This window comes from Bernardetia aquimarina (assembly GCF_042180575.1).
In the GTDB taxonomy this organism is placed as follows: domain Bacteria; phylum Bacteroidota; class Bacteroidia; order Cytophagales; family Bernardetiaceae; genus Bernardetia.
This window is the reverse complement of record NZ_CP170094.1, coordinates 3143015-3258357: the sequence shown is the minus strand read 5'-3', so window position 1 is coordinate 3258357 and position 115343 is coordinate 3143015. Positions and strand designations below refer to the sequence as shown.

The window sequence follows — 115343 nt, the reverse complement described above, 5'->3', positions numbered from 1 at the left end:
TTTTTTATGTAAAAAATGTCCCTTCCTAAGTAGTGTTACACAAGCAAACTGAAAATAGTTTTATTGTTTCTCTACAATATCAAAAGACATTTCAGTAGTTTTTCCATTTTCTATCAAAACTATTTTGTAAGTAGAAGTTGGTAAATAATACTTTTCATTATCTGATTTAGAAATAATAAAAGGTTTTTCTTTTGTTGATAATAATTTTTCTAATTTTTTAGCAACTTCCTCATTTATTGTCAAGTCATAGTTCCAATAGTTCAAGCCTTTAGTAACGTCTATTTTTTCAGAATGAAGAACAGTATTGTTCTTATCCAAAATACGAAGTTCTACATTTGATTTTTGAGGAGTAAAGAAAATGAATTTTTGGTCTTCTTCCTTTGGCTCAGAATTTCCAAACCATTTGCTCCAATAACTTTTACCCCAGTTTTTATTGAAGGTAATTTTGTTTTTATCTAGGAAGAATGATTTTTCTTTATCCATTTTAGCTAGACTTTGCAAAGGCACAATATCCACTACAAAAAGTGAACGTCCATGAGTTCCGACAACCAAATGATTTGCCACAGGTTGAACTGATAAATCATGAACTGCCACTCTAGGAAAATCTTTACCCAAAGGCATAAAAGAAGTTCCTGCATCCAAAGAAGCGTATAGATTATGGTCTGTTCCTACAAAAAGTAAATTTTCATTTTTGTAATCTTCTCTAATTACATTTACAGATTCTAAAGGAAGGTTTTTACCTATTCTTTCCCACATTTTGCCAAAATCATTCGAAACAAAAATAATTGATTCAAAATTATCAAAACGATAACCATTCAGAGTAACATAAACTCGTTCCATTTTGTGTTTTGAAGCCTGAACACGACTTACCCAAAAGTTTTTGTACTTCGGAAATTCTTTGAGATAATTTTGTGAAATATTCTCCCAACTAAAACCTGCATCTTTACTAATGTGAACCATCCCATCATCAGAACCGACATACAAAAGACCAAAACGCAAAGCAGATTCATCAATCGAAGTAAGTGTATTATAAGCCACATCACCTGTTTTTGCCTCTTCTTTATTTGCACCTCTAGTTAAGTCTTCTGAAATAGTTTCCCATGTTTTTCCTTGGTCAAACGAACGGAGAACATGGTTTGAACCCATATACAAAATATTTTGCTGGTGTTTTGAAAGATGTAAAGGTGTTTGCCAGTTGAAACGAAACGGTTTTTGTCCTAATTTGTGCGAAGGCGTAATGTAACTAGATTCCCTTGTTGTTTTATCAATCTTATAGCAGTTTCCAAATTGATAACACGTAAAAACGGTGTTGTTATCTCTAAAATCAATTTCTACTTGCATTCCATCGCCACCCAAAAGTCGTTTGTATGGATAAGCACCTTCTTGCTGCCACACATCTGAATATTCGTATTGATGTGAAGCTGTCCAAACGCCATTATCTTGCAAGCCACCATAGACATTATACGGCTCTGCTCTATCCGTCGCAACACTATAAAACTGTCCCACAGGAATAGAATTTGACTTTGACCAAGTTTTTCCATCATTATAAGAAATATTTATTCCTCCATCATTTCCGTTTATTAAATGTCCTTCTTGTTTTGGATTAATCCATAAAGCGTGATGGTCTGCGTGAACGTTATCACCATTTATGCTTCTCCAGTTTTTTCCACCATCATCACTTGTAAGAATTGGAACACCTACGATATAAAGTTTTTGAGGATTATTTTGAGAAACTCTCACTTGTCCGAAATAATATCCATACGAATAAACTACTTCGTCGATGCTTCCTTCGTGTGTTTTTTGCCATGTTTTGCCTTTGTCTTTTGAAAGGTAGAGTTCTAAACCTTTTACTGGTGTATCGAATAAACGAGAATTGGCATCTCCCAAAAACTCTACTAATGCTTTTGGTTCTAGTTTTCCACCTTTAATTTGAGATTTTACAAAAACAGCATCATATTTTTCTGGAAAACGATTTTCTTTCAAATAGGCTGTTATTTCTTCATTAGAAACTTTCAAAAAGTCTTCATTTTTCATTGCCAAAATCGCATCTTTTGTAAGTGTTGATTTTTTATCGTCTTTTTTAGTTTTGTCTTTCGGTTTATGGTCTTGATTATCCAAACACGCATAAATCCAATTAGGGTTTGCCTTCGAAATCGTCAGCCCAATTCTTCCAACTCCTTCTGAAACAGGAAAACCATTTTCTTTTATAGTTACTCTTGACCAGTTTTCGCCACCATCATCCGAACGATAAATTCCACTTCCCATTCCAGATTCTTCAAAATTCCAAGCTGCTCTATGTCTTTGCCAAGTTGCAGCATAGAGAATATTTGGATTTGTTGGGTCAATAATTAAATCAACTGCACCTGTATTTTCATCAACAAAAAGTGTTTTTTTCCATGTTTTGCCTCCGTCTGTTGTTTTATAGATTCCTCGTTCTTTATTTTTGGAGTATAAATGACCGAGTGCAGCGACCCAAAGCGTATTTTTATCTGTTGGATGTAAAATTATTCTGCCGATATGTTGAGATTCATTTAATTCTGTATCGCTTTTGTGTTCCCAAGTCTTGCCCATATTGTAGGAAGCATATATTCCATCGCCTGAATACGACGAACGAGAAGAATTATTTTCGCCTGTTCCTATCCAAATCGTAGAATCTTCCCACGAAACGGCAATATCTCCAATAGACATGACTTTTTGGTCTTGAAATAAAGGCGTAAAAGAAGTTCCGTTTGTGTTGGTGTGCCAAAGTCCACCCGAAGCAAAGGCTGCCAAAAACTCCGTTGGATTTTTTGGATTGACTGCAATATCGACAACTCTTCCACTCATAATTGTTGGTCCTATGGATTTGATAGGAACATTTTTGAGCCAAGAATCTTCTGAATTGATTTTATTTTGAGAACTGATACGATTTTGAGCTGTCGTAAATTCTAACTCAATATCTTGTGAAAAGGCTAGATTTGAAAATAGAATAAAGAGTAAAAGTGTAAGGAAATATTTTTTCATGTTCGTTTGATTAAGGTTTTTTGAATCTGTATTTGATTAGTCAAATACAATTTGCAAACAAATTTGTTGCTTCGAAAAACTCAAACTCAATTCAAATCATTTTTCTTTTTTTTTAACAGAAAAAACAAAAAAAAAGCCTAGCATCTCTTATGAAATAACTAGGCTTTTAAAAATTATTTTGTTTTAGAAATTATTAGTTTACTGTTTTTGTACCAATATAAATATTTGTAATGTTTTGTACATATTCTGCACTGGTTACTTTGATGGTTATGATATTGTCATTACGATAAATATCTACATCATTGTTATTAGTAGAATAACGTACTGTTCCATCACTTTCAGTTTCTTTGTCTGTAATTTTCACGACAAGATTTTTTGTAAGAGCTTCACTATCTCCTTTATTAGATAGCGTGATTACATTGATTGCTCCTTCTACATTTACATCTCCTGCAAGACTTTCATACGTACCTGGGAGATCATCAGCATAATTTACTACATCATCTTCATCACAAGAAGTAAAAGAGATAGCCATAAAAGCAAGCACAAAGAACATTAAAATTTTGTTCGTTTTCATAAAGATTGAAGTTTAGTTTAAAAAATAAAGGTTAAAAAATAAGTAAATCAAGCAGAAAAAAATAGCTTGATTTACATCTATATAAACCAAGCTATTCTAAAAATGTTTTAAGAAATATAATTTTGCTTATCAAGAAAGCCATTTAACCACTTCTGAAAAAGTCTGAAAATATTGATAGGGAATCATTTCTGTAAATTTTTTGGTAAGACTTTCTGTTTGGTTTTTCATACTAAAACGTCCAAAAACATCTTTAGGGACAATGACAGCCATTTTTGCATCTTTTTGTGCAACTTCTAAAAGTTTTGGATAAAACTCTTCTAATACCCATTCATTTACTTTTGGATGAACAGCTTGCCTTTCAGTTTGGTCAATAATCCAATGTGTGGCATTTTTATCTTGATAAAACTCTAAGGCTTTTCGCATTGCCTTTTTAAAGTCATCTAACATAACAAAACCTTTCCAATAAATATAGATAGCCGAATGGATAGTATCGTGGGAAATCTCCACATTGGACTGTTTGTATAATGATTCTTTTGACATAATAGTAGTAAAATTAATAGCTGGTAAGTTGTTTTAAAATAGTCATTAAAAGGCAGTAGAAAGAGCTAAAAGAAGTAGAATAATAAAAAGTAATATTACGAAAGAAAGAACTCCTCCTACTAGAGCCAATACTAAGGTATATGTTTTATCAAACTTTTCATCATCATCATTCAATGCTACACTGACACCAATAATTCCACTAATTATTGAAATAGGTAATAACAAAAAAGCTAAAGGAAGTAGATAGCTAAAAATAGCATACATTGCGCCTATTGCAATCGCTGCTACAAAAATTCCTAGAGCTAGTACAGCTCCAAAAATGGCTAGATAAGCAGCCCAATGTATCTTTTTAGTTGAATCTTTGATTCCTTTTTTTCTATTTTCTTTTCTTATTTTTTTATTGGCTTTGTGTTGCTCTTTGAGGTTTTTCCAAATCGCTTTTCTGAATTCTCGACGCTGCCGTCTTTTTATTTTTCGTTGTTCTTTTGTTGAGTTTTTTTGTTTTGTTGGCTCTATATTTTTTGGTTTTATATCCTTACCAGAATGATTCGTCGAATTACTTTTTTTAGTTGTACTAAGGTTATTAGAAGATTCTTCAGAAGAAAAGTCAAATGAAAAACCTAAAGAGTAAGCGTTTGAGCTGCTAGAAAGACTTATCAATAGTGATAAGAGCGATATTAGAATAAGTGTACGCATAACTTAAAAGAGATGTTTAAAAAATAGAATCTAAAAAAATAATAAACTAAAAATAATTCTTTTTTTGATACTTTCTCAGTTTTTTTGAAAGAATTTATAGTTGATGTTGCAAAAAAAATATCTTTATTGAAGTAAAGATATTTTTAGAACAGATTTACAATTATTTCTTACAAACTATTATTCAAACGCTGTTTTTGAAATTCTTTTATTCCTTTATCCAAAAACGCCTTAAACTTCTTAGTACTTACTCTACCTACTGGAGCAACTAAAGGCTGGTGTGTATAAGGATTGATTAAGAAATAATTTGGTTGAGCATTCTGCCCAAAACGACGAATCTGAAAATCTGCATTTCGCTTTCCAACAGTTTCTATTTCTTTATTATTTCTAGCCGAAATATATTTTTCTTCCTCTGTCAGTTCTTGGCGTTCATCTACATAAAGCGCAACTATGGTAAGTTCATTTTTTAACAAAGGTAAAATTTCGGATTGATTCCAAACTGATGCTTCCATTTCTCTACAATTTACACAACCATGTCCTGTAAAATCAATAAAAAGTGGCTGATTTGCTTTTTTAGCTGCTTCTATCGCTTCAAAATATTCAAAATGTCCTTCTAAGCCGTGAGGCAAATGCAAAATATCTGAATACTTTGCTTTACCATTTATGTCTGCTTTTTCTTCTCCTCTGATAAGTGCAACCAAATCAAATTCGTTTGTGCTTTGTGGAGGTAAATATCCCGAAAGTGGACTTAGTGGCGCACCAAACAAACCGGGCATTAGGTATAAAAAGAATGCAAAAGAAGCAATCGCCATCAAAAGTCTTCCCACTCCTAATTTTTCGACAACACTATCATGTGGCAAGCGAATTTTTCCTAATAAATAAAGTCCCAAAAAGAAGGATGCTGACATCCAAATTACGATATAAATCGGACGGTCAAGGATTCCCCAGTGATACACTTGGTCGGCTACACTCAAAAATTTGAACGCTAAAGCTAATTCTACAAAACCTAAAACTACTTTTACTGTATTGAGCCAACCTCCAGACTTTGGAAGGCTAGAAAGAAGTGATGGAAAAATAGCAAAAAGTGTAAAGGGCAAAGCAAAAGCAAGTGAAAAAGCAAACATTCCCAAAACAGGTTTAATCACTTCACCATTAGCAGACATAACCAAAATACTTCCTGCAATCGGTCCAGTACACGAAAATGAAACCACGACGAGTGTAAGAGCCATAAAAAATATTCCAATATATCCTCCTTTATCGGCTTGTTTATCAATATTATTTACCATTTTGGAAGGCAAAACAATATCAAAAGCTCCAAAAAATGAAATTGCAAAAACTAGAAAAACTGTAAAAAACAGAACATTTGGAAACCAATGTGTAGCCAAAATACTTGCTGCATCATCTCCCATAAAACGTGAAACAATAAAACCAATCAGTGTATAAAGTCCAACAATAGAAAAGCCATAAAACATAGCACGAGCAATTCCCTCAAAACGGTTTTTACTTCGTGTCGTAAAAAAAGAAACTGTCATCGGAATCATAGGAAAGACACAAGGAGTAAGCAAAGCAACCAAACCACTCAAAAAAGCAGCTATCATAAATCCCCACAAACTCTCACTTTCGCCTCCTAAATCTGTCGTAACTTCTGGTAATTCTTTAAATGGGTCGCCTGCTGGAATGTAGTTTTTAGTATTATCTAGTGTTACAACTTCAGTTTTTGTAACTTCTGTACTTGATGGAGTTGTAAAGAGAGAAGTATCATTTCCTACTATTTCAATTACATTTGAGTCTTCTGTATTTTGATTATTTTCCTCATTTTTATCAATATTGGCAGTAGTTGGCGTTTGATTATTTTTTTTTTCTATTTTCTCATTCTTTCCATCTTTATCATCTATTTTTTCTGTCTTTGTATTGTCTGTTGGTTGTCCTGCTTGTACTTTTATATTGAATGTAAATTCAGGTTCTTGCATAATACATTTTCCTGATACTTCTGAACACTCTTGATATGTCAAAGTCGTTTTGATGGTAGCAGTAGGCTTTAAAATCTTTACAACTTGATAGAATTTACCTTTTTTGACAAAATAAGTATAATCTCCCCCCCAAAGGTCGTCATATTTTTTCTTTGGATTAACAGCTTTAAAATCTCCAACTGCTTCAAAAGCATCACTTTTTTCAAAAGCTAATTCAGCTACAATAGGACCTAATAATTTATCAAAATCAGATGAATAGACATACCAATCTTTATCAATATCTACTTCAAAATAGAGTTTTATTGTTTCGCCTACTTTTATGTTTGATAAATCGACAGGTTCTGTATAAGTTTTCCACTTCGAATGCTGTTCGATTTGAGCAGAAGTACTGGAACAAGAAGAAAAAAGTAAGATAAAAACTGCAAAAAATACAGTTGGAAAGGAATAAGGAGTATATTTTTTCATAAAAGTCTACTAGTTCAGATAAGAAGAAAACAAATGAATACATTATCATACGTTTGTTTGAAACCCTAATTTACGAACATAACGAACAATAGTAGCTTTAAAGTTATGAATTTAATTTAATTTAGTTGTTTTAAGTTTCTTTTATTGAATCTTAACGTGTGAGCAATCAGCTTATGATTTAATTTCTATATCTATTTCTTCTTTTATCATTTGCTTTTTTTGGGAAAATAAGGTTAAGTTTCTCAGGAACAATTTTGACATTTTCCATAAAATAAGGAGGAAAAAATAGTGGTTGTAGTGTCGAATCACTCATATTTCTAGTTTTATAATCTGCCAAAATATACAAACTATCAGGAATAGTCATCATTTCATTTGTTCTTCTAACATCATATTCCACAACAGCTAACTGACGAGCAAGATAAACAGAAGAATCTTTTGGAAAATCAATTGGTTTTATAAGAACTGTGACCGTTTTTTTAAAATATAAATCAACATCAAATTTTATTTGTACACCTTCAGGAAAAAAACTCACTTTTCTAGGAGGTTGATAATTAATATCAATCATTTCATCATAATTTTCATCTAATTTATTCTCATTCAAAATAATTTCAAAACTATCAGGCTCTGCACGTACAAAAGAAGTTGCTCCACTAATTGTTAGAGAGTCTGGGTCAAGAAAAATACGAGAAGCAATACGATGATTTTTGGCTAAAAAAATCTTTGAGCTATCTACAAAAAGTACAACTTGCTTACTCATTGTACTATCATAGTGAAGATGAATAGAATCTTCTGCAATAAAATCTACTCGTACATCACTAAGCTGTTGCACAATATCAGGCATCAATGATTTGGCAGTAAAATATTTTACTTGTGTAGGGTCTTCTATATCTATTTGAAGAGGTGTAATCCCAAACCCTAGTGTTTTCTGTAAAAGTCGCCAACCACTTCCACTTACTTGTACAGAAATATACTTTGGAGGCTCTTCCAATGCTACTACATCTTTACGAGAGTAATCAATTACTAAAGGAAAATTAATTGTAGTGTGATAATTATCTTTGTTGAGTGCCTGAAAACTCCATATAAAACATGAAATAATTATGCACAAAAAAAGACGAGACCAATTCCAAGTACGAACAAGTGGAATAGATTGATAAATAGCTTTTAAGATGTCTTTTAGAGTACGACGAATGCCCAAAGTTTAATTAAATTAAGAAGAAGCGATGAACGAAAAGGATATTTTAAATTTCTATGTATTTATAATACTATTAGAAACGAAATAATTGTTTGAGGTACATGATATACGAAAACTAGCAAATCAAAGGCATAAAACAAAATTTGTTTTTACAAAAAATACAAAACAAACCCTAAGTAGCTAAAAATAGGAAATGAAATCGTGTCTAAATCTATAATTTATTTTCATAAATCAAAACCAATTTATGCCTCAAAACTTTATAAATACTGCATAAATAATATTCAGTTTTCAATATGAGTGTCATTTAAGCAGCGTTTATTAGGTCTTTTGGTGCAAATTGTTCCTCATTTAGAGAATTAAAATTAATTTTAGGGTTATTTATCAACCAATTAATTATTGATTTTACGTGAAATTTATCAGACTAAACGCACTATTAAATGAACATTTTGGTAAAAAGTTGTTCAGCATAGCTTGTATTCCAATTAATTTTATTCATCATTTTTTTAGTGCTAAGTTTAGTTTCATACATTTTAGCAGCATTTAGTATTATTTTTCTGACTAGTGCTAAATTATGAACTGAATTGTCTTTTCGGTTTCTTTTTTCGTCTTCTTTTAAAATAACGTCTAGTTGCCAATGTAATTTATTTTCTATTGCCCAATGCCCTCTAGCTAATTTATAGGCTTGTTTTGCACTCAAATTTTTAATACTTGAGATATAATAGCGTATATGTTCTCCTCGTAATGAGCTATTTGTAGTTAATTTTATTAAAGTTACTAAACCTAACCAATTAGCTAGATTTTCTATCCATTTACAGTTTGAACTTACCTCTACTTTATATTCTACTACTTGATTAGCACTTGCTGACCAATCTTGTGTCTCAAATATATCATCAGCCTTTTCTACTTTAAAAGTAAGCTCTGTTTGCTCTAAAAGATGTTTTTGGTTTCCTTTTAGGGCTAAAAAATAATCTCCTTCTTTCTCTATAATCTGTTGAGCAATCGCTTGTTGTGTTCCCATAGCATCTAAAGAAACAACATATCCTTTCAAATAAAGCATTCCTAAAAGAGCTGGAATAGCCGTAATTTCATTACTTTTTTCTTCTACTTGAACCTGTCCTAAACTCAAACCTAGTTCACTAGCAACAGCACTAACTAAATAAATCCCCGTTTTACTACCCCGAAGAGCTTTTCCATCCACACTAATTTGCTGATAAGGTAAACCTAAATCTTTAATGCAAGCTGAAATCCAATCCATAAAACAACTATTAAAAAAAGCACTATCTAAGTGTAAAAAAACTCTACGTATAGTATCATGGGAAGGAATTCCGTTAGGCAAACGTAGAAAATTTTGTAAAAATTCCTTTTTCTCAATACCAAAATCGGCTATTTCTTCATAACCATCTGCACCATGAAAAATAGCACATACACTTAAAAGCAAAATATCCTGCAAATTGTGCAAGTAATTTTTATTTTGCCTACGAAAATCAGGAACTTCTGATAAATAAGAGCTTAAACTGACCATAAAAGAGAAAAAATTAAAAGTGAGAACGAAAATTAACTCTTTTTTATTAATTTTATAGTGCGTTTAGTCTGGGGTAAAATCAACTTATTATCAATTTTCAAAATATATCTATGAAAAAATAAGCCATTTTTTCTACAAAAATTATTTATAAGGAATCCAAAATTTGTTGTAAATTCTCCTTTGGGTCTATGTTTATCCATTCACAAAATTCTTTCAAAAAATCTTTTTGTGTTCCTCCATTTTCTCTAAAATATTTTATCGAAAAAGAATCATAAATACTTCCTGCTGATTTCGAAATTTTATTATTTTCTTTATCCAAAATCAAATCATGATGCAAAAAAGTAGTTTCTGAAAATGGTTTTTTATTTAAAATTTTTGCTAAAAATAATTGTGCTGCCGTTGAATTTATCAAATCTGAACCTCTTACAACAAAATTAATATTCATTCTGAAATCATCAATTAGTGAAACAAGCTGATAAGACGGTAATTTATCTTTCTTCTGAACAACAAAAAAAGGCATTTCAGTTGATAAATTGATTTCAAAATGAGTTCTATTACAATCATTGATTTGAGTAGCTTTCTTATCAAAACAATTTGTATTTATTCGAAGAGCTGACTTTTTTTGACTTTCTGTATTTATTTTATTATTATTTTTTGAACAAAAACCATCATATACATTTCTATTCTCAATGTTTCTGTTTTGAATTTCTGAACGAGAACAAAAACACTCAAAAACAGCATTTTTATTCTTCAAAGTTTCAATTTCTTTTTGATAAATTTCTAAAAAATTATGTTGTGAATAATGAGTTTCAAAATCTTTGGGATTCTTTGCGCCTTTGTCCCAGTCTATTTCCAAAAAATGAAGCGTTTCGAAAATATCGTGTAGATATTCTGGTCGTTTTCTATTTTTATCAATATCATCGATACGCAAAGTGAGTGTTCCTCCTGTTTTTCTGACCAAAATCCACGTCAAAAGGAAAGAAAAAGCATTACCTTTGTGTAAAAGACCAGAAGGTGTGGGTGCAATTCTTGAATGAATCGGATTTTGGGTAGAATTTAAGACTGATTTGATTTTTGAATAATTCATAACTTATATAAATTGCTGGTTCAAGCGTCGACGCTTGAACCAGTTGTAAAAGAGCAAATTTATGACAAAAATATTAGCTATTGAGTCAAGTTGTGATGAAACTTCGGCTTCTGTAATTATAGGTGGACAAGTAAAAAGTAATTTGATTGCTACACAAGCAATTCATCGTGCTTATGGTGGTGTTGTGCCAGAACTGGCATCACGAGCGCATCAACAAAATATAGTTCCTGTTGTGATGGAAGCATTAAAAGAAGCTCAAATTACAACAAAACATCTAGATGCCATTGCTTTTACTCGTGGTCCTGGGCTTTTGGGTGCGCTTATCGTTGGGACGGCTTTTGCAAAGTCGTTGGCGTTGAGTTTAGAGATTCCTCTCATTGAAGTCAATCACATGCAGGCGCATGTTTTGGCTCATTTTATTGATGAACCGAAGCCAAAATTTCCTTTTTTATGTTTGACTGTTTCGGGTGGACATACACAGATTGTTTTGGTAAAAGATTATTTGGAAATGGAAGTTATTGGAACAACACAAGATGATGCCGTAGGAGAAGCCTTTGATAAAACAGCCAAAATGTTAGGTTTGCCATATCCAGGTGGAGTAGAAATTGATAAATTAGCACAAAAAGGGACAGTTCAAGATTACGGTTTGCCAAAAGTAGATTTGCCAAATCTTGATTTTTCATTTTCTGGACTCAAAACAGCAATTCTTTATTTTATAAGAAAACAAGAACAGAAAAATTCGAATTTTATTAAGGAAAACATAAATGATATTTGTGCGACCATTCAACACACACTTATCCAAACGCTTTTGAGAAAAACAATTCAAGCTGCCGAACAACAAAATATCAATCAAATTGCGATTGCTGGAGGAGTGTCTGCTAATTCAGAACTCCGAAAAAGGATGACAGAGTTAGGAAAAGAAAAAAGCTGGGATATTTTTATTCCAAAAATGGAATATTGTACTGATAATGCTGCTATGATTGCGATGGCTGCTCATTATAAGTTTTTAAAACAAGAATTTAGTAATCAAACGGTCGCACCACTTTCAAGAATGAGTTTTTAATATTAAATTAGGGTAAATTTAATTTATGCAAAATTTTATTATGGTTTTGCTGGTGTTAATTTGTGTTTTATTTTGAATTTATTAAAAACTTACCCTTTAAAATAATGACTGACTCTGTAATACACGAATATCGTTCTAATCCTATCCCACATATTTATATTAAGTGGGAGTTTATGGTAGAAGAAAATTTATTCCGTGAAGGAATGGAAAAACTTATTGAAATGATGAAAGAACACAAAACAGGAAAAATTCTTTCTAATGTAACCCAGTTAGGACCACTATCAGATGAAGATCAAGCATGGTGTGTGGATGACTGGCTTCCTCGTGCTTTGGCTGTTGGTTATACTTCCGTTGCTAATATTATTGCAGAAGATATATTTGGAACAATGGCAGTAGACGGTATATTGAAGAATGCTGCTGAAAAATCACCTATTGATATGCATTATTTTGAAGGTGAAGTAAAAGCTACTGCATGGTTGGCAAATTTATAATGAAGTTGTTTAAGACCCAAAGAGCAGTGAAACTAATAGAAAAATTATCTTCTGTTTCCCAAAGAACAAGGATATAGTGTTTTTTGAATTAAATGATTTATCTTTAACTAACGAAATAATCTAAAACGATAAAAGAATGAATGACCAATTTGAACTCTATTATTCTCACACACCAGTTTCTCATATTTACATAAAATGGGGATTAAAGATTGATGAGAATGAATTTCGTCAAGGCATGAATGATTTAATTGACCTTATGCGAGAAAATGAAACAGGAAAAGTTTTATCTAATAATGTAAACATGAGAGAGTTGAGTGATGCTGATCAGAAATGGAGTGTAGAAGATTGGCTTCCTCGTGCATTAGCTGTTGGATATTCAACTATTGCAATTATAGTTTCCAAAAATTTGTTTGGAAAAATCGCAGTAGAAGATGTTTTAAGTAATGCTTCTGAAGTATCGCCTATCAGAATTCAGTATTTTGAAGACGAAGAAAGAGCGAAACTATGGTTAAAAAGCCTATAATCATAAAAAAACAATCAAAATTATTACTACTCAAAATAATATAAAACCGACTCTTACCTTTCAACAAGAATCCATTATCGAATCAGAAGGCGATTTGAAAGTTGAAGCTGTGGCTGGTTCTGGAAAAACGACAGCTCTTTTGGAATATGCTAAGAAAAGGGAAGGCGAAGGTTTTATGTTGTATTTGGCTTTTAATAGAGCCATAAAGGAAGAAATTCTACGAAAGTTACGATTAAATAATCAAAATGATATTCCGACACTTTGGGTAGAAACAGCACATTCATTGGCGTATAGAAGTCTTTTTAAGAAAAAACAATCGCCTTTGATTTTGGATTTGTCGCTTTCCTCTATCAAAAAATACTTTCATTTATCAGATACAGATTCTACCAATAGTTATTTATTGGCTCGCCATATCAAAGATTTTTTTGATACTTTTTGTCAGAGTACACACAAAACAATTTCAGCATTTGATTATACCGAAAAGCTCACACCACGAAAAGGACTTTCTTTTGCTCAAAAAAATTATGACCAATTAGAACGACAAGTAAAATGGCTTTTTGATAAAATGAGTGATACAAAAATTCCGATTACACACGATTTTTATCTCAAAAAATATCAATTATCAAATCCTAAATTATCTTTTGATTGGATTTTGTTTGATGAGGGACAAGATGCTTCGCCTGTAATGCTAGATATTTTTATGAATCAAGAAGCGACAAAATTGATTGTAGGCGACGAACATCAACAGATTTATGGCTGGCGAAGTGCGATTAATTCGCTCTCAAACACCGATTTTCCTAGTCTAAACTTACAAAAAAGTTTTCGCTGTCCTGCTGCTGTAACTCAGTATGCAAAAGAAGTAGTAGCATGGAAAAAACATGTCTTTCCAGATTTTGAAATCAATAATTTTGAAATGATTCCTCGTTCTGTTTTATTCAATCAAGAAGAACAAAAGAAAACCCATGCAGTAATTGCAAGAACGCATTTAGGATTAATTCAAACGGCAATAGAATGGCTTTTTGAATCTAAAAAAGTAAGTTCGGTAGCCTTTGAGGGAAATTTTGAACAGTATTTAAAATTAGATGATGGTTCTTCGATTTCTCAATTAGTAAACTTGAATAATAAAGCGAATAGAAAAAAAGAGTTTTGGTACGATTGGAAACAAATCGAAGAAACGGCAGCAGCTTCTCAAGACCGTTCGCTCAAAAGATTAGTAGAGCTTGTTAAAAAATATGGAAATCAGCTTCCAAGCCTTTTAGAACGTCTTCAAAACCGAATTACAGAACCTCATAAAGCAGATATTACTTTTACGACGGCACACAAAGGAAAGGGTTTGGAATGGGATACGGTTTATCTTCAAAATGATTTTGTGAGTGAAAAACAAATTTTGAAAGCTGTTCAGACTAAAACAGGAAAACCAATTTCGGAAGCTAGAAAACAAGCCATTAACGAAGAAATAAATATACTTTATGTAGCTCTTACACGAGCGAGAGAGGAAGTAAGGAGGATTTGAGTTAGTTGGAAATAGTCCTAAATAGTCTTGAAAACAAAAAATCCCTTTTTTCAAAAAATGAAAAGGGATTGACTTGTTTCTTACAAAAGCATTTAAGAAGTCTAAATACGACAGTTAAAAAATAAGGATTTGCTAAAAATAATCTTTATTACTAATTAATAATGATTGACAATTCACTTACTGCTCGTTATTGACTTTCTGAATAAATGATTTCTAAAAAATAAAGTTACTGTTAAAAATTTTGTATTGTTACAATCAGCTCCTTTGAAAATCATTTGTTTTGCTTATTTACCTTATATATTTCAATAGGCTTGCCAATACCAAGAAATAAGTGTAAATAAAATAGAATAATTGAAAATAGCGATTTAAAGCTCATATAAGCCTATTTTTGTTTTTTTGATAGAATTTTGATACTTCTTTATTTTTTCAAAATGGAAAGGTAGAATTTCGCTTTTGAAAAAAAATAACCTTAATCTGTAAAGACTAAGGTTATTCTATTTGAATTATTTTTGAAGAAAGATTCTAATCACTCAAAATCTCATCTTCATCTTGTCGCATTACTTGAACTACTCCATCTAGTTCTTTGAGTTCGATAATGAGTTTTTGTACTTGTTCGGTATTTAAGACACGTAAACGGACTTTTCCTTCAAAAACAGTTTCGTTATTGATGTCAAAACTAATTCCACAAATATTGACTTTGTTTTGATTGGAAATAATACGAGTAACATCATTTACAAGTCCCATTCTATCAGCACCAATAATAGTAAGTAGCACCTCAAAAGTGAGTGTTTTTTGGCTTGCCCAATTCACAGAAATAATTCTATCTCCATATGATGCCATAATTGCAACAGCATTCGGACAATCAGTTCTGTGAATACGAATTCCTCTTCCACTTGTAGTCAGTCCAAAAATATCATCTCCTGGTATTGGATGGCAACACTTGGACAAATGAAATTCTATGGTAGAATCCCCTCCAATCAAAAGAATATCATCTTTCTTTTTCTTTTTGTGTCCTTTGTCTTTACTTTCTTTTTTAGATTTTACTTGTGAGGCTTTGTATTCTTCGTCTTCTTCTCTAAATTTCTTAATCTGTGTATGTTCAATCTTTCCTTTGCCGACAGCATAATAAAAATCAGAAGCATATTTATAACTAAAATAATCTAAGAGTTGATTGACTGTTTCATCATTAAATTCAAGTTTGAGTTGTTTGAGTTTTCTCTTAATGATTTCTTTTCCATCTTCAATGATAATCTTTTGGTCTTTTTTGAGAGCCTGACGAATACATTGTTTTGATTTGGAAGTACGAACATAAGAGAGCCAATCTTCATTTACTTTTGTTTTGGAAGAAACAAGGATTTCTATTTGGTCGCCATTTTGAAGCTCATAATTGAGAGGAACAAGTTTGTGATTTACTTTTCCCCCCATACAACGTTCACCTATTTCGGAATGTACATCAAAAGCAAAATCCAGAATAGTAGAATGTTGAGGCAAAACTTTCAAATCTCCTTTTGGTGTAAAGACATAAATCTCATCACTAAAAAAGTTATTCTGAAATTCATCAATAAATTCTAAAGCTGAAAGGTCTTTGTTTTCGATACTTTCACGTACTCTAGAAATCCAACCTTCAATACTAGATTCACTTTTATCATTTCCTCCTTTGTATTTCCAATGTGCTGCATAGCCTTTTTCAGCTATTTCATCCATTCTATGAGTTCGGATTTGTACTTCTACCCATTGTCCTTTCTTGCTCATAACAGTTGTATGAAGCGATTCGTAACCTGTGGTTTTGGGTGCGCTAATCCAATCTCTCAAACGTTGTGGACTAGGTTGATAAAAATCAGTTACGACAGAATAGGTACGCCAACAAGCCGATTTTTCATCTTCTCCAATTCCTGTATTCAAGATAATTCGAATAGCAAACAAATCATAAACTTCATCAAAGGGAATTTGCTGTTTGACCATTTTCTTTTGAATAGAAGAAATAGATTTCATTCTACTTTTAATTTCAAAATCAAGTCCTTGTCGTGCCAACTCTTCTTCAATAGGCTTTTTAAATTCATTGATAAAACGAGTACGAGAAGCCTTCGTTCTTTTGATATGCTCAACAATTTCGTTGTATGCTTTTCTGTTTGAATACTTTAATGACAAATCATCTAGCTCCGAACGAATATTATATAACCCCAAACGGTGAGCAAGAGGTGCATAAATATACTGTGTTTCTGCTTTTATTTTAAGTTGTTTGGCATTAGGCATACTTTCAAGAGTACGCATATTGTGCAAACGGTCAGCAATTTTGATAAGAACAACACGAATATCTTCTGAAATTGTCAAAAGAACTTTTCTAAACGTTTCGGCTTGTTGCGATTTTTCTTGTCCAAACATATCACTAGGAACTTTTGTAAGTCCATCAATGATTTTTGAAACCCGACTTCCAAATTCTTTTTCTAATCTTGAAAGAGGAATATCCGAATCTTCAACTACATCGTGCAACAAAGCACAAATAATTGAGGTTGTGCCAAGTCCCATTTCTTCTACTACAATCCGTGCCACCTCAATAGGATGAAAAATATAAGGCTCACCTGATTTTCTGCGTACATTTCCATGTGCTTCAGTAGCTATTTGAAATGCTTTTTTGATTTTTTTTGCATCATCGCCTTGCATATAAGGGCGAGCTAGTCGCATCAAATGACGATAACGCTGCAAAATGTCGTTTTTTTCTTGTTCTAGTTGTTTTTCTGTAAGTTCTAGTTGCTTAATTTTGGCTTCTTCTGTTTTAGTGGGAACTTCTACTCCCTTTTCTGGTATAGACATATCTTTTCAATTTCAATAAAATTCAATCTTATAAGGATAATTAATTATTTAGTTTGTGTGTAGTTGTTTTATTTACTTTCCTAATTTTTTGCGTATCTATTTATTCTATTTCGCTATTTTTTCATTTAATCAATAACTAGATAAGCTCCTAAACTAATTTACTCATTTTATTTCATATATTCTAACTCTTTGGAAAAAAATAATTTAAAAATCAACAAATTAGGTAATTATACAGTTACCATCTATTAATACAGAATAAATACTTTTTTTATAATTTTTTTAATTTGAAATTGTATTATAATTGTATTTTTGTAAAAAAAGCTAGTCTAAAAGGTAAAATTTTTGCACTTTTGTAGTATATATAGCCTCTAGCTTTTTAAACATTATCTTATCAAAAAAATCAAAAAACGATGCGTATTTTCGTTCAAAATAATTATTTAGAATTTGTCAATGAATATCCTGAAGTAACAGGAGGACGTATTTTACAAACTGAAAAAATAAAAGACAGTTATAAATTATATCTTTCTCTAAAGACAAGAACCGATTTTACTAGAGCTTATATAAAAACAGATGATATAGAAAAGTCATTTGAAGAGTTTGCTACCAAATTCAAAATCAGAGAAGCTGCTGGAGGCTTGGTAATGCGTGATACTTTACAACTTTGGATTTTTAGAAATGGAAAATGGGATTTGCCAAAAGGGCATTTAGAAGAAAATGAAACCAATGCAGAAGCTGCCGTTAGAGAAGTAGAAGAGGAGTGTGGTGTAAAAGCCGAAATTGTAAAAGAATTACCGACTACTTATCATATTTATACCTACGAAGGAAAAGAAATTATCAAAAAAACCTACTGGTTTGAGATGAGTACAGAAGACGAAAGTACTCCACAACCACAAATAGAAGAAGGAATAGAAAAAGTAACATGGCTCAAAGAAATTGAAATTCCTTATATTCTGAATAATACATGGGCTTCTATTGAATATTTATTATCACAGATTATTGAATTTTAGATTTTATGAAAGGGGTTTTTACTCTTTTTTGTGCTAAAAAATCCCTACTTTGCTCAAATAAACAAAATAGGGATTCTTATATAAAAAATAATAAATATTTATTACTTTCCTTTGCTTGCAGCTTTTTCAGCCTTTGCTTTTTCTTCTGCTTCTTTTTCCTTTTTAGTAACACGCTTACGACGAGTAGTACGTTTTTTCTCTACTACTTCAACAGCTTCCACATCAGCGAAAACACGTCCACAGTGTTCACAAACAACTAATTTCTTTTTTTCTTTAATATCAACTTGACGTTGTGGAGGAACAATATTGAAACATCCACCACAGGCATTACGCTTTACATTCACAACAGCAAGACCATTACGAGCATTTTCACGAATACGCTCATACGATAAGTAGAGAGTTTCAGCAATATTTTTCATGCGTTTTTCACGCTCTTTCATCAATTTTGCTTCTTCTTCTTCACTTTCTTTTACGATACCTTCAAGTTCGTTTTTCTTGTTTTCTAAATCTTTTTTACGTTCTTCTAAAGTAGCAGCAGTATCTTCAATTTGCTTTTGCTTGCGTTCTATTTTGTACTGTGTATCTCTAACAGCTTTTTCTGCAAGACGAATATCCAGTTGTTGGTTTTCTATTTCACGAGCAATGGCTTGAAACTCACGGTCATTGCGAACATCCATTTGTTGCTCTTCGTATTTAACGATTAATTTTTTGTGGTCTTTAATCGAATTATCTTGAGTTGCTTCAAGGTCATCTAATGATTTTTTTTCAGTTTCAAATTTTGCAATTCGTGTCTGATACCCTTCTATTTCGTCCTCCAAATCTTGGACTTCTTCGGGCAAATCGCCTTTTATCTTACGTAATTCATCTAATTTAGAATCAACTTCTTGAAGTTTTACAAGGGCATCTATTCGTTTGGCTACTGGAGTAGGTTGTTCCATAAAATCGGTTTGGGACTCAGGTGGTTTGTAGAATGAGTTTTGGAATGTCTTTATTTAATTAAATTATTTTTTTGAGAATACTTCTAATTAATTTGAAAGACAATGATTTGCAAAGGTACAATTTTTTGTTTAATAAATAAAAAATAAAATCAGAAATCAAATACAACTGAGAAATTAGTGTAACTAAAAGACAAGAGAGTGAAACTACTTTTATCACAGTTCATTTCTGACTTCTTACCTCATACTTCTTACTTTGTATTCGGTATTTCTCCTTCTTTTGCAATGGCATTTAAGACCAATTTATCCATAAAAGAAGGAAATAATTTATTCAAAAAGACAGTCAATTTGCCTTGTAAAGTCAAAATCAAAATATTTTGTCTCTTTTTGGTAGCCTTTAAAATATGATTTGCACATTCTTCTGAAGTCATCATTTTTCCTTCATCTTTTGGCGAATTTCCTTGTGTACTTCCGTCCTGTAAAAGTGCTGTATTTCGAATATTTGAAGATGTATATCCAGGGCAAGCAATCAAAACATGTACATTTTCGGCTTTCATTTCAGTTCGCAGAGCTTCCAAAAAACCTTGCATTGCAAATTTAGAAGCTGAATAACCTGTACGAGCAGGCAAACCTCTAAAACCTGCAATAGAAGAAACCCCAACCACAGAACCATTCGTTTTGATAATATGAGGAATACAGTATTTGGTAGCATAAACAGTTCCCCAAAAATTAATATCCATCAAACTTTTCAAAACAGATAAATCTAAATCTTTAAATAAAGCACGCATCGAAATTCCTGCATTATTTACCAAAATATCTATCTTTCCAAATTTTTCAATCGTCTTTTCTGCCAGTTCTTTATTATCTTCTTCCTTACTGACATCTAACCTAAGAGGCAAAACTTCTATATTCTGATTTTCTAAGAAAGTTTGTGCTTCTTTTAGTTTTTCGGCATTTCTACCTGTAATAACTACTTTTGCGCCTTCTCTTCCAAAGGCTTCTGCACATGCTCTACCGATTCCAGAAGTTCCTCCTGTAACAATGACAACTTTATCTTTGACTGATTTGCTCATGATTTATAGTTTACTATTTACTTCTGACATTTGGAAAGTGTCAGCTACTTTAATACACAAAATTAGGTAAAATTTATGTATTCATTTTTGGTATTCGACGCTTTTAAAAAAAGCCATTCAAAAACATTCATCTCACTAATAATGTTGATATAAGAGAACAGAGTTAAGTAGTGTTATGATTTAATCATATAAAACAAACTACGTTCCTCCATTTTTTGAGTTGTAATGGCTTATTATTCCCAAATTTATGAATAAGCAACTGGTTTTTGACCCATCTAACAGCAACTTAGAGGAAAACAGAATTTCATTTTTTAGACTAACTTTAGATATTTTATATTCTTTTTTTTTCGGTTGTCTTGCTTCTTGTTGGTATTTTTTAGTTTCTATTTTTAGATGTTTTTTTTATAAAAACCTAGTAATAGCCTTTTTTATTGTGCTTTCTTGTGTATATTTTTCTCAGAAAAGTAAGGCTCAAAAAGCTCCTTATACACCTTCTTATTCTGTAACAATTACTTTAGATAGTATTGATAGAATAGTAACTGATTATTATGAGAAAACAGACGATACCACAACTACGGATAAAATTCAGAATTGGGCAGAAAAACGAAAATGGACAAAAGAAGTAGTCAGTTGGGTTATTAGTTCGAAAAAAGAACCAAGTTTTTGTCCTCCTGCTGATGTTTTGCATTATCCAGATTGGAAAGAACAAGAAGGAAAAATAATTGGAAATATAGATGTTTTGACTTTGGATGTTTTTGGAGCAAAAGCAACTGATACACTTCACAAAACAAGAAATTGGTTAGAAAGAGCTGGTAACATAATTCATATCAAAACACAAAGCAGTGTAGTAAAAAGGCGTTATTTATTGTTTGAAGAAGGCGAAAAGTTAAATCCTAATTCAATAAAAGATACAGAACGAATTTTAAGGCAGTTGAAAGCCATTGGAGATGCTCGTATTTATGTAAAAGAAAGAGTACAACTAGACGGAAAAGTTAGTGATACCGTCGATATTGAAGTAATTACTCATGATATTTGGTCGCTTATTCCGAGTGCAGGGGCATCTGGGTTAAATAGTGGCTGGATGCAACTTCAAGAACGAAATTTATTAGGTTTTGGACATAATGTAGAAGGAGAATTGATGTATTCCCCTGATTCTGAACAACCTTTTGGACACCGAGCAAAATTCGAATCGGCTTATTTAGGAAACTCATTTTCTGTTTTGAGTGCTGAATATTGGAATACGTATGAACGAAAAAGTTATAATGCAGCCTTAGAACGTCGTTTTCTTTCACCTGATATGCGTTGGGCAGGTGGTGTAGAAGCTGGTTATAGGCGTTGGTTGGCTCTTCCACTAATGTCAAGTGATACGATTACACCTAATTTTTTTTATAGCTATTTGCTTACAGATGGATGGGGAGCATATTCTTTTCCTATCAAAAATAAAAAAATAAATAATGGAGGTAGAACTTCCATTATTACGGCTGCTCGTTTTACAAGTTATTATTACACAGATCGTCCAGAAATAAGTGCAGACACTAATCTTTTATATCAAAATCAAACTCAAATGCTTTTGAGTGTTGGGCTTTCTACTCGTAAATATGAAAGAGATTTTATGATTTATGGTTTTGGTAGAACGGAAGATATTCCTATTGGTAGGCGTGCTGTTTTTACTTTTGGAAAGTCAAATACAGACCTTGAAACTAGATATTATACAGGTTTAGAACTTAGTAAAGGCATAAAAACTAACAAAATAGGTTATGTTCGTGCTTCTTTGGCTTTAGGTTCATATATAACCACTGAAAAAGAATTTGAACAAGGAGTTTTTGAATCAAAATTTACGTATTTCACTCCTCTATTGTGTTTGGGAACGTGGCGTTTGAGGCAGTTTGTTAGGGGGCGTTATACAAAAGGTTTTCATCGTTTTGATAGAGAATACACTGATATCAATGGAAATACAGGAATTTGGGGAATGAGCGACGACCAATTAAAAGGAACGGAAGTGGGATTTTTGGGAACAGAAAGTGTATTTTTTACGACTTGGCGATTTTTAGATTTTAAATGGGCATTTTTTGCTCGTGCTGATATTGGAGTAGCTACTTTTTCTAGTTCGGTTACAAAAAGTCCTATTTTTCAAGGCTATAATATTGGACTTAGAATGTATAATGAACGTTTTTCTTTTCGGACTTTGCAAATTCGTTTTGGTTTTTATACAGGATTTGATGATGCTCCTTATTACCTTCAAACTGTACTTGATAACGTTCCAAGACTACAAATTGAAGATTTTGATATAGAAAAACCTGATGTGATTTATTTTCATAAAGGAAATGAAGGAAGGTAAACCAAGTAAGAAGTCAGATTTTAGAAGTCAGAAGTCAATATGAGTGACATTTTAGGCTAAAAAAATAAGGAAACAAAAAAGGTTGTATATTTAAGTTACCAGACCAAAATATATACTTTTATGCTTCCTAGTATCATTTCATTTCAAGTTATTTTAGAAACTACTATGACAAGTTCAAATATAAGCATTTTATATTGCTTGATCAATAGTATGTTTTGTGTTCGTTTTAAAGTTACTACTCGTAGCCTGAGTCGGTATAGTAATTTTAGCTTGCGTACTATTTTTCGTTTTTTAAGTTGTGAAATTGATTGGCTTTCTATTCGTATTCTTCTTTTTGTTCACTTGAATTTTAAGTTAGATAGGACCTATATTTTAGCAACAGACGAAACAGTTGAGAAAAAAAGTGGTAAATGTAGTTATGGACTTTAGACTTTATTACGATAATTTTTGATAGGTTATTCTTGTCTTTACCCTTAAATTATGAATACCACACGCAATTTCCATGACTTGGTCTCTTACCTCTTCTCCCCACAATCGGATTTCATCTAAGACAATTCTAAGTCTTTTTACTCCTGCTATGCTGTGTTCTGCACGTACTCTACGACTAGACTTTTTACTATTTTCAGCCTTGTCCTGCTCCGATAATTCTTTTCCTCTAGGCTTTTTTTTGGGTTGCTCAATAAGGACACCTTTAGGTCTATGACCTTGATAACCAGTATCTTGATGAAGAATAGTTCCCTCAGGAAAGGTAATATCATCTTCTTCTAATAAACGTTTATCGTGTACTTTTCCTGTTTCTGTATCTCCTAAAAAGACTACCTCTTGATGTTTATCTGTAACTAAAGTATTTTTTATAGTGTGCTTTTTTTTTCCACTATATACTTCTTTTTGAGCTTTGTAATCGGAGGGACGAGGAATTTCACGTTCGCTTCCATCTACCCATAACTCTAAGGCTTTACCTGCTTCTTCAACACGATCTGCAAGTTTTATTGTCCATTCCGATTCATTTCTTGCAGGCAATACATTAATTTTTCTTAAACTTTCTTTTAAAATGGGAAGAAGGCTGTTAATCCATTGATTAACTTTTCCTTGAGAAACATCAAAAGTAAGAGCTAAAGATTCCTGTAAAGGGTTGTTTTTCAAGTAGTAAAGGATAAAAAAAAGTTTCATTTCACTACCTTTTAGTTGTATTTTTGCGTGTTCTCGGAAGGTGGGCTTATTTCTAGCCTTTCCTTTGAGGTCATAATACATATAATGTTTTTCCCAAAGTGGAGAAAAAGTAGCTAATAACTCATCAAACTCTTTGATAGTCAAGCTAGTAAGAGCCATAAAAGGCTTTTCTTTTTTACGTAAGTTAGGTAAATCAATCATAAAGTAAGGATAAAATGACCACTAATATAATAAAATTTACGTTTTAAAGTCTATTAGGTAAATATACCTTAGATGCTCTTCATTTAAGCGATGAATTACCTGTTTTGATTGCAAAAAAAGGAGGTATTTATTTAATGTAGGTAAAGGCAAATCAAAAACTTCTTTTAGAAGAGTGTAAGCATATTGACGATAATTTAACAACTCCTTATGAGAAAACAACGTGGGAAAAAGCACACGGAAGGGAGGAAATACGAACTGGTTTTGGGTATTCCTTAAATGTAGAAACATTACCTAAACGTTGGAATAAGAGCCTGTTCGAGTTTAGTTTAAAAAAAAAGAACATCAGATTTTTTTATTAGTTAAGTAATTGATTTTCAGTTACTAATTAAAATATCAATTTCTATGTTTACTAATGAATATTTATCTGATGCTCTTTGGCAATATATGAAAAAATTTATACCTTCTTCGTATTTGAAAAGAAAACGCAAACACAGTTTGTATAATTTATTTTCTGGTCTATTCTATCTTACTCGTTCAGGTAGCAGTTGGCGTTTGCTTCCTAGTAGTTATGGTGTTCCTTGGAGTAGCTTGTATGATTATTTCAGTAAGTGGCAGCAGACAGGTTGGTATAAAAAGCTGTTAGATAAGCTTGTTAGAAGGGAACGTATAGCACAAGGTAGAAATCCAAGACCTTCTTTGGGTTGTATAGACTCTCAAAGTGTTCAGAGTGTTTATGGAGGAGAGGCGATAGGAGTGGACGGCTATAAGCTCAAAAAAGGACGGAAACGGCATATTTTAGTAGATACGCAAGGAAATTTACTAGAATTAGAGATTAGTCCAGCCAATCAAGCCGATGTAAATCAACTTGCTTATTTGTCGTATTTAGCTCAGTTTAGAGGCAGACCATTTTTCAAAATTCTTGCTGATGCAGGGTATAGAAGTGGGGCTTTGGCTACTGAAATATTTAGTCAAACAGGAGTGCAAGTGGAAATTGTCAATAGTCCAAGAAGAGAAAAAAAAGATGATAAAGCATTTGTTCCACAACCCAAAAGATGGGTTGTAGAAAGAACATTTGCGTGGCTCAATCAGAACCGAAGACTAAAAGTAGATTATGAAAAAACAAGAAAATCTGCAAAGGCATTTGTGTATTTAGCTATGATTTTGAATCTCATAAACAAAGGAGCTAAAAGAAATAAAAAATAAAAACTCGAACAGGCTCTAAAACAGAAGTCAAAACATTGATAGTAGTGGAAAGAGATAGAAAAAATACTAAAACACAGAAAAAAAGCAAAGAAAAAAGTTACTGGGTAACTAATTTGACACTTAATCAAATTAATTTTTTAGAGCTATTTATGGCTATAAGAGAGCATTGGATAATAGAAGTACATCATAATACGAGAGATACACAAATGGGAGAAGATAATTTAATAACTAGAAATGAAAATCAAAGTAGATTTATAGCAGTTTGCATAACAATGGCTACAAACTTGTTAGAAGCCCAGAAACCAGAAAATCTAACAGCACTAAGAGAAGATTTAGCTCACAAATACAAGAATGTGTACGAATTATTTGAACACAAAAGATTTTTATGAACATGCCCTGTAAAATATTATAGATTACGTTTTCAAATCGAATTTGATTTTAGAGATGCTAAACAATATTTTGGTTTATCTGATTTTAAAAATTACAAAGAAAAAAATCTAACTAATTTTGTTAATTTAAGCCTTACAATGACCTTAATTAGTAAATCAATGGTAGAAAAATTTAGAGAAAAACACCAAAATCAAAAATTAAGTATTTTAGACCTAAAAGTACACTACAACCATAAATTTCCAGACTAAACGCACTATAAAATTAATAAAAAAGAGTTAATTTTCGTTCTCACTTTTAATTTTTTCTCTTTTATGGTCAGTTTAAGCTCTTATTTATCAGAAGTTCCTGATTTTCGTAGGCAAAATAAAAATTACTTGCACAATTTGCAGGATATTTTGCTTTTAAGTGTATGTGCTATTTTTCATGGTGCAGATGGTTATGAAGAAATAGCCGATTTTGGTATTGAGAAAAAGGAATTTTTACAAAATTTTCTACGTTTGCCTAACGGAATTCCTTCCCATGATACTATACGTAGAGTTTTTTTACACTTAGATAGTGCTTTTTTTAATAGTTGTTTTATGGATTGGATTTCAGCTTGCATTAAAGATTTAGGTTTACCTTATCAGCAAATTAGTGTGGATGGAAAAGCTCTTCGGGGTAGTAAAACGGGGATTTATTTAGTTAGTGCTGTTGCTAGTGAACTAGGTTTGAGTTTAGGACAGGTTCAAGTAGAAGAAAAAAGTAATGAAATTACGGCTATTCCAGCTCTTTTAGGAATGCTTTATTTGAAAGGATATGTTGTTTCTTTAGATGCTATGGGAACACAACAAGCGATTGCTCAACAGATTATAGAGAAAGAAGGAGATTATTTTTTAGCCCTAAAAGGAAACCAAAAACATCTTTTAGAGCAAACAGAGCTTACTTTTAAAGTAGAAAAGGCTGATGATATATTTGAGACACAAGATTGGTCAGCAAGTGCTAATCAAGTAGTAGAATATAAAGTAGAGGTAAGTTCAAACTGTAAATGGATAGAAAATCTAGCTAATTGGTTAGGTTTAGTAACTTTAATAAAATTAACTACAAATAGCTCATTACGAGGAGAACATATACGCTATTATATCTCAAGTATTAAAAATTTGAGTGCAAAACAAGCCTATAAATTAGCTAGAGGGCATTGGGCAATAGAAAATAAATTACATTGGCAACTAGACGTTATTTTAAAAGAAGACGAAAAAAGAAACCGAAAAGACAATTCAGTTCATAATTTAGCACTAGTCAGAAAAATAATACTAAATGCTGCTAAAATGTATGAAACTAAACTTAGCACTAAAAAAATGATGAATAAAATTAATTGGAATACAAGCTATGCTGAACAACTTTTTACCAAAATGTTCATTTAATAGTGCGTTTAGTCTGAATTTACTTTACATTTTAGGAAGTTATGTTTTTTATTTTGATTTGATTGAAAAGTTATTTCAAAAAGCGAGTACAAAATGGTGGCTTATTTTTGCGTTTGTTTCTGCTACTCCTATTTATTTGATTCATCATTTTGTATGGTCAGAAGCTCCTTTTTTGCTTTTTTTGATAGGTTGTATTTGGGCATTTTACCACAAAAAACACCTATTGTTTTATTTATTTGGTTTGCTTTTTTGTGCTATGCGAAATGCAGGACTTTATTTTGTGATTGGAATAAATAGTGGAATTGTTTTATTTTATGTAATTCCATATTTATTTGAAAATGAAGAAAAAAAATAAAGACTCTTTATCAAAATCATTATTTCAAGCCTTTAGTTTATTTTTCAGTTTCCTCTATTTTACCCATTTTTTTATGGTGGATTCATGCCAAAATCAAGACAGATGGAGGTTTTGATACAATAGACTTTAAAACGTAAATTTTATTATATTAGCGGTCATTTTATCCTTACTTTATGATTGATTTACCTAACTTACGTAAAAAAGAAAAGCCTTTTATGGCTCTTACTAGCTTGACTATCAAAGAGTTTGATGAGTTATTAGCTACTTTTTCTCCACTTTGGGAAAAACATTATATGTATTATGACCTCAAAGGAAAGGCTAGAAATAAGCCCACCTTCCGAGAACACGCAAAAATACAACTAAAAGGTAGTGAAATGAAACTTTTTTTTATCCTTTACTACTTGAAAAACAACCCTTTACAGGAATCTTTAGCTCTTACTTTTGATGTTTCTCAAGGAAAAGTTAATCAATGGATTAACAGCCTTCTTCCCATTTTAAAAGAAAGTTTAAGAAAAATTAATGTATTGCCTGCAAGAAATGAATCGGAATGGACAATAAAACTTGCAGATCGTGTTGAAGAAGCAGGTAAAGCCTTAGAGTTATGGGTAGATGGAAGCGAACGTGAAATTCCTCGTCCCTCCGATTACAAAGCTCAAAAAGAAGTATATAGTGGAAAAAAAAAAGCACACTATAAAAAATACTTTAGTTACAGATAAACATCAAGAGGTAGTTTTTTTAGGAGATACAGAAACAGGAAAAGTACACGATAAACGTTTATTAGAAGAAGATGATATTACCTTTCCTGAGGGAACTATTCTTCATCAAGATACTGGTTATCAAGGTCATAGACCTAAAGGTGTCCTTATTGAGCAACCCAAAAAAAAGCCTAGAGGAAAAGAATTATCGGAGCAGGACAAGGCTGAAAATAGTAAAAAGTCTAGTCGTAGAGTACGTGCAGAACACAGCATAGCAGGAGTAAAAAGACTTAGAATTGTCTTAGATGAAATCCGATTGTGGGGAGAAGAGGTAAGAGACCAAGTCATGGAAATTGCGTGTGGTATTCATAATTTAAGGGTAAAGACAAGAATAACCTATCAAAAATTATCGTAATAAAGTCTAATTTATAACCTTGCTTTACGTACTTTTTTAGAAGAATGTCTGAATTATGGAGATATTTTGAGTTGTTGGTTTTTTCCTCCTACAATTTTTTTAGATATTCGGCTTGTTCTTCTTGTTCTAGCATTAACTTTTTTTTCATTAAGGAAGTAAAATCAGAAACTAATAAAAATATAAGATTTATTATTTTTCTTTCTTGGATAACTTGTACCTATTTGATTGGAATGCTTTTGAGCCGAGCAGGAATGAAAATAGACGCAGAACGTTTTTTGGCTATTATTTATCCTTTTTTATGTATTTTGATAGGATTTGTTTTAGAGAAAATAAAAATGAATAACTTTTTGAAATATGGAATTGCCTTTTCTTGGCTTGTTTATCCTCTTTTGAGAACATTGAAAAATATTATTTTTTGGAATTAAATTTTATCAAAAAAAACGACTGTTTTCCCTCAAAACAATAATGAGTTTTAAAAAGCATAAGTATAATTAGATTGTAGGTAACTTATCCAAGTCTGATAGCGTAATAATTAATAGGCTCTTTGCCAATTTATTTTATCAAAAAAGTGAAAATTAATATCATTTTTGAAAATAAATCGCTATATTAAGTATTGAAATAAAACAAGAATAAAATTGATTAAGCAAAGATATTTCTCTTGATAAGAAATACCAAAAAGCTAATAGAAAACTAAACTCCTAGATATAATATCTAATAAAAAATTAGTTTGGGAGAATAATAACAAGTCCTTTTCCTTTAAATTTCTTAGACATAACTGAATAACTTTAACTAAGTAAATCCAATAAAGTCTAGGTAAAAGAAATAAATAGAGTATGAAAGATTTTATAAATGATTTGAACCCTTCTAAGAAAAATGAGAGTAATCCGTATCTTCCGAATTATGATTCACCTTATACTTCGACCTATTTGAAAGATGCTGTATATGAATTAGATACAATGCGTCCAATGAGTAATATTTTTATAGGAAAACTCATTATGGGGCTTACTTTTGCGTACAGTATGATTTGGATGCCTCTTTTTTTTAAGATTTTATTGTGTTTTGTGGCTGTTTCGATTCTGATTCCATTAGTAAAAGAATATTGGACAAAGCAAATAAAAGCCATTCGTTTGACCAACAAATATTTAGAAATTAGACGAGGAGCAAATAATGATTCGGTACGAGTAGATTTGAAAGACATCAAAAAAATTGAACTCATAGAAAGACAAAGACATCGCAGATACCGAAGAAGAAGAGGAGAAGTAGCAACCATACTTTTCGAACGTCCGAATACACACACACAAGATTTTCATCCAGAAACAAAATGTGTCATTACAGATACACGAGGAAAACGTATTGAAATAGAATATCGTTTCTTTTTAGAAGGCGACTTTGAGGAGTTTTTGGGTGTTTTGGAAGATACGTATTCAAAGATTTATAACAAGCATATCAAGACAAAAGATAATGACAAAAAAATTGCTCCTATTTCTTTTCAAGAAGCTAATAAAACAAAAGAAAATCCTATTAAAATTAAAGAAGAGCCAAACAATCAACCTACCGATTCGACCATAGCAAGACTAGACGATTTGATTATAAAGAATAATTCTATGTTAGAAAATGGAGTTATGCTTACTGAAAAATTGGAGGAGAGTTTGGAAGAAATTTATAAGTCTATTTATTATGTCAGAAGTGCTTTTGAGATTGCCAAAATGCCAAGTGCAATAATTATTTATGAGTTTAAAAATGCAAATAATCTGACTTCTTATATTTTAGAAAATGACTTTTACAAAGAATTGGATGAAGAAAATATAGAAATGGGCTTGCAGCTTATTTCAACAGCAGAAAAAAATATTAGAGTAGCTCAAATGCGTAATAATAGTTTCAAAAAAATTAATAAGCGTTTGAGAAATATCAAATTTCAAAAAGAACGTCGTTTGCAGTTACAGGGAATTATGTACCGTCTGAATGACTTACAAGAACAAAATACCAGTCAAGATATAGAACAAAGAACAAAGCCAATTCAGTCTGAAGAAGATATAGATTTGCATTTATTGGATGAGTTAGAAGACTTATCCTATCAAGTAGATTCTGCCGATGACCTGCAAAAAGCAATGTCTTTAAATCAGCACATTTCCTTATTTGATGATGAGAATAATAAAGGTAGAGTTTAGATTTTATGAAATGTAAAAAATAATTAAAAAAAATATTCTGAGTACAAATTATTGGTAAGGTTTTAGTTAAAACAAAGTGCATACGGAAATATAAACTCGGTATTATTTCCTGCTTACTTATTTGACTACTTAACTTTCCAATTAATGAAAATTCAAACAGTTTCTTCCTTCGTATTTTTATTGTTTTCTGTCTTTCTATTTTCTTTTATCTCAACACTTTCTTTTGCACAGCGAAATACAAATCCATACAAAAAAAACAAAGAGAGAACAATTATTATAGATGAATCAAATGTCTATGATGGCAGCAAAGACAAAAAGAGAAAAACACTGTGCTTGAAAGATACAATTTCAAAAGGAGATTTTTTAGAATTTGTAAACTCAATAAAAACAATTAAAAATCCTTCTCTTATAGATGAAAAATCAGATTGTAGATTATATTCTCGCCTTTTTATGGATACATATAAAAAGCACCTTACTATCACAAATGGAATAAACGAAACGATTGTATTAGCACCAACAGATAATAATAAACTCTATTTGGTTGGAAAGTTAGATAATATGCCAAAAGGAATACACGCTCTTTTATTTTATTCTTTTGAAGGAACAAGTATTCAGTTTACCAAAATTATTACTTTTGATGACGCAGGAACACCAATAGCTACAAAAAACGTTCAATACTATATAAAAGGCTCTCAAGATGGACTTGCTCAAGAAGGTAAAACAAGTTGTCAAATCAACTCCGACCAAACAATCAGTTGTATCAATTACACCGAAAAAGAAGGTACAATGACACCCAAATCAGAAAAAATCCATCAAATACAAACAGATGGAAGTATTTTAGAAATTGGATTTTTAGAACTAGAAAATTATCTTGTAGATAATCAAGAGTAATACAACTACAACACTGATAATCAACAAGTATAACTCCGAGTTGATATTAATTTGTATTTTTCATTTTATATAAAAAGTTTTATCTCAAATATCAAAACTTGGTAAGATTTTGGGACAACCTAAAGATAGGATATGAAGAATTTGAGAAAATAAAGAAATTCTATTACCCAAAACAGATTCAAAAGAAAACTATATTTTTGATTAATTCTTACCTAAAATAAGTATTTTCAAAACAAGAATTGTCTTTTGAGAGTTTTAAAATAGAACTTGTTTTAAGAATAACCATTTTTTCATAGAATTGAGTTTGCAAACCCCAATTCTATGAAAAAATATCACAGCCTTTGTTGGTATTTTAGTGCATTTTAAACAACTTCATAGCTTGTACTCATTATTTTTCAACCTATTTTCTAAAATTTACTTTTTAGTCATTTTTTTATTTTGTGTATTTAACACCAAGACTCATGAAACATTTTAATATTTACTCATTATTCATTTTTGCTTGTGCTTTTTTCTTTATCTCAACTATTTCTTTTGCACAACGAAATAAAAACCCTTATAAAGATAAATCAAAAACGATTGCCGTAGATGATAAAAACGTCTATGATGCCAGCAAAGACAAAAACAGAAAAGCATTACACCTAAAAGATACTGTTGCAGCAGAAGACTTTGCTGAGTTTGTAGAGAAAATCAAGGACGTAAAAACGCCTTATGATTTGAGTGAAAAATCAAATGCAAAATCATTTTCTCCAGTATCAATGACTACTTATAATAAGTATTTCAATATTTATAATGGAATAGGAGAGAGAGTAATGGTCGAACCAAATGGAAAAAATCGTTTGTATTTGATTGGAAAATTGGCTGATATGCCAGAAGGAATTACAGCACTATTATTTTATGGTTATGATGGTTCTATTTTTCAATTTACCAAATTAGTTACTTTTGATGAAACAGGTATTCCGATTGCAGAACAAAATATGCAATATTATATTAGAGGTTCGAAAGACGGCTTTACGCAAGAAGAAAAAGTAACTTGTAAACTCAATGAAGACAAAACTGTAAGTTGCATGACGTATGCTGCTGAAGGAGAGGAAAAAGAAATGATTGTCAAATCAGGTACAATTCACGAAGTACAACCAGATGGAACTATCGAAGAAATTGGAATTGTAGATTTAGAAACTGAAATGGAAGAAAATAATGATGATAAATAAATTATTTTTTAGCCAACAATTTAGAATTTAATACTTTAGGAAAACTCTAAAAAATGCTATTTGATTTCCATAAAAAGGAAAGGAATAATGTTTTTTAGAGTTTTTTTTGTTTTCAATAGCCATATCAACATATATATTCAAAACTATTTTCTATGAAAAAACAAATTTTACTTTCTATCATTATTTTACTCCTTATTCTGACCAGCTTTATTATTTATCACAAAATAGGAACTACACAAACACAAACAGAGCATCAAACAAAACAATACGACAATATCTATAAAATAGATGAATCAAGACTATTGATTTATGAAGTAAATCCAACTGATCAACAACTAGATTTTTATTGGAAAGATTCAGCAGGGAAAAACTATGAAAACTTTGGGATTCTGAAAAAATCACTTCAAAAACAGAATAAAGAATTAGTCTTTGCAATGAATGGAGGGATGTTCAAGCGAGATTTATCACCTCAAGGATTATTTATACAAAATGAAAAAAGACTCTTTGAAATAGATACTGTTCAAAAAGGATATGGAAATTTTTATATGCAGCCAAATGGAGTTTTCTATCTAACAAAAGGAAATAAGGCTGTTGTTTGTACTACAAAAGACTTCCTAAAAAAAGGCACTACTCAAAATATAAAATACGCCACACAATCAGGACCTATGCTTTTGATTGAAGGAAAAATACATTCAAAATTCGGCAAAGGTTCTTCAAATCTACATATCAGAAACGGAGTAGGAGTTTTGCCAAATGGAAATATTCTTTTTGCTATGTCTAAAGAAGAGATTAATTTTTATGATTTGGCTATTTTCTTCAAACAAAAAGACTGTAAAAATGCGCTGTATTTAGATGGCTTTGTTTCAAAAACCTATTTACCTTCCCAAAAATGGCAACAAATAGACGGAATTTTTGGGGTAATTATAGCCGAAACTAAATAGTCACTTCTCATAAAAAAATACTACCTTATGACACAAAATCAAAAACTTAACCTTGTCAGTATTTTACTTGTTCTTATTGCTATTGCAATGATTATAATCGGAATTATTTCAAAAATTCTTCCTCCTCCTCTTACTGGAATAGGCTTTTTAGTTATTGCGTGGGGTTTTCAGTTTTTTAAAAAGAAAAATTAATTATGCTTACACTATTTGCTAAATGGACAGTTGTAGTTTTCGGAATATTTTTAATTTCAGTAGGTTTTTTAATGCTTTTTACTCCCAAAATAGCGAGAGCAACACTAAGAAAAGCTGGAAGCACTAATTTTATAAATTATGCTGAAATTACTATTCGAATGATTCCTGCCATAGCCATGATTCTGTATGCAGATTTTTGTCGTTATCCAGAGTTTTTTAAGCTATTAGGTTGGTTTATGCTCGGAACATCTTTTGTTCTTTATTTTGTACCACGAAAATATCATCATAATTACGCAACTCAAGCAGCTGATATTTTAAAACCTCTTTATATTCGTCTATTATTTCCTTTCTCTATACTTTTTGGTGGCTTTATTTTGTATTGTGTTTTTTGAATATGGATAAATAATGTAGAAGTAGAGAAAATAACTTACCTTTTTCTACAAGTATAAAAAAACCAACCGATTAAAAATTCCGATTCGTCGAAAGACAAACTATTTTAATCTTATTCTGACTATAAAAGGCTTTATGTTTGCTATTTTGATTAAATTAGTAGTAAATTATAGCTAGAAAATAAAAGTGAGTAGAAAAAATAAATCGAAATCAATAGGTTATTTAACTAGCCTTTTTCATAAAAAACAGTAAATCCAATGTTTGAGCGTTTATCCACAAAACTTATTGGAGGTTTCTCCCTTATCCTTGTTCTGTCTATTGCAGTCAATCTTTTTGCGATTTTCAAGCTCTCTCAAGTGCAAGATGTTGCATTAGAGATTAGTGAAAATTGGATGCCGAGTATCTATGAAATATCGACCATTAGTGCCAATACTTCTGACCACATGATACGTCAGCAACAGCATATTTTTGCCCTTTCAGAAATTGAAATGTCAGAATATGAAGGTTTGATGCGATTAGATAAAGAAAATATTTCTCGTAGCGAAAAAAACTACAAACTTCTTCTTGAAGAACGAGAAGGTATATTAACGGATAGAATTGCCGAAAAGAAACAAGAAGACAATCCAGACTTAAAAGACCTCAAACAGAATAAAAATAATTTCAAACTCTTTCAAGATGATTATAAAAAATATTTAGAGGAAAGTGAAAAAATAAAACAACTTTCAAGATATAATAATAAAGAAGAAGCAAAAGAAAAACTACGTGAACGCTCATTTTTAGCTTTCGAATCAAGTAACCAAACACTTAATCAAATCATTTTTGATAACTTCGAAAATGCAAGAGAAGCAGCCAAACGAAGTGAAGAAATTTATACTAATTCTAGTCGTTTGATTATTGGTTTTACCTTAGTTTCGATTATTGTCAGTATTTTGGTAGCCTTTTTTATTGTTCGAAATACTCGTAAACAGATTGGTGGAGAGCCTTCTGATATTGCAGAAGTGGCTCGTAGGGTTTCGGCAGGAGATTTAACAATGAAATTTACCAGTACAGAATCAGAAGAAAGTATTTATTCTTCAGTTAAAAAAGTAGTTGAGAATTTGAGAGAAGTTTCTAATATTACTAATAATATTGCAAAAGGAGATTTATCAAGGCAAATTGAAGTAAAAAGCTCAAATGACCTTTTAGCCATTTCAATTAATCAAATGATTGAAAACTTTAAAAGTATTATCAATCAAGCACAAGTTATCGCAAAAGGAGATTATACAGCTAATGTAAAAGAACGAGGTGAAGAAGACGAACTAAGTGCAGCACTACAACTGATGACAGAGAGTTTGAGAACAAATAAAGTCGAAACTTTCGAACAAAATTGGATAAAAGATGGTATCAATCAACTTGCCCAACAACTTTCTGGAAATCTTCTTTCATTAGAACTTAGCCGAAAAGCAATCAATTTTATTTCTCGTTATACCGAATCAGCACAAGGTGTGATGTATTTGGTTGATAATTACTCTTCAAAATTAAAACTAAATGCTTCGTATGCCTTTACAGAACGTTCTGGATTATCGAATGAATACAAAATTGGAGAAGGTTTGGTCGGACAAGTAGCTTTAGAAAGAAGTCCAATTCTATTAAAAAATATCAGAAGACAAGATATGTCCTTATCAACAGGAACAGTCGAAGAGCCACCAACACATGTTTATGCTTTTCCTTTAGTCTTTGAATATGAATTGTATGGAGTGATTGAATTGGCATCTTTTGAACCTTTCACACAATTAAAACAAGAATTTTTACAACAAGCTGCCAATACTGTCGTAACTTATATTTATTCTGTTCTTCAAACGGATAGAATCAAAGCTCTTTTAGCGACTTCGGAAGAAGCTACAAGAAGCGCACAAGCAAGAGCGCAGGAAATCGAACAAGCAAATGCAAGACTAGAAGTTCAGCAAGGCGAATTACAAGAAAAATCAGAAGAGTTACGTCGTAGAAATGAAAGTCTAATTTTAGCAAAAGAAGAACTAGACAGAAGAGCCGAACAGCTAGAATTATCGAACAAATACAAATCAGAATTTTTGGCAAATATGTCACACGAGCTTCGTACTCCTCTTAATTCTATTATCATGCTTTCTAAAATGCTTTCCAAAAATGAGAAAGATACATTGATAGAAAAAGATGTCAAAAAAGCCAAGATTATTTATAAATCGGGTGGGGAATTATTGAGATTAATCAATGATATTCTTGACCTTTCTAAAATTGAGGCTGGTAAAATGGTCATTAATCCTGTGGAGTTTGCCAACAAAGAAATTGTTACAGATATGAACGATTTGTTTCAAGGAATTGCACAAGAAAAAGGAATTAGATTTATTACAGAAGACAAAACCAAATCGTATATATATAGTGATAAGGAGCGACTGGCACAGATTTTACGAAATTTCTTATCCAATGCCTTTAAATTTACCAAAAAAGGACAAGTCAAATTATCTATCACCGACCATGATGAAGATTATTATCGATACAGTATTATAGATACAGGAATTGGAATTCCGAAAGACAAACAACAAGTTATTTTTGAAGCCTTCAAACAAGCTGATGGAACAACTTCAAGAGAATACGGTGGAACAGGCTTAGGTCTCTCCATTGCTAGAGAGCTTACCAAACTATTGCAAGGACACATTGAACTAGATTCAGAAGCAGGAACAGGAAGTACTTTTTCAATCATTTTACCAAAAAGATTAGATGAAGAATTAGCCGAAAAAGAAGACCGAGTAACTGTTGTGGTAAAGAATTTAGAAACTGGAAAAAATAAACCTTCTGCACAAAAACGTTTGCCTAGAAAGCTCATTAGAGAAGATATTGAAGATGATAGAAATAATATTCTCAAAAATGATAGTGTTATTTTAATTATTGAAGACGAGGTTCAGTTTGCTGAAAGTATGGCCGAAGTGCTACATTCTCAAAATATCAAAACACTCATTGCTCAAAGTGGCGAAGAGGGAATTGATTTGGCAATGCAATACAAACCAAGTGGAATTATTTTGGATTTAGGGTTACCAGATATTGATGGAACAGACGTTTTGAAAAAACTAAAGTCATATAAAGAACTGCGTCATATTCCTATCGAAATTATTTCGGCTAGAGATAAGGATAATGATTTACTTTCTACGGGTGCATTTGGTTTCCTTCAAAAACCTATTGATGAAAATGTTTTGAAAACGGCTATGTCAGATATGCTTCGTCTTTCTCAAAAGAAAGTAAAAGAACTATTAGTAGTTGAGGATGATGAATCACAAATGGAAGCTATAAAAGAACTTATCATTGGTGATGATGTAAAAGTAACAGGAGTAAAAAGCCAAAAAGAAGCTATTGATGCCATAGAACATGGAACTTTTGATGGTGCTATTGTAGATTTGGGGCTAAAAGATGGAAGTGGTCAAGAAGTTTGTAAATACATAAATGAAAATCACTCAAATATTCCTGTCATTATTTACACTGGCAAGACACTTTCACATGATGAAGAAACAAACCTTCGAAAAGCTGCTCAGAGTATTATCTTAAAAACAAGAGATACAGATGAGAAATTGCGTGAAGAAGTCGCTTTGTTTCTACATAGAATGGAGGAGGAAATCGAAAAAGAAACACCTAAAGAAAAAACACGTACTGCAGAACTTGCAGAGTCATTATTGGCAGAAATTCAAGTTGATAAAGAACTAGAAGAGTTACTTCCCAAAAAAGAAAATAACAACAAAACCAATAAAGGCAAAAAAGAAGAAAAGTTAGAAGGAGATGTTCCTCCTCGTTCACTTACTCGGAATTCTATCAATGAAGATATAAATGGAGATGACGATGATGATGTAGAAGAGTATAAAAGTACAGATGAATCGATCAAAGAAATAAGCAAAGAAGAAGCAATAAAGCTCATCAAAAACAAAACAATTTTGGTTGTCGATGATGATATTCGTAATATTTTTGTGATTGCATCGGCTTTAGAAACGTATGAAGCACAGATTTTGGAAGCCATGAACGGTCAGCAAGCCATTGATATGCTTCGTGAAGAAGATATAGACTTGGTTTTGATGGATTCGGTTATGCCAGAAATGAATGGACTTGATGCGATGCGAATTATCCGTCAAGATGAAGACTTAAAACACTTTCCTATTGTTGCAATTACAGGAAAAGCACAAGAAGAAGACAAACAAGAGTGTTTTGAAGCAGGAGCAAATGATTATATTGTAAAACCTGTCGATTATGACCAACTTGTCTATACAGTCTGTAAATGGATTGGCAAACGAGTTTAATTTTATACTTCGTTGAGGATTAAAAAATTTAGTCAAAACTATTTTCTATAGTTTCGGCTATTTTTTCGAACGACCAATTTTGAATAATTTGATACGAAACCTCTCCCATTTCTTTGGCTTGTCTTTGGGATTTGATTTTATTCATAGTTTCTTTTAAAGATTCTATATTTTCACTTTGAAAAATAAACCCATTTTTATTATTATTCTTATTTGATTGAATTAAATCTATTGCACAACCTACCTTTGTACTTGCTATAATAGCTTTTTTGGCTGCCATAGCTTCATTTATTGCTAATCCCCATGTTTCGCCTGCACCTTTTGAGGGAAGTATAAAGACATCACATAAAAGATAAACGATAGGCATTTTGGATTGATTCTGAAAAGGCAAAAAATGAATATTTTGATAGGATTCTGCTTTTTGTTTTAATTCATTTTCTAACTCTCCGTTTCCTAAAAAAACCAAATGCTCTATATTATTTTTTTCTTTTTGAACAAATGCTTCTAAAAGTAATAAGGGAGATTTTTTAGATTCAAACTTTCCAGCAAAAAGCCATACTAATTCATTTTCTTTTATTCCCAATTCTTCTCTCCATTTTTTTGCTAACTCTGTATTTTCTTCTGTTGATGTAAAACGAGAGTTATCGATAGCATGTGGCACAAAGGTTAGTTTTTTATCACTTACTCCTGCATATTTGTAGTAGTGTTTATTATTTGTTCCTACAAAAAATGCTTTATCAATATGAGAATAAATCCAAGTGAGAAAGATTTTACGAGCTATTTTTTTTGGAAATGAAATTTCATCTAACAAATGAGAATCACCACGAAACCAAATAGAAATTTTGTTTTTGAAATATCGAATAACTTTTAAATGACTTTTATAACTCCAACCAAAAACTAAAATTGCATTAGGGTTATATTTTTTTATCTCTTCAATAATTGTTGGGTTATCAATTCCCTTGAAATGATGTGAACCTTTATCTTGTGCTACATTTTCCAAAAACTGATAATTATATCCTTCTAAAAGAGGAATATCCCATTCTATTTTCCTACCAAACCCTTCATCAAATTTGTCTTTTAGAGCATCTTTTCCCCATGTATAAAAAACACATATTTCTATATTCTTTCTCTCTGAGAGCAACTTAAAAACAGGACCATTATACTGAATTGGATGTGTAGTTATTAGTGCTAATTTTTTCATTTGTTTATGATTTTTCTATTACCTTATCAAAAAATTCAGCTTGTTTTCGTGTCATTTCTCTTGCTGTATAGGGTTCGAAGGCTTCCCAGTCTGTTTTTGGTTTTTCTTCTAAGTTTTCTAAATAGTTGGTAAATAGTTGATAGGCTTCTTCTATTACTTCTTGTGTATAATGTTCTTCTACAAAAGGAATAACTATACCTGCATTTGTTTTTTGCAAAATAGTAACAGCACTACTCTTTTCATAAAAAATAGCACAAATAGATTTTTCCGAAAGAATATAAGGGTAGAGTTTTGAAGCTGTATAATTTTTGTCTATAGAACCAAACATTAATAATCCATTTGCTTCTGAGAGCAAGCGTAATGTTTCGAAATAAGGTATTCTAGCAGGAAATTCTTCTACAAGATTTTCTATTCCATTTTCTTTTGCGATAGGAAAAATAGTAGCAGAAGGATTTTTAGAAGCGTAATCTGTTCCAATAAAAAATAACCGTAATTTTTGAAAAAGAGCAGAGTTTTCATCTATTCCTTTTTTTATAGCTCTGAAAAGAACATTTGCAGCCGTTTTCATATCATGTCCCCCTCTTCCAATATAGACAAGATTTATGAACTCATCTTTTTTATCAAAAAAAGTATTTTCAAATTTTATTTTCTTTGCGACATCAAAATCTTTATCAAAAGCACCAAAGGGAAGTGTAATACAATTTTGAGATGTAATAGTAGCTGGATAACGTTCTTGCAAAGTTTTACAATACCCTTCCGAAACTGAAACGATTCCGTTCACTTTTTTCATAGCAATAGGTTCTAAAAACTTATGCAAGCGATACGAAAACCAGTACTTCGGAGGACGTTCATGTTTGGGACGACTCTCATAGTATTCTGAATGCCAAGGGTCTTGCATATCGATAATATATGGAATATCAAACTTTTTTTTCCAATATGCTCCCAAAACACAGACAGGAAACATAGTCGTAGAAAAATAGATAAGTTCTATGGGATTTCCTTCTTTCTGTTTTTGTTTAATGATTTGGTTTACTTTTTTACGATAAAAATACAAAGAACGCAATCCCAAATCACCCAAACCTATTTTTCGTGTATATTTTGCATCAAAAGCATTTACATGATGAGTTTCTATATCTTGAGGAATAGTTTTAAGTAAAACCTCTTCTTTAGGATATTCTGTCAAATGAGGTTTTACTCCTACAACAATAGGATTCCAACCGAAATTTCTCCAATAGTTTACACCTTGTCTAACACGGTGCATATCAGCAGCATTATTAGGAGGGAAATTTGGAGAAATAATAAGTAAATTTTTCATTTGTATGGTATTAACTCAACGTCTTTTCTATAACTGAGATAAACTTTTGTCCTTCTTTATTCCAATTATATTTTGTTTTCGATAGATTTTTAGCAGCTATTTTCATACTTTCTAACTCTTCCGTATTATTTTTCTTACTATCTGCCAAAATTTGAATTTTTTGGGCAAGCTCTTTTGTATTATCAATATCTATTAAGAAGCCTATTTCTTTGTTTTCTTTTATCAAATATGACTGTCCTTTAGTTTTTGAGGTAATAATAGCCAATCCACTATTTATATATTGAAAAATTTTATTAGAAATGGCTAATTCATTATTTACACTAAACCCTGTTTCCAAGGCAAGTCCAATATCATGTTCAGTTGTTCTTATAGGAAGTTCTTGATTTGAGACAATTTCATGAAAAAAAATATTTTGCCTTATCTCTTTGTTTTTAGCTATTTCTAAAAGATAGTTTTTGATGTCTTGGCTTGCATTACCTCTCAAATGTAATTCTATATCATTTCTATCTAATATATTTAAGGCTTCAATAATTTGTTCGATTCCTCTGCCTTTTCCTGTTGTTTGAGAAAACCAATAAAGAGATAGATTATTTATATTTTTTCGATCTTTATATTCTTTTTTGTCTTGCTCTTCCAAATCTTCAAAAACATTCAAAATAGGTGTTATTTGAGATAAATTTTGATAACATTCATTATAAAAATCTATATACAAAGGACTAGCACAAGTGAGGTAATCTACTTTTGAAAGATATTTTTTTTCTATATCTACTATACTTTTATCTATACTTTCTGTCATTACACTGTAAGCATCTTCTATGTCAAAACCTAGCTTTGCATTATTTTTTTCAGCAGCTTGAGTAGTTAAAGGCAACATAGCAATATGATGAGCAACATACAAATCAGCTTTTATAGATTTTAAAGAACGGTAGATAGGAAACCATAAAGCAGTAAGATTGCTTAAACTTGCAATTATAGAGTAATTAGATAATTGAATACGTTTGAACAAATGATGCAAGAAAGTACCGATAATATACCCTCCTTTTTTTTTATAAAAAGGGTAAATAAAAGTATTCCAAGTAGGATTTTTTTGTATTAACTCTTCATCAAATGGTACTGTTTCTTTTGAAATATATACAGCTACTATAGATACTTTATATCCTTGATTAGCTACTAAAGAGGCTTCTTTTATTAATCTAGGGTTAGAAGAAATATGTCCTAAAGAAACAAAACAGATATGTTTTTTACTATTCTTTATTATTTTTTCGTCCATTATAAATTAATTTCATGTTATAAAATTTATATCGTGTATTTAATTTCATATAAACCTAAAAATTGAGATAGTTTTTTTATTTTACACAATCTACATATAGCGAGTATGGACGGTGGTTTTCTAAATCATCTTTCAGTTTTTCATCAATAGATTCTCTCCATTCTTGATGAATAACTTTACTAAACCCTGCTTTTTTGAGTATATATTCTAATGTTTCGAAGTCATAAGCAAATTTGTGTTCGCCGTCTTGTCTAAAGACATGATTAAGTAAAAAAGCTGCTGTTGGAGCTTCTTCATCCCCTACTTCAAACCCCATTTCTTTCCATAATACTGTATCATTTTCATAATATGCTTTTATAAATTTAGCAATATCAGGTACTACAATTCTCAAAACCCCTTCTTTTTTCAAAATTCTTTTACACTCCTTTAAAAAATCAGGTACTTCGTCATGCATAGTTAGATGTTCGAAGACATGTTCACAACGAATACGCCTAACAGAATTATCTCTAAAAGGCATTTTTCGGCGACAATCATAAGTAAATGTAATATTGTTTGATTTAAACATATCTACATTTGTCCAATCTTTTTTACCAAAAGGACCTGCACCTACATTCAAAGAAATTTCATCTTGTTTGGTGTATTTACTTATGCTTGCTCGTTTGATAGGATTAATACTTGTATTTAATCTCAATAAAAAAGCATTTAGCTCATGTCTAAAAATATTAAAATTTTCTTTAGATAGAGGTAGGTTAGGAATTAAAACTTTTCCTATGCGTTGTTTGAGTGTTGCGCTCATAGTTTATTTTTCTATAAATTGATTCTTTCTATTGTGAGAATAGAAAAACACTATTTTTGATTGCCTGTTATGTGTACCTACAATTTTTTTATTTTCTTATAAATCTCTAAGTACTGCTCTGAAATAACATCTGCAATAAATCTACTTTCTGTATCTTTTCTGACCTCAAGACGAGAAATAGAGTCGATTTTTTCGACAGCTTCAATCATTTGTTGTAGAGTTTGGCAAATGTAGCCATTTATTCCATGTTTAACAACTTCTGGTACAGACCCTCTTCCAAATCCAATGACAGGTGTGCCACATGCCATCGCTTCTGCCATCACAATACCAAAAGGCTCATTCCATAGAATAGGCATCAAAAAAGCAGCAGCTTTTCCCAAAATTTCATTTTTTTGAGTATCATTTACAGCACCTACATAGATAATTTGAGTATCATCTAAATGAGATTTTATTTGAGAATTGAAATAACCTGTTTGCTCGTCATCTTTTGGAATATTTCCTGCAATGATAAGTTTTCTTCTTGTTTTTTTGGCTATTTCGATAGCGATATGTGTTCCTTTTATATGTTCTACTCTACCCAGAAAAACTAAAGGTGCGTCATTTTCCACTTTTTCCACAAAATCATAAATTTCTATTGGAATACCATTAAAAACAGCATGACTTGGTGCATAAGGACGAATTTGGGATGCAATATATTCACTACATCCCGAGAAATGAAGTGTATTTTTTTTAGATAACTGAACAGCTTTTTTTATTTGAGATATAGTAGGTTCACGCTGATAACTCATCAATATTGGAATAGAAGTAGGTAAAATAGGAGTTAGATATGCCAAACGTCCAAAACTATGTACTACATCTACATTTTTCATTTCCTTATTTGTCAATAACTTACTGACAGTAAGCGTATTTTTGAGTATATTTTTTATACCAAAACTACTTTTACTAGGGTAAGGAATTAGTTTTGCAGAGGTAACAGACTCTTCATTTCCAAATAATAAGACTTCATGTCCTTTTTTGGTATATTGTGCTATAAGCATATCAATTATTCGTTCAATTCCACCATATAAAAGAGGAGGAACAGGAAGTTCTGGATCTGCTGTAATGGCTATTTTCATTATTTATCTAATTTTTAGTCAATGATTTATAAATAGTTAGCATTTCTTCTCCCACTTCTTTCGTGGTACGAGGATATACTATATTTTTTTGTAAAGAAGAATGTAGTTGAGTATTACTAGCTACTTCTAACAATATATTTTTTAGAGCATCTACACCATTAAATTGATATAAAAGCCCAGTTTGTCTGTCTTCAACAAGTTCTGCTACTCCTCCTATATTCGCTCCAATAATCGGAGTTTTGTTTGCAAAGGCTTCATAAGCTACAATAGGTCCTGTTTCTAACCACGTAGAAGGGATACATAAATAATCTATTCTTGCCATAAATAAACTAACCTTTTCAGTTGGCATATTTTCTTGATAGTTTATATTTGGTAAAGATTGTATTTTACTTTGTAATTGATTGTAATATTCTAAATAATAATCTTGCTTCACACCTACAATATGGAGTTCTAGATTCAAATTTGGATTTTCTACTACTACTTTTTCATAGGCATCTAATAAAATATGTAATCCTTTTATGGGTTCTAACCTTCCAATAAAACCTATTTGTATCTTCTTATTTTCATTAGTAGCTACTTTTGGTATTTGTTGTTGATTTATATTTTTTAGGTATGTTTTGCTTACTCCTTGCCTACAAATTTTTAATTTACTTTCCGAAACACCATTTATCAAAAAGGCATCATAGAGCCATTGACATACAGCAATAATATATATTGTGTTCTGTTCTAGTTCATGAAGAGTCTTTTTTTTCTGACCAACAACACTAAATTGAGGAACTTTTTTCTCTAAAACAGTTGATACAAAACTAGATTTTGCCAGTGTGCCTGTAATTTCAGCTATTAGCTTATTTTCGTGTCTTTGTTGTGCATAACAATAACCACAAGTAGAATTTTGTAATTTTCCGTTACAAACTTCATTAGGATATTTTATAAAATCTCCCTTTGGACAAATAACCCCTGGAATGTGAGCTGTAAAAAGAGTTTTTATTCCTTTTTCTTTTGCTACTTTTAAGTGTCTATAATTAAGTGTTGTTGAGAGTGTATGCAAATGAAAAATATCAGGTTTTAGCTCTATAAGCAGTTGTTCAAAATTTTGCCACCCTCTACAAATTATTTTATCAGTTATTTCATCTCTTTTAAATTCTTCAGGAACTTCAAATCTATAAACCATATACTCTAACCCTTTTACATCTTCATTTTGATAAAAATAATTACCTTTTGAACTAGGTGAAATGATAATGACTTCTATATTTTGAGAAGTAAGATAAATGGCTAAGTCGTGTATGTACTTTTCTGTTCCTCCAATAGAATCTGGATAGTAATAACCTACTCCTAATGCAATTTTCATTTGTTTACTATTTTTTAAAAAAATCAAAAATATACTCTGTTTTTTTTAATCCTATTATCTGAGCTATTTTTTTTTTGATGGGATAAGTAGGTAAAAACTTAGGTTCTATTTTTTTTATTACTTCAAAACAAAGGTCAGATTGATTATAATTTTTCACTGCTAAGTATTCTTTAGCGCAGTAGTAAAAAATATTTAGCAATGCTTCTTTATAACGATAAGTATCTTCTCTATTTTGTTGGTAGAGTTGATAAGCATTTTTAAATATATCATTTAATTTTGTATCAGACCTCATATTTTGAGTAGTACTAGCCTCATGTTGCACATAATAAGTCAAAACTTCTTGTATATACCCTATTTTACCCAAATTTTGCACTTTATATGAGCATTCCCAAAAGAAACGAACATCTTCTCCAAACTTGATATTTTGGTCAAAACGAGTAGTTGATATCAACTCTTTTTTATATAAAGGACAGTGTGGAGGTATCCAGATAGTACTTTCTAGTATTTGATTGAGATAATTTTCTCCTAATTTTGGGTAAAAAACAGTATAGTTATCTTTGACTTTATCTGTATTTTCTAATTCTGTTGGCTCTATTGAAGGTACAGAACACCAGTCGGACAAACATATATCTTTATTGTTAGTATTAATTAAGTCTGCCTGTTTTTCTATTTTTGTAGAATGTATATAATCATCAGCATCTAAAAACTGAATAAAATCTCCTGTTGCTTTATCTAACCCTATATTTCTAGCAGCACTTACTCCTCTATTGGGTGTATCTATTAAGATAATTTTATCTTCTTTTTCATATTTCCTCAAAATTTGTAGTGTATTGTCGGTTGAGCCGTCATTAATTACAATAACTTCTAGATTCTCTAACCCAATACTTTGATTAAATACACTTTCAAGAGTTTTTTTTATGAAGGATTCGCAGTTGTAAGCAGGAATTATAACTGAAGTCAGCTTTGTATTCATTTTATTTTCATTTTTAGATATTTCATAAAACTTTCAGATTGGTAGCAATCTGAAATTAAACTGCTACCAATATAAAACCTTTGCTTTTTATTCCTTATCTAGTACTACTTTTTCTTTCATCCATTCTGTTGATAGCTTCATTCCTTCTTCAAAACCTATTTTTGGAGTCCAATTTAATTGTTCTATTGCTTTTTGAGAAGATAATTTCGTAACTGTATTACCAAACAAATCATTCAACCATGCAGGTGGATTAAATGGCTGTTCAGTAGGTTTCATTATGTTATCAAAATTCACTGAGCTTTCTCTGTGTTCGTATATTTTTTGTTTTACATTTGGAGTAAGAGATAAAGCTATTTTTTTGAGGGATTTTAAAGAGGGATTACGATTTATGATTTCCATCATTTCATAACTTCCAAGCAAACTTTTGGCTGTAACTATAAGATTTTCAGATTTATTAAAACTCTCTGTTTCTAGGTCATTTTTGGTCAGAGAAGGAATATTTTGAGCTTTATCTAATAAAAGAGGAGTCAAAAATTCTTTCCAAGTAGTATATCCATCATTTATTATATAATTTTCTCCGTGTGCATTTGGTGTTTGCAAAGCTAGTAACATTGCATCTAAGAGATTATCAATATAAACATAATTGGCAATACCTTGTCCATTATCTATCCAACAAAATCTATTTATTTTGCGTAAATCATAAGGCAAGGTAGTATATGTTTTTCCATCTACTCCATATACACAAGTTGGGTTTACAATAGAAAGGTGCATCTGTGGGTTCTTTTTTGCCCAATCCAATGCCCATTTTTGCATAACAGCTTTTGTAGCTCCATAATTTCCACCAGCAGGAACTATTCTTTTATTATTCCACGTTTCATCAATTACCCCATTTGTAGCTGGTGATTTAGGAAACCCATAAACATTCATTGTACTTGTAATGACAATTCCTTTCACTCCATTTTCTGTGGCTGCTTTTACTAAGTTTTTTGTTCCATTTACATTTACTTCATACGCATTATTACCATCAGCAGCGACAGCTAAATGAAAAATATATTCTTTTCCTTTTGTTGCCTCTTTTACGGCTTGATAATCTAGTAAATTTAGGCGAGGCATTTCTACATTTGCCCACTTAGCAATAGGTGCACAGTTTTGATAACGCCTTACAGGAGCTGTTATTTGATGTCCTTCTTCTGCTAAACGGTTGATAAGAGCTGTTCCTATAAATCCTGTTCCACCTGTAATTAAATATTTGCTCGCCTCTTTTTTAACAAAAGCAGTTGATTTATTTCTTTGTTGATATGCCCATTCTACTAAAGCTACTATTTTTGATGCTTGTTTTGCATCTACATAAGAAGGCTCTTTTCCTTCCTTATGAGAAATAACAGTTTGAGCAAAGTCATAAATTTGTTCTACAAAAGCAGCCTCAAAGGTATGAGTGAGTTGTGTAGAAGCTACAAAGGGTGTTTCATCACGCAATGTTTTGATAGTATCATCGGATTTATTTTGAAAAAATACTTTTTCAAAATCATTTTTTTCCATCCATGCTTTTCCTTTTGTTCCAATTATTTCAAAACGATTTTCTAGTAAATGGGTACGAGAAATCTGTAAAGTAATAGGAATATTTTTTTCTGTCTGCAAACAATACGTACAATTAGCTTCTGTTCGTCCTTTCCAGTCTTCTTCATAAGAAATAGGTTTCAAATCACCAAACAACATATAGAACATATCCAAATAATGAATCCCCATATCAGCCAACACTCCTCCATTTTTTCCATCAAAAAAAGCATAACTATCTGCTGACCATCCAAAACTTGAGCCATCACTTACTTTTACGTCTTCAATCTCTCCAATGAGATGAGATGAAAGAAGAAACTGTAATGACTTTAAACTTGCTAACTTTCTTTTAACCATAGCAGCAGCCACGATTACATTCTTTTCTTTCGCTTGTTTATAAAGTTGTAATGAACTTTTTTCATCTAAAGTAAGAGGTTTTTCACACAACACATCAAGTTCTTTTTCTATACAAATTTGCATTGCCTTTACATGCAAAAAGTTAGGTAATGCAATGATAACCAAAGTAGATTTGTTTTTTGTATCATAATTACTCAAAAAACTTTCAAAATCTTGTTGTATTACTTTTACGCCTGTATTAAGCAATTTCTCTTGTTCTTTTTGAGAGGGTTCTACTATCAAAACATTTTGTAGTAACTCTAAGGTTCTGAAGGCTGGAATATAAAACTCTTGTACTACAGCACCTCCACCAAATATAATCCATTCAAAGTGGTCAATAGTTATTTTTTTCACAGTTTGTTTTATTTATTTTAACAAAAATATTTTTTTGATATATCACTTAGAAAAAAACACTAATGCTTTTTTAGTCATTTTTTCTATTTCTAACTTTCTAACAATTTTACTCAAAAAGCTAGATTTTTTATACAAATTATAAATAGGATATAGTAACTTATACTTTGAATAAACACTAACAATTTGCTTATCGTATATATCTAATCGTTTGATGAGTTTTCCTTTATTTTGAAGGCTATAACTGTATATCATAGCTGCTTCTTTGTCTTTAGGGGGAAGATTTGGGTGTTTAATAAGAGCAAATAATTCATCAAGCGTTTCTGCATTATGTATGCTATTAGGTATGTGTTTATAAGAAGATGTTCCGAATAGAATAGACGGTTTTTTCCAAAAAGTAGCCTCTAACCCAATCGTTGAACTAAAACATACAACTTTATCACACGCCTCCATTAAGGAGTATGAATTAAGTTGAGATGATGCTGGTATGACCGTTAATAAAGGAGAAGATAGTTGATGCAACTTATCATTTTCAAGACTAGTTATATTTCTCAAATTAGGGTGAATACGCAAATAAAAATGAATTGTTTTATCTTCCTTAAAATGATTTAAAATAATATTGATAGTATCTACTTGACGATATTTAAAAGGCCATATTTTTTGCCCTAAACTAGCAATTTCATCTTCTGAAGATATAAAAACTCCGATATTTATTTTTTTAGTGTCAATATTTAACTTGCTAATATCATCATCGTTCATTAGCTTTTTATAATTTATATCATTCGGACGGTCTTCGTTCTTTCCATATCGCTTTAGTTGATACCACTCTTCAGCTTGTTTTATTTTTTCTTCTTTGGGGATACTTGGTTCATTGAATAGTTTTATTGCATCTTGAGCAAAACGTACAGGGTCATGTGGAAGAGTACGATTTACTAAATAATAATGCTTCAAACTTTGGGCAATTTCCCATGTATCATAATCTATATCCTTTACTTCACAAAACTCTAATACAGCTCTACGTTCGGCACGTCTTCCATTAAAAATATATACTTTATCAGGATTAAAAGATTGGGTCAGTTTTTCCATTGTTAGAATAGAAATAACGGCATTTTTGTACATAGCCTCTAATTCTTTTCTATATTTTACAATATCAATATCTACATCCCGAGTCAAGGAAATGAGGCTAGACATTATACCAGCACCAATAGGTATCTCTTTGTAATGACAATCTTCAACTTCTTTTATAGAATTAAAATCTGGAATTACCAAATCTTTAGGAACGGGTGTCAATGAAACAATATCTTCTTTTTTTATCTTTAATTCTTCTGTAAGTGTATGTCTCCATGTTAATTGACATGTCAAACAAACCTCTTTACTCTTGAAAGAAGAAAAATCTTTTTTGTCATACAAATCTCTATGAGGATAAAAACAAGAAGGAAGTTGAGAGTCACAAACAATAACCTTTACTTTATGTCCTTTTTGTAGGTGAGACTCTATGATTTCTGCGTGAATAGATGGTATAAATTCAAATATAACCCAAGTGGTAAATACAACTACGTTCATTTTTATTTAATTAAAAAATTCTAAATTCTAGTTAGCCAAATTACTTTCTACCTTCATTAATTCTAAGATTCTTTCCACTTGTTCTTCAAACTCTAAGTTTGTGGTATCGATTTCAATAGCATCATCTGCTTTTCGTAGAGGACTTTCCTCACGAGTAGAATCTATTAAATCTCTTTTTTCAAGGTTATTGATAATTTCAGATAACTCTACCTGTTGTCCCAAACCCTCTAGTTCTTTCTGACGACGTAATGCTCTAGTAGGTACTTGTGCAGTCATAAACACTTTTAATTCAGCTTGTGGAAAAACTACTGTTCCTATATCTCTTCCATCCATTACAATTCTTTTTTTCTCTCCCATCAAACGCTGTTGAGCTACCAAAAAATGACGCACTTCGGCAATCGTACTGACATCACTTACTCGTTCTGAAATGTGCATTTGACGAATGAGAGATTCTACATTTTCACCATTCAAATAAACATGACTACTCTTTGTAAGCTCATCAAACTTAAACTCTAATAATATAGAAGTAAGAGCTTTTCTGACTTGACCTTTACTTAAATGATCAACTTTATGGCGATAAAAATACAGCGTTACAGCTCTATACATCGCACCTGTATCGATATAAGCATACCCTAAACGAGCCGCAACAGCTTTTGCAGTACTACTTTTACCACAACCTGAATAACCATCAATAGCTATAATAATATTTTTAGTATGTTTGTCTTGAACCATAATTTCTTAGCTTCTAATTTCAAATAGATAAGTCTGCATTGAAAAACAATGTACTGCAAAGGTATAAAACTTATAGAAATAATTTTGATATTGAATAAAAAAGCCTGCAAGAAACTATTTTAAGAATGACTATTTCGTTTCATCAAGCATTTTCAGAATTAGATTTCTAACTGTATCTTGATGCGTCCAAGGAATAAAATGATTTGCTTGTGGAAGTGTTATAAGCTTAAAAGAAGGATTATTTTTTAATTTTTCTTCTGTAAAAAGTGCGTGTTCGTAAGGAACAATCCTATCTTTTTGTCCATGTAAAACCATTAAAGGAACATTTATTTTATCAAAATCAGTTGAAATAGCTTTCAAATCTTTTTGTAAATGCAACATTTCTTTATTCGAAACAGTAAGCGCAGTAGGAAGCCACCAACGCACAAAAATAGACTTTGCAGCACCGTTATACCAACGAGGAATAGTCAGCTCTGCCGAAGAAAGACCAGCCAAAACAACTACACCACTCATCATTTCAGGATAATCAATCGCCATTTGCAAGACCACAGCACCACCATAAGAATGAGCTACTAAAATAGGTTTTTGCTTGGAGGAGTCTTGATATTTTTCTAAAACACCTTTATAAAAACGAGCTTGTTCCTTTAAGTTTTTTTCATAATTTCCAAAATCAGACTTTCCATAACCTGTTCTGTCCAAAGCAACCATATTTGTACGTTCTAGCAAAGTAGAGTCTTTAAAATAATCCAAAAAAGCACTCCAATCTCCAGGCGAACCATGTATAAAAAAAAGTGTTGGAAACGAATTGTTTCCTATCTTGGCATAATGAATCTTACGCTCTTCGAACTCTACATATTCAAAAGTAGGTTTGAATTTTTGGTCTTTAAATTCTTTTTTGACTTTTCGGTCGCTAATTCGGAATTGCATGCAGCTAGAAATTAATTGTAAACCTATTACCAAAAACAGAAAAATATAAGTTCGTTTTCGACGAAAAATACTTTTAAAAAATGGACTCATAATAAATGATTAAGTTAAATTTAAGAATTTTATAGTGAAAAGGCATGCTTTTTACTGTTTAGTGATTGTTCTAGAATATCCTGTGGACTGAAAATAGTTATTTAGATATTGCTAATAACTTTCCACACCTTAAAAATCATCATTCATTACTCAAAAAACAAATACATTTCATTTTTATCGTTTCGAAAATCGGTATGAATGACAGGTTCTAAAGAATAGGCTTTTTTGATATTTTCTTTTGTCAAAACTTCTTCTGTAGTTCCTGCTGTTAAGATTTTTGAATTAGTTTAATTCTAAGAGCAACCTAATCCTTAGTGTAGCTAAACTAAACACACAAGGACTATTTAACTGTAATAATATCTATTTTTTGCAGTCACTTAAAACAATTACTCTATTTTTCATCTAAAAGATTCGTATTTTTGAACTATGATTCAAAAACTCTGTAAACTTATTTCTTATGTCTTCCATCCTGCCTTGATGCCAGTTGTGGGATATTTACTCTTTTTCTTTCTTCTAAGCAGTGAGCCTTTTGGACAACGACAAATCCTATTTTTAAGCCTTATTTTCTTGGGTACTTTTGTTGTTCCTGCTTTTTTCTTGCTCACACTGCGTTATACAGGTTTTATTTCCTCCCTTAATATGGAAAATAGAAAAGAAAGAGCTGTTCCATTTATGTTTACTACTATTTTTTATACACTTCTTGCTTACTTGATGATTCAAAAGGTAGGTTATGAAATTCAAGTTGTTTTATTAACTGGAGGAGTTGCACTTTCTATGTGTCTGACTACGCTAGTTACACTTTTCCACAAAACGAGTGTTCATACTATCGGAATTAGTGGACTTTTGGGTTTTCTGTTTAGCTTTCAAGCTGCTAATACTTCACTTGAATTACTTTTACCTATTGTGATGTTATTTTTCTTAACAGGAATGGTAATGAGTTCGAGGTTATATCTAAAAGCACATACACCAAATGAAGTTTGGAGTGGTTTTTTGATAGGCTTTGGGACATGTTTTGGAATAGTGGCTTGGGTTTTATAAAAAGGGAAGAGACAAAATAATCTACATATAATTATAATTTGGCAAATAATTGATAAAAGTTATTCGTTTTTTGAAAAAAATTTGCTTTTTATACAAAAAAAATCCCAAAAAACTTGCATGATAATCATTTTTTTTTGAATATTTCTGACTACGCACTAAATTTGCCTTTTGTGTAATTTTTGTGTATTAATAAGTTGATAAAGAAATAATCCCTATCCTATCAATCTTTTATCAAAAAAACTTTCAATTTATCGCTCACTCTATAAGCGCAAAGAAATTGGCTAAAAAAACTATCAAAATCGGAACAAGAAACAGTCAGCTTGCTATGTGGCAGGCAGAGCATGTACAACGGTTGCTCGAATCACATGGCTTGGCTACTGAAATAATTGCTATCGAAACCAAAGGAGATAAAATTTTGCATAAAGCAATCTCCAAAATTGGTAGCAAGGGCGTTTTTACGGAAGAGCTTGAAGAAATGCTACACACAGGCAAAGTAGATTTGGCTGTCCATAGTGCAAAAGATATGGCTTCTACACTTCCTGATGGATTAGAATTGATAGCCTATACAGAGCGAGAAAAGGCGCATGATGTAGTCGTAAGTTATAATTCAGACTTTAAATTGGATGCTGCTGATAAATGGCTTGTAGGAACTTCTTCTACTCGTAGAATAGCCATGCTCAAATATTATTATCCCAATATTCGAACTACAAATATGCGTGGAAACCTTCAAACACGTATGAGAAAGCTAGAAGAAGGACAATGTGATGCGCTGCTTTTGGCTTATGCAGGTGTACACAGAATGGGTTTTGAAGACTATATTGTAGGACATTTGCCTTTAGATGAATTTACACCACAAGCAGGACAAGGCTCAATGACCATTGAAGTTTCTAGCAAAATAAGCCCTCAACTTAGAGAAACTATTCGTAAGGTTATAAATGATGAACAAACTGAGTATTGTTTGCTTGCCGAACGTGCCTACCTCAAACACTTAGATGGTGGTTGTAGTATTCCATCATTTGTTTTGGCAAAACTAGAGGGAGATATGCTTCAAATAGATGCAGGTTTGATTAGCCTTAGTGGCAAAAAAATCATTCGCAAATCAGGAAAAATACATAAAGACGAAGGACAAAAACTAGCCGTAGAACTTGCAAAAGAAGTTTTAGAAGCTGGTGGAGATAAAATTTTGGCAAGAATAAAAAATAAATAAAATACTTTAAAGTAATTTTTAATTCAATTATGGAACAGTTCATTGATTATCAAAAATTAGAAAAAAGAAAGAACCAACTCAATAAAAGTTGGAATGACGAAAATAAAGCCTTTCGTTATATTGTCTTTGAAGATTTTTTTACTCTAGAAGCTGCTGAAAAAATTATCCAAAATTACCCAAAAGTAAAACAAGTAGAGCCAAATGGTAATTTTGATGAAGACCCTAATTGGAAATATACTACGTATGTCAATCAGAATAATAAATTTGTGATGACTGAGTTTGATAATCAACCAATTATCAAACAAGTCTTTGAAGAATTAAATAGTGATAAGTTACTCAAAATAGTAGAACAAATTACAGGTATTGAAGACTTACAAGCTGACCCAAAACTTTTTGGTGGTGGACTTCATCAATCTACAAAAGGAGCTTTTCTTGATGTTCACGTTGATTTTAATTACCATCCAGAAACAAATTATCATCGTAGAATGAATATTATTATCTACATGAATAAAGATTGGAAAAAAGAATATGAAGGATATTTAGAACTTTGGGATATGGATAAAAAAGTTCAGATAGAAAATGTAGAACCTCGTTTTAATCGCTGTGTCGTTTTTGAAACCAATGAAATATCCTTTCATGGACATCCTCACTCACTCAATACCCCTGACGGACAAAGTAGAAAATCAATAGCTGCTTATTATTACACCAAAACTCGCCCTGAAAATGAAATTGCAAAAGACCATAATACCGTTTATGTAAATGTAGAAGGAATGAAAGGTAGTGTAAAAAATCTCAAAACAGGTGTAAGAGCATTTTTAGAGCGAATTAATAACAAGAAATAAATTAAATTTTAAAAATATTCTTTTTGTCGTTGGTAGGGACACCAACAATGGCTATTGATTGATTTTTGGCTAACTATGCTAGATTTTTAATTCTAAACTCTAACTTCTAAAATCTAAATTTGTATATGAAAAAACCTTTTAACCTTCAAAAATGGATAGATGATAATCGCCACCTTTTGAAACCTCCTGTCGGAAATCAACAAGTATATTTAGATAATGAAGATTATATTGTGATGGTTGTGGGAGGACCAAATAGCCGAAAAGATTATCATTATAATGAAAGTGAAGAGCTTTTTTATCAACTTGAGGGAAATATTGTTGTCAAGATTGTAGAAGATGGGAAGTTTGTTGATGTTCCTATTGGTGCTGGCGAAATGTTTTTATTACCTGCAAAAGTTCCTCATTCACCTCAACGTACAGAAGGTTCTATCGGTCTTGTTATTGAGCGTTATCGCAGAGAAGGAGAAGAAGATGGTTTTATGTGGTACTGCGAAAACTGTGGTAATAAACTCTATGAAGAACGTTTTGAGCTGACTGATATTGTAGCACAGTTACCCAAAGTAATGCAAACTTTCTATAATTCAGAAGAATTGCGAACGTGTGATAGTTGCCAAACAGTGATGCAGAAGCCTAAATAAAAAATAGGAATAATAGAAGCTAGTGATTGATTTATAACTCTAAATATTCTGCAAAATAAAAGCACATATAACACTCAAATAAAAAAACTCAAATAATTAGAAAATAATCTATGCAAATAGTATTTTTATAAAAAAAAATTGTATCTTTGAAGCGAAGGAACAACTTAGATCCTTCATTTATTAGTTTTTTTCGTTAATTAGTTTTATGAATCTTTACGTATCAAATTTGCCTTATTCTATCTCAGAGGAAGAATTAGAGGCTGTATTTTCAGAACTTGGTGTAGTTACATCAACAAAAATTATCACAGACCGTGAAACACGTCGTTCAAGAGGTTTTGGTTTCGTTGAAATGGAATCAGAAGAAGATGGCGAAGCAGCTATCGAAGAATTGAACGGTATCGAACTTAAAGGTCGTGAAATCCAAGTAAAAAAAGCCATTCCTAGAGAAAACAGAGGTGGTGGAAACTTTGGTGGTGGTCGTCGTGACTACTAAACAAAAACAATTGAGTTAGTTATCAATAGTTGTAGTTTCGTACTAGCCCTGTTTTTAATTGAATCAATATATGTTTAACTCAATGAGAAGTTATTGTTTATTATAAATTCTGCATTGACGACACAAAAAAGCAATTTTCATCAGAGAGTTGCTTTTTTTATGCTCTTTACTTTATAAAAATCAAAAAAACCTTTTCAGATTCATACTGAAAAGGTTTTTTTGATTCTAACTTTAGCAACAATTATGTTTTCTTAAAGCTGCAAAACTGATAACTTGACTAAGTCAATTATGATTCTATTTTATTCAAATTCTATCAAAACAGCTCCTTTTTCTACGTTTTGTCCTTTTTTGACAGGAATGCTTTTTATTTTCCCTTCACCTGTTGCTTTCAGAACATTTTCCATTTTCATGGCTTCCAAAATCATTAAAGGAGTTCCTTTTTCGATAGTTGCACCTTCTTCTATTAAAAACTCTAAAACAAGTCCTGGCATAGGAGCTTTTAAGTCGCTTACTTTTGCAGAAGCTGCATTTTCCATTCCTAAGCTCTCTAAAAGCAAATCCATTCTGTCTTTTGCTGTAAGAGTATGAATATTTCCATTGATACGAATTTCGAATTCTTTAGCTTCATAATCAGCTTTCAAAACTTCTACTCTGTATGAAATATTGTTTCTCAAAATATGAAATTCTCTTTCCGAAATACGCTGAATATCTGATTCTATTAAATTATCATTCAAAAAAAGGGATTCTGTTTTGGTAGAATTATTCTTTTCCTTTCTGACTTGATAAGTATTTGATTGTGTTGTGATTTGCATATTATTTCAATTATGAATTAAAAATTACGAATATGAAATTAAGAAATAACGATTTATTTTTAATAAAAAAGTAGCGTAATTCGTAATTTTTAATTAGCTACGCTGATTATTTCATAATTCGTAATTATATTTATTCCCCTTCTTTCTCCCAAACTTTAGGATTACTACTATATTTTATACCTCCCAAAGCATATAAAACAATTACTCTTGAATATCTAAAATAAACAGGAACAAAAAACATAAAACTTCCTATAATAGCTGCAAAAAAGACCCATAAAGCAGGGCGTTCATCTGTCAGCACATTAATAGCTACTATGAGTGTAATCATGTGTGCGACTGTAAACCCATAACTCACATACATAGCACTCCAAAAAAAGCCTAATATTCGTTCGTAACGAAGATTACAAACAGGACAGTTTGTATATGTTTTGGCAAAGTTGAAACTGAATGCAGAATTTTCAAAAATATCACCTTTTCTACATCTAGGACATTTACATTGCAGGATTCCTTGTAACTTTGAGTGTTCGTTTTCCATTGCGTTTGTTTTTTTGTTTGTTGCGATACCAAAAGAAAGCAACTGTTCCGATAAGGATATATGGCATGCAAAGTAAATACAAAATCCCTGAATTTAGGCGTGTACTTGCTTCACCTGCACCATTGTTGTAGTTGGTTTCAACAGTTGCTCTACACATAGCACATTGTGCTTCAGCATCTGTAATTCCGAAGGTAAAAGTAAATAATATCAAAACAGTAAATACAAAAATAAGTTTTGAAATATCAATTAAAAACATTTTTTTATTCTTTTTTTTCATAATTTACACCTATTTAATATTTTAACATAATTCATTTACCTCTACAACTTATTGATAAACACAAAGTTCGGTATTTTTTTAGATTTATTTTGTGATAGAAATCATATTATTTCTAAAATCCTCCATGTTCTCTTAATTCTTTTTCTGTATCTCTTATTTTTGAAATAACAAGAATAGAAATAGCAATATCAGCCATTTCTACTATGTTTGTAAAAGTCGCAAAATACACCGTAAACTCAACAAACTCAGAAGTTTGACCAGCAATAGAACTTAATATATTGCTAAACAACCAAAAAGCCCACCACCAGCCATAAATACCACTTCCTAAATAATGGGGTATATTATTTCCATCTGCTGTTAATCGCATTTTTTGCCATATCGTTTTCATTATTTCATAAGGATAAAACAAATTGATAAACGGCACAAAAAAACCACCCACAGCCCAACCATCTTTATAGGGCGTTTTATAACCAATGATTTGAATATTTTTATATGCTCTTCGAAACCACATTAAGAAGAGTACAAACCCTGTAAGACTAACAATCACATTGAGTAAAACTAACAAAACCTGTCCAATAACTACAGGATTTTCTTCCGAAAAAACACCTTGATTATCAATATTGAAAACAAAGTATAAATTCGTAAAAAAAATAGTTACTACCAATGCACCAGCACCATACAAACAATAGATAGCATAATTTGCTCTATCTATATTATTACGCATCATTTCTTGTTGGCTACCATCTTGAAAGGCATTATCATCAAGTATTTGATTTTCCATTTATTTTAAAGATTAGATTGGACTGAAATTAATTAATAATTGATTCTACAAATTCTTTAACTGACTTCCCACTTTCCAAATGACGAATAAAAGCCGAACCTATAATTGCGCCATTAGAATATGAAGTAGCTTGATTGAAAGATTTTTTATCCGAAATACCAAAACCAATTTGAGTTGGATTTTTGAATTGTAATGACTTTATTTTATTAAAATACTCACTTTGTTTTTCAGATAAATTTTCACTTTTAGCACTTGTATTTCCAGTTGTGCTATTGGAAGAAACCATATAGACAAAACCATTGCTTAGTTCATCTATTTTTTTGATGCGTTCTTCTGATGTTTGTGGAGTAATAAGGAAAATAGTGTGTAATCCATATTTTTCAAAAACTGATTTATATGTCAATTCATATTCAAATAATGGCAAATCTGGCAAAATAAGTCCATCAATTCCTATTTCACTACACTTTTTGCAGAAATTTTCTATTCCAAACTGCAAAACAGGATTCAAATAACCCATCAAAACAATAGGAGTTTCTTTTATATTTCCTTCTTCACTTCTAATTCCTTCCAGTTGTTCGAACATTTTTTTGATGCTCATTCCATTATCTAAAGCTATTTTATTGCTGTATTGGATAGTTTCTCCATCTGCTATTGGGTCAGAAAAAGGCATTCCAATTTCTATTAAATCTGTTCCTGCATCAGAAAGTTCTATCAAAATACGACGAGTATCTTCCAGTTTTGGAAAACCTGCCGTAAAATAAATTGTCAGAACTCCGTTTGATTTTTTTTGGAAGAGAGAATCTATACGGTTTTTTGTGGTTATTTCTATCATATCATTAATTCTAAAAAACCCTAAGGGTCTTCGAAGACCCTTAGGGTTTGGGTTTTATTTAAAAACAAATAATTTCAAAAATTAGAATGGTAAATCATCATCAGCCATAGAAGAAGAAGTATCTTCTGTTGGAGGTGGAATATCTCCAGCAAAAGGATTATCATTACTTCCATTTTGCTCTGTATCTTGATTCATGTCATTCATCATTGGGTCAGAATGTTCTATCGAACGAGCAGCCAAACTATTAAACCAACGAGGTTCGTCTTGAGGCGAACGCTGCCATTTTTTACCACGAATCCAGCTACTTACTTTTACTTTTTCGCCTTCTTTAAATTTGTCTAATCTATCACAATCATCTTGTGTAAATTGAAAAATGATTTCTTGTGGATAATTCCCTTCTTCTATATTGAGTACAAATTCTCTTAATTGAAAACGTTCTGATTTTACGCTTGTAGGAAATATTTTTATGAGTGTTCCTTCTGTTTCGAATGATGGCATTTTATATATATTTTATGTCATTGGTGGAGACACCAACAATGGCTATTAATTTTTATTTTTTGTTCTCAACGAGCTTTTTAAACTCATTGACAGCTTTACAAGTAACCGTCGTTGAGGCTCAAATGCAGCCGTCAACGAGGATTTGTGTTTAGAATTGTCTTAGAAAACGCATTTCGTTTTCAAAAAGCATTCTAATATCTGGAATATCGTAACGCAAAAGTGCAATTCTTTCAATTCCCATTCCAAAAGCAAAACCGTTATATTTTTTAGAATCAATATTTACATTTTCTAAAACATTGGGGTGAACCATTCCACAACCCAAAATTTCTAACCAACCTGTTCCTTTTGTTAATCTGTAATCAGATTCTGTTTTTGTTCCTAAATAAACATCAACTTCTGCACTCGGTTCTGTAAATGGAAAATACGACGGACGAACACGAATTTTGGCATGTTGTCCGAAAAATTCTTTTGCAAAATAAAGAAGTGTTTGCTTTAGTTGTGCAAAACTAACTCCTTCATTGACATACAATCCTTCAATCTGATGAAACATACAATGTGAACGAGAAGAAATCGTTTCATTACGAAAAACTCGTCCAACTGATAAAGTACGAATAGGTGGTTTTTGGTTCTTCATCACACGCACTTGTACAGGCGATGTATGTGTACGAAGCAAAATATCTGGATCTTTTTCAATGAAAAAAGTATCTTGCATTTCTCGTGCAGGATGATTTTCAGGGAAATTAAGTGCTGTAAAATTATACCAATCCAATTCTATTTCAGGTCCTTCTGAAAGATTGAAACCAATTCTTTCAAAAATCTGAATAATCTCATCACGAACTTGTGAAACGGGGTGCAAACTTCCCAAAGTTTCATAAGAAGCTGGCAAAGTAATATCTAAGTCAGTTCCAGCAGTTGCATCTTGAGCATCTTCAATTTCCTGTTTTTTAGTACGGAATTTTGATTCAGCAGCTTGTTTTAAGACATTTATTTGTTGTCCTAATATCCTTTTTTCTTCTTTAGGAACAGTCTTAAATTCATCAAAAAGAGTAGAGAGTTTACTGTTTCGACTAATAAAATCCAAACGAAAGGTTTCTAGTTGTTCTACACTTTGTATTTCAAAATTTTCTACTTCTGAAAGCAGTGAATTTACTTTTTCTTGTAACATAAATTTTTATCAATGAATGATTGATGAATAAAGACGATTTTCTATTGAAATGAAGCTGCAATTTCGTTAAAAAAGTGTTTTTGTGCAAATATAGCATTTAGAAAAAGAATAAAACCCCATTTAGATAAATTGAGACTGACTATCTTATTCTATTTTGTCGTTGGTGAAGACAATAGCAAACTTGGGTTCATTGTTATTTTTTGTAAAGATTTACAAAACTCTTAAAGTTTTGGCAGTTATGATAATGGTCTCAAAAGTTATTTTTAGAATTATAACTCAACATATACTTTTTCTCCTGACATATATTTAACGTAAAACAAAATAGCCTTAATTTGCTCATCATCAAAAAAATCATGATTTGGCATTGTTTGCTGATATTCTTCATATAGATTTTTAGCATATTCATTTTTTAGCATAGTTTGTTCAGGATACTTGACAAATTCTATGAGCTGCTCTTCACTTTTCCAACGATTTGTTACACCAGCAAGTGCAGGTCCTACAACTTTTTTATTTACAGAATGACATTGAGCGCAGTTTCCTTCAAAAAGTTCTTTTCCTAGTACTACTGTTTCTTCTTGTTGAGAGTTTAGAGAGTCTTTATTAACTTTAAGAGAATAAGGTTCGATAACAACACAATACCCCATAGGTTTGTCTTCAATCCACATTTTTCCATTCAACATCATTTTCATCAAAGAAGAAATAATTACAATTCCTGATGTCAGAATGAGAATATAAAGTGTCGTATTTTTATTCAAAATATCCATAATTAGTGTAAATAGTTAGTATAAATAATCTCTTTATGAATACGTTAAAAGAATAAACAACGTTATGATTTCCATCAACTATTCAACGCCTTTTTATAGGTTTCCAACACTCGTTCTCGTGCCATTTTGTGTTCTACAATAGGTTTTGGGTAACTTTTGGTATCGTATTCTTTTATCCAAGTTCGGATATATTTCTGATTTTTATCAAACTTTTTGAGTTGTAATTCAGGATTAAAAACACGAAAATAAGGTGCTGCATCTACGCCACTTCCTGCTGCCCATTGCCAACCTCCATTATTCGAAGAAAGCTCATAATCTAGTAGTTTTCTAGCAAAATAAGCCTCACCCCATCGCCAATCAATGAGCAAATGTTTGGTCAAAAAACTCGCCACTACCATTCTGACACGATTGTGCATAAAACCAGTTTCATTGAGTTGTCGCATTCCTGCATCTACCAAAGGATAACCTGTTTTGCCTTCACACCATTTTTCAAATTCTTCTTCATTATTTCTCCACGGAATTTTGTCGTATTTAGCACGAAAAGCGTTATCAACTACTTTAGGAAAATGGTATAAAATAGTCATATAAAACTCTCTCCATATCAGTTCATTAAAATACTTTTCGTTGGTTTCTTTGGCTACTCGTGCTAATTTTCTGATACTAATTGTTCCAAAACGTAAATGTGGACTTAATCGGCTTGTTCCATCTTTTGCAGGAAAATCTCTTGTTTCTTCGTAATTTTTTATTATATCTTTAGGGAAATCATCTGACGGAATATGAGGATTTTTGTTTTCTTCGAAGCCTACCTCTTCTAATGTTGGAAAATGGAACGATTTAGTTTTGAAAAAATTATTGAAATACTTTTCTGTTGGATAGCTTTTTAAATAATAAGGCTTCAAGGCATCTTTCCATTTTTTGCTATACGGCGTATAGACAACATAAGGTGTTCCATCATCTTTCAAAACCTCATCTTTTTCGAAGATAACTTGGTCTTTAAACGTCTTGAACTTGATACTCTTTTCTTGTAAAAACTCCTTTATATTTTCATCTCTTATTTTGGCGTAAGGTTCGTAATCATGGTTGGTATAAACTTCTTTTATCTCATATTTTTCTACTAATTTTTCATAAATTTCTATTGGTTTTCCAATTTTGACACAAAGTGAACTACCTATTTCCTTGTCTTCTAATTCGTCTTTTATTTTATTCAAATATCTATAAATCATTGTCAGACGAGCATCATCATTGTCTTCTAATTGTTCCAAAATCTCGGTATCATAAATAAAAAGAGGCAAGACTTCAAAATCTGAACGCAAGGCGTAATACAAACCTGCATTATCATCAAGTCGTAAATCTCTGCGAAACCAAAAAATAGCAAGTTGTTTTTTATCAGACATAAATCAAATAGAAGTTGAGTTTTTTATTTTTTTGAATGCTTTGCTAACTCCTTATTTATTTTGATTGTTTTGATTTTACTTTTTTTCTAGTTGAATGAGTGTATCTAAATATTCATGTCCTCTTTTCTCTGCAAAAAAATCCAAACTTAACATTAGAATTGCTTGAATTGCCAAACCTAGTCCTAAGCCTTTCAAAAGACTCATTGTAAAAGTTTGAGTAGAAAAAGCGAAATAAAGAATAATCCCTAAAATAGCTAATCCTATTTCTACATAACGATAAGTTACAAAGTTTTTCATGACAGTTTTCATACGTGGAATTTCTTCTGTTTTGATGCTAGAAGGCTCATTTTTGAGAATATTTTCTACTTTTATTATATCTTTTGGAGAACGCAAAAAAACAGTTGTACCAACAACAAGCTGAATCAGAGCCACAAAAATAAGAGAAATTGCCATTCCATAGAAAAAAGGCTTTTTCATCACAAAAATAAAATAAACTGAAATTGCCATAGCAATAACGCCTACGCCTATAAAAAACAAACTTTCAAAGCGTTCAGCTGTAAAATAATCTTGAACAAATGGTGTCATTTTTTTTGAATTTTAGAATAATGAAACTACAATTTTTTGATTTGAAGAGAAGGAATTTTTTGAAGTATTTTTGTTCCAAATGCTGTTACAGGAGTTTGAAAACCAACAGGAAAATCTTTTTTCTCTTGCATCGTCTTGACAATAAAGAGCAAGGCTTGAACCGTAAATAAATAGGCTTCTGAACCTATAATTTCCACTTTTGAAGTTTTGCCTTCTTCATTTTTTGCTTCTACATAAACGATAGTTTTTCCATTTTTGAGTTCTTTTTCTGATGAACCTTCAGGAAGGAAATTTATCAAATTATTCAAAATAAAATTACGTAGCCAAAGTAATTTTCCTTTCATCATACTCACAATCGGCGAAGGAAAAGTAGAGTACGTTTCAATATTTGGAATGTGAGTAGAAAGTCCTGCCGTAAATAAATCGGCTCTCCAAGGGTTATAAAAAGCTTTATAATTTTTGTTTTGAGAATTGAAAGTCATTTCTTTGAAAGCAGGTTTTGCCTTTTCTAATTTATTATTTATTCGGATTACACCTTCTTTATTGATGTCTTTCAAAACGGTTTTGAGTGTTCCTCTTGAAACTCCTCCAATGGTAGAATAGGCGATTTTGAGATGAGTAGCATTTGGTAAATTTTCTTTTGCAATATTAGCAGCTAAATCTGTCGGAACAACGCCAAAACCTGTTCCCGAAAGCAATAAAATACCTGCTTCTTGTGCTTGTTTTGTGTAACTATGTACAAGTTGAAATTCAGGAACTTCTCCTGCAATATCCAAATAATGCGTTTTGGTTTCTAAACAAGCCTCAATCAAAGGACGAGCCGTAGCTGAAAAAGGACCTGCCAAATTGATAAGAATATCTATATCTTTCAGATTTTCAATGAGAGCAGAAGGCGCATCCAACGAAAAAACACGACTTTCTAAACCTGTTTTTTGAGCAATTTCTGAAACATTTGTTCCTCTTCCTGCCAAAATTGGTTTTAATCCAACTTTTAGGGCTTCTTTAGCAAGTAATTTTCCCACATAACCAGATGCTCCATAAATAAGAACTTTAGTAGTTTTCATAGTGTACAATTTTATTTTTCTAAAAGTATTTTTAATGCTTGATTATGTTCTAAGAAAGCATTTTCCATTTTTTGAAGGAGCTTTTTAGGAATAAAAAAAGAAAATAATCCTGTGAAATACTCGCCATGTAAAAGCTCTGTTGTTTGGTTATCTACTTTTCGCAATTTGTAATAATGCTTTCCTGCCATTAAAAAACTAGCTCCCTGCACTCCTTTCCAAGTCAGTTGATTATAAGGAACAAAAGCAATTATTTTTGGAGAATAGGTGTTTCTTAAAGGAAGAATATGTGTTTGTATGGTTTCTCCTTCTTCCAATTTTCCTTCTAGTTTTCCCACTAAAGGATTCCAATTTGGATAACTTTCGGTATCTACTAAAGCAGCCCAAACGTTTTCTAAAGTAGAATTAATTGTGATTTTGGTGTGATATTGTTTCATTAAAAAAATAAGTTCTTTTTTAAAGGATAAAGTCAAACGAAAAAATAGTTTTGAAAAAATAAAATAGGTGTATTATTTCACACGATACCAATATTGTGTTCGTCCCATTAAAGAAAAACCAATATAGCCACGTACTTTGAGTTTGTCATTTGATTCTAATTCTACTTGACAGCTATAGGTTTTGCCATTGTTTGGGTCTAATATTTCTCCATCTTCCCATTCTGTATCTGATTCTTTTTCTAAGTCCCACAAGATTTCCATTCCCATAATTTTCTGATTTTTGCGTTTGCCATTACATTCAGTACAAAGTGTATTTTCATCTCTGCCTTCTTGTAATACTTCTACTATTTTGCCGTGGACTTTTCCATTTACTTCATAGATTTCGATAACTGAACTTACTTTGTTGGTTTCGTCATCAATAGTTTTCCATTTTCCCAAAATAGTTTGGTTTGGATTACTAGAAGTGAAGCCAAATGTAATTAGAGAAAGAATAATAAAAAGCGATATTTTTGATATGAAATTCATTTTGATATGTATTTTAAATTGAATAATAGAAACTAATTGAATTACAGACATATTATAACTAATAAGATATATTCGTAATTGATAGACTAAATTTTATAAGAAGACTTTACCAACGAATAAAAAGCTGTTTCGGGTAATAATCTTTTTGCAGGTAAAAGTACGTTGGCAGGATAAGCGATTGGATAACGCATTTTGCTTGAATTGCTATTGGCAGCCTTAAAAATCGTTTTGGCTACTTCTATTGATTTTGCTCCTTTTGCTCCTGTTTCCATAGCTACTTTTTCACATTTTTCTACAAAATTATCGTAAGCATCTGTATAATCTGGCGTACTGAAAGCACGACTACGACCATAAAAATCTGTCTTGATTGCACCTGGTTCGATGATTTTGAGTTGAATATTAAATTGAGCAATTTCATATTGAAGTGATTCTGTAAAACCTTCAACAGCCCATTTTGTAGCGTGATAAATGCTATATAACGGAAAAGCAACACGTCCACCCACACTAGCAATCTGAATAATTTTGCCTCCATTTTGCTCACGCATAAGTTTGACAGCCTCACGAGTAACACGCATTAGACCAAAAACATTAGTATTAAACTGACTTTCAATAAACTCATCACTCATCGATTCAAAAACTCCGTCTGCTCCAAAACCTGCATTATTTACAACAACATCTATTTTACCAAAATCTTTTTTTGCAGCAGCTAAAGCCGTTTGGATAGTTTCATTTTTAGTTACATCCAATTCATAGAGTTTTATAGAAGGATTTTTTTGTAATTCTGTTTCTTTGGAAGGAGTACGCATTGTTGCTGCTACATTCCAGCCTTTTTCTGCAAAATAAAAAGCTGCTTCTCTTCCGATTCCTGTTGATGCACCTGTAATTAAAATGGTCTTTTTCATAATTTTGAGAGGTTTGAGGTTTTAAAATGAATAAATATTCACTTTTTGAATAAAAAATAAAGGTTAAGTTATCGTCGGTGGGGACACCGACAATGGCAAAATAAGTAATTGTAAAATTAATTTTTGATAGCGTCCCACGACATTTTAAACATCACTTCTACATGCTTTGGTGGAAGCTGACTATTTGTTTCTTGCTGTAAGTTTACGAGTGCTGTAATTACTCCAATAAGCTGACAAACAAGTAGTTCTAAAGGCAAGTCTTTGATAAGTTCTTCTGCTTTTCCTCTTTCCAAAAGATGATAAACAGGCGAAAGAAGTTCTTCTGCATGCGCTCTATATTCTTCTTTTATGAAAGGCGAACGGTAATATTGGTCTGTGAAAATGGCATATTCAGGATTTTTGGTATTTACTTCCATTACTCTAAACCAAAGTTTGCGAAAGTTTGCCATAAAACTGTCATTTTCTTTGTAATCCAAAAAATATTGCTTCGTTTGTTCTTTTTTTATATGAAGATACAGCGCACTGATTAGTTCTTCTTTGTCTTTAAAATAAATATATAAAGTTCCTGTTGCTAGTTTTGCTTCTTTAGCTACTTTACTCATTTTCAATCCAGTAAAGCCATTTTCTAAAACTAACTTTAGAGTTGCTTCATAAATTGCGAGTACTTTATTTTCATCTTTTGCTCTTGCCATAATGGTAATTACTTCTTAATTTGTTTGATGACACAAAGGTAAGTGAATAAATATTCACTTACAAATTTTAGATGAATATTTTTTCATTTATTTTTTTAGTCTTCCTTTTCAAAAAATAAAATCGCTACTAAATTTGTAAAAAGGTTTATTAAAATGTTACTCTGATGGAAAAAAATAATATTTTTTTGATACTAGGATTCTTTTTTATTTAGTGATAGATTAATTTTATATCTAATTTGAACTTTGACTTTCTTATTGAAGAGAAATTGCTTATTTTACTCTTGTTTAAGCACTTACAAAAAAATATTTACTACCAATCTTCCCAAAAAAATGAAAGAAAAATTTACTTTTCTACCCTTTTGTACCCTCCTACTTTTTTTTATTGGTCTATTTCAAAGTCATTTACTTTTTGCTCAAATAGATGACGAAGGACGTTATAAATTTGCTCTTGACGAACTAGAAAGCAAGAAGGAAACCGAAATACAGGTAGTTACAGCTACCAAGCGTAGCCAAAGTATTCGTAAAGCTCCAGCAACTATTATGGTTATTACAGCCGAACAAATACGAGAACGAGGTTATGAATCTTTAGATGATATTTTTAAAGATTTACCTGGTTTTGATCTCACTCGTGTCCATGGTTATTTTCCTCATATTTGGGCACAACGTGGTCTTTTTGGCGATGAAAACAAACGTACTTTACTTATGATAGATGGAATTGTTGAAAATAATATATTAGGAGGAAATGTTTTGGGAGGAGCTCAGTATAGTCTTCATGCTATCGAACGTATAGAAATTATTTGGGGGAGTGGTTCGGCATTATATGGTGCTAGTGCCTTTAATGGTATCATAAACTTAATCACAAAAAAAGGTAAAGAGATAGAAGGCTTGGAGTATCAAGGAGGATATGGAGCATTTCAAACACGATTCAATAAAGTTGTGATGGGTTTTAAAAAAGATGAGCTTGATGTGATGTTATCAGCTTCTTTAGTTAACTCTGAAGGTCCTATTTTTAAAGAGCGTCACCCAGAATACAATGTTAGCTTTGTGGATAATGCTTATTCTGTAATTGGTCGTATTAATTGGAAAGGATTAAAATTTGGTTTTAGTAGATTTGATAGACCAATGGGACAAGGTCAGTTTTCTAATCCACCAACAGAGTATTATGAGCTTCCCTTGTATGGTTATCAAAACAGCGAAGGCACATCTGCAAGTGGTGGTTCTGCACCTATTAATGTAGCAGGCGAAAGGGGAGGGCTTTGGCGTTCAGTGACCAATACACTTTCATTAAGTTATCAAAAAGATATTTCAGAAGACGCTTTTATTTTAGCAAAAAGCTATTACCGTCAAACAGGAATTGCTGAAAATAGCTATGATTATTATTTTTCATTAGCTGATTCAGCTTATGAGCGAGTACCTTATGGACATGATTCTTTTTTGGCAGGAACTGAAGTTCAGTTAGATTATAGTTTAAATGAAACTCAAAAATTAACATTTGGTGTTGTTTATGAATATAGTGATGTTGAAAAAGGCTATCGGGGACGTGAAAAAGTAAATCGTTTTTATAACTCTTATAATAGTTTTTATACCACTATTTTGAAGGATAAAAGCTCAAGAGAAAATACTATTTATAAAAATTTTGCAGCTTATGGGCAATATATTATTCATTTGCCGATATTCAATGTTACTGACCTTATAGTTGGAGTTCGTTATGACCAAAATAGTCTTTATGGAAGAACTATTAATCCACGATTGGCACTTGTTATGAATCCAAATGAATTACTGACAATTAAATTAATGGCTGGAAGTGCATATCGTCCACCAAATAACTTTGAACTTTTTACTAAAACGTCTCTAAGAATTGAAAATCCAGACCTTATACCTGAAAAAGTACGTTCATTTGAAGCAAATGTCATACTTAGTCCTACTAAAAACTTTTCGATAGAAACCAACGCATTTTATAATTCATATTCTGATATTATTGTTTCAAATGTAGAAATAGGGGATATTGATGGTGATGGAAACTCAAATTTTCAAAACCGAAATCAAGGAACAGCACAAGTAATAGGTTTAGAGTTAAAGACACAATACAGTATTCACCCAAGTATTTCTGTATTTGGAAACCTAACTTTACAAAATCCCAAACAAAAAAATGGAGATGAAACACCAACTGTTCCTAATATTGCCAAAATAAAAGGAAATATGGGTTTTCAAGCTAATTTTGATGATATGCTAAGTTGGTACTTTGTAGGAAATGGAGTAGGAGTACGTAGTACTGCTGATTCAAATCCGTTGCGTTCTGTCCCTAGTTATTTTATTTTTAATACAGCATTTTCTACAAAGAAATTTATTAACGATAAAATAAGTTTTGTTCTTTCAGTGAATAACCTTTTTAATACTTCTTACTTTGATGCAGGCATGAGAGGTGCAACAGGTCGTTATTATGGAACAATGCACAGACAAGTAGGAAGGAATGGGTCATTCAAGATTATTGTCAGAATTTGATAGCAAAAATATAGACTTGAATTATATTTAATCTAAACTCAACATTTGCACAAATACGAATTATTACTTCAAGAGAGATAAATTAAATCGCTGAATTTCAATGAATTAAATTCGTATTTTTTTTAGTCAACTGCCTTTCAGAGCTTTATTAGGTATACAGATTTATTTGTAAATGAAAAATAAATTATGTTGGTAGTTTGAAACATTAAGTTGAAAGTTTCGATAAATTTTATCGAAAACATTAATTTTCAAGGAATTATGTAGAATCTTATCATGTTTTTGGTTTAATCATTGTAACTGTGAAAATTATTTAACATATTGAAGTACTATTACTATCAATCATATCATAATCAGCTTTTTAAATTTTAATGTAACATTTACTTCCCCTGTTATTTTATCTTATATGAATAGTATTCTAATAAATCATAAAGAAAGTCATTTGAATTACTCAAAAATAGTTGCGATACTTTTTGAGATACTTTTTTTTATGATTTTTATTTTGTTTTCTAATGTAGCACAAGCTCAATCTATGGAGCAATTAGAAGCACAATTTCAAAAGGCAAGTTCGGATAGTATAAAAGCACATTTGAAAAATCAAATGGCAGATATTGATATTGAGAAAAAAAATTATGAGCAGGGTCTTTTGCATGCTCAACAGGCCTTTAGTTTAGGACTTCAAGCTAATACTCAAACTGAACTAACCAGTAGTATTCTGCACTTTGCTCATATTTATAGGGGTAAAAATCAGTTTACTAGCAGTTTACGTTGGTATTTACAGGCTCTCAAAAATATAGAAAAAACAGGAAATAGAAAGTTATTAGCAGAAACTTACCAAGAAGTAGGAGAGTTTTATCAAGAACAAGAAGTCGCAGGAAAATCATTAGAGTATCTCACTAAATCGAATGAAATTTATGAAGAATTGGGAGAAACTGTACACCCCAAACTTCTTTCAAATATTGCTTCTGCACACCTTGAGCTAAAAAACTATGACCAGTCTTTAGCTTATTATACAGCCGTTTTGGAAATTTATAATTCTCAAAACGATACAGAGGGAAAAATAGAAACTCTTCGTAATCTGACTGACCTTTACAAAATAAAAGGAGATTATCAGAAGGCATTAGAGTATAATCAGCAAGTTTTGACTATTCATAAATCTAAAAAAGATAATAATGGAACAGCAGTAGCACTCAATAATATAGGTTTTTTGAATAAATTTTTGGGTGACTACGACAAATCATTAGAGAATTTCAAACAGTCTTTAACTTTCAATCCTGCTGACAAACCCAATACAACAACACTTACAAATATTGGTGTAATTTATCAGATAAAAGGAGATTATATCAATTCCTTAAATTATTTTACACAAGCATTAGAATCTGCTAAGAAAAATGGGAATGCTGATGAAGTAGCACAGGCTTATAATTATTTAGCAGCTATTTATCTCTTGCGTAGAGATTTTCAAAACGCTCGTGCTTATACAGCAGAAGCTATAAAATTAGCTAAAGCAAACAAAAATGCAGAAGTTTTGACGACAAGTTACCGTACTATGTCTGAGATTTATCAGCGTCAGAATGATTATAGAAATGCCTATTCTTATTATGGACAATATGCTGCAGTTCGTGATTCACTTTCTCAAAACGAAAAACAAGAATTACAAAAATCGCTACAACGACAAATTGCTTTTGAGAAAAATGAAAAAGAACTCAAACTTCTTTTGGTAGATGAAGAGATTCAAGACCTTGCCTCTAAGAAAAAACAATTAGAAACGGATAAAAAATTACAAACACTAGAACTAGAATTACAAGACAAAACAATTCAAGAAGCTAATCTAAAAAATATAAAACTAGAGAGACAAAAAACTCAACAAGCTCTTTTGCTTACCCAACAACAGCTTGAAAGTGAGAAAAAAGAACAAGCCATAAAAGACCTAGAAAGAGAACAAGAACTAAAAGACCTTGCCCTAAAACAAGAGATTTTAGAAAAGGAAAAACAAAAAGAAGCTATCAAGAATCTAGAACTGGAGAACAAACTTAAAGCTGAAAAAATTGAAACTGAAAAATTAGCTCGTAAAGAAGACGAATTATTACGTTATATTCTGTATGGTGCGATTGCTTTGGCTTTACTTATTGGTTTGATTATTCTTTTTGCATTCTTCCAAAAACAAAAAGCAAACAAACTCTTATCTGAACAGAATATTAGAATTACGAAACAGAAAGACCAAATTAGTACACAAAATCTAGCTTTAGAAGAACAGAAACAAGAAATTTTGGTTCAAAATGAAGAGCTAGAACAACAACAAGAAGAAATTTTGAGTCAGAGAGATTATATTGAAAAGAAAAACTCTGAACTTGAAGAACAAGCAGTTGTATTAGTTCAAAAAAATCAAGAAGTAGAAGAATCTTATCAAAATCTAAATACTCTTTCTGATATTGGTAGAGAAATTACGGCATCACTTCATGTAGAAGATATTTCTCAAACTCTTTATGAAAAAGTAAATCAGCTTATGCCAGCCGAAGCCTTCGGTATTGGTATTTATGAGCCTGCTGAAAAACGTATAAAATTTAAAGGATTTATAGAAAAAGGAGACGTTTTGCCAGACCACTCTGATTATGTAAATAATAAAAATCATTTTTCAGTACAATGCCTTGGCAAACAGGAAATCATTTTAATTAATGATATAGAAAAAGAACATCCAGAAAAATATGAAGCTGCAAAAAATATCGTAGGAGGACTTCCAAAATCATTGATTTATCTTCCTTTATCGGTAGAAAATCGTCCTATTGGAGTGATTACGGTTCAGAGCTTTGAGAAAAATGCCTATGATGAGAAAAAGGTAGCACTTCTAAGTTCGCTTGCTTCTTATACTGCCATTGCTATTGATAATGCAAAGGCGTATGATACTATTCAAAATAAAAACAGAAATATTACAGATTCTATTCGTTATGCTCAAACGATTCAACAGGCTGTTTTGCCTAGCCATGAAAGAATGAGTCAATATTTGCCTGACTATTTTGTTCTTTTCCGTCCAAAAGATATTGTTTCAGGAGATTTTTACTGGTTTTCGCATATTGATAACTATACATTTGTAGCTGCTGTTGATTGTACTGGACACGGAGTACCAGGAGCATTTATGTCTATGATAGGGCATTCCATTCTAAATGAAATAGTGAATGAGAAAAAAATATTTGACCCAAGTGAAATTTTAGAACGATTAAATACACAAGTACGAAAAGCTCTAAAACAAGAACGCCAACTCAAAGGTGAAAATGATAGAGCAAATGATGATGGAATGGATGTAGCTTTTTGTAGATTGGAATATAAATCAACACATACAGAAGTAGCTTTTTCTGGTGCAAAACGACCATTTATTTATACAATGCCAAATACTTCGAATGAAAAAGAAGCATTTTATTTACGTGGAGATAATAAAACCATTGGAGGAGTAAGAAATAAATTAGATAAGAGTTTTCATACTCAGTTTATAGACCTACCAAAAGGAGCAATGATTTACCTTACTACAGATGGTTATGCAGATCAAAATGATGCTAAACAAGAAAAGTTTGGTACACCAAGACTGCTCAGATTTTTACAAGAAATAGCAGAACTTAAACCATACGAACAAAAAGCTAAAATGGAGCAGACTTTGGATTTGCACCAACGAGGAGAAGAACAGCGTGATGATGTAAGCATGATAGGAATTAGAGTATAGAATAAATACTAAAATACTAAATAGTTAAACCCTAAGTGTACGTGAACTCGGTATTAGAATTTATGTATTTATCGGTCTATGTTTCTTTATTAGCTGATTAGTGAACTATCTTGTCAGCACACCTTCAAGGTGTCAGACAATTTAGCCCAACATAGCTGTCTAACACTCTGAAGTGTCTGACAGGGACATAAAAGCAAGAATATAGTACCAAGTTTACGTTAAGTGTCTTTGAGAAACTTAAGGTTTTTTAATATAATTGAATTACTTTATCAAAAACTTTCCACTTACAAATTCAGATTGGTTTTCTAATCCAATTTTATAGATATAGACAGCTTTTGAAATGTCATTCAGAGGAAGTAATAATTCATTCTGTCCCTTTTTCAAAAAGACCTCAAACATACCAACTATATTACCATTCATATTATAGATATTGACTTTTGCTTTTGTAGCTTCTTTAAGATTAGCATAAAGAATGGTTTTGTTTTGATAATTGGTAACTCCTATTTTTCTCTCGTTTTCTGTTTCTATCATTCTGACATTCGAATACGTAAACTTTCCATTTGTATCTGTTTGTTTGATACGGTAATAGGTTTTTGTATGAAGTGGCTCAAAGTCCCAAAACTGATAGTTTTTGACAGAGCGAGCATTTAAGTTTCCTTTTTTGACTCCAATTTCTTCAAAATCAATTCCATTATCAGAACGTTCAATAGCAAATAATTGGTTTTGATATTCTGATAATGTTTTCCACTCTAAAAAAACATTGTCTTGTTCTTGGTTATATTTTGCATCAAAAGAAAGCCATGTAACAGGAAGAGGATTCAAATTATCTATTGTTCCTAATGTAAAAGGGCTAAACTGTGTAATATCTTGAGCTGACTTTACAGTTCCAGATGTTGTGTTTCCAGTAGTCATTGTGTTTCCTCTACTTTCCCATTGATTGGCATTTGTCCAATGAGCCACAACTAAACTTCCTAGGTTTCCTACTTCACTTTCTATTCCCCAAGATAGTGTAATTTGAGCATCAGAAATTCCAACTTCTCTATTCAAATTCCAATATTCTATCTGACTTACGTGGTCTAATGGAATAACAACAGGCTGATATGTTCCATAACCTGCAAAGAAATATTCTGCAAAAAATTGAGTAATCGTGCCTGTATTTTTTGTATGAATAGTAAGAGGACGATACACTCCTATCTTTCCAATAGGAAAAGTAAAATCTTCTATTTTATTAGAACGACGACGAGAAGCTCCTCTAATATGTCTGTCTGCATTTGCATCTGTATAGAAAGCATCTACGTCAAAAGTAAGAGGATTTGTAGTAGCAGCAAATACATTTCCTGACTGGAATAGAAATTCTCTTTTGATGATTGTTTCGTTGTTGATAGTCAAATCTCTACCACAATTCAGTGTTACATCATAAAAACTTTCTTCTCCTCCTACTGTCGTAATACTTTGATTGTTTCCACCTTCAAAAACAACTAGAGATTCACCTTCTTCAAAGTTAGATGTACCAATATTATTTATCCAATTTCCTCTAATATTAATTGTTCCGTCATTGATAAAACCTACATCATCATCCATATCCAAATAGCCTGTATTTTGAATAGTAAGGTTTTCATACACATCTAAACGAGCAGCACGATTATCAAACATTTTCAAGATTCTATTTTCTAAAATAATATTTTTCACTTCGGCAATATCCAAATATTCATTTGAGAAATCTGCACTTTGATTGATACGTGAATCTCCCACAGCAGTAGTTGTAAACTCTACATTAGTATATCTGTTAGGTACATAGAGCGAACTCCAATTCTGACAATCAAACCAGTTTTCATCTTTATCACCTATCCAATTTGATTTTATAGTAGGACTTGTTACAGTAAATACAGTTGTATGAACTGTAGCAGGTAGCGAAGAAGTATTTGTCCAATTCGCCATATTTATAATATATCCTAAAATAGTTCGTTGGTCTGCATTGCGAAGAGCAGGATTTGTGGTATCAAAATAAGAACCTACTTCTCCAGTTGGATGTGAAGTATTAATACAACGAATATGAGGGTGTAATCTTGAAGTACGAGCAGAAGAAACATTCACAGAGAAATTAACCCAATCTGCATCATTAGTCATTCCAAAAAGCACGTAACCATCAAAGTCTGTGCCTGTACTATTAAAATTTCCCTGCATAATATATATTTGGTCTGCTCCACTAGTACTTACATTTGGTTTTGCACTACCAAACCCAGGACTTGAAGTAATGTCTGGTCCTGCTGCTACTCCATTTATACGAACATTATCAGCATTATCTCCTGTTAGATTAGTAAATTCAAAACTAATAATTGACCCTGCTGGTAAATCTGTTGCTCGGTTATAAACAAACTCAATATACTCTCTTCCATCTTGCCATACATTACTTCTAATATTTGCTCCTGTGCCATTTTCATAAGTAGCATTTGCTATAATAAATTTAGTTCCTTGTTTTAGTGAAACCAAATTTGTGATTGCATACTCATCTCTTGCACCTCCTACACTTGCATCCCAACCCACAATCGCCATATCTCCAGGGAAAAGACGTGTACCAGTAAAAGGAGTTACATCGATTTGTACTTCATTAGAAATAACTGATTTTCCACAATTAAATAATGTTTCTACAACCATATAATACGTGCCTGCCGTTTCAAAATAAGGTCTTTGAGTGGTTTCTGCACCTAAGAAGTTAGTATATCCACTACCTGAAGTAGTAGAATATTTCCACCTTCTTGATTGAATAGAGTGTGATTCTGTTGCTGTAAGTACATCCCCATTCTGAAATTCTGATAAAGTTTGTATTCCTGCTGGAGAAATCGAAACGGTCAATAAATCAATCGTGATATCTGTTCCATTATCTGCTCCTTCTACATTTGGAATCGAACTTACTACACGAATACGGTAATTTGAACCCTGTGGTGTACCAGCCGAAATCGTAGCCGAAATAGATTGAGAACCTGTATTATCTGAAGTTACCGAACCAATCGTAGTAGGAACAGCAAAACTACCTGTTGCATCTGAAAGTTGTGCTGTAAAAGTTCCTGTATAAATTCCAGTAGGAGAATAAGTAAAAGGCACTGTTATAGATTCGCCCTGTGTAACAGTTACACATAAAGAAGTAGGAGTTATTATCCCTGTATTGAGTCCAATGATAGTATGTAAATTTCCACTATTAGCCGTTCCTGTTTTATTATTTGGAGCTGCAAAAGTAAAATCTGCTGTAGTAGTATTTGCTATTCCTACTGTATTATTAAGAGTTGCAGAAGAAGTAATGTCGGCTGTAACGAAAAAATAACGAATAGTATTAAGAGGAATAGATTCTGATAAAGAAGAGAATGTAATTGTTTCTCCATTTCCCGAAACCGAACTTGTAGAAGCTAGTTGTGTATCTCCACCATCAAAAGAACCATCAGTAGAAGCCCAAATTTTGAAACCATTTGCTGCAATGTCAGTAGTTGTGTATGTTCCATTTGTACGTAAAATAACTTGATTAAGTATAGCTAATCCATCTGTAACTGTTGCTCTTGTAGAAAATATAGGATTATTTGTACTTCCTCTTGCTATATTTGCATCTCCTGCATCTTGAAAAAATAAGTCAATAGAAGGAGTGGCTGTATTCCAAGTAACACTTACATTATCCAAAGCAATTCCATCTCTACTTCCTCCTCCCGAACTTGAGTAAGACCAACGTAAATAAACTGTTCCAGCTTGATTATCAAGAGCAGAAATATCTATACTTGTCTTTTGTGTAACTGTTCCTTCTGCCAACGAACCTGAATTATATAATCCTCCAAATACAGCAGAAAAACCAGCAGTTGGTGATGTAGTACTATACTCTAAATTAAACGTACAATCTCTAGTTTGTTCTCTTATCTTAATTATATCATAAGAAATTTCTAATCCTGATCGTCCAGAGGTATTATCTATTGCCAAAACTATTGAACTTGGGTCAAAATTACTTCCAGAACCTAGCAAACCAATTCTTGAACCGTAATTATAATTAGCTCCTGTGGTAGAAGAAGTAGTACCATTAATCATTGTAGCATCTAATGTAGTATTATTATAACTTGTCCAGCCTATAGGATAACTTGTACCACTTGCTGCTGGAGTAGCATTAAAATCTTGTGTGTAGGGAGGAGTTGCTGGTAAAGAAACTGGAGTTTGCCCAATAGCAAAACCAGTATAAAAGAAAAGTACAAAGAAGAGTAAAAGGTTTTTCATAATTATCTAAGTTTAAAAAATGTGTAAGATGAGCTAAATTTTTGATTGCTACCAATTATATATAGAATAATTTCTACTTATAAAATTAACTATTCACAAACTAAAAAAGCTAAATTTTACATTTAACTTTTGATTAATTTTTTAGCTTAATTTGAATGGTCATTAGAATAAATTTGTTTTACTCTACTAATTTTGATTAAATTTATTTTTTAATTTTTCAAGAAAATAACTTCATTTTGAAAACTGATAAAAATACCGTTTGGATAGTAGGCAATCGTTCTGACGCTATAGAGATTGCTAAAAATAATAATTTACGTGTAGTACTTCTGTACAATAAAAAGCTTAAAAATCATAAAGCTGACGTATTAAAACAAATCTCGTTCACATGGTCTAAACAAGAATGGAGGCTTTTTGTTGAAGATTTAATCAAAAAAGAGCCAAAACCAGTAGCTATCCTTGCACCAACTGAAAAATCAGTACTTCCTGCTGCTTGGATGAGTGATATAATAAAACCTAATAATTATATTCCCATTGAGGTTGCGTTGAATTGTACTCATAAGCCAACCATGAAAAGAGTCGCTCAAAAAAATGCGATACCTTGTGCTAATTTCTTAGAAAATGAGGCAGGAAATAATAAAATTTCAAAACAAGAGCTTATCGAAAAATTAGGTTTACCAATGGCTTTCAAAACCTGTACAGGGTCGGGAAGTAGAGGAGCTTTCATCATAAAGAAAGAAGAAGATGTTCCTAAATTTTTAAAAAAAGGATATATGGCAGAAAGTTTTGTAGAGGGAACAGAATGTAGTATTGAAGCTATTGTACAAAATGGAAAAGTCCTTTTTCAGAATATTACTGAATATACAGAACCTAAATTTGCTAATCTTGTTCCTGCTACTTTTTCATCAGAAGTTCAGAGTCAAATTTTTGAATTTAATAAAAAAATAATCATTGCTTTGGGTGCAAAAAATGGAATTACGCATACCGAAGTATTTATTCAAAAATTAGGTACAGATAAAATAAATTTAGTCTTTGGAGAAATGGCTCTTCGACCACCAGGAGGATATATTATGGAGCTTTTGAAACTTTCTTATGAAAAAGATTTTTGGCAAATTTGGTTAGATGCTTTTTTAGGAAACAAAATAGAACTAGAAAATACACAAAATCATTTTTATAGTGGTTTGCGTATGTTTCATCCATCAGCAGGAACTCTAAAATCTATAAAGGGAAAAGAATTTATAAAATCAATTCCTGAACTAAAAGAATTTACACTTTCTGTAAAACAAGGTTCTATTATTAATCAGCGAGAAGGAACAGGACAAAATGTGGGACATGTTGTAATAAAAGCAAAAGAGAGTCAAAAAATAAAATCTCTTTTAGAAGAAATCAAGCAAAAGCTAATTTTTGAAATGGAATAAAACTCAAAAAAACACCTTTATCATTCATTTGATAAAGGTGTTTTTTGAATAAAAAAATCATTAATAGCTAAAAAATAAATTAATTATATTTTGCATTATTGATTACTCCTTGAGTGATTTCTACTGACGAATTTAAAGAACATGATTTTGTATTAAATGTTCCTGTAACTGTTTTATTTGTAGTATCAATATTTGTAATTGTGATCTGACCTCCATCATTTGATGCACACGCATTCGAAACAAATGTACTTCCACCAATAGGAAGAGTACGATAAACCACAGAAGGAACAAGATTTACACCACTTGTATCAACAGAAGCATTTAGAGGCTGTGTGCCTACTTCTGCTTTAAATGAAATAATAAAAGTGCGTCCATTGCTACTTGCAGCCGTTAGCGAAATATTATCTCCAGTTTTAATTCCAGAAGAAAGGGAAGAAGCATTCCAAGGCGCACCATCGATAAGTGCTGAAATAACAGCATCAGGATTTACTTCCTCATCACCTTTACAAGACCACAGCGAAAATGTAAAAGCTAAAAAAGCAATAATAAGAACTGTATTTTTCCAATTAAATTTCATAAATATAGATTTTTTGAATAAGTAAGAGAATAAGATAAATTATAACGAATTATTTAAAAGTTGTAATTTAATAACTACAAAAACTAGCGCAAAAACCAAAATAATAACAAGCCACAATATATCAAAATTCTTAAAAGAATGTAAATATACACTATTTCGTTTTGGTCTATACGTTCAAAAATGAATTAATGCTGCTTTATGATTGATTTTCCTCAAAAAAGAAATTATTCTACAAAAACAATCTTCCCTATGAACCCTTCACTTCCATCTCTTTTAGAAACATAAACCAAATAAACACCACTTTTTGCTTTTACATTATTATAATCTGTTCCATTCCAAGTAGCAGTTCCTCCAAAAGAATTGGTTTCATAAACTAATCTACCACTAATATCAGTAATTTTGACATTTGCATCTTGTGTCAGTCCTTCAATGGCTACTACACCATTAAATTCTGGTCTTACAGGATTGGGAAATATTTTTATATTAGAAAAATCAGTTTTGGCTGCTGTTGATGTTCCACGATAAGAAATAATACCATTAGGCGTAGCAAAAAACACTTCTCCTGTTTCATCTTGAACTTCAATATCCAAAATTTGATTACTAAAAAGAGGACTGTTTTCTACTGTAAAATGTAAAAACTGTTTAGAAGCATCTTCTGTAAAAAGCCAAGCACCATTTGTAGTTCCAAACCATTTTCTATTTCCTCCATCTAATGAAATACTGGTAATAGTTTCATCTCGTAATAATTGCCTAGACTCAAAAAACACATCTCTAGCATTCAAATCTTGACTACTGAATATACCAAAAATATCAGAAAAAGTACGAACACTTGCACTCACTTCGGCTGGAGTTCCTATCCACATGACACCATTTTGGTCAGATTTGAGAGCTGTTATAGTATTAGAAGCTAAATTTCCTGCATTTACAGATTCTATCAAAACCTTACTTTCTCCTTCTTCATTAAAAACTAAAATACCTCCTTGTACAAAACGACTAAGCCTTGCCCAAACATTATTATTTTCATCAATCTCTAAAGATAAAGGAAAAGTAGTTCGGGTTTGATTAAATCTAAATCCTTTCCATGAAGAGGAATTATCATCGTTTGGCTTTTTTCTAAAATAAGCATCTTCTCTCAAATTACTTCCTGAAAGAGCTACCCAAAGATTACCCAAATTATCTGTTTCTACATCAATAACTCGGTTGTGAGGCAAAGGAGAATTGAGTGAATCAAAAACCGAAAATGTGTCATCGTTCAAGTTCCAAACCAAAATGCCATCTTGAAGAGAAGCAAAATAAACTCTATTTTCTATTTCGGAATAAGTTGCTCCTACCAAATCTCTAACATTTGGAATGGGTTTGCTAGTAATATCTCTGTTTTCTGCATTGTAATTTATCCATTCTCCCTTTTCAAAGACATAAAAACCTGTTGTTCTGTTCAAAGGTCTGAATGGGTCTGAATATCCTCCCGAAAAAGCAATTATCTTATCTTTTGCTTGTGTAAAACCCCACGTATTTTGGCTGTATGTTCCAGAAGGAAAAAGAGAAACAAAATTATCTGTGCTGTTTGTAGTACCATTTGTAACTAATCCTGTTCTGTTATCAGCTATCCATAGTGTTCCAGTTGAAGAAATGGCTTGGCGAGGAGCTTTTATTAAATCATTTTCTATCTTATTTACTTGAAAAGAAGAAGAAACCCCTTCAATTTGATAAATTCCTGTTTCAGAAGAGATAAAAACGCTTGTTAAATTTGTTCTATCTTCACTTATATCATACACAGTCGAAATAGGAATTTGAGAAATTTGATTAGTAGTTGTTCCGTTATAGTTAAAAACACCTTCATTTTGGATAGAAAAAAATACTGTTGAGCCATTTGAGCCAATAGATTCTATAACTTTATTTTGTGTTGAAGGAATAGTTTGCCAGTTTCTAAAATCATTTTTATTGACCGAAGAATTGAGTGAAATATAACGAATTCCTTTTTCGGTAGCTGCATAAATACTATTATCTTGAATTGTCGTAGCAAAGACCTTTATAATTTCTCCATTTTCACCTAGGTTTTGATAGGAATTTCTGATACGTTTGTTGGTGGGATTTTCTACATCAACTTCTAAAATACCAACATTTGTACTTATCCAAACTACATTTTGAAGATAATAAATATGATAGATTTGTTTGTCCAAAATAGCTAAATTTTCAAAGAAAACAGGGAAATTTTTGATTTCATTATCAGATAAAAAATCTATATTTCCATTCTTATAAGCAATCAAAAGCTGTTCGATATTAGGTAAGTACTGTAAATAAGCAATTCCAATATCCGAAAGCCCATCTATTCTTGAAACAACCTCAAGATTTGAGAATTCTTTATCATAAAAAAACAGACCATTTTGAGAAGCTACATATACTTTTTCTGTACTTGTAGCCAACGTTTGAGCATCAAAATAAGTCAAATGAGTTCGCCATTCGCCTAATGCAATATTTTCTTGATTTTGTGCAGCTACAAAAGTTTGTAAGGAAAAAGTAATATAAATAGTTGTGAGAAGAAGCAGAAAAATCAAATTCTTGTAAATGAGTGAGTTATTCAGGTTTTGAAACCTATTTATTAGACTTTTCATATTTTTTATATAAACTTATAGGTAAAATTTTCGTAATGCAGAACGCATATTTATTCACGTTTCAAAAAAACAAAATTAATTTCAAATAATCTTTGCTTTTCTGATTTTTTAAGTATTATTTTGTGCCTTTAATTGTTGGAAGTTATGCAAGGTGCAATACTTCTTTAATAATTACTACTTACTAATTTAGTTCTCTCTAAACGAACGATTCTTTTTAAACAGAAAAAACATGAAAACTCTTAAAACTATTGCTTTTGCTTCTCTTGTAGCTTTTTCTACTTTGACTTTCACTGCTTGTGATGGTACAAAATCAAGTGATGCTACTACTGACACTACTGCTGTAGAAGTTACTACTGAAGATTTACTTAATGAAGCTGATAATGCTGCTGACAACATGATGGAAGCTGTTGATTCTACTGCTGCTGGAATGGAAGCTGCTGTTGATTCTACTGAAGCTGCTGTTGAAGAAGCAACAGACGGTATGTAAAAACCAAAAATAGATTTTTAAAAGGTCTATTTTTATAAAAAATAAGTAAAGGCTATCATTTAGAAAGTGATAGCTTTTTTTAGTGCCTATTATTTTGCTCCTAAAATTTAGTTAAGATTATAAATTATTAATATTATTTTGTATTTTAGACTGTGTAATTTTAACTATGCAAAGATTTATACTTGATAAAAAGTAGTTTTAGAATTTTTCACTCCTATCAGTACATCTTCAAGATGCCAGATAGTTAGTATTTAAACTGCACTGACAGTTTTTATTCTAAAACTAAAAATTGACTGAGTATATCAAATAAATTTTAGGATATAATTTATAAAAATAGCGATGAAATTCTCCAAAAAATTAGGTTTCTTTAGTGCTTTTTCACTTCCTTGTATGCTCATTTTGGGTTATTATTTGGGAGGAATAGGAAATTATCTGACAATTATATTTGTTTTTGGTATAATCCCACTTTTAGACTATTATATCGGAACAGATACAGAAAATATTGAGAAAGAAGATGAAAAAGAATTGAGCCAAGAACTATTTTTTAAGTTTGTGCTTTATTCTTGGGTTTTTATTCAGCTTGGACTTTTGACGTGGGCAATGACTGTTATCATTTCTAATGCACTTTTTTGGTGGGAGGCTATTGGTTTTACTATTTCATTAGGATTGGTGACAGGAGGGGTAGGAATCACAGTAGCACACGAGCTTGGACACAAGACTGACAAGCTAGACCAATTCTTTAGTAAAGTTTTACTCTTTACAGTTGGTTATATGCACTTTTTCATCGAACATAACCGAGGACACCACGTTTGGGTAGCTACGCCACATGATGCAGCCACATCACAAAAAAATGAATCCTTTTATCACTTTTGGATAAGAAGTGTAACAGAAAGCTACAAACATGCTTGGAAACTAGAAAACGAAAGGCTAGAACGCAAAAATACACCCAAGAAAAGTAGTGAAAATGCAATGATTTGGTACACAGCTTTACCTATTTTGGGAGTGATTATTTCTACACTTTATTTTTCAATTCATAAAGGAAGTTTTGCTTGGGAAGTTCTTATTTTATTAGTTTTTCAAGCTATTATTGGATTTTCACTTTTAGAAGCTGTTAATTATGTAGAACATTATGGAATAGTCAGAAAGGAAATTTCTCCCAGTCGTTATGAACGAGTTAATCCATTTCATTCATGGAACAGTAGCCATAAAGTAAGTAATTTTATTCTCTTTCAGCTTCAACGCCATTCTGACCATCACGCTTTTGCTACTCGTGAATATCAAGTTTTGAGACATTTTGATGAAAGCCCACAACTTCCTTCTGGCTATCCTACTATGATTTTGATGGCTCTTGTTCCTACTCTTTGGTTTAGGAAAATGAACCCTATTTTAGAACATTGGAAAGAAGCTGTTTATGAAAAGGCGAGTTAGAATATAGTTTTTTGATTTGGAAATAAAACTAATTTTAGTTTTTATAGAGATGACTTAAATCACCAAATTTATTTGAATCTTATGTAAATTATCAAAATTCAATTTTTAACCAGTAAAAAATTTATCAAAAATAAATTCAAAATGAAAATACTTTATTTTATAACAGGCACAAGCAGTGGAATTGGCTATGCACTAACCAACCATATTCTAGCAAATCAAACTGATATACACGTACACGGAATTTCTCGTAAAAGATTAATTCATCATCAAAATTACACACACCATACACTTGATTTGGCTGATTTAGAAGATGTAAATCGTTTTTTTGATGAACTAAAAATTTCTAAAAAAGAAGCATTAGAAACCCAAAAAGTAGTTTTGATAAATAATGCAGGAACTTTAGGAGAAGTTGGGTATGTTGGCAAACTAGATAATAAAGATATTGTCCAAACTATGACTATCAATACACTTTCACCTTTTCTTTTAATGAATGAATTTTTGAAGAAATTTGGCAAAGAAACCTATATTAATGCTAACAAAAAATCTGTACCTCTTGAAAAATTAATTATTAATATTTCTTCGGGTGCAGGAAAGCGTCCGATTGATGGTTGGGCTTCTTATTGTGCTTCTAAAGCTGGGTTGAATCTTTTTAGTGAAGTAATAAAGGAAGAAGAAAAACACCTCAATCAAAACACACACGTTTTCAATATTTCGGTGGGTGTGGTGGATACAAATATGCAGGCACAAATACGAAAAACAGAAGAAAGTCAGTTTTCGAATGTAGAATACTTTAAGGAATTAAAAAAGAATAACGAGCTTGCATCACCAACATTTATAGCTGGAAAAATTTATTCTATTATAGAACAACCACAAAACTTTGAGGATATTTGGCAAAAATTGCAGTAAGTGATTAGCGAGTGATTTATATGATAAAAGGCAGGATAATAACAGAGCGTAATTTCTTGTTTTAGAACAAAACTTTCCATTTAATCGTAAAATGATAAAAAAACCTCAAAATTTTTGCAACAATGAAACAGCACCAAAATAAAAAAGAAGACAAAGAAGTAGAAAAAAATTCTACTCAAATTCAAAAAGAAATAAAACATATTGAAAATTCAAAAGATAAAATCACAGAACTTTCAGAAGAAGAACAAGAAGAATTGAGAGCCAAAGCTAGAGAACGTTATAATCGTTTGAATGGTTGTGGTGGGTAATTTTTGATAAAAATAAATACAAAAACAGGGTTAAAACCCTGTTTTTATAATATTCATTATAAGAACAGACTAGGAAGTCTGTTATACGTTAGTAACCACCTTGAAACTTACGAACGCCCCATTCAAAACTAGCAAGTCCAATAATCAAGAGCATAATCCACCAAAGATTAATCACTTCTGAAAGTTGTTCGTTTCTAAAAACAGTTGGCGTAGGAATCTGATTTTGTAGAGAATCTTGTAAAACTTGTAGATTAGAAAGGGTATAAAAATTACCTTTATTTTGCTGTGCCAATCGTCGCATGACACCAAAATCTGCCGTAGCATTTAGGCTTTCTAGTTTTATTTCTTTTACTGTAAATTGTCCGATAGAAATTTCTGTTTTTCCGTCTAATTGTGTCGTCGCTTTAAAGGAATATGCACCCTCAGGAAGCACAGAAGTCGAATATCTAAATGGAGAAGAATTATTTGTAAAGGTATAAGTTCTTGTTTTTCCTTCTTCGTCTTTGATTTCTAAACGGATATTTTGTCCTAAAAGAGGTTCGTAAATAGCATTATATACTTCTACATCAAAACTCACACCATCAGAAGTAGAAAATTGAGAAGCTGTTGGAGCAACTCTAAAACGTCTTTTGTCTTCTTTAGTAGAAAGATATTGAATTATTTTACTCAAAAGAGCATCATATCCTTCTTGGTTTTTATTTTCTGCATATTCATTCAATCGCCATTGCCACGTATTTTCGGCAAGCCAAATGCCTGTTTTTTTGCCGTTTTGTTCGCTCATTACCACCAACGGTTTTTTGGTTTGGATATTTCCCACTCGTTGATACAACATAATTTCAGCTTGTGGCGAAATATCATAATCAGCAAAAGGAACAAGTGCAGGAGGATAGGAAGCAAAACGACTTTTTTGTTCGTCTGTCAGATAAAACTTTGAAAAATTAGAGTTCCAAAATGGAATTACTTTATCCGATTGATTTCCTAAAGGACGAATTTTCACACCTGTATTTAAAGAATTAAAAGCATTATAATCACTTTGCGCTCCAATAATGAAAAGTTCGGCAGAAGTCATCTTTCGAAGTTTTTCTAAAATTGGCAATGGTCTTCCCATTTTATCAGGGAATTGGTGATAAATAATAAGGTCGTATTTGTCTTCTAAATTTGTTGGACGCAAATAAGGCAAATAAATATCAAACTTATAATTTTCATTTTTTTCTATCGCTGCACGAAATGCTTTTATGTCTGGATGAGGCGCACCTGCAACTAAAAGTATTTTTTCTTTGCTGTCAATAATGTCAATATAAGCGTGGGCTGTGTTGTTTTGAGTCGTAAATTCTCCTTCTTGTGGCACAATCGTAACAACATAATGCTGAATACCTTTTGAAGTTGCTTTTACTAAAAACTCTATGCTTTTAAGGTCGTTTTGAGCAGAACTAAATTTTACTTTTTGAGTAGAAATAGTTTTTCCATTTTGTGATAAAACTGCCGTAATTCCTCTATTCTCAAAACCTGTATGCGTAACTTCTGCAACTATAGGAAATTGATTTCCTAAATATGCCATTTTATTATGAAAAAGACTTTTAAGAATAATATCTTTTTTCGGAATTGTATCGCCTACACCAATCGTTTGAAGTGAAAAAGAATAAGGCGAAATATCAGGCGAAAGGCCTTGATTATAAGCACCATCTGAAAGCAAAACTACATTGGAAAGGTTGCGATTTTCGAATTCACTTTGAATGCTTTTGAGTAAATCACTAATTGGAGAAGAGGTATAATTGAATTTTATTTTATCCGTATTATTATCAATATTACCTTTTATACTATCGCTTTCTAATTCTGTCAAAGTTCTGTATTCTATATCAAATCCTTTTTCTTGCAGGTTTTGAGCTGTTTTTTGAATAGAATTTAAAGCCGAATTTATCTTTGTAGAATCTTCTTGCAATAAAATAGAAGCCGAATTATCAATCGCAAAAACAACTGTAGGATTTTCGTAACGAGTAATAAATTGCTGCATCAAAAGTCCTATTAATAAAATAGCAAGAACAGAAACCCACAAAAAACGAATGGCAGCCAATGCTTTTTGCCAGTTTTTGCCCCATGGTGAACTCCTTTTATAATACAACAAAGCAGCATAACCAGCTCCTAAAAGCAAAGCTACAATAATCCAAGCACTAGAATATTCTGTTAAAAAGATAGGCATTTATGTTAATGAAATTATGAATTACGATGAATACATTTTTTAAACCACAGAGAAATAAAGAGTTTAGAGAGTAAATACATTTCAAAACTACACTTCTATTTTTTGGTCTAAGAACTATTTGGATAGTTTGAAACGAAAATAAGCAATTCTAAAATAGTAAAGAAACAAAAAACAAAACCTTATGAATTTTTGAGGTTCATAAGGCTTTATTTGAACTATTTTATTTTTCTAATTCTATAACTTCCAAGATAACCCAATAGTTGGTGTTAATGAAGGAGTAAAAGGACTTATTTGGACAGGTTTGAAGGTAATTGCAGAAGGTTTGAAACTAGGATAAAAATTCTTTTCTGTGTTTTCAAAACGAGAATTATATTCACTCAAACGATTTCTTATTGGTGTTCTGGAAAGAATAACTAACTGTCTTCCTCCATACCAAACTCCACCTGCTGCTGCTAAAATTGTTAATCCTCTTGTAGCAACTTGACTATCTCCTACACTCGTTGCAGCCATACCAAACCCAAAAAAACCTACCCAATACCCTACTACTTGCACAGACCTTCCTCCTATTGTTCCTAGTTTGGATTTATCTATTGCTCGTACTATTTCTTTCTCGCCTAAATCTTTCATTAATTTCCTTCCTTGTCCCATAGTGATAGCCTTTTTTTCATCTCTTAAATAAAATTTAGCTGTTCTCCTATGAAATTCTAAAGGTTGCTCTTTCCATTCACTAGTATAAGTGCTATATAATCCATATTCTACTTTATTGATTTTTACCTTATTGATCTGCGTGGTACTTTCAACTTCAACAGTAGAACTTACATTTTTTTCACGTTGTTCATTTCCATACACTCGTTGCTTAAAAAAGACCTGTGCAGAAACTGAAAAGCAAATTAGATTGGCTAAAAGAAATAAAATTATATACTTCATAGTTAAATATTTTTTTTGTAATTATTAGTGATATTAATAAAGAAATAATTCTCTAAGTTTTCTTCTCCATGTGTCTTCTTTCTCATAAGAAGTTTTACCTCGGATAAGTTCTGTTGTTACTAAGCCATTTTGCAAATTTTGTACTTGCATAAATACACCATAATCATCCTTGTCTAAAATGATAATTATACGAGCCAAGTATTTTGTGTCATATTTTTCTTGTATTTTTTTGAGTTGAGGAATATCAACTAACTTCATTTGTTGTACTGCACCTCTGTTATAATATGCTCCTAATGAAGAATATAAACTAGCCAAATCATTATATTTTTCTACATCTTGAGCCGTAAAAGCATCAGGACTTACAACAGAGAATTTACTTTTTATCCTTCTTATTTCATTAAACTCTTTTACTTTTGCTGTTAGTTCTTTTTGTTCTTTGTCAAAAAAATCTATCCAAGATTCTTTCTTTTTCTTCTTATCAATCCGAACCAAAACAGGTCTAACCAAAATCATATTTTCTCTAAGTATAATACCTGGTGTACCAGCAGTTACTCCAAAAGCAGAAGTAGAACGCTCATAATCATCTGCTGCTTTTGTGATATAGGTCTCAAATGCTCTATCTGCATTATCTCTACGAGCAACATTATCAATACTATCTTCACCTGAATATTGTAAATCAAATAGTGCTTTGATTCCCATTTTAAGTCCTCTTTCTTGATCTAAAAGACCTATATCTTTTACTTTTTGATTTGTCTTTATTTTAGTCCAAGCTTCCTGCATAATTCCCATATCCTCTAATTTTCTCATCGCAACAGTATATTCTCTCTTTTGGGTAATATCAGAACCATATGCATATCCTCTCCTAGTAATTTTCAATTCCTCTTCAAAAAATAATTTTGGAATAAAATAATAGAAATATTCATACTCTTTATATTTATCAGCAAATTCTATCATGTGAGTAGCAGCCAAAACAGCAATTTGGTCGTGATGCAAATCTTCTAAAGCATAAAACCAGTTTCTACCCTTCCAGTTGATTTCATTGTATGGATGTTCTAAATAAATTCGTTTGCCATAAATATCATAAGCAGCCAAACCATATAAAGATTTTACAATACAGAGTTCTGAATACTTACTTTTGCTGTATTGAGATTCCAAAATCAACGCAGTATAGATAGCATCTACAAATTGCTCTTCTTGCAAATAGAGATTACAAAGTTCGAAACGAGCTATTTTTTGAGCTAACTTAAATCGTTCTTCTGAAACTAAATATTTGTCTCCCTCATTTTCGGCTTTTGAAGCCATTTTTGTTAAAGCAATTTTTTTTCTTTCTTCAATATCTGGGTGAGTTTGTAAGGTCTTTATTTTTTCTATTTCCTTCTCACTCAGTTTTGGCATTTCTACAAAATGAGTAGTGTCTCTATAATAGAAACTATCAGGAAGATTGACATAAGAGTTATTCAAGAATTTACTTTCAAAAACAAGCGTATCAAAAGGATAACGAGAGTTTTTTAATGCCTCAAAAGCAGCTACAGCTTCTGATAAATCATAAGAAGTTTTACTAAAAATTTCCCAACCTTCATCATCAGCCTCTATTTCTTGTTCTTTTGAATACGAACTCTTTTTGGCTTGTTCTTCATAGACTGATTTTGACCTAGAAAGCAAACGAGTAATACTTCCTTTACTTTCACTTCTTACTTCTTCATTATAAAGAAATTGATTGATACTATGTTTTTTGGTAAAATGAGTAATTTCATGAGCTAGAATAAAGGCAAGTTGCGCTTCATTATCTAAATGCGCTAGAAGTCCTAAATTGACAAAAATAAATCCTTCTGGCGTAGTAAAAGCATTTACAGAATGTTCTTTAGTTACATAAAAATGTATTTTGCCTTGTAAATCTGGATAATTTTCTAATACTTTATTTCCTACTTCTTGTACATAAGTAGTAACTGTATCGCCAAACAAAACCGAACCACTCCAAAGAAGTTGGTTCAAATGATAACTAGAAATAACATCAAACTTATCTTTATTTTCCTCTAAATCTTTATCAACAGTAAGAATATTTTTTTCTCTCTTTGCTTTGTAAAAATCACTGGTACGCTTCAAAAATGCTTCAGGAATTTTTCCTTTTGCTTCTAAAGGTTGATAGTTATCAAAATCTAAAGTAAAATTTTGAGCAAAACTATTCGAATTAATAGATACAAATAGCAGAAACATACTACTAAAAACAATGCGATGAACGAAAGTAGGATTCATTTGATAAGAATAAGTCTTTTGAATAAACTGATTGATGGGCTACAAAAGTAAGGTTTTATTTTATTTTTTGCCTATAAATCAAGTGAAAGTTAAAAAATAGTTGATCGTATTTTAGAGAGATTATCACTTCTTCTTACAATAGCAGCCTATTTCTTCAAAAGAATTTGGTTTCATTAACTCCTTAAACTCTTTACGACTTGGCGAAATCACATATTCAATCGTTTTGGAGCTATCTGAAGCATCTAGTTTTTCATTTTTAATCACAAAATCATAATTCAATAAAGTGTCAGAAGGTGTAATATATCCAATAAATAAACTGTCTTTAGTTAAGTCTAAACGATTAACTCTCCAAAAATTTTCATCTTCTTTGATGTTTAAAAAATAACTTCCTTTGAATTTCTTTAAAACCTGTTCATCTGAAATCTGAAAAACTGTATCAATATTTACAAAAGAACCTTTTATCGTATCTCCTATAAACTCAATATTCCAGTTTTGCCCTTCAAATAATTTTTGTAAATCCTCATTATTTGCCCTATCTATTACAGTTGTTGAGTCAAATTCTAAATCATTTCTGTGTGAAATAAATTCAAAAGTTATATAGTTCAAAATAAGTTTGTCATCAATGACTAATTTATCATTTTTATCCAAACAGCTTAAATATTCGCCTTTCATCTTTCTTGCAAATGATTTTTGTGCTTTTTCTCCACTAGGTTGAGCAGTTTCGAAACGGACATATTCATAATCTCCACAGCTACTTAATAAAATAAGTAGAAATAGATAGATTCTAGGTTTCATTTTTCTTTTCATTTTTTTCTAAATTAGGGATATGAATAGTTTTTCTGACAATAAAAATAATTGATACTAATTCCATTTCTTTAAAAGTTAAGTATAATTTCCCAAAATTACATTTTCTCCTAAAATATAAACCTCTACAAAATGAAAATCCTGTCAGCCAATCAAATGCGACAAGCAGACCAAGAAACCATCAAAAATGAGCCTATTTCTTCATTAAATTTAATGGAAAGAGCTTCAAAAAAGGCTTTTTATTGGATTCAAAATTATTTTAGTCAAAGTCTTCGTAGTGATTTAATCAATGCAGAATTTCATATATTTTGTGGAATTGGAAATAATGGTGGCGACGGACTTGTACTTGCACGACTTTTATCAAACTTTGCATTTCAAATAAATGTGTATGTAGTAGTTTTTTCAGATAAAAGAAGTAAAGATTTTGAAGCTAATTTTGAAAGAATACAAGAAATTTCGAATATAAAAATCGTAGAAATAAAGACCGAAGAGGATTTAAAAAAAATATCTATTTCTCAAACCAGTCAAAAAGATTGGATTATCGACGCTATTTTTGGATATGGATTAAATAGAATGCCAGAAAAGATTGCAGCCAAAACGATTGAATTTATTAATGAGTTTACTAATACCAATTCTAACAAAAACGTAATCTCAAACATAATCTCTCTAGACATTCCATCAGGACTTTTTGCAGATGAAAATCAAAGCAAGGAACAACATTTTGATAAAAATCTGACCATAAAAGCCACACACACACTGACTTTTCAAAACCCAAAATTATCTTTTTTCTTTGATGAATATAGTGAGTTTGTAGGAGATTTTGAGGTGTTAGATATTGGATTAGATAGGAATTTCATTGATCAACTAGATTCTCAAAACTACTGGCTCACTACTCAAAAAGTAAAACAGATTTACAAACCACGTACACGAACAGGACACAAAGGAACTTTCGGACATGCACTTTTGATTGTAGGAAGTTATGGAAAAATAGGAGCAGCACAGCTTTCAGCAAAGGCTGCTCTTCGAAGTGGTGTAGGTCTTTTATCTATCCGAACGCCAAAATGTGGAGTTATTCCTCTTCAAAGTTCAGTTCCAGAAGCAATGATTTTGGTAGATGATTTTGATACAAAGAAAAGTAAAACGAAGAATAAATATATTTTAGATTCTTTTTCTAACAAATTACTAGACAAATTACCTAACTATAAAACTATCGGAATTGGTTGTGGAATTGGAACAGAAAAACAAACTCAAAAAGTTCTTTTACAGGTTTTAAAAGAAATTAATTATCCAATCGTGATTGATGCTGATGCATTGAATATTTTATCTCAAAATAGAAATTATGAAAATGATGATACCGATTGGTTATATTTTGTACCTAAAAACTCAATCTTGACACCACACCCAAAAGAATTCGAACGTCTTTTTGGAAAGACAAAAACGGTAGAAGAAAGACACAGACTTTTAAAAAAATTAGCTCAAAAACATCAATTTTGCATTTTACTAAAAGGTTCTTTTTCAGCTTTAGCTCTTCCAAATGGAGATATTTATCATAGCACTTTTGGCGATATTGGAATGGCGACTGGTGGAAGTGGCGATGTTTTGACAGGAATTTTGACTTCACTTTTGGCACAAGGTTACAGTTCAGAAGAAAGTCTATTACTCGGTGTTTTTTTACACGGAAAAGCTGGAGAATTGGCAGCCAAAAATAAATCTAGTGAATCGATGCTTCCTTCTGATTTGATTGACGAATTGGGGAATGTTTTTAAGATGATTTGAGTCAATAACTGTCGTTGAGACTCAAAATACAGTTGTCAAAAAGGGGAATTTATCCTAATCGATGGTTTTTAATCCTTGTTTATGACTATAAAAACGTATTTTGTAAAAAAATTCAAGCTCTAAATTTACACTTTTGCACGTAAAATCTTTTTTTTTGATTCTATAAGAAATCTTCTTTTATTCAATATTTCTTTAAATTTGTGTTTTCATTATTCCTTTTTGGAAATGTATTTGAAAGATTATAACACAGACATAATTTATTGAAAAAATCTACCCTTATTAAATAAAAAAAGACATTGGTCAATTTTATGATAAAAATAAAAAAACGAGTAATTTGGTTTTTGATAATTTTAATTTCAATTCCCACATTGGCATTTTGTCAAGATGATTTACAAGAAAAAACAAAAAATTTAGAAGATTCTATTCGCTTGATGCTTTATAAAGAACGACCTTATTTTGAGGTGGTTAATTATGGTGCAAACCGAATTCAGATGAAGGATAGCACTTCTTTAGATTACTTCTTTGAAAAACTTTATGAACTCCAAACTCAAAAAAAGACAGAAAAAGCCGAAGAAAATAGACAAGTAAAAATTCTTCACATGGGAGATTCTCACATTCAAGCTGATTTTTTTACAGGACAAGTAAGACGATTATTTCAAGAAGACAAACGTTTTGGAGATGCAGGACGTGGATTTATTTTTCCCTATTCGGCAGCCAAAACAAACAATCCATTTGATTACAAAACTCGTTATACAGGAACTTGGACAAGCCAAAAAATGGTCAGTAACAAAGACTTATCACAATGGGGAATTTCTGGAATAAATGTAGAAACAACAAATCCAAAATCTACAATAACATTAGAACCAATAGAATATAATGAACGAAAACCTTCAAAAATAGATAAAGTAAGAATCTATTATCCTATCTTGAATGAAGAACTTTTTGAGGCTGTCATTATTGCACCAACCAATGAAATAGCATCTCAAAAAATGCATCCAGATGGTTATTTAGAAGTTATTTTTTCTGTTCCTCAAGCTTCCATAAGCATTGGATTAGACAAAACAGATGATATTCAGACACATTTTATTCTGCAAGGAGTATCTCTTGAAACCAATGATGGAGGAGTTTTATATCACGCTGTTGGTATAAATGGTGCAGAAACAAGACATTATTTGCGTTGTGAAGATTTCGAAACACAACTTAGAAGTATTCAGCCTGATTTGGTGGTTATTTCTTTGGGAACGAATGATGCTTATCCTACTCGTTTTGATGATGTAGCATTTAAGGGGAATTTATCAAAAATAATTACTCAAATTAGAAATATAAACCCAAACACTTCTATTTTGCTCGCTTCTCCAAATGATACGTATCGTTACAAAAAATATGCAAACTACAATACCCAAAAAGTAGAAGAGCGTTTACAAGAACTTATGAGGGAAAAAAATGTTGCTCTTTGGAATTTTTATCAAATAATGGGAGGATTCAAATCTATTACTGAATGGCAAAAAGCAGGGTTAGGACAATACGATAGAATCCACCTTTCTCAAACAGGATATAATTTGCAAGGCGATTTATTTTATGAAGCCATCACCGAACAATATAAAAAATGGATTGAGAAAAACAGACCTAAGTAAATAATTGCTAAGTTAGGACAAGGCGTGCGTGCCTTGTCCCTACAAATAAACATTAAAATTAACTAATTACTTTATAAACAGCACCTTCTTTTGTTTGTGTACTGCTGATTAGTTCTATTTGATTGCTATCCCAAACACCAATTTCACCTACTATTATTTTTTCAAGGCGTTTTTTGATGGTCTTTTTAACCTCATCATTAGTACGGATATAAGCCAAAGTAACGTGTGGAATGTAATTTTCAGCGTTTGTACTTTCAATTTCTAGGTCTATCTTCTCTAATTTTTGAGCTAATTCTTGATATAGGTTTGATAAGGCTTCATTTTTATTAATTCCTACCCAAAGTACATGAGGAAGATCATTTTTTTCAAATGTTCCTATGTCTTTCATTGTTAGGGTAAGAGGATGTTTTGTTTCTATTTCTTTGATAATCTCCTGTATTTGTGAAATTTTTTGATGTGATACATCTCCCAAAAAATGGAGTGTAATGTGCATTTTTGAAGGTTCTATCCAATTATTGACTGCCTTCATTTCTGGATAGGAAGAAAGCCACTCTTGGCATTCTTGCAACGCATCTTTTAAAAATTGAGGAAGAGGAATAGCAATGAATAAACGAGATTTTTTTTGTAGAGGAGTCGCCAAAGTAGAGGATTCGATTTTTTGCTGTTAAAAAAGGGTTTGTAAATAGTTTAGTTGTTTGTGTATTTATTTAACTACAAAAGTACAAATAAATTGCCAATTACAAGAAAAATGTTTGTTTAAACTATCAAAAATGGCTTTTTATAAGAAAGTTTATAAAAAGAATTATTATTTTTCTATTTGTCTTCTTTTATTTTACTAGTAATATAATTTGGTAGTTTTTCTACGGCTGTTTTGAGTTTTTCTTCGTTTGTGTTTTGTCTTTCTTTATCTCCTAAGTTAGAATTATAGTGTCTAAAAAGATAATAGGTTAAGATTCTGTTGTATGTATCTAATTCATTATCTGCAATCATATCTAACATTTTGGTTTCTGCTGCATCAAGATTATTGATTTCTGATAAAGCTCTTCCCATCTCATTAAGACTTCCATAATAATGATTCTGACTTGGATTTTCCATTTTCAAAGTAAATCCAAAACATTAATATTCAACATTTCAAATTCTTGCATGTAGGTTTCTCTATTTTTACCTGAAACGTACAAGCAAATGGAGTTTACTAGATATTATGAATGGTATTCTTTTTTTTTGTAAAAATGGTTGTGTTTGGCAAGATTTACTTTCAAATTTTCCTGCTTGGCAACTGAGCCTTGGCAAACTCAGCAAAGCTAAACTGTCTATTGGTATTATAGCAAATGGGTTAAAGAAGGTATTTGAAAGAATATAAGTTCCTGTTTAACAGCAGACTATCGTGTAAAAAAAGAAAAAACACCTCAACCAAGTGTGGTAATTATTGATAGTCAAAGTGTCAAGAATAGTAGCACTTCTACTGAAAATGTAGGTATAGATGGAGCTAAAAAAATAAAAGGAAGAAAACATTTTTACATTGTAGATACTTTGGGGAGTTTAGTAGAAAGCTTTGTTTGTCCTACTAATTTTTATGACGGAACAACAGCTATAGAAAAATGAAAAGTTTTTACGTTTGACAATCCTCTTTTAGATACAATAAAAAGTGTATATGCTGATGGTACTTTTAAAGGCACATTCAGTAGAATGATGAAGCAAGAAATGGATATAGAAGTGAAAATTCCAAAAGTCCCTATTACACAAAAAAAGATGGATTGTGGAAAGAACTTCGCTTGGTAGGTTAATCGCATCTAATTTGGGCATTTTTTTGACTTTTACTTGCTTTTAAAAATTAAAAAAAGAAATCATAGTGTACTTGTAGGTCAAAAGGCTTGCCTTTGACTTGTTAGATAGGTGTTTTTTATGCTTTGAAATAAAACAAATACAATCAAAGGCAAGCCTTTAAACTACTAATTTCAAAATTAGAATTTATGAATAATTTAGAGGACATATAAAATCTATTTTACACAAAAATCTTCGTCTTTTAGTGAGATTAACCTACAAAAAAGAGGATTTAATCGCTTATTTTCAATCACTTGGTAGGTCATTTTGTGAGCAAATCACAGATGTTTCCTGTGATTTTTGACAAGCTTATATCACTACTGCCCAAACTTGTTTTCCTAATGCTACTCTTGTTCTTGATAAATTTCATGTTGTTAAATTGCTCAATAATTGTATAGATAATTTTCGTAAATTACTTAGAAAATCAGAGCTTGAAAATATAAATTATCGTCGTTTAAAATGGATATTATACAAGCAATATCATCGCTTAACAGACAAAGAGTTAGATGAGTTGCATCTTTGTTTTGAAGATTGTCAGATGCTAAAAGGAATTTATTGGACGAGAGAAAAATTTCATCATATTCTTGACAATGGAAAGCAAGTAGAAGTAGTCGTACAAGAAATGGAAAAATGGGGAGAAAATATGACTAAGGAAGTTAAAAGTATATTCAAACCGTTTATCAAAATTTAAAAAAGCACAAAAAAATATATAGTGAATTATGTCAAAAACTTTCTATCCAATGCTGTAACAGAAGGGCTAAATAACCTAATTAGAAGTATAAGAAGGGCTGCATTTGGTATGGACAAATTTGAACATCTTAGATGGGGAGCATTAGCCATTTCTGAATAACCACAAAAATTGTCAGATAACCGAATATCTTTATCAAACTCAAGCATAATAATATAAATTAAATCTTACGATAACCCACCAAATAATCTGTTCTACTACTCATCGGACGGTAATAAATAAAAACATCATAGGCGTTTTCAGTCTGTCTATAATTGTTTTCTAAAGGCGAATAATCTATTTCTTTTTTGTTGTTGACGGTGGTATAGAAATAATTATAAATTCCTTGTTTTAATAAAACTTCGGCTGTATAATAACCACCTCTATTGACATACTGCATCTTGAAAAGTGGATTTATTCTCCAATCTGTCAAGCCTCCAATTATATAGACATCGTTATCTAATTTTTGAGATTTCAAAACAAAATTTACGTAGGCATAATCAGCTTCCGTTTTGGATTGTTCTGCTCGTTGGCTATTCTCTATATAAAACTGTCCATTAAAATCTTCTAAGCGAGTTCCATAAGCCAAACCTGCTCTTGATTTTTCGGGTTGTAAAAAAACGTGGTCGCTATTTTTTTGATAACGAACACTATCTACTCCCCAACCAAACTTTCTTTGTGTACGAATATCAAATAATCTAAATTCGTTACTACCCAAAAAACGCTGTGATTCTGTCAGAGAGCTAAACTCTAATGTCTTTTGAAAGTCTTTTACAAAGGTAGGCTGCAAATCATAAATGGCATTTTCCCAACGATAATTTTGCCTAACAACTACCTCAAACTGCGTATTCGGATTTACGACACCTTGCACACCTGTATAGTTTACCGAAAGTTTGAACTGCTGATAAATAAGGGAGTTTTCGCCACCTACTGATGGAATTTGCTCAAAACCAATACTTGTTTTTTCCTCAAAAACCATAAAGCGTTTTGTCAGAATTAGGTTTTCTTCATCTTGATAAAATACTTTTACTACATAATTTCCTGAAATTTTTACTTTTGGGATTTGAAATTTATAATGCACAAAAGGCACTTTCGTATTGATAGAAAAATCATAATCACGTATCAAAAAATCATTATAGACATTCAAATATTCCATATCTGGAAGTGTGCTTTCTGTCCAATCTGATTCACAACGAATAATTTTAGCTTTATAAACTCGTGCATCACTTGCTAGTTCGTCAAAAGTCAGAAGTAAAGGAATATTTTGAGAAAGTGGAATAATCGGCTGTTCTAATTGTGCAGCTTGTGAAGGACTTTGATTAGGATAAAGCCGAACCGTTTTGATATAGGGGTCATAGATAAAATCTTCCGTTTTGAAAGACATATCGTCGTAATAGGTTTCTGTATTTTGAGCAAAAACTGTATTTGAAATACAAATAATTGCTAATAAAACTGTAAATAGTGTGAGTTTAAATTTCATTTGCTATTAAGTAAAACAGACTTCCCAGTCTGTTGGGATAATATATTTCTTTTCAACAGACTGGGAAGTCTGTTACACATTTTATTGATATTTTTCAAAGTATTTTTCTGCATCCTCAGATGCCATTTTTTGGCTTTTAGTTTTTACTTGTTTTCCATTTTTGATTGTAAATTCTTCTAAAAGTTTATTATTGCCCATTTCTGATTGATAAGATTTTTCTAACCACTTTGTTATAATTAAACTATCTCCTTGCCATTTATTTATAGCTTTTTCATAAGTTCCATAAGTTCCTCCATGAGTAAACGAAGTTATAGTTTTATTGCCATCATTAACCAATAGTTTTTGTTCTGTTGTCGTAAAAACTTTTGTGCTTTTATTCAAGTTTTGTTTAGTAAAAATATGAAATGCTGCAACATCTCTACTAGCCATATAAAAAGGACGAGAAATAATTAAATCTACTTTACCGTCAAAATCCATATCTTTTCTATAAATTTCTGCGCCAAACCAACTTCTAGAAGTTGTGATTATTGTAGTAAAGAGTTCTAATTTACTGTCTTTTTTTACATAAATGTATGTTGGACATTCTCCAAAATCTATCGAATCCTTTAAATCTAAATGTTTACTATCTAAAATTACAAATTCTGGAAATTCAACTTGTGCTTCTACAAACATAGCATTTGTAAAATAATTTTCTACAACTGTATCTTTTTCAAATTCTGTAATATTCAAAAAATCTAACATTGAATCTAAGGACAAACGAAAAATAGAATCAAGCTGCACATCGCTATAATTTTCAAAATTGAAAGATTTGTTAGTTGCAACAATATTTTCTTTTGGTTTTATTTGCCCTTCTGTAAAATAAGACTTTTCATTATCAACAACAGATTTTTGACTGCAAGAGAAAAGTAATAGAAAAAATAGTATTGATAAAATATAAAATTTCATTTTGTATTCAGTAAAACAGACTTCCCAGTCTGTTGGGATAATATATTTCTTTTCAACAGACTAGGAAGTCTGTTATACACTTTTATTTGTCTAATAATCGTCTATGATAGTTGATTTGTCCTAAATGATAATTAAGATGAGCGTGTAAGTGTAAAAGCAAAAAAGCATTTGTTTGTTTTTCTGTAAATTTTGGAACAGAAGTTTCTGAATATAATCCTTCTTCACCCAAAGATTTTATTGAAGTATCAACAATTTTGATAACTTCTTCTAATTTTTCAATGAGTTCTTTTTTAGGAATGTTTTTTTGAGAAAATTCTAATTCTCGTTCTCTAATATAACCTGTTTTTCCGATTTCTGCACCAATAAAATGATTTAGATTTCCGATAAGGTGCAGACAAAGATTACCAGCAGAATTGAGAACTTCGCCTTCTATTTTCCACATATTTTCTTCGTTTTTGTAGCTCTCAATTTCCAGTTTCACTCTTTGTATATCTCTTTCAAAAAGTGTGCGTAAGGTTTGGTTAAGTGTCATTTTTGGTTATTTTTATAAGTTATTCTGTAGCTGACAGTTTTCAACTGTCAGCTACTTTAAAATTCCTCTTCTTCAATCGTTTTAGTTTTTTATAGTTGATTATTTTTTATTCTCAAAACTTCTTCTTCTGAAATATTTAAGGCTTCAGCTATTTGGGTAACAGTAAGTATATTTAAAGCTAAAAGTTGCTTAGCTGATTTATATATATTCTGTTTAGCTATTTTCCTTTCCTCTTCTCTAGCTGTCTGTAATACATTCTTCAAATCTCTAAGTTGTTTCAAACTCTCTTCGTATTCCATTTGACTGGGACGAGGTAGATTGGCAAGTTCGGCAGATTCAAAAAAATTCTTAAATATTTTTTCTTTAAAACGAGCAGGCATTTGTTCTAAAATATCTAAATGTTTGAAGATGTAGTACCATTTATCTTCAAGCGTTTCTAATTCATGTTCTTCTTTCAAGAAATTAGGCATTTGAAGATAAACAAGCGTTAGTTTGTCATAAAAAACTTCATTAGTTTCAATATCTGTAAGCCTTATGATACGTTTTACTTTTGTATCGTCTTTTTTTGTCGTCGGATTCGGAAATCTAAAATTGAGAATAGAAACTGTATAAACAGGTTTTAGCTCATAGCTCCAATCCTTGCCTTTAATAGCCTGTTCTGTAATAGGAAATGTAGTATAGTAAAGAGTTTGGTCTTTAAAAAAATCTTGTTTTGCTCTCTGCAATTCTACTATAAATTTTTCTCCTTTTTCGTTTTCACAATGCAAATCAAAAATTACTTTTCGTTCGACTTCCGAAATGCCTTGCCTTTCAACATTTTTATAGGCTAGTTTAGCAATTTTTTGGTCTGGCAAAATTGCATTTAAAAAGCTAATTAAGTTTCTTTTGTTGCTTTCTGTGCCAAAAAGATGTTTGAAACCAAAATCAGTAAAAGGATTAATATATCTTGCCATATTTTAAAAAAAATAAAGTGTAAAAGTATTCTATAAATTTACGAAAAAATATAATCTGTTGTTATGCTTGGATTCAATTAAAACTCCTCCTCTTCTTCAATAAACTTCTGAATATCATTTTTTTTCCACCACTCTTGAAAAACAATAAATGCCCAAACGTGATTTTGGTCGTAATCTGTTCCTTGTTTTACTTTTTGCTTTAGGTTTTCGGTATAAGCAGGACTAAAAATACCTTGTTCTTGTATAAAATCTCTATCCAAAGACTGCTCAACAAGTGGTTTTAAAAGCGTCTGAAAACCTTTTGCTAACGGAACATCAAAACCGTGTTTACTGCGATTATAGAGTTCGGCAGGAAGAATGTTTTTGAACGCATCTTGAACAATTCGTTTCTTTATTTTTGGATTAATTTTGTATTGTTCTTCAATCTGAAAAGCAAAATTTACTACCTTATGGTCAAGAAAAGGAACACGAACTTCTAGCGCATGAGCCATCGAAAACTGGTCAGCTTTATGAAGCATATCATTTGGCAAAAGCAAATTCATATCAGCATAAAGCATTTCGTTTATATCGCCTTTTTTGCTTTCGGAAATGAATTTTGTGAACTCTTTTTTTCGATTTTGGAATTTGTTATCTTCATTTGATAAATCAAAAACATCCGATTGAAAGATATTTTGGACGTTTTGTTCATCAATAAAACTACTCAAAAACCAGTAGCGTTCTTGTTTGGATAATTGTGCAGCTTTTGCAAAACGGTGTAATTGTCTGAATTTATTTCCCCAAAATGAATTTCTTGATTTTGGTAATTTTTCTAATAATCCTAAATTATTCTTTATCAAATTTTCCTTCCAACCTGCATTTCTGACTTTGTACTCTCCCAAATATTTGTTGTAACCTGCAAAAAGCTCGTCGCCACCATCTCCAGAAAGAGCTACCGAAGCCGTTTGTTTGGTGTGTTTGCTCAAAACATAAAACGGAATAGCCGAAGAATCTGCAAAAGGTTCACTCAAAAACGGTAACATATCAAAAACAGCCTCAAAAATATCAGAATTCGAAAGCGTAAAAACAGTATGATTAGTATTAAATTTTTTAGCTACAAGATTAGCATAACTCGTTTCATCAAAAAGAGGTTCATCTTTATAACCAATCGAAAATGTATTGAGGTGTTTGGTATGACGAGTAGCCAAGGCAACAATAGCAGAAGAGTCTGTTCCACCACTCAAAAAAGAACCAATCGGAACATCTGAAATCAAACGTTTTTTTACAGATTCTTCTAATAAATTTACTAATTCTGTTTGTGCCTTATCATAGGAAATAGAATCATAATTTTGCGTTTCGTAATTATTCGGAATTTCGTAGTATTTTTCTAATTGAACTTCTTTCTTTTTTATTTTGAGATAATGTCCAGCAGGAAGTTTATAGACATTTTCGAAAATCGTATGAGGAGCAGGAATATAATGCAGCGAAAAATATAAACGCAGACTTGCAAAATCTAGCTTTTTAGGAAAACGATATGCCATAAGTGATGACATTTCAGAAGAAAAGACAAATTTATCTTCATCGTGGTAATACAAAAGTGGTTTTATTCCAATCCTATCACGAGCTATAAAAATAGACTGTTCTTGATTGTCATAGACAGCAAAAGCAAAAAAACCATTGAGTTTTTCTAAGCATTTTTCTTTGAAACGGATATAAAGTTGTAATAAAACTTCTGTATCGCTTTCTGTATCAAACTCTAAATCACTCAAAAACTCCTTTCTAAGCTCTTTGAAGTTATAAATTTCTCCATTAAAAACTATCGTATAACGTTCGTCTTTGCTACTCATTGGTTGTGTAGCTGCCGAAGACAAATCTAAAATAGACAAACGACGATGCCCCAAACCAACAAAAAAATCATTGTACAAGCGTTGTGCATCTTGTCCACGATGTTCTAGTCTTTCGGTTGCTTCTTGCAAACGTACCAACGAAAAACGACCAATTTCATTAAAGGCAAAAATTCCTGTTATTCCACACATTTTTTTACAGTTATTCAGTGAGCAGTTACCAGTAATCAGTTAATTTCAGTTTATTACTTTTATGAGCAACCAGTTTTTTTATTAAATCTACTAAATTTTTTAGAAATGAAACTCTATCTCATTAAAAACCCTTACCAAATTTTTGTTTTGATAAGGGTTTGAAAGTAATAGTTGAAGTAGAGATTACTATTCTACTACTATTTTTTCTATAATTTTTTCTTTCTTATTATTGTTTAAAGACTCTAGTTGAAGAATATACATTCCTTTTCTTAGATTTGGAAAAGGAGTTGTGTATTTTTGTCTATCAAAACTAATAGTCCAGTTTTGAATTTTTCGTCCAGCCATATCATACAAAACAGCCTTCCATTCTCCATTCAGTCCTTCAATATGTAAATCTTGTCCAAAAGAAATTGGATTTGGATAAATATTGATTTCTAAATTATTATCTCTTTTGAAGACAATCGTATTACTTAGTGTCGGTGTTCCGTCTGTATCTACTTGCTTGAGCCTATAATAAGCTGTTCCTGTCCAGTTCTCATAATCGTAGGTTTGATATTCTATTGTTTGATTAGAAATTTGTTGTCCTTGAATAACATCAATCGTTACAAAATCTTGTCCATCAAAACTACGTTGAATTTCGAAATAGGCATTATCACGTTCTGATGCTGTTGCCCAATCTAAACGAACTTTATCTATTTTATCTTCTCCATCAAAATAAATAAGTGTAATAGGCAGAGGATCGAAGCAATTTGCAATAGTATAAGGTCCTAAAAAATTATTATCATAATCACATTCAGCAGCAGGAGAGTTAGGCAAAGAAATGGCATTTGGTCCTAGATCTGTGCCACTGTCATTTAATACTACATATACTTCAACAGGATCATTTGTTAACGGAAAAGAATAAGTATATTCTCTTTGTTCATCAACAGCCAAGCCATCATTAATAGTAAATGTGGTTAGCCTACTCCAAGATGATAACCTAGGATCTCCACTATAAAAAGTAATTGGATATTGTACTGTAACATCTGCCTCTCCTTGATTTTCTATGTCAATAGTAAAAGTTACTTCACTAGGGCAGTTTCCTAAATTAATTGCTCCACCAACTGTATCCACAACTGCCACAATATCAGCAGCAGGAATAAAAGGAACAGTAGAGTTACTAAGAGGACGCTGTGCCATATAATTATTTAGAGGAGGAGCAGTAATTTCGAAGTTTTGGGGAGAAATAGTTTGTGGGATTGTTAAATCTGCATTAATGTTAGTGATATTGTAGTTTACTTGATTCCACACATCACGAGAAGGTAGCCAAGGAATATTAGAAGACTGATAGATGATAACTCTACCATTACAAGATGCTACAATCTCTGTTTGTCCATCATCGTTTACATCTCCAATCGTAGGAATTTCCATACCTGTACCACTGTTACAAGCAGGAAAGGGAGGCCCTGTTGCAGGACTTTCAGAATTAAAGTAAACATCTCCACTTGCTCCTTGAAAAATACGTACTTTATTCTCATCTCTATATACCAAGTTGGCAAAGCCTGTACCCAAGAAGTCAAAAGAAGAAAGTCCAGTAGTACCAGAGTTATCTGATGTTGCTAATGTCCACATGGGTTGGAGGTTTCCTCCATTTGCTGCAATATTGGCAGTATCTACATCATTAAACATGACTACACCTCTTTCTTTTGTTACTCCAAACTCATTTCTTCCATCATTATCAAAATCATTGATAGTTGGAATACCTGAGTAAGGATTTGCTCCTCCCACTCCTTCTACACCATTTATGAAATCCCCAGGGTTATAAGCTCTTAAATCAAAAACATTAGAAAGAAGTGTGGGAGTTTGAATATCCCAAACATAAATTCTACCATATCCAGATACTACAGCATCGATATCTCCGTCATTGTCCATATCTGCTACTGACATCACAGCATCTCTAAAACCTCCAGTGAGAGGAACAGGAGCTACTGCAACAGAAGTTATTGTATTAGTAGCAATGTTTACTGAATAGACTGTATTTCCTGCCAGTAATTCTAAGCCTGCACAATCTGCACAAAAAGCATTTGGCAATACATCAGCGGCATTAGATATTTGAAATATAGGATCTCCTGTATCTCTTGGGTCTCCATCTGGATTACCAGTACCTACATACCCTAGCCATTCTCCTGTATCAGCATTAAAAATTGTACCTCCTGTATAAACTTCTGGAATACCATCTTCGTTAAAGTCAGTCAAGTTGGTATTTGCTCTATCTGTATTAGAAACTCTTCTTGCTGCTATTGGATTTATAGCTGCATCATCGCTTTCCCACTCTAATTGAAAACCTACCCCTGGAACATATTGATAGGAAACAACAGGAGAATTATTATCGCTTGTTACATAGAAAAATTCTATAAAAGCATCTCCATCTACATTTGCCATCGTTAGTAAACTTGTTGCTCCATCTGGGTCTCTAAGTCCTGTTTGAGTATATTCTACATCAGGATTTCCATCATTACGAGGGTTTAAAACACTTATAATTCCATTATCTCCAAGAACTACAATTTCAGTTTCTCCATCGCCATCTACATCTCCAAAAATGGGAGTTTGATAACCAATGTTACTACCATTTACAGGAATTACTTTAAACTGAAAAAGCTGAAATTCCCCTGGATCTGTGATTTGAAAAATACATTCATTACAATCAGAATCTCCACTATCTATATCACCATCACCGTCATTATCAACACCATCATTACAGTCTTCTGGTCTTACCGTAATACTAGCACACTGTTCTCCAGAGAGAGGACTTTCTTCTCCACACGCATTTACTTGAGTGATTCTGAAGCAGGTAGAAGGAGGAGAAGGAAATAAACCTGGTATTACAACAGATGTAGTAGTTGCATTGACACCAGATGTAGCCACAATAGATGCTGTAGCAGGTACAGGGTCTCCATTTCTATATCTATATACTCTTATTTGTCTTATTTCTGTATCACCACTCGCATCAAAAGTAAGTGTAACCTGTCCATTTGGAGATGGAGATGTGACAGGGTCTGCTGCTGTTAGATTCATTGCAGTAGGTATGACTCCGTTTGTAGGAATAGCTGTATCTGTTCCTTCACAAGGAGATTCTACATCTGTCAGAGTAACTGGTACTAATCTAAAGTAATTCAGACGGCAATTAGTCAACCCTGTAAGTGTAGTAGCTAATGTATTTTGGTCAGTAATAGTAGCTAATAAATTAGTAGGGTTATTAGAAAGTCCTCCATAGATTCTGTATTCTTGAAAATTTGCCAACCCTGGGTTATTCCAAGTTAAATCTACCTCTCCAGAGTTTCCATTAGCATTAGCTGTAAGAGATATAACTGCTCCTGACGCTTGTGCTACTGTAAAATAGACATCATCTGGAATAGCAAGAGTACCTTGATAAATTGAAGAAGTTCCTACTTGTGTTAGTGGTGTGATAGTAGCCCCACTTGTAAAATTATTATCTCCATCTGTAAGTATATTCAACTGACAAGCTGCCCCCCCAGGTAATTGAGAAGCATCTATTCTGAAAGTAACCGTTCCTATTGTACCTGTAACATCTGCACGCCAAGTTCTTGCTACTCGTTCATAACCTGCTGGAGAGTTTGTAGTTGTGTAAGCACCAATAGCTCCATTATCATGTCCCATAAAGAGATATGAATTTGGATTGATTGTATTTACTGCATTAATTTCTACAAAAGATGATGTAGAAGCAAGGTGTACATTTGTTCCAGTTTCTCTTCCAACTCCCACTACATCATGAAAAAATGGCTGTGCAGTTACGGCATCGTGAGAATAAAAATCATTTTGAGTGAGTGCTGTTCCTTGATATTTTGAAGAAAGATAATTTTGTACTACAATTCTTTCAGCAGGATTCAAAACTCTATCATAAACAATTACCTCTGCTAAATCTCCTCCGAATCTATGGTCAGTAGTTGTAAGAGTAGCTAATGTACTAATACGTTGATTTGTCATAGTTTGATTATTCTGGAATTCCATAGAAAGAACTTCAAATTGACCATATGTCCATTGTTGTGTATTCAAGTCAGCAGCGAAACCAGTAAAGTTGGCTCCATTGAGAGAGTATCTTCCCTCTTCTCCTCCTCCTCCATCAAAACTAAAACCTCGTAAATTACCATTACGTGCATCTATTGCAACATGTGCCTGTGAAGGGTTATAGTCTCCCCATAATTGAGCTAAATCTCCAGTATTTTGCGTAATATTAGACGCTCTAAATACCACAAAGACAGTACGGGCTGCATACGAATAAGCATCATCGTATTGTGAGCCAGCAGTAGTATTTAGTCCATTAAAACGAACAATAGGAAATGTATTAGCTATATTGGATCGGTATAATGCACGTACACCATCACCTCCACCATTTGAATTAGTTGAGTGTCTGTTATGTCCAGAGGCATCAATAAAGTCTGTGGCTGTATCATCAGCAGGAATAGGTGTAATGGCATCTGCACGTTGCCAAAGCTGTAAAGGTGCAGCACCTGTATTTGTTCCAACTCCTCCAGGTCCTGTTTGAGCTTCTACTGCTGAAAAGAAGAAAAAAAATGAAAGAACAAACACGATTCTTTTTATGTGTAAGTGATATAATAGATTCATATACTGATAAATTGTAAGAGAAAAAGACATTATAGTAAAGTTAATTAGCAGCTATATGGTACTGCAATTTTAATGCAGGAAAGCAGGATGATATAAGTTTGAAAGTGTAAAGTTATTGATTACAAATAAATTACAAAAATAATTAATTAATTAAATCATAATTAGCTGTACTTTGTTAATAGCTTTAAGAGTTATATCAAAAAACTCATTCCAAAAAGAATTACAAAAAGTAATGTCGAAAGTGCAAGTTGTTTCAAAAGTGGGTCAAGTTGCATATTTTTTCTTTTGAAAACTTGAATGATATTATTGATAAATAAAGGAAGTGTAAGCAAAAACAAAAAATTGAAAGGATTTTGATAATTCAATCCTAAATAAACCAAAGCACAAACCCACGCCAAACTAATTACAAAAGCGTGATAAACACTCGCCTTTTCTTTTCCCAAACGAACAGGAATAGAATTTTTACCAGCCAAAATATCAGAATTAATATCTCTAATATTATTCAAATTCAAAACACCAACAGCGAAAAGCCCACACGAAGTAGCAGGAAGAAAAATATCCCAAGAAATGCTCTGAAAATCTGTAGAGGTTTGAAAATAGGCTTGTGCTTGTAAAAAATATGTTCCTCCACCTGCCACCCAACCAAAAAAGATTAAAACAGCAATATCTCCCAAACCCATATACCCATACGGTTTTTTTCCTGCTGTATAAAGAATTGCTCCAGCAATACAAAAAAGTCCTAATCCTAAAAAGAAACCAAGTGTTTTCCAGCTACTTTCCTTTTGAAAATCTATCGCCACAAAAAGCAATAAAACACCACTCACAAACGACAAAAGCGAAAACAAAATAACAGCATTTCGCATCTGTGAAGAAGTTATTTTTCCTTCTTGAACGGCACGCTTGGGACCTACTCGGTCTTTGTGGTCTGCACCGTGAATGCTATCGCCATAATCATTGGCATAATTAGACAAGATTTGCAATAAAATAGCTGTAAGGATAGTAAGAGAAGCTATTTTTACATCAAAAAAACTATTTATGGCAGCCAAAAAACAACCCATCAACATACTTGCAAGGGCTAAGGGAAGAGTTCGTAATCGTGCTGCTTCTATCCAATGTTTCATTATAAATAATTAATGTAGGTCAAACGGCTTGCCTTTGACGATATTGTAACTAACAAAATTTGCATTATCCAAAGGCAAGCCTTTGAACTACTAAAAGTATAAAAAATTACTTATTTCTAATTTTCCTAACAATCGCAGATATAAAAAACAAAACTGCCAAAAAACCTGCAAGTCTGCCCAAGTAATCTCCGTGTAGCGTATAAAAAGTAATTTCGTCATTGAGTTTTATAGAATATTTTAAAGCTGTTTGTTCTCCATATTCACTTCTAGAAATGTCTTTTCCTGTTTGGTCTATAAAACCTGAAATTCCTGTGTTGGCTGCTCGTGCTACACTACGACGTGTTTCGATGGCACGCAAAGCCGATAATGCCCAAAGCTGACGAGGAGCAGGTGTATTTCCCCACCAACCTTCATTAGTCGGAACAACGATTACATTAGCTCCATTTTGAGCATATTCTGTACAAAATTCGCCATAAACGGCTTCCCAACAAATTACAGGAGCTACTTTTGCCTCTGTATTTGGCGAAACAAAAACACTTCGGTAATCTTGCGTTCCTAAAGTTCCCATTATATCTACAAATAAAAGAGACGCACTTTGATTTGGTAAAACCATTTTGATAGGATTGGTTTCTGCACCAATTACCAATTTTGATTTATGATAAAATACTACCGAATCTTGTGTAAAAGGAACAAACTGAACTGCTGAATTATACATGTCATAATACGAATCTCCTCCACTAGATTTTCGTGCTGTTTTGGGAACAGTATCATTTCCTGTATAAAATTTATAGGTATCTGCACCCGAAATTAAAATCAAATTATTCTCTCTACAAAAATCAAAAATAGGTTCTAAATCTGGCTGACTTGTATAATTATATTCGGTAGAATTTTGATGAAAAGCTGTTTCAGGTAAAATAAGATATTTGGTAGAATCTGTAATTACACTTTTTGCTAAATCAATATATCTTTGAATTTGATTTTGGAAGGGAATATGATGGGTAGAAGGTTCGCCTGTTTTTGGATTGCGAGAAAATTTTTCTGAATAACAATCTAAATTAGGCTGAATGACAGCTATTTCTACTGTTTTTAAATTATTTGATTCATTTTCTGCATCATCATAACTCATATAAATACTGTATGAAATTCCTATTGGGACTAAAATCCAAACCAAATATGCACCTACTTTTATTTCTGACTTTATAAAAACGTGATAGGCTAAAATATTAGCTAAAAGCACCCAAAATGTTCCTCCAAAAGTTCCTGTATATTCGTACCATTGCACCCACATAGGGACTTCACCAAAGGCATTTCCAATATTCATCCAAGGATAAGACAAAACCCAGTTGAGATGAACATATTCAAAAAATAACCAACACGAAACAAATGATAAATAATTGATAAAACCAACCGAAAAACGTCTCGTAAAAATATAAACAATAATAGGCAAAAGCTGCAAAAAAGCATTTAATAAAAAAACTCCAATTACTCCCACACTAAGTGCATTCCACAGCCACCAATACACGCCAGCATTCCAAATCACAAAATAAACCCAAATAAAAAAACACAAACGAGTAAAATACTTTTTCTTTTTTGTATTAGTATTTTTATTCTGTTCTTCGTCTTTCTTAAAGTAAAACTCTATCAGTTCTATCAAAGGAATAAGTCCTACAAAAAGCAAGGGTGAAAAAGGAAAATACCAACCTAAAGCCATCAAAACACCTCCCAAAATAGACAGAGAAAGCGCATAATATTTCTTTTGGCGATAAGTTTCTAAATGAGCTTGAAAGGATAAAAGTGAAGGCATTTATAATAAGTTGATAACTGAAAACAAATAATTATTTTACAAAAATAGTCAAAGTGTTTGAATAGCCTTTGTTTACTGACTTTATAGCAAGTCAAAATTAAGATAAATTGTTTTTTAATGCAGAATTTGATAGCTTTCTAAGAGAAATTGCAACTTTTAGCCTTCAGCAGACTAGGAAGTCTGTTATACATTTTAATAGACTTATGAAGCCATTCATTTTATCCATCTTGTTCTTAGCTATTTTACAAACTTCTTTTGCTCAAAAATATGAATACGATAGAAGTGGAAAAAGCATTACTGATACGCTTCCTAAAAGTCCAAATGATGATATAAAAGTAATAATAGCAGAAGACGGAGAAGAGAATGCCCTTGAAAAAACCATTTTAAATGGTAGTAGAACGGCAAACTTTGAGAGTACCAATTTAGACAGTAATTATATATATCATAAAGTAGGTCAAGGAGAAGATATTACATATATCGTTGATTTATATCAAATTTGTGCGCCTTGTTTTGCAGAATGGAATAATTTTAAACTTGAATACAGGGAATTTCCCATCGCAGTTGAGAAGGGGCAAAAAGAGCCAAAACTCAAAATGATTCCTATATCTTCTAAGGAAATGATGTTTGGTGATCTAATCTTATTTGAAATTTTTGAAGGAGAATACTTAAAGGTAGCTTTAAAGAAAGAATATGAAAAAGGAATACCTCTTGATTTCCAACTAAGAAGATTTTATAAAAATTTTTCATACCCTACTTATCTTAAAGATGTAGCAAGTGATTATGGAGTAAGTATTAATAACTTACGTTATCTGAATAACTTAGACAGAGATACGTTTTATGTAGGAGATATGGTGCTATTTCTAGGATTTATACACTATAAATATGCTTGTCCTTGCCTTGAAAATCAGAATTAATTAAACCAAAATTTTATATTATCTTATGAAACTATTTATTTTATCAATCTTACTTTTAGCTGTTTTTCAAACTTGTTTTGCTCAAAAATATGAGTATAATATTATAGGAGAGCATTTTAGTGATACACTTTACACCAATAAAGGTTCTATAACTACTACTGCAAACCCTATTGTTGTAAGAGAAAGAAAAGCTCTTTTTGAAAGACCAAAAGATACTACTTATATTTATCACTTAGTAGGAGAAGGAGAAAATACTGAATATCTCGTGAATTTATATCAAATCTGTGCGCCTTGTTTTGCGAAATGGAATAAATTAAGTTATGCTGATTTCAATTCTTTCAGAAATCAAAAGCTTTATACAGGTGAGTATTTGAAAGTAGCTTTAAAAACAGACTACGAAAAAGGAGTGACAGAAAAAGTCAAAACAAGAAAATATTACCAAAATATTAAGAAACGCACGTATATTTATGATATTGTCAGAAATTATAATATAAATATTAATGACTTACGTTCGTGGAATGGATTGAGCGAAAGTGCCTATTATGTAGAGGATGTAAGGTTGATTGTTGGAGAAATAGAATACAAATATACTTGCCCATGCCTTGAATAAATGACACTTCAATTAAGTATTTTAGATTTGGATAGGTAGAGATAAAAAAACAAGTAAAATAATTGTCCTACAACATTTTACTAAAAAATAAAGTTAATTAACTATCTAGCTATTTTCAAAACAAAAGAAAATAGTTTTTTAATAGTAATTTTGTAGTCTTTACCAGCGTTATAGAAAAATGAATAATTTACTTTATCCTATCAAAAATTATTTGGTTAGTCGTAAGAACAGAAAAATTCGTCCTTCGACTTCCAAACATTATACTTTGCCTTATGAAGAAGCAAAGCATTTTGGTATTTTGTTGCTTATTGAAAGTTCAGAAGATGCCAAGCAAATCAGTCCAATAATAGAAAAACTTCAAAAAGATAATAAAAAAGTAGAAGTTATATTATTCCAAACCAAAAAAACGAAGCAAGAACTACAAGTTCCGTATCGCTTTTTTTTGGTTCATCCAGAACAAATGGATTGGAATGGAAATATGGATGTAGTAGCAGTACAAAAATTTATCTCTACAGAATTTGATTATCTTTTTTGTGTCAGTAATCGACATGTGGCTCTATTCGAACGCATACTTTTACTTAGCCAAGCCAAATGTAGAGTGGGAGCGCATATTGTGGGCAAAGAGTTTTTGTATGAATGGATGGTCTTTAGAGAAGAGCAAAACACAATTTCTAGTTTGGCTAAAAATATGTTTAAATCAGTAAGTACAGTTCAAAATCAAAATTCAACAGCATTTGTATAGATTCTACTAAAACAAAAAAACCGATTTGATGCAGTTTTCAAATCGGTTTTTTTCTAGTTTATAATAAATTCAATTTTTTCATAAAACGATTTTTGTAAGAAGCACCAATCGGAATAGTTTTGCTTGGCATCACTACACTTGTGTCTTCAATACTTGTTATCTTGGTAAAATTGACAATATAAGAGCGATGCACACGGATAAAGTCAGATTCAGGTAATTTTTTCTCTAAGCCTTTCATTGTCGAATGAATAATGTATTTACGTGTATCTGTATTAATAATCACATAATCTGATAAGGCTTCGATAAAATAAACATCACTCAAACGCAAACGAACAATTTTGTTATCAGCTTTGATAAATACTTCGTCTTGATTCTCCACAGTTACATTTGAGGCTTTTAGGTTGGCTTCTGCTTTTCCAACTGCCTTCAAAAAACGAGCATAATTTACAGGTTTTACTAAATAATCAGTTACATTATGTTCGAATGCTTCCACAGCATAACTTGCACGAGAAGTTACCAAAATAATTTGTGGCATATCATCAAGCGTTTTCATTAGGTCAAGTCCTGTCATTTCAGGCATCTCAACATCTAAAAAAACAATATCAATTTCTTTGGTTTTGATGACTGTAAAAGCATCAGCAGCATTATCTGTTTCTTCAAGGACAGTCAAACCATCCGTTTTATTAGCAAAATGCTTTATTACGTTGCGAGAAAATTCATCATCATCTACAATTAAACAATTCATATATATAGGGGCTAGTTCTTATTTAGATTAGGAGTAGGTTTATTTTTTACAAATGGAAAGATACGCAAAACACAAATTAATTGCGAATTATGAATTACGAATTACGTATTTTTTTAGTGTAACTTTCAAATTAGGAAAGAAACTTTATTTGGTAATCTGTAATCAGCTTCGTTACTTTTGTAGGTTTTAATTTTTAATTGACTGAAAATGTTTCTCAAAAAGTAATTTCATATATTTTCCAACAATATCAAATTCAAGATTGATTGTATCGCCTACTTTTAGTTTGTGAAAATTGGTATGTTGATAAGTATAAGGAATAATGGCGACACTAAAACTTCCTTTTTTTGTTTTGTTAGCTATTTTTGAGCCACTTTCTGAATCTACAACGGTTAGGCTAACACCATTTGTACAAATAGAACCTTTCTGAACAGTAAAGTTTCCTTTGTCTTCATATTCAAAATAAAAACGCCAGCTTCCATTCTCATCAATAATTTTGGTACAGATAGCTGTTTGGTCGACATGTCCTTGTACAATATGTCCATCAAAACGCCCATTAGCAGGCATACAACGTTCTAAATTTAGTTGCGAACCTACTTTCCACTTTCCTAAATCTGTCTTTTGGAGGGTTTCTTCAATCGCTGTTACGAAGTGTCTATTTTTTTCTACTTTAGTAACTGTCAAGCAAACGCCATTGTGTGCGACACTTTGATCAACTTT

Annotated in this window: 96 protein-coding genes and 1 pseudogene (1 of these 97 cut by a window edge); 40 read left to right on the top strand and 57 right to left on the bottom strand. The window is 31.6% G+C overall.

Annotation, left to right across the window (positions count from 1 at the left end):
* Nucleotides 1-60 precede the first annotated feature (60 nt).
* The 8 genes from ACE193_RS13880 to ACE193_RS13845 form a co-directional block, all read right to left on the bottom strand.
* On the bottom strand, nt 61-3003 hold the full coding sequence (locus ACE193_RS13880) for a WD40/YVTN/BNR-like repeat-containing protein (protein WP_375558823.1): 2943 nt from the start codon (nt 3001-3003) through the stop codon (nt 61-63).
* A gap of 193 nt (nt 3004-3196) precedes the next feature.
* Nucleotides 3197-3577 carry a hypothetical protein gene (locus ACE193_RS13875; RefSeq protein ID WP_375558822.1) on the bottom strand — a complete coding sequence of 127 codons (381 nt, stop codon included), beginning with the start codon at nt 3575-3577 and terminating at the stop codon, nt 3197-3199.
* A 129-nt stretch (nt 3578-3706) separates the two neighbouring features.
* Nucleotides 3707-4117, bottom strand: coding sequence for a hypothetical protein (locus ACE193_RS13870; protein ID WP_375558821.1), 411 nt, complete (start codon nt 4115-4117; stop codon nt 3707-3709).
* A gap of 45 nt (nt 4118-4162) precedes the next feature.
* Complete coding sequence (locus tag ACE193_RS13865; protein ID WP_375558820.1) at nt 4163-4813, bottom strand: hypothetical protein; 651 nt, start codon at nt 4811-4813, stop codon at nt 4163-4165.
* 167 nt (nt 4814-4980) lie between these two features.
* Nucleotides 4981-7245, bottom strand: a complete 2265-nt coding sequence (locus ACE193_RS13860; RefSeq protein WP_375558819.1) for a cytochrome c biogenesis protein CcdA — start codon at nt 7243-7245, stop codon at nt 4981-4983.
* 178 nt (nt 7246-7423) lie between these two features.
* A complete protein-coding gene (locus ACE193_RS13855) occupies nt 7424-8440 on the bottom strand; it encodes a hypothetical protein (protein ID WP_375558818.1) in 1017 nt (338 codons plus the stop codon).
* Between the two features lie 430 nt (nt 8441-8870).
* Entirely contained in the window at nt 8871-9959 is a 1089-nt protein-coding gene (locus ACE193_RS13850; RefSeq protein ID WP_375558711.1) for an ISAs1 family transposase, read from the bottom strand.
* Nucleotides 9960-10104: 145 nt separating this feature from the next.
* A complete protein-coding gene (locus ACE193_RS13845) occupies nt 10105-11046 on the bottom strand; it encodes a glutamate--tRNA ligase family protein (protein ID WP_375558817.1) in 942 nt (313 codons plus the stop codon).
* Between the two features lie 61 nt (nt 11047-11107).
* Here ACE193_RS13845 and tsaD point away from each other — a divergent pair, with 61 nt between their 5' ends.
* From tsaD to ACE193_RS13825, 4 genes are all read left to right on the top strand, one after another.
* A complete protein-coding gene (gene tsaD / locus ACE193_RS13840; RefSeq protein WP_375558816.1) occupies nt 11108-12109 on the top strand; it encodes a tRNA (adenosine(37)-N6)-threonylcarbamoyltransferase complex transferase subunit TsaD in 1002 nt (333 codons plus the stop codon).
* Between the two features lie 104 nt (nt 12110-12213).
* On the top strand, nt 12214-12600 hold the full coding sequence (locus tag ACE193_RS13835; RefSeq protein WP_375558815.1) for a hypothetical protein: 387 nt from the start codon (nt 12214-12216) through the stop codon (nt 12598-12600).
* Between the two features lie 136 nt (nt 12601-12736).
* Nucleotides 12737-13123: an STAS/SEC14 domain-containing protein gene (locus ACE193_RS13830; protein ID WP_375558814.1), complete on the top strand. Its 387-nt coding sequence runs from the start codon at nt 12737-12739 to the stop codon at nt 13121-13123.
* 13 nt (nt 13124-13136) lie between these two features.
* Nucleotides 13137-14636, top strand: coding sequence for a UvrD-helicase domain-containing protein (locus ACE193_RS13825; RefSeq protein WP_375563360.1), 1500 nt, complete (start codon nt 13137-13139; stop codon nt 14634-14636).
* 522 nt (nt 14637-15158) lie between these two features.
* Here the strand turns inward: ACE193_RS13825 and ACE193_RS13820 are convergent.
* Nucleotides 15159-17447, bottom strand: a complete 2289-nt coding sequence (locus tag ACE193_RS13820; protein WP_375558813.1) for a RelA/SpoT family protein — start codon at nt 17445-17447, stop codon at nt 15159-15161.
* Nucleotides 17448-17857: 410 nt separating this feature from the next.
* Between ACE193_RS13820 and ACE193_RS13815 the strand changes: the two genes are divergently transcribed.
* Complete coding sequence (locus tag ACE193_RS13815) at nt 17858-18454, top strand: NUDIX hydrolase (RefSeq protein ID WP_375558812.1); 597 nt, start codon at nt 17858-17860, stop codon at nt 18452-18454.
* Nucleotides 18455-18555: 101 nt separating this feature from the next.
* Here the strand turns inward: ACE193_RS13815 and ACE193_RS13810 are convergent, their stop codons facing one another.
* Both ACE193_RS13810 and ACE193_RS13805 read right to left on the bottom strand, forming a co-directional pair.
* A complete protein-coding gene (locus ACE193_RS13810; protein WP_375558811.1) occupies nt 18556-19392 on the bottom strand; it encodes a zinc ribbon domain-containing protein in 837 nt (278 codons plus the stop codon).
* Between the two features lie 248 nt (nt 19393-19640).
* On the bottom strand, nt 19641-20462 hold the full coding sequence (locus tag ACE193_RS13805) for an SDR family oxidoreductase (RefSeq protein WP_375558810.1): 822 nt from the start codon (nt 20460-20462) through the stop codon (nt 19641-19643).
* Between the two features lie 247 nt (nt 20463-20709).
* Between ACE193_RS13805 and ACE193_RS13800 the strand changes: the two genes are divergently transcribed.
* Both ACE193_RS13800 and ACE193_RS13795 read left to right on the top strand, forming a co-directional pair.
* Complete coding sequence (locus tag ACE193_RS13800) at nt 20710-22800, top strand: hypothetical protein (protein WP_375558809.1); 2091 nt, start codon at nt 20710-20712, stop codon at nt 22798-22800.
* Between the two features lie 120 nt (nt 22801-22920).
* The gene (locus ACE193_RS13795; RefSeq protein ID WP_375558808.1) at nt 22921-23229 is read left to right on the top strand and encodes a hypothetical protein; all 309 of its coding nucleotides are present in this window, start codon (nt 22921-22923) and stop codon (nt 23227-23229) included.
* A gap of 6 nt (nt 23230-23235) precedes the next feature.
* Here ACE193_RS13795 and ACE193_RS13790 read toward each other — a convergent pair whose 3' ends face one another.
* Nucleotides 23236-24171, bottom strand: a complete 936-nt coding sequence (locus tag ACE193_RS13790) for a transposase family protein (protein WP_375558807.1) — start codon at nt 24169-24171, stop codon at nt 23236-23238.
* Between the two features lie 402 nt (nt 24172-24573).
* Here ACE193_RS13790 and ACE193_RS13785 point away from each other — a divergent pair, with 402 nt between their 5' ends.
* The 14 genes from ACE193_RS13785 (at nt 24574) to ACE193_RS13720 (ending at nt 38711) form a co-directional block, all read left to right on the top strand.
* Nucleotides 24574-25374 carry an IS5 family transposase gene (locus tag ACE193_RS13785; protein WP_375558806.1) on the top strand — a complete coding sequence of 267 codons (801 nt, stop codon included), beginning with the start codon at nt 24574-24576 and terminating at the stop codon, nt 25372-25374.
* 44 nt (nt 25375-25418) lie between these two features.
* The gene (locus ACE193_RS13780; RefSeq protein WP_375558805.1) at nt 25419-25763 is read left to right on the top strand and encodes a hypothetical protein; all 345 of its coding nucleotides are present in this window, start codon (nt 25419-25421) and stop codon (nt 25761-25763) included.
* 312 nt (nt 25764-26075) lie between these two features.
* Entirely contained in the window at nt 26076-27164 is a 1089-nt protein-coding gene (locus ACE193_RS13775) for an ISAs1 family transposase (RefSeq protein ID WP_375558711.1), read from the top strand.
* Nucleotides 27130-27519, top strand: coding sequence for a hypothetical protein (locus tag ACE193_RS13770; protein WP_375558804.1), 390 nt, complete (start codon nt 27130-27132; stop codon nt 27517-27519). Before ACE193_RS13775 ends, ACE193_RS13770 begins: the two co-directional genes overlap by 35 nt.
* A 173-nt stretch (nt 27520-27692) precedes the next feature.
* On the top strand, nt 27693-28235 hold the full coding sequence (locus ACE193_RS13765; protein ID WP_375558620.1) for a transposase family protein: 543 nt from the start codon (nt 27693-27695) through the stop codon (nt 28233-28235).
* A complete protein-coding gene (locus ACE193_RS13760; RefSeq protein WP_375558619.1) occupies nt 28189-28629 on the top strand; it encodes a transposase family protein in 441 nt (146 codons plus the stop codon). The genes ACE193_RS13765 and ACE193_RS13760 overlap by 47 nt, the downstream gene beginning before the upstream one ends.
* 44 nt (nt 28630-28673) lie before the next feature.
* The gene (locus ACE193_RS13755) at nt 28674-29054 is read left to right on the top strand and encodes a hypothetical protein (protein ID WP_375558803.1); all 381 of its coding nucleotides are present in this window, start codon (nt 28674-28676) and stop codon (nt 29052-29054) included.
* Nucleotides 29055-29462: 408 nt separating this feature from the next.
* A complete protein-coding gene (locus ACE193_RS13750) occupies nt 29463-30797 on the top strand; it encodes a hypothetical protein (RefSeq protein WP_375558802.1) in 1335 nt (444 codons plus the stop codon).
* A 144-nt stretch (nt 30798-30941) separates the two neighbouring features.
* Nucleotides 30942-31688 carry a hypothetical protein gene (locus tag ACE193_RS13745; protein WP_375558801.1) on the top strand — a complete coding sequence of 249 codons (747 nt, stop codon included), beginning with the start codon at nt 30942-30944 and terminating at the stop codon, nt 31686-31688.
* A 461-nt stretch (nt 31689-32149) separates the two neighbouring features.
* A complete protein-coding gene (locus ACE193_RS13740; protein WP_375558800.1) occupies nt 32150-32896 on the top strand; it encodes a hypothetical protein in 747 nt (248 codons plus the stop codon).
* A gap of 152 nt (nt 32897-33048) precedes the next feature.
* Entirely contained in the window at nt 33049-33837 is a 789-nt protein-coding gene (locus tag ACE193_RS13735) for a phosphodiester glycosidase family protein (RefSeq protein WP_375558799.1), read from the top strand.
* A 27-nt stretch (nt 33838-33864) separates the two neighbouring features.
* Complete coding sequence (locus ACE193_RS13730; protein ID WP_375558798.1) at nt 33865-34029, top strand: hypothetical protein; 165 nt, start codon at nt 33865-33867, stop codon at nt 34027-34029.
* Nucleotides 34030-34031: 2 nt separating this feature from the next.
* The gene (locus tag ACE193_RS13725) at nt 34032-34421 is read left to right on the top strand and encodes a hypothetical protein (RefSeq protein WP_375558797.1); all 390 of its coding nucleotides are present in this window, start codon (nt 34032-34034) and stop codon (nt 34419-34421) included.
* A 255-nt stretch (nt 34422-34676) separates the two neighbouring features.
* On the top strand, nt 34677-38711 hold the full coding sequence (locus ACE193_RS13720; protein ID WP_375558796.1) for a response regulator: 4035 nt from the start codon (nt 34677-34679) through the stop codon (nt 38709-38711).
* 28 nt (nt 38712-38739) lie between these two features.
* Here the strand turns inward: ACE193_RS13720 and ACE193_RS13715 are convergent, their stop codons facing one another.
* The 11 genes from ACE193_RS13715 to ACE193_RS13665 all read right to left on the bottom strand — a co-directional run bounded on the left by ACE193_RS13715 (nt 38740) and on the right by ACE193_RS13665 (nt 52339).
* Nucleotides 38740-39909 carry a glycosyltransferase gene (locus ACE193_RS13715; RefSeq protein ID WP_375558795.1) on the bottom strand — a complete coding sequence of 390 codons (1170 nt, stop codon included), beginning with the start codon at nt 39907-39909 and terminating at the stop codon, nt 38740-38742.
* A gap of 4 nt (nt 39910-39913) precedes the next feature.
* On the bottom strand, nt 39914-41224 hold the full coding sequence (locus ACE193_RS13710) for a hypothetical protein (protein WP_375558794.1): 1311 nt from the start codon (nt 41222-41224) through the stop codon (nt 39914-39916).
* Nucleotides 41225-41234: 10 nt separating this feature from the next.
* Nucleotides 41235-42494: a glycosyltransferase gene (locus ACE193_RS13705; RefSeq protein ID WP_375558793.1), complete on the bottom strand. Its 1260-nt coding sequence runs from the start codon at nt 42492-42494 to the stop codon at nt 41235-41237.
* Nucleotides 42495-42570: 76 nt separating this feature from the next.
* Entirely contained in the window at nt 42571-43290 is a 720-nt protein-coding gene (locus ACE193_RS13700) for a methyltransferase domain-containing protein (protein WP_375558792.1), read from the bottom strand.
* 77 nt (nt 43291-43367) lie between these two features.
* The gene (locus ACE193_RS13695; RefSeq protein WP_375558791.1) at nt 43368-44405 is read right to left on the bottom strand and encodes a glycosyltransferase; all 1038 of its coding nucleotides are present in this window, start codon (nt 44403-44405) and stop codon (nt 43368-43370) included.
* Nucleotides 44406-44412: 7 nt separating this feature from the next.
* On the bottom strand, nt 44413-45753 hold the full coding sequence (locus ACE193_RS13690) for a glycosyltransferase (RefSeq protein ID WP_375558790.1): 1341 nt from the start codon (nt 45751-45753) through the stop codon (nt 44413-44415).
* A gap of 7 nt (nt 45754-45760) precedes the next feature.
* Nucleotides 45761-46726, bottom strand: coding sequence for a glycosyltransferase family 2 protein (locus ACE193_RS13685; protein WP_375558789.1), 966 nt, complete (start codon nt 46724-46726; stop codon nt 45761-45763).
* A gap of 87 nt (nt 46727-46813) precedes the next feature.
* Entirely contained in the window at nt 46814-49030 is a 2217-nt protein-coding gene (locus tag ACE193_RS13680; RefSeq protein WP_375558788.1) for an NAD-dependent epimerase/dehydratase family protein, read from the bottom strand.
* Between the two features lie 42 nt (nt 49031-49072).
* Nucleotides 49073-50590: a hypothetical protein gene (locus tag ACE193_RS13675; RefSeq protein WP_375558787.1), complete on the bottom strand. Its 1518-nt coding sequence runs from the start codon at nt 50588-50590 to the stop codon at nt 49073-49075.
* 27 nt (nt 50591-50617) lie between these two features.
* Entirely contained in the window at nt 50618-51322 is a 705-nt protein-coding gene (gene cmk / locus ACE193_RS13670; protein WP_375558786.1) for a (d)CMP kinase, read from the bottom strand.
* Between the two features lie 129 nt (nt 51323-51451).
* On the bottom strand, nt 51452-52339 hold the full coding sequence (locus tag ACE193_RS13665) for an alpha/beta fold hydrolase (RefSeq protein WP_375558785.1): 888 nt from the start codon (nt 52337-52339) through the stop codon (nt 51452-51454).
* Between the two features lie 426 nt (nt 52340-52765).
* On the opposite strand from ACE193_RS13665, the gene ACE193_RS13660 reads away from it, so the two are divergent.
* From ACE193_RS13660 to ACE193_RS13640, 5 genes are all read left to right on the top strand, one after another.
* The gene (locus ACE193_RS13660; RefSeq protein WP_375558784.1) at nt 52766-53377 is read left to right on the top strand and encodes a phosphatase PAP2 family protein; all 612 of its coding nucleotides are present in this window, start codon (nt 52766-52768) and stop codon (nt 53375-53377) included.
* 277 nt (nt 53378-53654) lie between these two features.
* On the top strand, nt 53655-54584 hold the full coding sequence (hemC, locus tag ACE193_RS13655; RefSeq protein ID WP_375558783.1) for a hydroxymethylbilane synthase: 930 nt from the start codon (nt 53655-53657) through the stop codon (nt 54582-54584).
* Nucleotides 54585-54613: 29 nt separating this feature from the next.
* The gene (locus ACE193_RS13650) at nt 54614-55426 is read left to right on the top strand and encodes a 2OG-Fe(II) oxygenase (RefSeq protein WP_375558782.1); all 813 of its coding nucleotides are present in this window, start codon (nt 54614-54616) and stop codon (nt 55424-55426) included.
* A 125-nt stretch (nt 55427-55551) separates the two neighbouring features.
* Complete coding sequence (locus tag ACE193_RS13645; protein WP_375558781.1) at nt 55552-56064, top strand: 3-hydroxyanthranilate 3,4-dioxygenase; 513 nt, start codon at nt 55552-55554, stop codon at nt 56062-56064.
* A 205-nt stretch (nt 56065-56269) separates the two neighbouring features.
* Nucleotides 56270-56557 carry an RNA recognition motif domain-containing protein gene (locus tag ACE193_RS13640; protein ID WP_375558780.1) on the top strand — a complete coding sequence of 96 codons (288 nt, stop codon included), beginning with the start codon at nt 56270-56272 and terminating at the stop codon, nt 56555-56557.
* Nucleotides 56558-56856: 299 nt separating this feature from the next.
* Here ACE193_RS13640 and ACE193_RS13635 read toward each other — a convergent pair whose 3' ends face one another.
* The 15 genes from ACE193_RS13635 to ACE193_RS13565 all read right to left on the bottom strand — a co-directional run bounded on the left by ACE193_RS13635 (nt 56857) and on the right by ACE193_RS13565 (nt 67817).
* Nucleotides 56857-57369, bottom strand: a complete 513-nt coding sequence (locus ACE193_RS13635; protein ID WP_375558779.1) for an acetyl-CoA carboxylase biotin carboxyl carrier protein subunit — start codon at nt 57367-57369, stop codon at nt 56857-56859.
* Nucleotides 57370-57499: 130 nt separating this feature from the next.
* A complete protein-coding gene (locus ACE193_RS13630) occupies nt 57500-57904 on the bottom strand; it encodes a DUF983 domain-containing protein (RefSeq protein WP_375558778.1) in 405 nt (134 codons plus the stop codon).
* Nucleotides 57861-58181: a hypothetical protein gene (locus ACE193_RS13625; protein WP_375558777.1), complete on the bottom strand. Its 321-nt coding sequence runs from the start codon at nt 58179-58181 to the stop codon at nt 57861-57863. Before ACE193_RS13625 ends, ACE193_RS13630 begins: the two co-directional genes overlap by 44 nt.
* 112 nt (nt 58182-58293) lie before the next feature.
* Nucleotides 58294-58962, bottom strand: a complete 669-nt coding sequence (locus ACE193_RS13620; RefSeq protein WP_375558776.1) for a DUF4328 domain-containing protein — start codon at nt 58960-58962, stop codon at nt 58294-58296.
* Nucleotides 58963-58990: 28 nt separating this feature from the next.
* Nucleotides 58991-59794: a tryptophan synthase subunit alpha gene (gene trpA / locus ACE193_RS13615; RefSeq protein WP_375558775.1), complete on the bottom strand. Its 804-nt coding sequence runs from the start codon at nt 59792-59794 to the stop codon at nt 58991-58993.
* A gap of 81 nt (nt 59795-59875) precedes the next feature.
* On the bottom strand, nt 59876-60292 hold the full coding sequence (locus ACE193_RS13610) for a DUF3127 domain-containing protein (RefSeq protein ID WP_375558774.1): 417 nt from the start codon (nt 60290-60292) through the stop codon (nt 59876-59878).
* A 148-nt stretch (nt 60293-60440) separates the two neighbouring features.
* Nucleotides 60441-61457 carry a phenylalanine--tRNA ligase subunit alpha gene (pheS, locus tag ACE193_RS13605; RefSeq protein ID WP_375558773.1) on the bottom strand — a complete coding sequence of 339 codons (1017 nt, stop codon included), beginning with the start codon at nt 61455-61457 and terminating at the stop codon, nt 60441-60443.
* A 269-nt stretch (nt 61458-61726) separates the two neighbouring features.
* Nucleotides 61727-62221 (bottom strand): c-type cytochrome, encoded by a 495-nt coding sequence (locus ACE193_RS13600; RefSeq protein WP_375558772.1) that lies wholly within the window; start codon nt 62219-62221, stop codon nt 61727-61729.
* Between the two features lie 74 nt (nt 62222-62295).
* Nucleotides 62296-63615: a cryptochrome/photolyase family protein gene (locus ACE193_RS13595; RefSeq protein WP_375558771.1), complete on the bottom strand. Its 1320-nt coding sequence runs from the start codon at nt 63613-63615 to the stop codon at nt 62296-62298.
* 75 nt (nt 63616-63690) lie between these two features.
* A complete protein-coding gene (locus ACE193_RS13590; protein WP_375558770.1) occupies nt 63691-64200 on the bottom strand; it encodes a hypothetical protein in 510 nt (169 codons plus the stop codon).
* Between the two features lie 26 nt (nt 64201-64226).
* Nucleotides 64227-65264, bottom strand: coding sequence for a saccharopine dehydrogenase family protein (locus ACE193_RS13585; RefSeq protein WP_375558769.1), 1038 nt, complete (start codon nt 65262-65264; stop codon nt 64227-64229).
* Nucleotides 65265-65275: 11 nt separating this feature from the next.
* Nucleotides 65276-65698, bottom strand: coding sequence for an SRPBCC family protein (locus ACE193_RS13580; RefSeq protein WP_375558768.1), 423 nt, complete (start codon nt 65696-65698; stop codon nt 65276-65278).
* 72 nt (nt 65699-65770) lie between these two features.
* Complete coding sequence (locus ACE193_RS13575; protein ID WP_375558767.1) at nt 65771-66223, bottom strand: DUF2147 domain-containing protein; 453 nt, start codon at nt 66221-66223, stop codon at nt 65771-65773.
* Nucleotides 66224-66309: 86 nt separating this feature from the next.
* Nucleotides 66310-67125 carry an SDR family oxidoreductase gene (locus tag ACE193_RS13570; protein WP_375558766.1) on the bottom strand — a complete coding sequence of 272 codons (816 nt, stop codon included), beginning with the start codon at nt 67123-67125 and terminating at the stop codon, nt 66310-66312.
* A 116-nt stretch (nt 67126-67241) separates the two neighbouring features.
* On the bottom strand, nt 67242-67817 hold the full coding sequence (locus tag ACE193_RS13565) for a TetR/AcrR family transcriptional regulator (RefSeq protein WP_375558765.1): 576 nt from the start codon (nt 67815-67817) through the stop codon (nt 67242-67244).
* A 330-nt stretch (nt 67818-68147) separates the two neighbouring features.
* Here ACE193_RS13565 and ACE193_RS13560 point away from each other — a divergent pair, with 330 nt between their 5' ends.
* Together ACE193_RS13560 and ACE193_RS13555 are read left to right on the top strand one after the other, a co-directional pair.
* Nucleotides 68148-70319 (top strand): TonB-dependent receptor plug domain-containing protein, encoded by a 2172-nt coding sequence (locus ACE193_RS13560; RefSeq protein WP_375558764.1) that lies wholly within the window; start codon nt 68148-68150, stop codon nt 70317-70319.
* A 403-nt stretch (nt 70320-70722) separates the two neighbouring features.
* Entirely contained in the window at nt 70723-74028 is a 3306-nt protein-coding gene (locus ACE193_RS13555) for a tetratricopeptide repeat protein (RefSeq protein ID WP_375558763.1), read from the top strand.
* Between the two features lie 261 nt (nt 74029-74289).
* Here the strand turns inward: ACE193_RS13555 and ACE193_RS13550 are convergent, their stop codons facing one another.
* Complete coding sequence (locus ACE193_RS13550) at nt 74290-78273, bottom strand: hypothetical protein (RefSeq protein WP_375558762.1); 3984 nt, start codon at nt 78271-78273, stop codon at nt 74290-74292.
* 236 nt (nt 78274-78509) lie between these two features.
* Between ACE193_RS13550 and ACE193_RS13545 the strand changes: the two genes are divergently transcribed.
* The gene (locus ACE193_RS13545; RefSeq protein ID WP_375558761.1) at nt 78510-79688 is read left to right on the top strand and encodes an acetyl-CoA carboxylase biotin carboxylase subunit family protein; all 1179 of its coding nucleotides are present in this window, start codon (nt 78510-78512) and stop codon (nt 79686-79688) included.
* Between the two features lie 79 nt (nt 79689-79767).
* Here ACE193_RS13545 and ACE193_RS13540 read toward each other — a convergent pair whose 3' ends face one another.
* Both ACE193_RS13540 and ACE193_RS13535 read right to left on the bottom strand, forming a co-directional pair.
* Nucleotides 79768-80265 (bottom strand): DUF6252 family protein, encoded by a 498-nt coding sequence (locus ACE193_RS13540; protein WP_375558760.1) that lies wholly within the window; start codon nt 80263-80265, stop codon nt 79768-79770.
* A gap of 224 nt (nt 80266-80489) precedes the next feature.
* On the bottom strand, nt 80490-82877 hold the full coding sequence (locus tag ACE193_RS13535) for a two-component regulator propeller domain-containing protein (protein ID WP_375558759.1): 2388 nt from the start codon (nt 82875-82877) through the stop codon (nt 80490-80492).
* Nucleotides 82878-83106: 229 nt separating this feature from the next.
* Here ACE193_RS13535 and ACE193_RS13530 point away from each other — a divergent pair, with 229 nt between their 5' ends.
* From ACE193_RS13530 to ACE193_RS13515, 4 genes are all read left to right on the top strand, one after another.
* Nucleotides 83107-83364, top strand: coding sequence for a hypothetical protein (locus ACE193_RS13530; RefSeq protein WP_375558758.1), 258 nt, complete (start codon nt 83107-83109; stop codon nt 83362-83364).
* A 339-nt stretch (nt 83365-83703) separates the two neighbouring features.
* On the top strand, nt 83704-84792 hold the full coding sequence (locus tag ACE193_RS13525; protein ID WP_375558757.1) for an alkane 1-monooxygenase: 1089 nt from the start codon (nt 83704-83706) through the stop codon (nt 84790-84792).
* Between the two features lie 141 nt (nt 84793-84933).
* A complete protein-coding gene (locus ACE193_RS13520) occupies nt 84934-85698 on the top strand; it encodes an SDR family NAD(P)-dependent oxidoreductase (protein ID WP_375558756.1) in 765 nt (254 codons plus the stop codon).
* A 122-nt stretch (nt 85699-85820) separates the two neighbouring features.
* Entirely contained in the window at nt 85821-86006 is a 186-nt protein-coding gene (locus tag ACE193_RS13515) for a hypothetical protein (RefSeq protein WP_375558755.1), read from the top strand.
* Nucleotides 86007-86094: 88 nt separating this feature from the next.
* Here ACE193_RS13515 and ACE193_RS13510 read toward each other — a convergent pair whose 3' ends face one another.
* The 4 genes from ACE193_RS13510 to ACE193_RS13495 form a co-directional block, all read right to left on the bottom strand.
* On the bottom strand, nt 86095-88203 hold the full coding sequence (locus ACE193_RS13510; RefSeq protein WP_375558754.1) for a VWA domain-containing protein: 2109 nt from the start codon (nt 88201-88203) through the stop codon (nt 86095-86097).
* Nucleotides 88204-88437: 234 nt separating this feature from the next.
* Nucleotides 88438-89130, bottom strand: a complete 693-nt coding sequence (locus ACE193_RS13505) for a hypothetical protein (protein WP_375558753.1) — start codon at nt 89128-89130, stop codon at nt 88438-88440.
* A 33-nt stretch (nt 89131-89163) separates the two neighbouring features.
* Nucleotides 89164-91383: a M48 family metallopeptidase gene (locus ACE193_RS13500; RefSeq protein WP_375558752.1), complete on the bottom strand. Its 2220-nt coding sequence runs from the start codon at nt 91381-91383 to the stop codon at nt 89164-89166.
* Nucleotides 91384-91506: 123 nt separating this feature from the next.
* Nucleotides 91507-92178: a hypothetical protein gene (locus ACE193_RS13495; protein WP_375558751.1), complete on the bottom strand. Its 672-nt coding sequence runs from the start codon at nt 92176-92178 to the stop codon at nt 91507-91509.
* Between the two features lie 141 nt (nt 92179-92319).
* Here ACE193_RS13495 and ACE193_RS13490 point away from each other — a divergent pair, with 141 nt between their 5' ends.
* Together ACE193_RS13490 and ACE193_RS13485 are read left to right on the top strand one after the other, a co-directional pair.
* Nucleotides 92320-93963 (top strand): NAD(P)H-hydrate dehydratase, encoded by a 1644-nt coding sequence (locus tag ACE193_RS13490; RefSeq protein ID WP_375558750.1) that lies wholly within the window; start codon nt 92320-92322, stop codon nt 93961-93963.
* Between the two features lie 308 nt (nt 93964-94271).
* The gene (locus tag ACE193_RS13485; protein WP_375558749.1) at nt 94272-95597 is read left to right on the top strand and encodes a GDSL-type esterase/lipase family protein; all 1326 of its coding nucleotides are present in this window, start codon (nt 94272-94274) and stop codon (nt 95595-95597) included.
* 58 nt (nt 95598-95655) lie between these two features.
* On the opposite strand, the gene thpR is transcribed toward ACE193_RS13485, so the two are convergent.
* Both thpR and ACE193_RS13475 read right to left on the bottom strand, forming a co-directional pair.
* Nucleotides 95656-96237, bottom strand: a complete 582-nt coding sequence (gene thpR, locus ACE193_RS13480) for an RNA 2',3'-cyclic phosphodiesterase (RefSeq protein ID WP_375558748.1) — start codon at nt 96235-96237, stop codon at nt 95656-95658.
* Nucleotides 96238-96410: 173 nt separating this feature from the next.
* A complete protein-coding gene (locus tag ACE193_RS13475) occupies nt 96411-96692 on the bottom strand; it encodes a hypothetical protein (protein ID WP_375558747.1) in 282 nt (93 codons plus the stop codon).
* A 321-nt stretch (nt 96693-97013) separates the two neighbouring features.
* Between ACE193_RS13475 and ACE193_RS13470 the strand changes: the two genes are divergently transcribed.
* Together ACE193_RS13470 and ACE193_RS13465 are read left to right on the top strand one after the other, a co-directional pair.
* Nucleotides 97014-97199, top strand: coding sequence for a hypothetical protein (locus tag ACE193_RS13470; RefSeq protein WP_375558746.1), 186 nt, complete (start codon nt 97014-97016; stop codon nt 97197-97199).
* Between the two features lie 532 nt (nt 97200-97731).
* Nucleotides 97732-98268: pseudogene (locus ACE193_RS13465) on the top strand (transposase).
* A 58-nt stretch (nt 98269-98326) separates the two neighbouring features.
* Here the strand turns inward: ACE193_RS13465 and ACE193_RS13460 are convergent.
* The 8 genes from ACE193_RS13460 to lnt all read right to left on the bottom strand — a co-directional run bounded on the left by ACE193_RS13460 (nt 98327) and on the right by lnt (nt 111615).
* The gene (locus tag ACE193_RS13460) at nt 98327-99625 is read right to left on the bottom strand and encodes a DUF5103 domain-containing protein (RefSeq protein WP_375558745.1); all 1299 of its coding nucleotides are present in this window, start codon (nt 99623-99625) and stop codon (nt 98327-98329) included.
* 81 nt (nt 99626-99706) lie between these two features.
* Entirely contained in the window at nt 99707-100570 is an 864-nt protein-coding gene (locus ACE193_RS13455; RefSeq protein ID WP_375558744.1) for a hypothetical protein, read from the bottom strand.
* Between the two features lie 82 nt (nt 100571-100652).
* Entirely contained in the window at nt 100653-101102 is a 450-nt protein-coding gene (locus tag ACE193_RS13450; protein WP_375558743.1) for a DUF1572 family protein, read from the bottom strand.
* A gap of 89 nt (nt 101103-101191) precedes the next feature.
* On the bottom strand, nt 101192-102055 hold the full coding sequence (locus tag ACE193_RS13445) for an Rpn family recombination-promoting nuclease/putative transposase (RefSeq protein ID WP_375558742.1): 864 nt from the start codon (nt 102053-102055) through the stop codon (nt 101192-101194).
* 77 nt (nt 102056-102132) lie between these two features.
* Nucleotides 102133-104067, bottom strand: coding sequence for an asparagine synthase (glutamine-hydrolyzing) (asnB, locus tag ACE193_RS13440; RefSeq protein ID WP_375558741.1), 1935 nt, complete (start codon nt 104065-104067; stop codon nt 102133-102135).
* A 186-nt stretch (nt 104068-104253) separates the two neighbouring features.
* Nucleotides 104254-108720, bottom strand: coding sequence for a T9SS type A sorting domain-containing protein (locus tag ACE193_RS13435; protein ID WP_375558740.1), 4467 nt, complete (start codon nt 108718-108720; stop codon nt 104254-104256).
* A 161-nt stretch (nt 108721-108881) separates the two neighbouring features.
* A complete protein-coding gene (locus tag ACE193_RS13430) occupies nt 108882-109811 on the bottom strand; it encodes a 1,4-dihydroxy-2-naphthoate polyprenyltransferase (protein WP_375558739.1) in 930 nt (309 codons plus the stop codon).
* Nucleotides 109812-109917: 106 nt separating this feature from the next.
* Complete coding sequence (lnt, locus tag ACE193_RS13425) at nt 109918-111615, bottom strand: apolipoprotein N-acyltransferase (RefSeq protein ID WP_375558738.1); 1698 nt, start codon at nt 111613-111615, stop codon at nt 109918-109920.
* Nucleotides 111616-111818: 203 nt separating this feature from the next.
* On the opposite strand from lnt, the gene ACE193_RS13420 reads away from it, so the two are divergent.
* From ACE193_RS13420 to ACE193_RS13410, 3 genes are all read left to right on the top strand, one after another.
* Nucleotides 111819-112529 carry a hypothetical protein gene (locus tag ACE193_RS13420; protein WP_375558737.1) on the top strand — a complete coding sequence of 237 codons (711 nt, stop codon included), beginning with the start codon at nt 111819-111821 and terminating at the stop codon, nt 112527-112529.
* Between the two features lie 25 nt (nt 112530-112554).
* A complete protein-coding gene (locus ACE193_RS13415; RefSeq protein WP_375558736.1) occupies nt 112555-113139 on the top strand; it encodes a hypothetical protein in 585 nt (194 codons plus the stop codon).
* 178 nt (nt 113140-113317) lie between these two features.
* The gene (locus ACE193_RS13410) at nt 113318-113881 is read left to right on the top strand and encodes a DUF6913 domain-containing protein (protein WP_375558735.1); all 564 of its coding nucleotides are present in this window, start codon (nt 113318-113320) and stop codon (nt 113879-113881) included.
* A 58-nt stretch (nt 113882-113939) separates the two neighbouring features.
* On the opposite strand, the gene ACE193_RS13405 is transcribed toward ACE193_RS13410, so the two are convergent.
* Entirely contained in the window at nt 113940-114626 is a 687-nt protein-coding gene (locus tag ACE193_RS13405; protein ID WP_375558734.1) for a LytR/AlgR family response regulator transcription factor, read from the bottom strand.
* A gap of 186 nt (nt 114627-114812) precedes the next feature.
* Nucleotides 114813-115343, bottom strand: partial view of a riboflavin synthase gene (locus tag ACE193_RS13400; RefSeq protein ID WP_375558733.1) — the 3' portion only. The gene runs 102 nt beyond the window's last position; the window shows 531 of its 633 coding nt (coding positions 103-633); its start codon lies off the right edge, out of view; the stop codon is at nt 114813-114815.

Coding starts and splice junctions, on each gene's coding strand:
- ACE193_RS13880 (WP_375558823.1), bottom strand. CDS start 3,003: ATGAAAAAATATTTCCTTACACTTTTACTCTTTATTCTATTTTCAAAT.
- ACE193_RS13875 (WP_375558822.1), bottom strand. CDS start 3,577: ATGAAAACGAACAAAATTTTAATGTTCTTTGTGCTTGCTTTTATGGCT.
- ACE193_RS13870 (WP_375558821.1), bottom strand. CDS start 4,117: ATGTCAAAAGAATCATTATACAAACAGTCCAATGTGGAGATTTCCCAC.
- ACE193_RS13865 (WP_375558820.1), bottom strand. CDS start 4,813: ATGCGTACACTTATTCTAATATCGCTCTTATCACTATTGATAAGTCTT.
- ACE193_RS13860 (WP_375558819.1), bottom strand. CDS start 7,245: ATGAAAAAATATACTCCTTATTCCTTTCCAACTGTATTTTTTGCAGTT.
- ACE193_RS13850 (WP_375558711.1), bottom strand. CDS start 9,959: ATGGTCAGTTTAAGCTCTTATTTATCAGAAGTTCCTGATTTTCGTAGG.
- ACE193_RS13845 (WP_375558817.1), bottom strand. CDS start 11,046: ATGAATTATTCAAAAATCAAATCAGTCTTAAATTCTACCCAAAATCCG.
- tsaD (WP_375558816.1), top strand. CDS start 11,108: ATGACAAAAATATTAGCTATTGAGTCAAGTTGTGATGAAACTTCGGCT.
- ACE193_RS13835 (WP_375558815.1), top strand. CDS start 12,214: ATGACTGACTCTGTAATACACGAATATCGTTCTAATCCTATCCCACAT.
- ACE193_RS13830 (WP_375558814.1), top strand. CDS start 12,737: ATGAATGACCAATTTGAACTCTATTATTCTCACACACCAGTTTCTCAT.
- ACE193_RS13820 (WP_375558813.1), bottom strand. CDS start 17,447: ATGTCTATACCAGAAAAGGGAGTAGAAGTTCCCACTAAAACAGAAGAA.
- ACE193_RS13815 (WP_375558812.1), top strand. CDS start 17,858: ATGCGTATTTTCGTTCAAAATAATTATTTAGAATTTGTCAATGAATAT.
- ACE193_RS13810 (WP_375558811.1), bottom strand. CDS start 19,392: ATGGAACAACCTACTCCAGTAGCCAAACGAATAGATGCCCTTGTAAAA.
- ACE193_RS13805 (WP_375558810.1), bottom strand. CDS start 20,462: ATGAGCAAATCAGTCAAAGATAAAGTTGTCATTGTTACAGGAGGAACT.
- ACE193_RS13800 (WP_375558809.1), top strand. CDS start 20,710: ATGAATAAGCAACTGGTTTTTGACCCATCTAACAGCAACTTAGAGGAA.
- ACE193_RS13795 (WP_375558808.1), top strand. CDS start 22,921: ATGCTTCCTAGTATCATTTCATTTCAAGTTATTTTAGAAACTACTATG.
- ACE193_RS13790 (WP_375558807.1), bottom strand. CDS start 24,171: ATGATTGATTTACCTAACTTACGTAAAAAAGAAAAGCCTTTTATGGCT.
- ACE193_RS13785 (WP_375558806.1), top strand. CDS start 24,574: ATGTTTACTAATGAATATTTATCTGATGCTCTTTGGCAATATATGAAA.
- ACE193_RS13775 (WP_375558711.1), top strand. CDS start 26,076: ATGGTCAGTTTAAGCTCTTATTTATCAGAAGTTCCTGATTTTCGTAGG.
- ACE193_RS13770 (WP_375558804.1), top strand. CDS start 27,130: ATGCTGAACAACTTTTTACCAAAATGTTCATTTAATAGTGCGTTTAGT.
- ACE193_RS13765 (WP_375558620.1), top strand. CDS start 27,693: ATGATTGATTTACCTAACTTACGTAAAAAAGAAAAGCCTTTTATGGCT.
- ACE193_RS13755 (WP_375558803.1), top strand. CDS start 28,674: ATGTCTGAATTATGGAGATATTTTGAGTTGTTGGTTTTTTCCTCCTAC.
- ACE193_RS13750 (WP_375558802.1), top strand. CDS start 29,463: ATGAAAGATTTTATAAATGATTTGAACCCTTCTAAGAAAAATGAGAGT.
- ACE193_RS13745 (WP_375558801.1), top strand. CDS start 30,942: ATGAAAATTCAAACAGTTTCTTCCTTCGTATTTTTATTGTTTTCTGTC.
- ACE193_RS13740 (WP_375558800.1), top strand. CDS start 32,150: ATGAAACATTTTAATATTTACTCATTATTCATTTTTGCTTGTGCTTTT.
- ACE193_RS13735 (WP_375558799.1), top strand. CDS start 33,049: ATGAAAAAACAAATTTTACTTTCTATCATTATTTTACTCCTTATTCTG.
- ACE193_RS13730 (WP_375558798.1), top strand. CDS start 33,865: ATGACACAAAATCAAAAACTTAACCTTGTCAGTATTTTACTTGTTCTT.
- ACE193_RS13725 (WP_375558797.1), top strand. CDS start 34,032: ATGCTTACACTATTTGCTAAATGGACAGTTGTAGTTTTCGGAATATTT.
- ACE193_RS13720 (WP_375558796.1), top strand. CDS start 34,677: ATGTTTGAGCGTTTATCCACAAAACTTATTGGAGGTTTCTCCCTTATC.
- ACE193_RS13715 (WP_375558795.1), bottom strand. CDS start 39,909: ATGAAAAAATTAGCACTAATAACTACACATCCAATTCAGTATAATGGT.
- ACE193_RS13710 (WP_375558794.1), bottom strand. CDS start 41,224: ATGAAAAATTTACTTATTATTTCTCCAAATTTCCCTCCTAATAATGCT.
- ACE193_RS13705 (WP_375558793.1), bottom strand. CDS start 42,494: ATGGACGAAAAAATAATAAAGAATAGTAAAAAACATATCTGTTTTGTT.
- ACE193_RS13700 (WP_375558792.1), bottom strand. CDS start 43,290: ATGAGCGCAACACTCAAACAACGCATAGGAAAAGTTTTAATTCCTAAC.
- ACE193_RS13695 (WP_375558791.1), bottom strand. CDS start 44,405: ATGAAAATAGCCATTACAGCAGATCCAGAACTTCCTGTTCCTCCTCTT.
- ACE193_RS13690 (WP_375558790.1), bottom strand. CDS start 45,753: ATGAAAATTGCATTAGGAGTAGGTTATTACTATCCAGATTCTATTGGA.
- ACE193_RS13685 (WP_375558789.1), bottom strand. CDS start 46,726: ATGAATACAAAGCTGACTTCAGTTATAATTCCTGCTTACAACTGCGAA.
- ACE193_RS13675 (WP_375558787.1), bottom strand. CDS start 50,590: ATGAACGTAGTTGTATTTACCACTTGGGTTATATTTGAATTTATACCA.
- cmk (WP_375558786.1), bottom strand. CDS start 51,322: ATGGTTCAAGACAAACATACTAAAAATATTATTATAGCTATTGATGGT.
- ACE193_RS13665 (WP_375558785.1), bottom strand. CDS start 52,339: ATGAGTCCATTTTTTAAAAGTATTTTTCGTCGAAAACGAACTTATATT.
- ACE193_RS13660 (WP_375558784.1), top strand. CDS start 52,766: ATGATTCAAAAACTCTGTAAACTTATTTCTTATGTCTTCCATCCTGCC.
- ACE193_RS13650 (WP_375558782.1), top strand. CDS start 54,614: ATGGAACAGTTCATTGATTATCAAAAATTAGAAAAAAGAAAGAACCAA.
- ACE193_RS13645 (WP_375558781.1), top strand. CDS start 55,552: ATGAAAAAACCTTTTAACCTTCAAAAATGGATAGATGATAATCGCCAC.
- ACE193_RS13640 (WP_375558780.1), top strand. CDS start 56,270: ATGAATCTTTACGTATCAAATTTGCCTTATTCTATCTCAGAGGAAGAA.
- ACE193_RS13635 (WP_375558779.1), bottom strand. CDS start 57,369: ATGCAAATCACAACACAATCAAATACTTATCAAGTCAGAAAGGAAAAG.
- ACE193_RS13630 (WP_375558778.1), bottom strand. CDS start 57,904: ATGGAAAACGAACACTCAAAGTTACAAGGAATCCTGCAATGTAAATGT.
- ACE193_RS13625 (WP_375558777.1), bottom strand. CDS start 58,181: ATGAAAAAAAAGAATAAAAAAATGTTTTTAATTGATATTTCAAAACTT.
- ACE193_RS13620 (WP_375558776.1), bottom strand. CDS start 58,962: ATGGAAAATCAAATACTTGATGATAATGCCTTTCAAGATGGTAGCCAA.
- trpA (WP_375558775.1), bottom strand. CDS start 59,794: ATGATAGAAATAACCACAAAAAACCGTATAGATTCTCTCTTCCAAAAA.
- ACE193_RS13610 (WP_375558774.1), bottom strand. CDS start 60,292: ATGCCATCATTCGAAACAGAAGGAACACTCATAAAAATATTTCCTACA.
- pheS (WP_375558773.1), bottom strand. CDS start 61,457: ATGTTACAAGAAAAAGTAAATTCACTGCTTTCAGAAGTAGAAAATTTT.
- ACE193_RS13600 (WP_375558772.1), bottom strand. CDS start 62,221: ATGGATATTTTGAATAAAAATACGACACTTTATATTCTCATTCTGACA.
- ACE193_RS13595 (WP_375558771.1), bottom strand. CDS start 63,615: ATGTCTGATAAAAAACAACTTGCTATTTTTTGGTTTCGCAGAGATTTA.
- ACE193_RS13590 (WP_375558770.1), bottom strand. CDS start 64,200: ATGACACCATTTGTTCAAGATTATTTTACAGCTGAACGCTTTGAAAGT.
- ACE193_RS13585 (WP_375558769.1), bottom strand. CDS start 65,264: ATGAAAACTACTAAAGTTCTTATTTATGGAGCATCTGGTTATGTGGGA.
- ACE193_RS13580 (WP_375558768.1), bottom strand. CDS start 65,698: ATGAAACAATATCACACCAAAATCACAATTAATTCTACTTTAGAAAAC.
- ACE193_RS13575 (WP_375558767.1), bottom strand. CDS start 66,223: ATGAATTTCATATCAAAAATATCGCTTTTTATTATTCTTTCTCTAATT.
- ACE193_RS13570 (WP_375558766.1), bottom strand. CDS start 67,125: ATGAAAAAGACCATTTTAATTACAGGTGCATCAACAGGAATCGGAAGA.
- ACE193_RS13565 (WP_375558765.1), bottom strand. CDS start 67,817: ATGGCAAGAGCAAAAGATGAAAATAAAGTACTCGCAATTTATGAAGCA.
- ACE193_RS13560 (WP_375558764.1), top strand. CDS start 68,148: ATGAAAGAAAAATTTACTTTTCTACCCTTTTGTACCCTCCTACTTTTT.
- ACE193_RS13555 (WP_375558763.1), top strand. CDS start 70,723: ATGAATAGTATTCTAATAAATCATAAAGAAAGTCATTTGAATTACTCA.
- ACE193_RS13550 (WP_375558762.1), bottom strand. CDS start 78,273: ATGAAAAACCTTTTACTCTTCTTTGTACTTTTCTTTTATACTGGTTTT.
- ACE193_RS13540 (WP_375558760.1), bottom strand. CDS start 80,265: ATGAAATTTAATTGGAAAAATACAGTTCTTATTATTGCTTTTTTAGCT.
- ACE193_RS13535 (WP_375558759.1), bottom strand. CDS start 82,877: ATGAAAAGTCTAATAAATAGGTTTCAAAACCTGAATAACTCACTCATT.
- ACE193_RS13530 (WP_375558758.1), top strand. CDS start 83,107: ATGAAAACTCTTAAAACTATTGCTTTTGCTTCTCTTGTAGCTTTTTCT.
- ACE193_RS13525 (WP_375558757.1), top strand. CDS start 83,704: ATGAAATTCTCCAAAAAATTAGGTTTCTTTAGTGCTTTTTCACTTCCT.
- ACE193_RS13520 (WP_375558756.1), top strand. CDS start 84,934: ATGAAAATACTTTATTTTATAACAGGCACAAGCAGTGGAATTGGCTAT.
- ACE193_RS13515 (WP_375558755.1), top strand. CDS start 85,821: ATGAAACAGCACCAAAATAAAAAAGAAGACAAAGAAGTAGAAAAAAAT.
- ACE193_RS13510 (WP_375558754.1), bottom strand. CDS start 88,203: ATGCCTATCTTTTTAACAGAATATTCTAGTGCTTGGATTATTGTAGCT.
- ACE193_RS13505 (WP_375558753.1), bottom strand. CDS start 89,130: ATGAAGTATATAATTTTATTTCTTTTAGCCAATCTAATTTGCTTTTCA.
- ACE193_RS13500 (WP_375558752.1), bottom strand. CDS start 91,383: ATGAATCCTACTTTCGTTCATCGCATTGTTTTTAGTAGTATGTTTCTG.
- ACE193_RS13495 (WP_375558751.1), bottom strand. CDS start 92,178: ATGAAACCTAGAATCTATCTATTTCTACTTATTTTATTAAGTAGCTGT.
- ACE193_RS13490 (WP_375558750.1), top strand. CDS start 92,320: ATGAAAATCCTGTCAGCCAATCAAATGCGACAAGCAGACCAAGAAACC.
- ACE193_RS13485 (WP_375558749.1), top strand. CDS start 94,272: ATGATAAAAATAAAAAAACGAGTAATTTGGTTTTTGATAATTTTAATT.
- ACE193_RS13475 (WP_375558747.1), bottom strand. CDS start 96,692: ATGGAAAATCCAAGTCAGAATCATTATTATGGAAGTCTTAATGAGATG.
- ACE193_RS13460 (WP_375558745.1), bottom strand. CDS start 99,625: ATGAAATTTAAACTCACACTATTTACAGTTTTATTAGCAATTATTTGT.
- ACE193_RS13455 (WP_375558744.1), bottom strand. CDS start 100,570: ATGAAATTTTATATTTTATCAATACTATTTTTTCTATTACTTTTCTCT.
- ACE193_RS13450 (WP_375558743.1), bottom strand. CDS start 101,102: ATGACACTTAACCAAACCTTACGCACACTTTTTGAAAGAGATATACAA.
- ACE193_RS13445 (WP_375558742.1), bottom strand. CDS start 102,055: ATGGCAAGATATATTAATCCTTTTACTGATTTTGGTTTCAAACATCTT.
- asnB (WP_375558741.1), bottom strand. CDS start 104,067: ATGTGTGGAATAACAGGAATTTTTGCCTTTAATGAAATTGGTCGTTTT.
- ACE193_RS13435 (WP_375558740.1), bottom strand. CDS start 108,720: ATGTCTTTTTCTCTTACAATTTATCAGTATATGAATCTATTATATCAC.
- ACE193_RS13430 (WP_375558739.1), bottom strand. CDS start 109,811: ATGAAACATTGGATAGAAGCAGCACGATTACGAACTCTTCCCTTAGCC.
- lnt (WP_375558738.1), bottom strand. CDS start 111,615: ATGCCTTCACTTTTATCCTTTCAAGCTCATTTAGAAACTTATCGCCAA.
- ACE193_RS13420 (WP_375558737.1), top strand. CDS start 111,819: ATGAAGCCATTCATTTTATCCATCTTGTTCTTAGCTATTTTACAAACT.
- ACE193_RS13415 (WP_375558736.1), top strand. CDS start 112,555: ATGAAACTATTTATTTTATCAATCTTACTTTTAGCTGTTTTTCAAACT.
- ACE193_RS13410 (WP_375558735.1), top strand. CDS start 113,318: ATGAATAATTTACTTTATCCTATCAAAAATTATTTGGTTAGTCGTAAG.
- ACE193_RS13405 (WP_375558734.1), bottom strand. CDS start 114,626: ATGAATTGTTTAATTGTAGATGATGATGAATTTTCTCGCAACGTAATA.